This window comes from Streptomyces gossypii (genome assembly GCF_025165795.1).
Classification (GTDB): Bacteria; Actinomycetota; Actinomycetes; order Streptomycetales; family Streptomycetaceae; genus Streptomyces; species Streptomyces gossypii.
The window spans coordinates 167873-278332 of the sequence record NZ_JAJAGO010000011.1; the positions used below are offsets into that span (position 1 = coordinate 167873).

108 protein-coding genes, 1 tRNA gene and 2 pseudogenes (1 of these 111 running past the window's edge) are annotated in these 110460 nt (G+C 71.2%); 50 read left to right on the forward strand and 61 right to left on the reverse strand.

The genetic code is table 11. The annotated features are described in order from the left end of the window. Positions 1-122 precede the first annotated feature (122 nt). Both LHJ74_RS23260 and LHJ74_RS23265 read left to right on the forward strand, forming a co-directional pair. Positions 123-326, forward strand: a complete 204-nt coding sequence (locus LHJ74_RS23260; protein WP_260220107.1) for a plasmid partition protein ParG — start codon at positions 123-125, stop codon at positions 324-326. Further along, on the forward strand, positions 323-700 hold the full coding sequence (locus tag LHJ74_RS23265; protein ID WP_260220108.1) for a hypothetical protein: 378 nt from the start codon (positions 323-325) through the stop codon (positions 698-700). Before LHJ74_RS23260 ends, LHJ74_RS23265 begins: the two co-directional genes overlap by 4 nt. 85 nt (positions 701-785) lie before the next feature. On the opposite strand, the gene LHJ74_RS23270 is transcribed toward LHJ74_RS23265, so the two are convergent. Further along, positions 786-1361 (reverse strand): TerD family protein, encoded by a 576-nt coding sequence (locus LHJ74_RS23270; protein ID WP_260220109.1) that lies wholly within the window; start codon positions 1359-1361, stop codon positions 786-788. Between the two features lie 192 nt (positions 1362-1553). On the opposite strand from LHJ74_RS23270, the gene arfB reads away from it, so the two are divergent. After that, the gene (arfB, locus tag LHJ74_RS23275) at positions 1554-1991 is read left to right on the forward strand and encodes an alternative ribosome rescue aminoacyl-tRNA hydrolase ArfB (RefSeq protein ID WP_260220110.1); all 438 of its coding nucleotides are present in this window, start codon (positions 1554-1556) and stop codon (positions 1989-1991) included. A gap of 21 nt (positions 1992-2012) precedes the next feature. Here arfB and LHJ74_RS23280 read toward each other — a convergent pair whose 3' ends face one another. Both LHJ74_RS23280 and LHJ74_RS23285 read right to left on the reverse strand, forming a co-directional pair. Beyond that, positions 2013-2786, reverse strand: coding sequence for a DedA family protein (locus LHJ74_RS23280; protein WP_260220112.1), 774 nt, complete (start codon positions 2784-2786; stop codon positions 2013-2015). Between the two features lie 65 nt (positions 2787-2851). Then, positions 2852-2926 (reverse strand) — tRNA-Thr (locus LHJ74_RS23285). Between the two features lie 200 nt (positions 2927-3126). On the opposite strand from LHJ74_RS23285, the gene LHJ74_RS23290 reads away from it, so the two are divergent. The 3 genes from LHJ74_RS23290 to LHJ74_RS23300 all read left to right on the forward strand — a co-directional run bounded on the left by LHJ74_RS23290 (position 3127) and on the right by LHJ74_RS23300 (position 5652). Further along, positions 3127-4245 (forward strand): ABC transporter ATP-binding protein, encoded by a 1119-nt coding sequence (locus LHJ74_RS23290; protein ID WP_260220113.1) that lies wholly within the window; start codon positions 3127-3129, stop codon positions 4243-4245. Positions 4246-4412: 167 nt separating this feature from the next. Beyond that, entirely contained in the window at positions 4413-4841 is a 429-nt protein-coding gene (locus LHJ74_RS23295) for a hypothetical protein (RefSeq protein ID WP_260220114.1), read from the forward strand. Between the two features lie 37 nt (positions 4842-4878). Then, positions 4879-5652, forward strand: a complete 774-nt coding sequence (locus tag LHJ74_RS23300) for a nucleotidyltransferase family protein (protein ID WP_260220115.1) — start codon at positions 4879-4881, stop codon at positions 5650-5652. Positions 5653-5728: 76 nt separating this feature from the next. Here LHJ74_RS23300 and LHJ74_RS23305 read toward each other — a convergent pair whose 3' ends face one another. The 7 genes from LHJ74_RS23305 to LHJ74_RS23335 all read right to left on the reverse strand — a co-directional run bounded on the left by LHJ74_RS23305 (position 5729) and on the right by LHJ74_RS23335 (position 13175). Continuing rightward, positions 5729-7615 (reverse strand): DoxX family protein, encoded by a 1887-nt coding sequence (locus tag LHJ74_RS23305; protein ID WP_260220117.1) that lies wholly within the window; start codon positions 7613-7615, stop codon positions 5729-5731. A gap of 109 nt (positions 7616-7724) precedes the next feature. Next, positions 7725-8684 (reverse strand): 23S rRNA (guanosine(2251)-2'-O)-methyltransferase RlmB, encoded by a 960-nt coding sequence (gene rlmB / locus LHJ74_RS23310; RefSeq protein WP_260220118.1) that lies wholly within the window; start codon positions 8682-8684, stop codon positions 7725-7727. A gap of 188 nt (positions 8685-8872) precedes the next feature. Further along, positions 8873-10339 (reverse strand): cysteine--tRNA ligase, encoded by a 1467-nt coding sequence (gene cysS, locus LHJ74_RS23315; protein WP_260220119.1) that lies wholly within the window; start codon positions 10337-10339, stop codon positions 8873-8875. A 55-nt stretch (positions 10340-10394) separates the two neighbouring features. Next, entirely contained in the window at positions 10395-10799 is a 405-nt protein-coding gene (locus LHJ74_RS23320; protein WP_260220120.1) for a PPOX class F420-dependent oxidoreductase, read from the reverse strand. Positions 10800-10941: 142 nt separating this feature from the next. Continuing rightward, positions 10942-11508, reverse strand: a complete 567-nt coding sequence (ispF, locus tag LHJ74_RS23325; RefSeq protein ID WP_260220121.1) for a 2-C-methyl-D-erythritol 2,4-cyclodiphosphate synthase — start codon at positions 11506-11508, stop codon at positions 10942-10944. Then, entirely contained in the window at positions 11498-12271 is a 774-nt protein-coding gene (gene ispD, locus LHJ74_RS23330) for a 2-C-methyl-D-erythritol 4-phosphate cytidylyltransferase (protein WP_260220275.1), read from the reverse strand. The genes ispF and ispD overlap by 11 nt, the downstream gene beginning before the upstream one ends. A 421-nt stretch (positions 12272-12692) precedes the next feature. Beyond that, entirely contained in the window at positions 12693-13175 is a 483-nt protein-coding gene (locus tag LHJ74_RS23335) for a CarD family transcriptional regulator (protein ID WP_027750678.1), read from the reverse strand. A 542-nt stretch (positions 13176-13717) separates the two neighbouring features. Between LHJ74_RS23335 and LHJ74_RS23340 the strand changes: the two genes are divergently transcribed. Continuing rightward, positions 13718-14464 (forward strand): DUF461 domain-containing protein, encoded by a 747-nt coding sequence (locus tag LHJ74_RS23340; RefSeq protein ID WP_260220122.1) that lies wholly within the window; start codon positions 13718-13720, stop codon positions 14462-14464. 141 nt (positions 14465-14605) lie between these two features. On the opposite strand, the gene phoP is transcribed toward LHJ74_RS23340, so the two are convergent. Continuing rightward, positions 14606-15277 (reverse strand): two-component system response regulator PhoP, encoded by a 672-nt coding sequence (gene phoP / locus LHJ74_RS23345; RefSeq protein WP_486587451.1) that lies wholly within the window; start codon positions 15275-15277, stop codon positions 14606-14608. Positions 15278-15282: 5 nt separating this feature from the next. Further along, a complete protein-coding gene (gene phoR / locus LHJ74_RS23350; protein ID WP_260220123.1) occupies positions 15283-16575 on the reverse strand; it encodes a two-component system sensor histidine kinase PhoR in 1293 nt (430 codons plus the stop codon). Positions 16576-16803: 228 nt separating this feature from the next. Here phoR and phoU point away from each other — a divergent pair, with 228 nt between their 5' ends. After that, entirely contained in the window at positions 16804-17502 is a 699-nt protein-coding gene (gene phoU / locus LHJ74_RS23355; RefSeq protein WP_260220124.1) for a phosphate signaling complex protein PhoU, read from the forward strand. Between the two features lie 124 nt (positions 17503-17626). Further along, positions 17627-17779, forward strand: coding sequence for a hypothetical protein (locus tag LHJ74_RS23360; RefSeq protein ID WP_260220125.1), 153 nt, complete (start codon positions 17627-17629; stop codon positions 17777-17779). Between the two features lie 67 nt (positions 17780-17846). Here LHJ74_RS23360 and LHJ74_RS23365 read toward each other — a convergent pair whose 3' ends face one another. Further along, the gene (locus tag LHJ74_RS23365) at positions 17847-18608 is read right to left on the reverse strand and encodes a phosphoglyceromutase (protein ID WP_260220126.1); all 762 of its coding nucleotides are present in this window, start codon (positions 18606-18608) and stop codon (positions 17847-17849) included. 203 nt (positions 18609-18811) lie between these two features. Between LHJ74_RS23365 and LHJ74_RS23370 the strand changes: the two genes are divergently transcribed. Beyond that, complete coding sequence (locus tag LHJ74_RS23370; protein WP_260220127.1) at positions 18812-20173, forward strand: MDR family MFS transporter; 1362 nt, start codon at positions 18812-18814, stop codon at positions 20171-20173. On the opposite strand, the gene LHJ74_RS23375 is transcribed toward LHJ74_RS23370, so the two are convergent. From LHJ74_RS23375 to LHJ74_RS23400, 6 genes are all read right to left on the reverse strand, one after another. Next, on the reverse strand, positions 20139-20687 hold the full coding sequence (locus LHJ74_RS23375; RefSeq protein WP_260220128.1) for a type III secretion system chaperone family protein: 549 nt from the start codon (positions 20685-20687) through the stop codon (positions 20139-20141). The genes LHJ74_RS23370 and LHJ74_RS23375 overlap by 35 nt on opposite strands. Beyond that, entirely contained in the window at positions 20680-22047 is a 1368-nt protein-coding gene (gene mshA, locus LHJ74_RS23380) for a D-inositol-3-phosphate glycosyltransferase (protein ID WP_260220129.1), read from the reverse strand. Before mshA ends, LHJ74_RS23375 begins: the two co-directional genes overlap by 8 nt. A gap of 109 nt (positions 22048-22156) precedes the next feature. Then, positions 22157-22747, reverse strand: coding sequence for a hypothetical protein (locus LHJ74_RS23385; protein ID WP_260220276.1), 591 nt, complete (start codon positions 22745-22747; stop codon positions 22157-22159). Between the two features lie 76 nt (positions 22748-22823). Beyond that, positions 22824-24488 (reverse strand): substrate-binding and vWA domain-containing protein, encoded by a 1665-nt coding sequence (locus LHJ74_RS23390; RefSeq protein WP_375546816.1) that lies wholly within the window; start codon positions 24486-24488, stop codon positions 22824-22826. After that, a complete protein-coding gene (locus tag LHJ74_RS23395; protein WP_260220130.1) occupies positions 24485-25726 on the reverse strand; it encodes a toxic anion resistance protein in 1242 nt (413 codons plus the stop codon). The genes LHJ74_RS23390 and LHJ74_RS23395 overlap by 4 nt, the downstream gene beginning before the upstream one ends. Before the next feature lie 20 nt (positions 25727-25746). Next, the gene (locus LHJ74_RS23400) at positions 25747-26871 is read right to left on the reverse strand and encodes a hypothetical protein (RefSeq protein ID WP_260220131.1); all 1125 of its coding nucleotides are present in this window, start codon (positions 26869-26871) and stop codon (positions 25747-25749) included. A gap of 96 nt (positions 26872-26967) precedes the next feature. Here LHJ74_RS23400 and LHJ74_RS23405 point away from each other — a divergent pair, with 96 nt between their 5' ends. Further along, positions 26968-27774, forward strand: a complete 807-nt coding sequence (locus LHJ74_RS23405; RefSeq protein WP_260220132.1) for a class I SAM-dependent methyltransferase — start codon at positions 26968-26970, stop codon at positions 27772-27774. A gap of 49 nt (positions 27775-27823) precedes the next feature. On the opposite strand, the gene LHJ74_RS23410 is transcribed toward LHJ74_RS23405, so the two are convergent. The 4 genes from LHJ74_RS23410 to mshD all read right to left on the reverse strand — a co-directional run bounded on the left by LHJ74_RS23410 (position 27824) and on the right by mshD (position 33234). Further along, on the reverse strand, positions 27824-28285 hold the full coding sequence (locus LHJ74_RS23410) for an NUDIX hydrolase (RefSeq protein ID WP_260220133.1): 462 nt from the start codon (positions 28283-28285) through the stop codon (positions 27824-27826). Then, positions 28269-29561, reverse strand: coding sequence for a CHAD domain-containing protein (locus LHJ74_RS23415; protein ID WP_260220134.1), 1293 nt, complete (start codon positions 29559-29561; stop codon positions 28269-28271). Before LHJ74_RS23415 ends, LHJ74_RS23410 begins: the two co-directional genes overlap by 17 nt. 114 nt (positions 29562-29675) lie before the next feature. After that, positions 29676-32051 carry an RNA degradosome polyphosphate kinase gene (locus tag LHJ74_RS23420; RefSeq protein WP_260220136.1) on the reverse strand — a complete coding sequence of 792 codons (2376 nt, stop codon included), beginning with the start codon at positions 32049-32051 and terminating at the stop codon, positions 29676-29678. A 286-nt stretch (positions 32052-32337) separates the two neighbouring features. Next, positions 32338-33234, reverse strand: coding sequence for a mycothiol synthase (mshD, locus tag LHJ74_RS23425; RefSeq protein ID WP_260220137.1), 897 nt, complete (start codon positions 33232-33234; stop codon positions 32338-32340). A gap of 877 nt (positions 33235-34111) precedes the next feature. Here mshD and LHJ74_RS23430 point away from each other — a divergent pair. Continuing rightward, a complete protein-coding gene (locus tag LHJ74_RS23430) occupies positions 34112-35959 on the forward strand; it encodes a bifunctional metallophosphatase/5'-nucleotidase (RefSeq protein WP_260220138.1) in 1848 nt (615 codons plus the stop codon). 128 nt (positions 35960-36087) lie between these two features. Here the strand turns inward: LHJ74_RS23430 and LHJ74_RS23435 are convergent, their stop codons facing one another. The 6 genes from LHJ74_RS23435 to LHJ74_RS23460 all read right to left on the reverse strand — a co-directional run bounded on the left by LHJ74_RS23435 (position 36088) and on the right by LHJ74_RS23460 (position 42150). Beyond that, positions 36088-36741 carry an NADPH-dependent FMN reductase gene (locus LHJ74_RS23435; protein WP_260220139.1) on the reverse strand — a complete coding sequence of 218 codons (654 nt, stop codon included), beginning with the start codon at positions 36739-36741 and terminating at the stop codon, positions 36088-36090. Positions 36742-36791: 50 nt separating this feature from the next. Then, positions 36792-38288, reverse strand: a complete 1497-nt coding sequence (locus LHJ74_RS23440; RefSeq protein WP_260220278.1) for an ATP-binding protein — start codon at positions 38286-38288, stop codon at positions 36792-36794. 287 nt (positions 38289-38575) lie between these two features. Next, entirely contained in the window at positions 38576-39286 is a 711-nt protein-coding gene (locus LHJ74_RS23445) for a response regulator transcription factor (protein WP_260220140.1), read from the reverse strand. A 58-nt stretch (positions 39287-39344) separates the two neighbouring features. Next, complete coding sequence (locus tag LHJ74_RS23450; RefSeq protein WP_260220141.1) at positions 39345-40382, reverse strand: S1C family serine protease; 1038 nt, start codon at positions 40380-40382, stop codon at positions 39345-39347. A gap of 79 nt (positions 40383-40461) precedes the next feature. After that, positions 40462-41163, reverse strand: a complete 702-nt coding sequence (locus LHJ74_RS23455) for an antibiotic biosynthesis monooxygenase (RefSeq protein ID WP_260220142.1) — start codon at positions 41161-41163, stop codon at positions 40462-40464. Positions 41164-41265: 102 nt separating this feature from the next. After that, the gene (locus LHJ74_RS23460) at positions 41266-42150 is read right to left on the reverse strand and encodes a sigma-70 family RNA polymerase sigma factor (protein WP_260220143.1); all 885 of its coding nucleotides are present in this window, start codon (positions 42148-42150) and stop codon (positions 41266-41268) included. A 122-nt stretch (positions 42151-42272) separates the two neighbouring features. On the opposite strand from LHJ74_RS23460, the gene LHJ74_RS23465 reads away from it, so the two are divergent. Beyond that, positions 42273-43040 (forward strand): SDR family oxidoreductase, encoded by a 768-nt coding sequence (locus LHJ74_RS23465; protein WP_260220144.1) that lies wholly within the window; start codon positions 42273-42275, stop codon positions 43038-43040. 135 nt (positions 43041-43175) lie between these two features. On the opposite strand, the gene LHJ74_RS23470 is transcribed toward LHJ74_RS23465, so the two are convergent. Both LHJ74_RS23470 and LHJ74_RS23475 read right to left on the reverse strand, forming a co-directional pair. Beyond that, the gene (locus tag LHJ74_RS23470) at positions 43176-44213 is read right to left on the reverse strand and encodes a LacI family DNA-binding transcriptional regulator (protein WP_260220145.1); all 1038 of its coding nucleotides are present in this window, start codon (positions 44211-44213) and stop codon (positions 43176-43178) included. A gap of 10 nt (positions 44214-44223) precedes the next feature. Next, complete coding sequence (locus LHJ74_RS23475) at positions 44224-45057, reverse strand: response regulator transcription factor (RefSeq protein ID WP_260220147.1); 834 nt, start codon at positions 45055-45057, stop codon at positions 44224-44226. A 267-nt stretch (positions 45058-45324) separates the two neighbouring features. On the opposite strand from LHJ74_RS23475, the gene LHJ74_RS23480 reads away from it, so the two are divergent. From LHJ74_RS23480 to LHJ74_RS23505, 6 genes are all read left to right on the forward strand, one after another. After that, entirely contained in the window at positions 45325-46185 is an 861-nt protein-coding gene (locus LHJ74_RS23480) for an alpha/beta fold hydrolase (RefSeq protein ID WP_260220149.1), read from the forward strand. A 103-nt stretch (positions 46186-46288) separates the two neighbouring features. Then, positions 46289-46555 (forward strand): MoaD/ThiS family protein, encoded by a 267-nt coding sequence (locus LHJ74_RS23485; protein ID WP_260220151.1) that lies wholly within the window; start codon positions 46289-46291, stop codon positions 46553-46555. Continuing rightward, positions 46552-47523, forward strand: coding sequence for a hypothetical protein (locus LHJ74_RS23490; protein WP_375546817.1), 972 nt, complete (start codon positions 46552-46554; stop codon positions 47521-47523). The genes LHJ74_RS23485 and LHJ74_RS23490 overlap by 4 nt, the downstream gene beginning before the upstream one ends. Before the next feature lie 221 nt (positions 47524-47744). Beyond that, positions 47745-48461 carry an LmeA family phospholipid-binding protein gene (locus tag LHJ74_RS23495; protein WP_260220152.1) on the forward strand — a complete coding sequence of 239 codons (717 nt, stop codon included), beginning with the start codon at positions 47745-47747 and terminating at the stop codon, positions 48459-48461. 475 nt (positions 48462-48936) lie between these two features. Next, positions 48937-49773: a sulfurtransferase gene (locus LHJ74_RS23500; RefSeq protein ID WP_260220153.1), complete on the forward strand. Its 837-nt coding sequence runs from the start codon at positions 48937-48939 to the stop codon at positions 49771-49773. A 35-nt stretch (positions 49774-49808) separates the two neighbouring features. Further along, the gene (locus LHJ74_RS23505; protein ID WP_260220155.1) at positions 49809-50096 is read left to right on the forward strand and encodes a DUF1416 domain-containing protein; all 288 of its coding nucleotides are present in this window, start codon (positions 49809-49811) and stop codon (positions 50094-50096) included. A gap of 119 nt (positions 50097-50215) precedes the next feature. Here the strand turns inward: LHJ74_RS23505 and LHJ74_RS23510 are convergent, their stop codons facing one another. Then, positions 50216-50578 (reverse strand): DsrE family protein, encoded by a 363-nt coding sequence (locus LHJ74_RS23510; protein ID WP_260220158.1) that lies wholly within the window; start codon positions 50576-50578, stop codon positions 50216-50218. A gap of 146 nt (positions 50579-50724) precedes the next feature. Here LHJ74_RS23510 and LHJ74_RS23515 point away from each other — a divergent pair, with 146 nt between their 5' ends. The 8 genes from LHJ74_RS23515 (at position 50725) to LHJ74_RS23550 (ending at position 58109) form a co-directional block, all read left to right on the forward strand. Beyond that, complete coding sequence (locus LHJ74_RS23515) at positions 50725-51561, forward strand: hypothetical protein (protein ID WP_260220159.1); 837 nt, start codon at positions 50725-50727, stop codon at positions 51559-51561. Positions 51562-51578: 17 nt separating this feature from the next. Next, positions 51579-52319, forward strand: coding sequence for a hypothetical protein (locus LHJ74_RS23520; protein ID WP_260220160.1), 741 nt, complete (start codon positions 51579-51581; stop codon positions 52317-52319). Further along, positions 52316-53164 (forward strand): hypothetical protein, encoded by an 849-nt coding sequence (locus LHJ74_RS23525; protein ID WP_260220161.1) that lies wholly within the window; start codon positions 52316-52318, stop codon positions 53162-53164. Before LHJ74_RS23520 ends, LHJ74_RS23525 begins: the two co-directional genes overlap by 4 nt. Before the next feature lie 329 nt (positions 53165-53493). Then, positions 53494-54072: a heme-binding beta-barrel domain-containing protein gene (locus LHJ74_RS23530; RefSeq protein WP_260220162.1), complete on the forward strand. Its 579-nt coding sequence runs from the start codon at positions 53494-53496 to the stop codon at positions 54070-54072. 244 nt (positions 54073-54316) lie between these two features. Continuing rightward, the gene (locus tag LHJ74_RS23535; protein WP_260220163.1) at positions 54317-55378 is read left to right on the forward strand and encodes a FecCD family ABC transporter permease; all 1062 of its coding nucleotides are present in this window, start codon (positions 54317-54319) and stop codon (positions 55376-55378) included. Beyond that, on the forward strand, positions 55378-56154 hold the full coding sequence (locus LHJ74_RS23540) for an ABC transporter ATP-binding protein (RefSeq protein WP_260220164.1): 777 nt from the start codon (positions 55378-55380) through the stop codon (positions 56152-56154). The genes LHJ74_RS23535 and LHJ74_RS23540 overlap by 1 nt, the downstream gene beginning before the upstream one ends. Positions 56155-56309: 155 nt before the next feature. Beyond that, positions 56310-57293: an ABC transporter substrate-binding protein gene (locus tag LHJ74_RS23545; protein ID WP_260220279.1), complete on the forward strand. Its 984-nt coding sequence runs from the start codon at positions 56310-56312 to the stop codon at positions 57291-57293. A 348-nt stretch (positions 57294-57641) separates the two neighbouring features. Then, complete coding sequence (locus tag LHJ74_RS23550) at positions 57642-58109, forward strand: GNAT family N-acetyltransferase (protein ID WP_260220165.1); 468 nt, start codon at positions 57642-57644, stop codon at positions 58107-58109. Between the two features lie 285 nt (positions 58110-58394). Here the strand turns inward: LHJ74_RS23550 and cutA are convergent, their stop codons facing one another. Further along, positions 58395-58724, reverse strand: coding sequence for a divalent-cation tolerance protein CutA (cutA, locus tag LHJ74_RS23555; RefSeq protein ID WP_260220166.1), 330 nt, complete (start codon positions 58722-58724; stop codon positions 58395-58397). 229 nt (positions 58725-58953) lie between these two features. Between cutA and LHJ74_RS23560 the strand changes: the two genes are divergently transcribed. Next, positions 58954-59460 (forward strand): Fur family transcriptional regulator, encoded by a 507-nt coding sequence (locus LHJ74_RS23560; protein WP_260220167.1) that lies wholly within the window; start codon positions 58954-58956, stop codon positions 59458-59460. Positions 59461-59525: 65 nt separating this feature from the next. Further along, positions 59526-60497 (forward strand): CAF17-like 4Fe-4S cluster assembly/insertion protein YgfZ, encoded by a 972-nt coding sequence (gene ygfZ / locus LHJ74_RS23565; RefSeq protein ID WP_260220168.1) that lies wholly within the window; start codon positions 59526-59528, stop codon positions 60495-60497. A gap of 69 nt (positions 60498-60566) precedes the next feature. Here ygfZ and dtd read toward each other — a convergent pair whose 3' ends face one another. Further along, positions 60567-61010 (reverse strand): D-aminoacyl-tRNA deacylase, encoded by a 444-nt coding sequence (gene dtd, locus LHJ74_RS23570; RefSeq protein WP_260220169.1) that lies wholly within the window; start codon positions 61008-61010, stop codon positions 60567-60569. A gap of 423 nt (positions 61011-61433) precedes the next feature. Between dtd and LHJ74_RS23575 the strand changes: the two genes are divergently transcribed. From LHJ74_RS23575 to LHJ74_RS23585, 3 genes are all read left to right on the forward strand, one after another. Then, positions 61434-61946 carry an RsiG family protein gene (locus LHJ74_RS23575; RefSeq protein ID WP_260220280.1) on the forward strand — a complete coding sequence of 171 codons (513 nt, stop codon included), beginning with the start codon at positions 61434-61436 and terminating at the stop codon, positions 61944-61946. A 167-nt stretch (positions 61947-62113) separates the two neighbouring features. Beyond that, positions 62114-63121 carry an asparaginase gene (locus LHJ74_RS23580; RefSeq protein WP_260220170.1) on the forward strand — a complete coding sequence of 336 codons (1008 nt, stop codon included), beginning with the start codon at positions 62114-62116 and terminating at the stop codon, positions 63119-63121. Positions 63122-63211: 90 nt separating this feature from the next. Continuing rightward, entirely contained in the window at positions 63212-64459 is a 1248-nt protein-coding gene (locus LHJ74_RS23585) for a GNAT family N-acetyltransferase (protein ID WP_260220171.1), read from the forward strand. 73 nt (positions 64460-64532) lie between these two features. On the opposite strand, the gene LHJ74_RS23590 is transcribed toward LHJ74_RS23585, so the two are convergent. Both LHJ74_RS23590 and LHJ74_RS23595 read right to left on the reverse strand, forming a co-directional pair. Beyond that, positions 64533-66893 carry an MMPL family transporter gene (locus LHJ74_RS23590; protein ID WP_260220172.1) on the reverse strand — a complete coding sequence of 787 codons (2361 nt, stop codon included), beginning with the start codon at positions 66891-66893 and terminating at the stop codon, positions 64533-64535. Positions 66894-67004: 111 nt separating this feature from the next. Continuing rightward, positions 67005-67790 carry a cytochrome d ubiquinol oxidase subunit II gene (locus LHJ74_RS23595; RefSeq protein ID WP_260220174.1) on the reverse strand — a complete coding sequence of 262 codons (786 nt, stop codon included), beginning with the start codon at positions 67788-67790 and terminating at the stop codon, positions 67005-67007. Between the two features lie 273 nt (positions 67791-68063). Here LHJ74_RS23595 and LHJ74_RS23600 point away from each other — a divergent pair, with 273 nt between their 5' ends. Together LHJ74_RS23600 and LHJ74_RS23605 are read left to right on the forward strand one after the other, a co-directional pair. After that, on the forward strand, positions 68064-68570 hold the full coding sequence (locus LHJ74_RS23600) for a cupin domain-containing protein (protein ID WP_260220175.1): 507 nt from the start codon (positions 68064-68066) through the stop codon (positions 68568-68570). A gap of 35 nt (positions 68571-68605) precedes the next feature. Next, entirely contained in the window at positions 68606-69034 is a 429-nt protein-coding gene (locus LHJ74_RS23605) for a thioesterase family protein (RefSeq protein ID WP_260220176.1), read from the forward strand. Positions 69035-69191: 157 nt separating this feature from the next. On the opposite strand, the gene LHJ74_RS23610 is transcribed toward LHJ74_RS23605, so the two are convergent. From LHJ74_RS23610 to LHJ74_RS23630, 5 genes are all read right to left on the reverse strand, one after another. Continuing rightward, positions 69192-70295, reverse strand: coding sequence for a LacI family DNA-binding transcriptional regulator (locus LHJ74_RS23610; protein WP_260220177.1), 1104 nt, complete (start codon positions 70293-70295; stop codon positions 69192-69194). Further along, positions 70292-70558, reverse strand: coding sequence for a hypothetical protein (locus tag LHJ74_RS23615; RefSeq protein ID WP_260220178.1), 267 nt, complete (start codon positions 70556-70558; stop codon positions 70292-70294). The genes LHJ74_RS23610 and LHJ74_RS23615 overlap by 4 nt, the downstream gene beginning before the upstream one ends. 76 nt (positions 70559-70634) lie before the next feature. Next, positions 70635-71729, reverse strand: a complete 1095-nt coding sequence (locus LHJ74_RS23620; protein ID WP_260220179.1) for a LacI family DNA-binding transcriptional regulator — start codon at positions 71727-71729, stop codon at positions 70635-70637. 244 nt (positions 71730-71973) lie between these two features. Beyond that, the gene (locus LHJ74_RS23625) at positions 71974-73215 is read right to left on the reverse strand and encodes an alginate lyase family protein (protein ID WP_260220180.1); all 1242 of its coding nucleotides are present in this window, start codon (positions 73213-73215) and stop codon (positions 71974-71976) included. A gap of 581 nt (positions 73216-73796) precedes the next feature. After that, positions 73797-73970, reverse strand: coding sequence for a hypothetical protein (locus LHJ74_RS23630; protein ID WP_260220181.1), 174 nt, complete (start codon positions 73968-73970; stop codon positions 73797-73799). Positions 73971-74084: 114 nt separating this feature from the next. Here LHJ74_RS23630 and LHJ74_RS23635 point away from each other — a divergent pair, with 114 nt between their 5' ends. The 6 genes from LHJ74_RS23635 to LHJ74_RS23660 are packed head-to-tail and all read left to right on the forward strand — an operon-like array spanning position 74085 to position 80789. Then, positions 74085-75413 (forward strand): ABC transporter substrate-binding protein, encoded by a 1329-nt coding sequence (locus tag LHJ74_RS23635; RefSeq protein ID WP_260220182.1) that lies wholly within the window; start codon positions 74085-74087, stop codon positions 75411-75413. A 5-nt stretch (positions 75414-75418) separates the two neighbouring features. Beyond that, positions 75419-76411 (forward strand): carbohydrate ABC transporter permease, encoded by a 993-nt coding sequence (locus LHJ74_RS23640; protein WP_260220183.1) that lies wholly within the window; start codon positions 75419-75421, stop codon positions 76409-76411. Then, on the forward strand, positions 76408-77322 hold the full coding sequence (locus LHJ74_RS23645) for a carbohydrate ABC transporter permease (RefSeq protein ID WP_375546818.1): 915 nt from the start codon (positions 76408-76410) through the stop codon (positions 77320-77322). Before LHJ74_RS23640 ends, LHJ74_RS23645 begins: the two co-directional genes overlap by 4 nt. A 17-nt stretch (positions 77323-77339) precedes the next feature. Beyond that, complete coding sequence (locus tag LHJ74_RS23650) at positions 77340-78932, forward strand: glycoside hydrolase family 43 protein (protein WP_260220184.1); 1593 nt, start codon at positions 77340-77342, stop codon at positions 78930-78932. A gap of 33 nt (positions 78933-78965) precedes the next feature. Then, positions 78966-79979 carry a hydroxyacid dehydrogenase gene (locus LHJ74_RS23655; RefSeq protein ID WP_260220185.1) on the forward strand — a complete coding sequence of 338 codons (1014 nt, stop codon included), beginning with the start codon at positions 78966-78968 and terminating at the stop codon, positions 79977-79979. 3 nt (positions 79980-79982) lie between these two features. Beyond that, positions 79983-80789 (forward strand): alpha/beta fold hydrolase, encoded by an 807-nt coding sequence (locus tag LHJ74_RS23660; RefSeq protein ID WP_260220186.1) that lies wholly within the window; start codon positions 79983-79985, stop codon positions 80787-80789. Positions 80790-81036: 247 nt separating this feature from the next. Here the strand turns inward: LHJ74_RS23660 and LHJ74_RS23665 are convergent, their stop codons facing one another. From LHJ74_RS23665 to LHJ74_RS23675, 3 genes are all read right to left on the reverse strand, one after another. Further along, positions 81037-83175, reverse strand: a complete 2139-nt coding sequence (locus LHJ74_RS23665) for an alpha-galactosidase (protein WP_260220187.1) — start codon at positions 83173-83175, stop codon at positions 81037-81039. Positions 83176-83303: 128 nt separating this feature from the next. Continuing rightward, complete coding sequence (locus tag LHJ74_RS23670) at positions 83304-83969, reverse strand: response regulator (RefSeq protein WP_260220188.1); 666 nt, start codon at positions 83967-83969, stop codon at positions 83304-83306. After that, positions 83966-85264 (reverse strand): sensor histidine kinase, encoded by a 1299-nt coding sequence (locus LHJ74_RS23675; protein WP_260220189.1) that lies wholly within the window; start codon positions 85262-85264, stop codon positions 83966-83968. The genes LHJ74_RS23670 and LHJ74_RS23675 overlap by 4 nt, the downstream gene beginning before the upstream one ends. 100 nt (positions 85265-85364) lie before the next feature. Between LHJ74_RS23675 and LHJ74_RS23680 the strand changes: the two genes are divergently transcribed. Beyond that, the gene (locus tag LHJ74_RS23680) at positions 85365-85793 is read left to right on the forward strand and encodes an ankyrin repeat domain-containing protein (RefSeq protein ID WP_260220191.1); all 429 of its coding nucleotides are present in this window, start codon (positions 85365-85367) and stop codon (positions 85791-85793) included. Between the two features lie 81 nt (positions 85794-85874). On the opposite strand, the gene hemC is transcribed toward LHJ74_RS23680, so the two are convergent. From hemC to LHJ74_RS23695, 3 genes are all read right to left on the reverse strand, one after another. Beyond that, positions 85875-86810, reverse strand: coding sequence for a hydroxymethylbilane synthase (hemC, locus tag LHJ74_RS23685; protein WP_260220192.1), 936 nt, complete (start codon positions 86808-86810; stop codon positions 85875-85877). Positions 86811-86998: 188 nt separating this feature from the next. Further along, positions 86999-87286 carry a DUF3817 domain-containing protein gene (locus LHJ74_RS23690; protein WP_260220193.1) on the reverse strand — a complete coding sequence of 96 codons (288 nt, stop codon included), beginning with the start codon at positions 87284-87286 and terminating at the stop codon, positions 86999-87001. A 2-nt stretch (positions 87287-87288) separates the two neighbouring features. Continuing rightward, entirely contained in the window at positions 87289-87807 is a 519-nt protein-coding gene (locus LHJ74_RS23695; RefSeq protein ID WP_260220194.1) for a hypothetical protein, read from the reverse strand. Between the two features lie 316 nt (positions 87808-88123). On the opposite strand from LHJ74_RS23695, the gene LHJ74_RS23700 reads away from it, so the two are divergent. Next, positions 88124-89077, forward strand: a complete 954-nt coding sequence (locus tag LHJ74_RS23700) for a GlxA family transcriptional regulator (protein WP_260220195.1) — start codon at positions 88124-88126, stop codon at positions 89075-89077. A 96-nt stretch (positions 89078-89173) separates the two neighbouring features. Here LHJ74_RS23700 and LHJ74_RS23705 read toward each other — a convergent pair whose 3' ends face one another. Beyond that, positions 89174-89752, reverse strand: coding sequence for a GNAT family N-acetyltransferase (locus tag LHJ74_RS23705; RefSeq protein WP_260220196.1), 579 nt, complete (start codon positions 89750-89752; stop codon positions 89174-89176). Between the two features lie 241 nt (positions 89753-89993). Further along, complete coding sequence (locus LHJ74_RS23710; protein WP_260220197.1) at positions 89994-90908, reverse strand: alpha/beta fold hydrolase; 915 nt, start codon at positions 90906-90908, stop codon at positions 89994-89996. Positions 90909-91018: 110 nt separating this feature from the next. Between LHJ74_RS23710 and LHJ74_RS23715 the strand changes: the two genes are divergently transcribed. Next, positions 91019-91945 (forward strand): LysR family transcriptional regulator, encoded by a 927-nt coding sequence (locus LHJ74_RS23715; protein WP_260220198.1) that lies wholly within the window; start codon positions 91019-91021, stop codon positions 91943-91945. A gap of 56 nt (positions 91946-92001) precedes the next feature. Here LHJ74_RS23715 and LHJ74_RS23720 read toward each other — a convergent pair. The 5 genes and pseudogenes from LHJ74_RS23720 to LHJ74_RS23740 form a co-directional block, all read right to left on the reverse strand. Then, a pseudogene (locus LHJ74_RS23720) lies at positions 92002-92640 on the reverse strand (M15 family metallopeptidase); the annotation flags it as partial. A gap of 26 nt (positions 92641-92666) precedes the next feature. Then, positions 92667-93167: a TIGR03618 family F420-dependent PPOX class oxidoreductase gene (locus LHJ74_RS23725; RefSeq protein ID WP_260220199.1), complete on the reverse strand. Its 501-nt coding sequence runs from the start codon at positions 93165-93167 to the stop codon at positions 92667-92669. Between the two features lie 56 nt (positions 93168-93223). After that, on the reverse strand, positions 93224-94789 hold the full coding sequence (locus LHJ74_RS23730) for a DHA2 family efflux MFS transporter permease subunit (protein ID WP_260220201.1): 1566 nt from the start codon (positions 94787-94789) through the stop codon (positions 93224-93226). A gap of 89 nt (positions 94790-94878) precedes the next feature. After that, positions 94879-95385 (reverse strand): MarR family winged helix-turn-helix transcriptional regulator, encoded by a 507-nt coding sequence (locus LHJ74_RS23735; protein ID WP_260220202.1) that lies wholly within the window; start codon positions 95383-95385, stop codon positions 94879-94881. A gap of 50 nt (positions 95386-95435) precedes the next feature. Then, positions 95436-97028, reverse strand: coding sequence for an MFS transporter (locus LHJ74_RS23740; protein WP_260220203.1), 1593 nt, complete (start codon positions 97026-97028; stop codon positions 95436-95438). Between the two features lie 178 nt (positions 97029-97206). Between LHJ74_RS23740 and LHJ74_RS23745 the strand changes: the two genes are divergently transcribed. Continuing rightward, entirely contained in the window at positions 97207-97713 is a 507-nt protein-coding gene (locus tag LHJ74_RS23745; protein WP_260220204.1) for a MarR family winged helix-turn-helix transcriptional regulator, read from the forward strand. A 43-nt stretch (positions 97714-97756) separates the two neighbouring features. Here LHJ74_RS23745 and LHJ74_RS23750 read toward each other — a convergent pair whose 3' ends face one another. Continuing rightward, positions 97757-98725 carry a helix-turn-helix transcriptional regulator gene (locus tag LHJ74_RS23750; RefSeq protein ID WP_260220205.1) on the reverse strand — a complete coding sequence of 323 codons (969 nt, stop codon included), beginning with the start codon at positions 98723-98725 and terminating at the stop codon, positions 97757-97759. Positions 98726-98832: 107 nt separating this feature from the next. Between LHJ74_RS23750 and LHJ74_RS23755 the strand changes: the two genes are divergently transcribed. Beyond that, a complete protein-coding gene (locus tag LHJ74_RS23755; RefSeq protein WP_260220206.1) occupies positions 98833-99432 on the forward strand; it encodes a TIGR03086 family metal-binding protein in 600 nt (199 codons plus the stop codon). Positions 99433-99468: 36 nt separating this feature from the next. Here LHJ74_RS23755 and LHJ74_RS34480 read toward each other — a convergent pair whose 3' ends face one another. Both LHJ74_RS34480 and abc-f read right to left on the reverse strand, forming a co-directional pair. Then, positions 99469-100422 carry a Vgb family protein gene (locus LHJ74_RS34480; protein ID WP_375546825.1) on the reverse strand — a complete coding sequence of 318 codons (954 nt, stop codon included), beginning with the start codon at positions 100420-100422 and terminating at the stop codon, positions 99469-99471. A 33-nt stretch (positions 100423-100455) separates the two neighbouring features. Further along, positions 100456-102090, reverse strand: a pseudogene (gene abc-f, locus LHJ74_RS34485) (ribosomal protection-like ABC-F family protein); the annotation flags it as partial. Between the two features lie 102 nt (positions 102091-102192). Between abc-f and LHJ74_RS23765 the strand changes: the two are divergent. The 3 genes from LHJ74_RS23765 (at position 102193) to LHJ74_RS23775 (ending at position 104551) form a co-directional block, all read left to right on the forward strand. Beyond that, on the forward strand, positions 102193-102843 hold the full coding sequence (locus LHJ74_RS23765; RefSeq protein ID WP_260220208.1) for a TetR/AcrR family transcriptional regulator: 651 nt from the start codon (positions 102193-102195) through the stop codon (positions 102841-102843). Positions 102844-102933: 90 nt separating this feature from the next. After that, positions 102934-103512, forward strand: coding sequence for a hypothetical protein (locus tag LHJ74_RS23770; RefSeq protein WP_260220209.1), 579 nt, complete (start codon positions 102934-102936; stop codon positions 103510-103512). Between the two features lie 208 nt (positions 103513-103720). Next, positions 103721-104551, forward strand: a complete 831-nt coding sequence (locus tag LHJ74_RS23775; RefSeq protein ID WP_260220210.1) for an NAD(P)H-binding protein — start codon at positions 103721-103723, stop codon at positions 104549-104551. 89 nt (positions 104552-104640) lie between these two features. On the opposite strand, the gene LHJ74_RS23780 is transcribed toward LHJ74_RS23775, so the two are convergent. Further along, a complete protein-coding gene (locus tag LHJ74_RS23780) occupies positions 104641-105144 on the reverse strand; it encodes a YfbM family protein (protein ID WP_260220211.1) in 504 nt (167 codons plus the stop codon). A 200-nt stretch (positions 105145-105344) separates the two neighbouring features. Between LHJ74_RS23780 and LHJ74_RS23785 the strand changes: the two genes are divergently transcribed. After that, positions 105345-105959 (forward strand): TIGR03086 family metal-binding protein, encoded by a 615-nt coding sequence (locus LHJ74_RS23785; RefSeq protein ID WP_260220212.1) that lies wholly within the window; start codon positions 105345-105347, stop codon positions 105957-105959. A gap of 416 nt (positions 105960-106375) precedes the next feature. Here LHJ74_RS23785 and LHJ74_RS23790 read toward each other — a convergent pair whose 3' ends face one another. Then, complete coding sequence (locus LHJ74_RS23790; protein ID WP_260220213.1) at positions 106376-107200, reverse strand: class I SAM-dependent methyltransferase; 825 nt, start codon at positions 107198-107200, stop codon at positions 106376-106378. Between the two features lie 69 nt (positions 107201-107269). Here LHJ74_RS23790 and LHJ74_RS23795 point away from each other — a divergent pair, with 69 nt between their 5' ends. Then, positions 107270-107869, forward strand: a complete 600-nt coding sequence (locus LHJ74_RS23795) for a TetR family transcriptional regulator (RefSeq protein WP_260220214.1) — start codon at positions 107270-107272, stop codon at positions 107867-107869. A gap of 16 nt (positions 107870-107885) precedes the next feature. Here the strand turns inward: LHJ74_RS23795 and LHJ74_RS23800 are convergent, their stop codons facing one another. Beyond that, complete coding sequence (locus tag LHJ74_RS23800; RefSeq protein WP_260220215.1) at positions 107886-110273, reverse strand: ATP-binding cassette domain-containing protein; 2388 nt, start codon at positions 110271-110273, stop codon at positions 107886-107888. Between the two features lie 52 nt (positions 110274-110325). Continuing rightward, a protein-coding gene (locus tag LHJ74_RS23805; RefSeq protein WP_260220216.1) for a hypothetical protein crosses the window boundary here: on the reverse strand, positions 110326-110460 show its 3' portion. 24 nt of this gene lie beyond the right edge of the window; the window shows 135 of its 159 coding nt (coding positions 25-159); its start codon lies beyond the right edge, outside the window; its stop codon occupies positions 110326-110328.

Below are 110460 nucleotides of genomic sequence, written 5' to 3' on the forward strand. Positions count from 1 at the left end.
GCCCAGCCCCAGGGCATGACATTGGGTAACGAGTTTGCGACCGGGCGTCGCCCGCAAGTAGCTTTTCGGGTACGGGTACGGGTGTGATGGCCCGTACAGCGAGCTCGCTGTACGGTGAGCCCATGTCAAAGCACGTCACGATCCGCCTGGACGAGGAGTTCCACGAGCGCCTCAAGGCTCGCGCGGCGGAGCAGGGCACGACCGTCACGGCGCTGATCACCGAAGCGACGAAGCGAGAACTGGACGAGAACCGGGCGAGGTTCCTCGCCGGTGTCGACGAGTTCGCCGAGCATTGGGACTACTTCCAGGAGCGATTCGGACTGTGAAGATCACCATGGAGTGGGCATGGAGCGCCCTCGCGCATCATCTTCCCTCCGACCCGACCGTATGGGACCCCTCGGGCGTGGTGGCCGCTGTCGCCCGGCATCAGAACGACCTCGTGCTCGTCGCCGACGCACCGGCACCGGATCTCGCCTGGCGGGCGGCGGCGTTCCTGCACACCCTGGTGGTCTGCCCGCCGCTGGAATCACCGATGAACGAGTTCTACGCCGCCGCCGCGACCCGCTCCTATCTGCGCGTCGCGGGCGCGAAGGCCCTGCCGGACGCGGAGACCTTCGCCGACCTGGTGGAGGCGACCAAGCGGGGCCAGGCGGATGTCAGCACGGTGGCCCGGGAGTTGCGCACCCATCTGGGGTCCTGACCGCCGGTGGCGGGGAGACAGCCGCGGCGCCCCTCGCCCCCTGACTCCGGGAGAAGAACGCCGCGACCGTGTGGTGGGGCAGACCTCAGATGTTGACGCCGAAGTCCTGCGCGATGCCCGTGAGACCGGCGGCGTAGCCCTGGCCGACGGCACGGAACTTCCACTCCGCGCCGTTGCGGTACAGCTCGCCGAAGACCATGGCGGTCTCGGTCGCCGCGTCCTCACTGAGGTCGTAGCGCGCGATCTCGGTGCCACCCGCCTGGTTCATCACGCGGATGTAGGCGTTCCGCACCTGGCCGAAGTTCTGGCTGCGGGTCTCCGCGTCGTAGATCGAGACGGGGAAGACGATCTTGTCGATGTCCGCCGGCAGCGCCGCCAGGTTGACGTTGATCGCCTCGTCGTCGCCCTCGCCCTGGCCGGTGAGGTTGTCGCCGGAGTGCACGATCGACTGGTCCGGCGTTGCCTTGTTGTTGAAGAAGATGAAGTGCTGGTCGGAGTAGACCTTGCCCTCCGCGTTGACCGCGATGGCGCTGGCGTCGAGGTCGAAGTCCGTACCCGTGGTGCTGCGGACGTCCCAGCCGAGGCCGACCGTGACGGCCGTGAGGCCAGGCGCCTCCTTGGTAAGCGAGACGTTGCCGCCCTTGGACAGGCTTACAGCCATGGGGAATGCCCTTCTCTATGGGAACGCTGAACTCTGGTGAGGCTGGCGGGTCTGAACCTCACCCTCTCACCCTCCCCAACGCAGCCGAGCGAGGGGCGGGTTCCAGTTTTCTTTACCTTCTTTGCCCGACTTTCCCTGCCGGACCGTCCACAGCCGGAAAACACGGTGACGCGGAGCCCTGAAGGCGGGAACATGGGACACATGTCCGGGCCTCATTTCATCCGCGGCTCGGTCTCCCTCCCGGAGGCCGAGCTCAGCTGGCGTTTCTCCAGATCCTCCGGCCCAGGCGGGCAGCATGTGAACACCACCGACAGCGCGGCCGAGCTGCGCTTCGACCTCGCGAAGACGGAGTCGCTTCCCGAGGTGTGGAAGGCGCGCGCCCTGGAGCGGCTGGCCGGGCGGCTGGTGGACGGCGTGCTGGCGGTGCGGGCCAGCGAGCACCGCTCCCAGTGGCGCAACCGCGAGACGGCGGCCGTCCGGATGGCGGCGCTGCTTGCCGAGGCGACGGCGCCCCCGCCCCGGCAGCGCCGGAAGAACAAAATCCCGCGCGGCATCAACGAGCGGCGGCTGCGTGAGAAGAAGCAACGCGCGGACGTCAAGCGCGGCCGCACCGGCCGTGACTGGTCCTGACCGCCTGGGCTCTGTCCGGCGTCAGCGCAGGGCGTGGCGGCCGCGGCGCTTGGGCTTCTTGCCTCCGGGGGCGGTGGCGGGGCCGTTGGTGCCGTCGGACGGGCCGGCCGGCGGGGCCTGGTCCGGAGAGTCGCCGGCCGCCCCTGCTGTGGCGACGGCAGCCGCCTCCTTCGCGGAGCCGCGGCGCGCCCTCAGGTACTCGATCACGATCGGGAGCACCGAGAGCAGCACGATCCCGAGCAGGATCGGCTCGATGTGCGCGTGCACGAAATCGATCTGGCCCAGACCCGCACCCAGCAGAGTGACACCGGCGCCCCACAGCGTGCCGCCGACGATGTTGTAGATGACGAACGTGCGGTAGTTCATCCGGCTGACGCCCGCGATGATCGGCGTGAACGTCCGGACGATCGGGACGAAGCGGGCCAGGACCAGCGACTTGGGGCCGTACTTCTCGAAGAACTCGTGCGCCTTCTCGACGTTCTCCTGTTTGAAGACGCGGGAGTCCGGGCGCCGGAACAGCGAGGGGCCCACCTTGCGCCCGAACAGGTAGCCGACCTGGTCGCCCGCCACCGCCGCGATGACGATGAGGACGCACACCAGCCACAGCGGATAGTTCAGATACTGGTCGGTCGCGACCAGCAGCCCCGTCGTGAACAGCAGCGAGTCACCCGGCAGGAAGAAGCCGATCAGCAGACCCGACTCGGCAAAGACGATCGTCAGAATGCCCAGCAGGCCGAACGTCTGGATCAGGTAGTCCGGATCGAGCCAGCTGGGCCCGAGTGCGAGTTCGGTCACCGGGCAGTCTCCTCGTCGTACGAAAGGATCAAGCCGCGGACAGAGAGCGGCCTGATCCTCAGTCGAGCCGCCTGTCGGATTCGAACCGACGACCTTCTGTTTACAAGACAGATGCTCTAACCAGGCTGAGCTAAGGCGGCGTGCCCCGTAGTGTACCTGGCCGCGATGGCGCGTTGACGGGGAGTTTCCACAGCGCCCCGGGCCGCGGGCCGACCGCTTCCCGGCTACTGACAAACCCGAGGCCCACGGGTTAACGTCACGGAACGTCCCCGCAACACAGAGGACTAGACCTTTACTACGGATCGTCCGGCACGTACCTGCCGGTGAAGGAGACAACAGCATGGCTACGGTCACCTTTGAGTCGGCCACCCGGATCTACCCGGGCCAGGAGAAGCCGGCCGTCGACAAACTCGAGATCGACATCGCGGACGGTGAGTTCCTCGTCCTCGTCGGCCCCTCCGGCTGCGGCAAGTCCACCTCGCTCCGGATGCTCGCGGGCCTGGAGGACGTGGACCAGGGCTCCATCCGCATCGGTGAGCGTGACGTCACCCACCTTCCGCCGAAGGACCGGGACATCGCCATGGTGTTCCAGAACTACGCGCTGTATCCGCACATGACCGTCGCGGACAACATGGGCTTCGCGCTGAAGATCGCCGGCGTACCCAAGGCCGACATCCGGAAGAAGGTCGAGGACGCCGCCAAGATCCTGGACCTCCAGGACTACCTGGGCCGTAAGCCGAAGGCGCTCTCCGGCGGTCAGCGGCAGCGTGTCGCGATGGGCCGGGCCATCGTCCGTGAGCCGCAGGTCTTCCTGATGGACGAGCCGCTGTCGAACCTCGACGCAAAGCTCCGGGTGCAGACCCGTACGCAGATCGCCGGCCTCCAGCGCCGCCTCGGCATCACCACCGTGTACGTCACGCACGACCAGGTCGAGGCCATGACCATGGGCGACCGGGTGGCCGTGCTCAAGGACGGCCTGCTCCAGCAGGTCGACTCGCCCCGCAACATGTACGACAAGCCGGCGAACCTCTTCGTCGCGGGCTTCATCGGCTCCCCCGCCATGAACCTCATAGAGGCGCCGATCATCGACGGCGGCGTGAAGTTCGGCAACAGCGTCGTGCCGGTCGAGCGGGCGGCTCTGGCAGCCGCATCGGAGAAGGGCGACACCACCGTCACCGTCGGCTGCCGGCCGGAGCACTTCGACATCGTCGACGGCGAGGGCAAGTCGCTGTCCAAGGACGAGCCCGCGGGCCTCGCGGTGGATGTGAACGTCGTGGAGGAGCTGGGCGCCGACGGCTACGTCTACGGCACCGCCAAGATCGGCGACAAGAGCGAGGACCTGGTCATCCGGGTCAGTGGCCGTGCGGTGCCCGACAAGGGCTCCGTGATCCACGTCGTGCCGCGCGGGGGCGAGACCCACGTGTTCTCGACCTCGACCGGCGAGCGCCTGACCTCCTGAGCGCCTGAGCGCCTGAGCACGGATGGGGCCGCACCTCCGGGGAATCCGGAGGTACGGCCCCTTTTCGATCACCCGCGTCAACACGGCAGACGGGCAACGAAGTTTGTTGTCCCTCGACAGGGTGACTAAATGTCGCCAAATCACCACTCCTCGCTACCATCGCCACCGTGAACCACGCAGCCCGCCGAATCGGCCGATCCCTCGCCCTCGTCCTCCCGGTCGTCCTCGTCCTCTCCGGGACGCTCGCGGTCACCCGCGTGCCGTGGGCGACGACCTCACCCACCGACACCCAGGTCCTCACCGCAGCCGCGGACCGCGCCTCCTCCCCGCAGGAGGCCGACGCCCCCCGCACCCCGCAGGCCCTGCTCCGCGAGCGCCTGATCACGGAGCTCCGGGAGCAGAACCCGGGTGTCGCCCTCACCAGCCTCCAGAAGGAGATGAACCGCAGGCCCTCGCTCGCCCGGCACTGCACGTCGATCGCCAGGGCGCTCGGCCGCGCGGCCGTCCAGAAGTACGGTGCCGCACACCGTGCCCAGGAGTTCGCCCGCCCCGTCTGCGACACCTCCTTCGCCACCGGCGTCGCCCAACTCCACTAGGGCCTGTCCGGCGGGTCCTGCCCATAGGGTGCGCAGCATGACCCGTGAGCAGCATGACCCGTACGACCCGTACGTCCACCGGGAGCAGCCCGATCGGCCTGATCCGGCGCATCCCACCCAGGCCGTGGTGCTGGCCGGAGGCCAGGGGTCACGGCTGCGTCCGTACACCGACGACCGCCCCAAGCCGATGGTCGAGATCCCCGGCACCGGAGTGCCGATCATCGGCCATCAGCTCGCCTGGCTGGCCTCCGAGGGCGTCACCGACGTCGTCGTCTCCTGCGGGCATCTCGCAGAGGTGCTGGAGCGGTGGCTCGCCGGCGCCGAACTGCCGCTGCGCGTCAGCACGGTGATCGAACGGGAGCCACTGGGCCGCGGCGGCGGACTGAAGTTCGCCGCGGCCTCACTGCCGCGCCCCGACGAGCCGTGGTACGCCACCAACGGCGACATCTGGACCCGCTTCTCGCTCCGCGAGCTGGCCGCCTTCCACGCCGAACGGGACGCGACGGCCACCCTTGCCCTGGCCCGGCCCCGCATCCCCTGGGGGGCCGTGGAGACCGACGAGTTCGGGCACGTACTGGACTTCATCGAGTCCCCGCCGTCCCCGTACCTGATCAACGCGGGGGTCTACGTCTTCTCCGCCGCCTTCGCCGGGCTGCTGCCGGAGCGTGGCGACCACGAGCGCACCACCTTCCCCCGGCTGGCACGCGAGCGCAGGCTCGCGGGGTTCCCCCTGCCGCAGGGGGCGTACTGGAGGGCGATCGACACCGCGAAGGATCTGACGGAGGCCGCCAGGGAACTCGCGGGCGGCTGACCGGAACGGCCCTCGGTACAGCTCGGTAGCTCAGTGCGACTCAGCGCAGCTCAGCGCAGTACAAGCACAGCGCGGCTCATCCCAGCAGGCCGCCCAGGGCCCCACGCCCGCCCTCGCCGTCGCTCCCGCCGCTCCGCTCACGCGCGGCTCCGTTTCCGCCCCCGGCCGCGCCGCCGGTGTCGCCACCGCTGCCGCCGCCGACCGAAGTGCCCGCCGTACTGCCGCCGCTGGGCGTACCTTCGCCGGTCGTCCCCGCGGTCGGCGCCGGGGCGGGGGCGGTATCGGCGGACCGTACGGGTGCTGGCTGCTGCGGCGCCCGTACGGTCTGCCGCTGCGTGGGCGTGCCCGGTGCGCTGCTCGCCGCGCCGGAAGGGCCGGAGGTGGAGGCCGAAGGGCTCGGCGAACTGCTCGCGCCGGACGGCTCCGCGCTCGGACTGCGGCCGCCACGGCCGTCGCTCTCGCGCGGCTCCTCGGGCAGTGCCGAGCCCGGCAGCCGGTTCGTCGGCGGCTCTCCCGTGCCCGGCACGGTGACCGTCTGGGAGGAGCGCACGGCACCACCGAGGAGCGCGCCGAGGAGCAGTGCGGAACCGGCGACGACGGTGGCCAGCGCCGCGCCCCGGCGCAGTACCCGGCGTCGCAGGTCCGCGACCTCGACGCGCGGTCCGAGCCGCCGCCATGCCTCACCAGCCAGCCTGGCGTCCACCGAGTAGACGGGGGCGCCCGCGATGATCAGCGGGCTCCAGGCGGCGAGATAGATGATGTCGGGGGCGTCGTAGGCGGGCACCGTCCGCCAGCTGACCGTCATGATCAAAGCGGCGGAGAGCAGCACGCCGATGCTCCCGGCGAGCCGCTGCCAGAGTCCGAAGATCGTCAGCACTCCGACGATCACCTGGAGGAAGGAGACCGTGAGCCCGGCGCCGACCGGGTGGGCGAGCGCGAACTCGTGCAGCGGCGAGGCGATCGCCCAGGGCTCCAGCGAGCGGAGCCAGGTGACCATGGAGCCGCGCTCGCCGCCGTCGAAGTAGACGGGGTCGCAGAGCTTGCCCATCCCGGCATAGATCGAGATGAACCCGAGGAAGATCCGCAGCGGCAGCAGCACCACGCCGAGGTTCATCCGGCGCCCGGGGTAGTAGGCGTGCCGTACGGAGCCGCTCCGGCGGGTGGTGTACGGCGAGCGCGGGTCGGCGGCCGGCTCCGCGTCCGCCTCCCTGCCCGTTTCGTAGTCCGGCTCCGTGCCGCTGCCCGGCGCGTGGGTGCGCGGCGCCGCCGGGTCGTCGTACGCGCTGCCGACCGGGCGGATCCCGGTGAGCAGCGGCCAGGCAGGCTCGGGCGGATCGGGCGGCTGGGGGGCGCGCGGACCGACGATGTACGGCGCGTCCGGGCCGCCGATCCGTGGCAGGGCCTGGGTGGAGGCGTTCGTCGCCTCCTCGTCCGGGTAGCCGACTGCGTACCCGCCGGAGCGCGCGCCGTAGTCCGGACCGATCACCGTGTCGAGACCACCGCCGCCAGACCCGGCCCCGGGACCGCCCGGGGCCCCGAACCCGGCGGCCGGGACCCGGACGGCCTGGAGGAGCCGCATCGCACCGGTGTCTTCGGGCCCGGTGCGTCCGCTCCACACCATGGGCGCCTGCCGCCGCGCTGCACGGGGCGCCGTGCGGGCCGCCGCCTCGTGCAGCGTTCCCTCGTGCCGCGGTCCCTCACGGACCGCCCGCTCGCGGGCGCTCCGCTCCCACGCGGCCCGCTCCCGAGCGAGGTCGTACGCGGTGTTCCGGGGAACGGGCCCGGGCAGCCGCACACGGAAGCTCGCGTGGTTCACGACGACCTGCGCCGGGTCGCACGGAACCTTCACCGTGCTCAGCACGTCCTCGTCAGCGGCGAATCCGCGCGCTGGGCCCCTTGCCGCCTCCCCGTTCCGGTTGCCCGGAGGGACGGTTGTGCGGGGTGTTCTGGTGTCCACACTCATCTAACCGAGTGACGGACGCTTAGGACACTGCCTTGACCCGGCCTAGTGTCCGAGACCCGTCAAGCACCGCCACGCGGCGGCGCGGGCCCGGTTCAGGCGCGGCGGCGGCTCAGGCGCGGCGGCGAGACGCCTCGTAGAGCACGACCCCGGCCGCGACGCCCGCGTTCAGCGACTCCGCGCCTCCGGGCATCGGAATCCGGACGCGCAGGTCACAGGTCTCGCCGACCAGCCGGGAAAGCCCCTTGCCCTCGGAGCCGATCACGATCACCACCGGCCCGTCCAGCACATTCAGTTCGTGCAGCTCCGTGTCGCCGTCCGCGCTCAGGCCGACGACCGTCACCCCCGCCTTCTGGTACGCCTCCAGCGCGCGGGTCAGATTGGTGGCGCGCGCGACCGGGATGCGCGCGGCGGCGCCCGCCGAGGTCTTCCACGCCCCCGCCGTCATACCGGCGGCACGCCGCTCGGGAATGACCACGCCGTGCCCGCCGAACGCGGCGGCGGAGCGCACCACGGCGCCGAGGTTGCGCGGGTCGGTCACGCCGTCCAGCGCGACGATCAGCGGGTCCTCGCCGTCGTCGTAGGCGGCGCGGGCCAGGTCGTCCGGGTGCGCGTACTCGTACGGCGGGACCTGCAGCACCATTCCCTGGTGGTTCAGGCCGTTGGTCATCCGGTCGAGCTCCGGTCGCGGCGCCTCCATCAGATGGATGCCGCCGCGCTCACCGGCGAACCGCAGCGCCTCGCGCACCCGCTCGTCGTTGTCGATGAACTGCTGGACGTAGAGGATGTTCGCGGGCACGCCCTCGCGCAGCGCCTCCAGTACCGAGTTGCGGCCGACGACCATCTCGGAGGTGCCCTTCGGCCCCCCGCGCCGGGGCCCGCCGGTGGGCTTGCCCTGCGCCCGGCGCGCCTTCACCTGCGCCACGCGCTGCTTTGCATGGCCCTTGCGCATCTCCGCCGGCGGCGTCGGGCCCTTGCCCTCCAGCCCGCGGCGGCGCTGACCACCGCTGCCGACCTGCGGGCCCTTCTTCTTGGACGTACGCCGGTTGGGATGCTGGCTGTTCCCGGCCATGGGGCCACCTACTTCTCTGCTTGCCGCCGTCGATTTCCGCTTACTGCCGTCGATCGAACGGCCGTGCCGGTGAGCCCGCCCTCAGATGCCGACGGGTGCCCGGAAGACTCCAGGATACGGGCCGCCGGGCGCATACCATCCCGCGCCCGGTGCGGACCCCGCGGGCTGCCCGGCCGCCGCCCCGCCGCCTAGTGCGTGTTGCGAAAGTCCCTGCTCGGGCCTGGGCCGCTGCCGGGAACCCTTGCCTGCCCCGGCGCCAGTTCCCAGCGCGGGCCCGCCGGGGTGTCCTCGATCACCAGCCCGGAGCGCTGCAGCTGGTCACGGATGGCGTCGGCCGCCGCGTAGTCCTTGCGCTGCCGCGCCGCCTGCCGCTGTTCGAGCACCAGGGAGACGAGCGAGTCGACGACCCCGTGCAGGTCCGCCTGGGCGCCGTGGGCGCCACCGGCCGACGCACCCCAGCTCGGGTCCATCGGGTCGAGCCCCAGCACACCCAGCATCGCGCGCGTCTCGGCGCACCGGGCGGCGGCGCTCTCCTTGTCGTCGGCGGTCAGTGCGGAGTTCCCCTGCCGGACGGTGTTGTGCACAACGGCCAGCGCCTGCGGCACGCCCAGGTCGTCGTCCATCGCCTCGGCGAACGCGGGCGGCACCTCGGAGGCGGGCTCGATGTCACCCGTCAGCTCCGTCACCCGGTGCAGGAAGCCCTCGATGCGGGCGAACGCCGTCTCGGCCTCGCGCAGCGACTCCTCGCTGTACTCGATGGTGGAGCGGTAGTGCGGGGTGCCGAGGTAGTAGCGCAGCACGATCGGGCGCCAGCGCTTGACCATCTCGGACGCCAGCACCGAGTTGCCGAGCGACTTGCTCATCTTCTCGCCGCTCATGGTCACCCAGGCGTTGTGCGTCCAGTACGCGGCGAAGTCGTCGCCGTACGCCCGGGACTGGACGATCTCGTTCTCATGGTGCGGGAAGACGAGGTCGACGCCGCCGGCATGGATGTCGAAGGCGCTCCCCAGGTACTTGTGCGCCATGGCCGAGCACTCCAGGTGCCAGCCCGGCCGCCCGGCGCCCCACGGGGTCGCCCAGCTAGGCTCGCCCGGCTTGGCGGCCTTCCACATGGCGAAGTCCCGCGGGTCCCGCTTGCCGGTCTCCCCCTCGCCCTCGGGCTGGCGGAGGTTGTCCAGCTCCTGGTTGGACAGCGCGAGATACCCGTCGTAGGAGTGGACGTCGAAGTAGACGTTGCCGTCGGCTGCGTACGCGTGGCCCCGGTCGATGAGCGTGCGCATCATCTCGACCATCTCGGGGATGTGGCCGGTGGCGCGCGGCTCGTTGGTGGGCGGCAGGCAGCCCAGCGCGTCGTACGCGTCGTTGAACGCGCGCTCGTTCTCGTACCCGATCGCCCACCACGGGCGGCCCTGGTCGGCGGACTTCGCGATGATCTTGTCGTCGATGTCGGTGACGTTGCGGACGAAGGTCACCGCGAAGCCGCGGTACGCGAACCAGCGGCGCATGATGTCGAAGTTCAGACCGGACCGGATGTGGCCGATGTGCGGGGCAGCCTGCACCGTGGCGCCGCAGAGGTAGATCGAGACACAGCCCGGTTCGAGCGGGACGAAGTCACGTGTCTGCCGGGCGCTGGTGTCGTACAGGCGAAGAGTCACGCATCAAGAGTAGACGGAGCGTGCGCCGGACCGCGCCCGCTTTACGCCGCGGGTCTCAGAGTCGGCCGACGACCTTGCTGGGCGTGATCCGCACGACGATCCGCGGGGCGTCCTCGCCCGACCTCGGGTTGAACTCGGCGTAGCTCTTGCCCTCGTACTTCCGCGCCAGCTCGTCGATCAGTTCCGGTCCGCCCTCGGTCGTCATCGTGGCGGTGCCACGGATCTCCGCGTACGTGTAGGGCTCGTCCGCGGGCTGGACGACGACGGTGACGCGCGGGTCGCGCCGCAGGTTCAGCACCTTGCGGCGGTCGGTCGTCGTGGACACCAGCAGTTCGTCCCCGTCCCGCTTCACCCACACCGGCGAGACCTGCGGGCTGCCGTCCGGCTGGAGGGTGGCGAGGGTGATGAAGACCCTGCCGTCGAGGGTCTTCTTCAGGTCGTTCGAGAGTGCGGCGGTCACGGAGTCCTCCGATGGCGGTCCGGAATGCTGGCGCGTGCGGCGCGCGCCGCACAGCCCCACAGGTACCGCGCCGGCGCGGACCTCATGCCGCGGCGCCGGATTCCCACCCGGATCCCGTACGGCGCCGTGCTCCCTCAGGAACTCAGGACGGCGCCTGCCGTACGACCAGGGCCGTCGCGACGGCCGCGACGCCCTCCGCCCGGCCGGTGAGACCAAGACCGTCCGTGGTGGTGCCGGAGACCGAGACCGGAGCGCCCACCGCCGCCGCCAGCGCCTCCTGGGCCTCCTGCCGCCGCTTGCCGATCTTCGGCCGGACACCGATCACCTGGATCGCGACGTTGCCGATCCCGAAGCCCGCCGCCCGTACGATCCGGGCCGCCTCGGCGAGCAGCGTGACACCGGAGGCACCGGACCACTCGGGGCGGTCCGTGCCGAAGTGGGCGCCGAGGTCGCCGAGCGCGGCGGCGGAGAAGAGCGCGTCGCAGGCCGCGTGCGCGGCGACATCGCCGTCGGAGTGCCCGGCCAGCCCGTATCCGCCGGAATCCTCGGCCGACCACAGCAGGCCGCCGCACCACAGCTGACGGCCGGACTCGAATGCGTGCACGTCGGTGCCGACGCCCACCAGCGGCAGCGGCACGGGCGGCGAGTGCTCAGCAGTGTGACCAGCGGTCCGGTCAGCGGTCTGCTCGACAGCGTGTTCAGAAGCCATCGGTTGCCCTCCTGCGGGCGAGTACTGCCTCGGCCAGCACCAGATCCAGCGGGCGGGTCACCTTGAACGCCTCCTCGTGCCCCGGCACCACGACGACCTGGACGCCCATCCGCTCGACCATCCCGGCATCGTCCGTGGCACCGTCACCCTCTCGGGCGACACGCTCGTGCGCCTCGGCGAGCGTGCCGTAGTCGAAGCCCTGCGGTGTCTGCACGGCCCGCAGCAGCGCGCGGTCGGGGGTGCCGACCACGGGCTCGGGGCCGCCCGGCTGCACGCCGGGCGACACCTCCTTGATGGTGTCCGAGACCGGCAGGGCCGGTACGACCGCGGGCGCGCCGTCGCGTACGGCCGCGGCCACGGCGTCCACCGTGTCGACCGGGACGAGGGGACGCGCGGCGTCATGCACCAGCACGGTGCCGATGTCGGCGGGGAGCGCGGCGAGACCGAGCCGCACGGAGTCCTGGCGGGTGTCGCCGCCGGGCACCACGATGACGTCGACGCCGTCCGAGGTCTGGTGGGTCAGATGCTCGTCCAGCAGGTGCCGCACCTCCCCGGCGCCGTCCGGCGGGGCGACGACGACGACCAGCGAGACGGCTCGGGCACGGGCCATCGCGCGCACGGCGTGGACCAGCATCGGCGTGCCGTTCAGCGCACGGAGAGCCTTGGGCGTCCCCGGGCCCAGCCGTACACCCCGGCCGGCGGCGGGGATGACGGCGGCGGTGCGGAGTTCGGCGGGCTCTGTTGACTTCGGTTGGGCGTTCAGGTTTGTTTCCTCAGCCGGGATGGGTATGGCCAGAGCGTGCCGGGCGCGACGGCTCGATCGGCCCCTTCCGTGACGACCGGTCGAGCCCACTGCCCGGGCCCGGCACACCAGAATACGACTGGCAGGCACGGCAGGCGGACAGCAGGTAGGCGCACAACAAGCGCACAGAAGCACCGGACGGCTGCAGCTGCCCCGCAACAGCTGCGCCACAACAGACATGCCGCAGCGCCGGGATCGGGTGGATTCCCGGGCACCGCGGCATGTGTGACGCGCAGCATGCGCGAAGCGAGGTCGGCATCGATCGGCGCCGCGGCTGGGTCGCTTCTTCAGCTTCGCCGGGCCGCTTCTCAGCTTCGCAGAGCAGGACGTCCCAGGTCAGGACGCCACAGATTCAAGACGCCACAATGAAGGCGCCACGGATTCAGGACGCGAGGACTTCGTCGAGCAGAGCCTCGGCCTTGTCTTCGTTGGTCTTCTCCGCCAGTGCGAGCTCGCTCACCAGGATCTGGCGGGCCTTGGCAAGCATTCTCTTCTCACCAGCGGAAAGACCGCGCTCGCGCTCGCGGCGCCACAGGTCGCGGACGACCTCGGCCACCTTGATGACATCTCCGGAGGCGAGCTTCTCCAGATTCGCCTTGTAACGACGGGACCAGTTCGTCGGCTCCTCGGCGTACGGAGCGCGCAGCACCTCGAAGACCTTGTCCAGGCCCTCGGAGCCGACAACATCCCGCACACCCACGAACTCCGCATTGTCCGCCGGGACACGCACCGTCAAGTCGCCTTGCGCGACCTTCAGAACCAAGTAGGTCATGTCCACGCCTTTGATCTGGCGAGTTTCGATAGCCTCGATCAGCGCGGCCCCGTGATGGGGATAGACCACGGTGTCGCCAACCTTGAACGTCATGTGTCAGGTACCCCTTCCGTGACTATCCATGCTAACACGGGAACGGACCGTTCTGAATGACGTTTTCGCAGGTCAGGGCATATTTCGGGGCTTGACAAGGGCACCCGTGACGTGCTGCGACCGCCTTGCGGAGGCGGGTATTCGCAGGTCGGGGCACGTCTGCAAGGGGCGGGAAACACGCACGACCGGGCTTCGAAAATCTCACCACCATGGGCGATTTGCCCGTTTTGACCGTGTCAATGAGTTGGTCCGTTCGGCCGTTCCGAGGAATTGACCTTGCCTTGAGTTGATCCATGTTGATCAATTCCACGGAGCTCTCACATATCTTCCGGTGAATCCCCCGCAGATGAATCACGCGTCGGATCAGCGGTCGATATTCCGGGGCCCCCACCGGCTGGATCCACCATGCGGGCGTACCGCGGAGGGGCGGGTGCGGCAGCCCCGGAGGGGGTCGGTAACCTGAGCCCCCAGCAGATCAACACCGTTCCGCGACCGTGCATGCAGTTCGGCCGCCAGAGCTCGCCCTAGGAGATGCCGCCGCCGTGAGCAGCAGCCTTCGACGCGGCACCCTCGCCGCCACCGTCCTCGCGCTCTCCGCAGCCACGCTCACCGCCTGTGCGGCAGGGACCAACGCCGAGACGCTTCAGGTCAAGCCGGACAACGCGGCTGTCGACGTCGGCCACATCCAGGTACAGGCCGCCAACGTCATCACCACCGAGGGCTCCGAGGGGCCCGGTCCGGCCGCCATCACCGCCAAGATCTTCAACACCGGGGACAAGGCCGAGACCCTCCAGGGGATCACCCTCGGCGAGTCCGGCCTCGCGGTGCAGGTGACCCCCGCCAAGGGCGAGAGCCTGAAGGTGCCCGCCGGCGGCTCCCTGGCCCTCGGCGGCAAGGGCAACGCCTCGGCCGTCATCATGGACGGCGCGGCCCTCGAGAACGGCTCCGCCCCGGAGATCTCGTTCGACCTCAGCACCACCGGCTCGGTGAAGCTGCGCGCGACCGTGGTGCCCGAGGAGCACGACAGCTACGGGGACTACGGTCCGACCGTCACGCCCACCGAGCCGTCGCCGACCGCCTCACCGGAGGACGAGAGCACGACGCCGGGCGAAGAGACCCCAGGGGGCGAGACGCCGGGCGACGACGCCGAGGGGCAGACCGACCCGAACGCCTCCGGCAGCCCCGCGCCGGGCGCCTCGGAGGAGGGCACACCCGCCCCGGGCACGAGTGAGGCCGCCGACGCCGGCGCCGCGGACGACGCTGCCGAGGGCACCGAAGCCGGTCACTGACCGGTCCAGCACGTGTGAGGGCCCTGGCCGCTTCGGCGGTCCAGGGCCCTCACACGTGGACCGTACGACCACGTGGACGTACGACCAGGGACCGTATGACCGCCCGTGCTCCCTGGCACGGGCAGTGCTGACCTTCGCGGTTTACGGCTCGAACTTGTAGCCGAGCCCCCGCACCGTGACCAGATAGCGCGGCGCTCCCGGATCGGGCTCGATCTTGGCGCGGAGCCGCTTCACGTGCACGTCCAGCGTCTTGGTGTCGCCGACGTAGTCGGCCCCCCATACGCGGTCGATCAGCTGCATCCGGGTCAGCACCCGGCCCGCGTTCCGCAGGAGCATCTCCAGCAGGTCGAACTCCTTGAGCGGCAGATCGACCTTGCCACCGGAGACGGTGACGACATGCCGGTCGACGTCCATCCGGACCGGGCCCGCCTCCAGAGCCGCCGGGGTGACCTCCTCCGGTTCACCCCGACGCCGCAGCACGGCACGGACCCGGGCCACCAGCTCACGCGAGGAGAAGGGCTTGGTCACATAGTCGTCGGCTCCTATTTCCAGCCCGACGACCTTGTCGATCTCACTGTCCTTGGCGGTCACCATGATGACCGGGACATTGGAGCGGCCACGCAGCTGCCTGCACACCTCGGTGCCGGGAAGCCCCGGCAGCATGAGGTCGAGCAGCACCAGGTCGGCGCCGTTGCGTTCGAACTCGTCGAGCCCTTCCGGCCCCGTGGACGCCACGGCGACCTCGAAGCCTTCCTTGCGCAGCATGTAGGACAGTGCGTCGCTGAACGATTCCTCGTCCTCGACGACGAGCACTCTGGTCACGGGAGGACCTCCGGGGCAGAAAGGTGTTGATCTGAAGTGAAGGTCTCTTCGCCGTCTTCGTCTTCGAAGTCGGCGGGATCCTGCAGTGCGCCGCTCAGGCTGTTCCGGCTGCGCCGGGCTGCCTCGGCCCGCTCCCGCGCGCTGCCTGCTTCAGGCAGCCTCAGGGTAAAGGTGGACCCCTGTCCCTCAGCGCTCCACACGGTGACCTCCCCGCCGTGCGAAGCGGCCACATGCTTGACGATGGCGAGACCGAGTCCGGTACCGCCCGTCGCGCGGGAGCGGGCCGGATCAACGCGGTAGAACCGCTCGAAGATCCGCTCCTTGTCCATCGACGAGATCCCGATGCCCTGGTCGGTCACGGCGATCTCGATCATCTCTCCACCGGGCGCCGCGATCCGGCGCCCGGCTATGCCGACCCTGGTGCGGGCCGGAGAGTAGTTGACGGCGTTCTCGACGAGATTGCCCAGCGCCGCTGCCAGCTGGCCCCGGTTACCCCAGACGTGCAGTCCGGCGGTGCCGCCCGACGCCAGCGTGATCTGCTTGTTCCCCGCCGTCTGGCTGCAGCGGTCGATCGCCTCATCCACCAGCCCTTCCACTCCGATCGGCTCGGAGTCCTCCAGCGGGTCGTCGTTCTGCACCCGGGAGAGGTCGATCAGCTCCTGCACCAGGCTGGTCAGTCTGGTCGCCTCATTCTGCATGCGCCCGGCGAAGCGCAGTACCGCCTCCGGGTCCTCAGCCGCATCCGACACGGCCTCCGAGAGCAGGGAGAGCGCCCCGACCGGGGTCTTCAGCTCATGGCTGACGTTCGCCACGAAGTCGCGCCGCACCGCTTCGATGCGGCGTGCCTCCGTGAGGTCCTCCACCAGGAGGAGCACGAGCCGGGAGCCGAGCGGTGCGACCCGGGCGGAGACCGCGAGTGCGTCTCCCCGCCCCGTGCCACGACGCGGCAGGTCCAGCTCGACCTGGCGTATCTCTCCGTCCCGGCGGGTGTCGCGGGCCATCTGGAGCATGGGCTCGACGGTGAGCCTGCCACCGCGCACCAACCCGAGGGCGTACGCGGCCGAGCTGGCCTTGACCACGCTGTCCGCCTCGTCGAGGACGACGGCGGAGGAGCGCAGCACGGACAGCACCGTGTCGACGCCCGGCGGCAGCACCGCCTCGGAGTGCAGCGAGCTCCGCGTGGGGCGGTTCTGATCGCGCTCGCTCCAACGGAACGCCAGCATGGCGATGACGCCGGTACACACCCCGGCGATCGCTGCCGCAGCGGCGACTGCCGCGTTCACGTCCATGTCTCCAGGTTATGCGGCATCTGTGACAGCACCCCAGCCCTTCTCGGGTGGACTCGAACACTCGTCCCCCAGAGTTCACCTCGGTGTCGGAGCTGATTCACTTGGGAGGTCGGAGGCAGACGCATTTCGGGCGGAGCGTTGCTTGTGTGAGACCGTCCGCTCCCCTGGGCAGCACGGTCCAAGGGGGTTCAGGCTCCTGTGAACATGCCATGCGAGGGAAGGACCATCATGCGGGACGCGTACCACGAGGAGCTCGATTCCATCAGCGACAGCCTGGTCGAAATGGCCCGGCAGGTCGGTTCGGCGATCGGGCGGGCCACGGCGGCGATGCTGGACGCGGATCTGAAGCTCGCCGAGAGTGTGATCGCGGCGGACGAGAAGGTCGACGATCTGCAGCGCGATCTGGAGACCCGGGCGATCCAGCTGCTCGCCCGGCAGCAGCCGGTCGCCACCGACCTGCGGATCGTCGTCACCTCGCTGCGGATGAGCGCGGACCTCGAACGCTCGGGCGACCTGGCCCAGCATGTCGCCAAGGTGGCGCGGCTGCGCTTCCCCAACTCCGCGGTGCCGCGTGACCTTCAGGCCACGCTGCTGGAGATGGGGCAGCTGGCGCAGCGCCTGATGGCCAAGGCGGGCGAGGTCATCATCACCAAGGACGTCGATCTGGCACTCCAGCTCGAGCAGGACGACGACAAGATGGACGACCTGCACCGGACCCTCTTCCAGCACCTGATGGACGACCGCTGGAAGCACGGCATCGAGACGGCGGTGGACGTCACCCTCCTCGGCCGCTACTACGAGCGCTTCGCCGACCACGCGGTCTCGGTCGCACGCCGGGTCGTCTATCTGGTGACGGGCGACTACGCGGACGAGCTCGACGGCAACAACGTGCCCACCGATGGGACGGCTCCGGTCGAGAGCGTGTGACGAGGGGGCGTGCGGGCGCGCGGCGGGGCTTCTTCCTCCGGTACGGATGCGCGGTGCGCGCGCTCTTGATGCGCCGGGACGGGCAGGCGTGCAATGGCGGGAACGCCTTGTCGAGGAGGAACTCATGACCGAGTCCCCGCACCAGCCCGCGCCCGCCGTCCCCGCCGTCCACCACCCCGTGCCGCTGCCCCAGCTCCGTGCCTGCGCCTGCGGCCCGGGCTGCGGCTGCGGCTGCCAGTCGGGCGGGTCCTGCCAGTGCGGGGGCGCCTGCGGCTGAGTGGGACAAGCCCCCTACGAGCGGAGAACCGCTGGTAGGGGGCTTGCATCAGGGCTGCATGAGGGGCCTACTTCTTCTTGCCCTGGCTCTTGACCGCCTCGATCGCGGCCTTCGCCGCTTCCGGGTCCAGGTAGGTGCCGCCGGGGTTGACCGGGCGGAAATCGGCGTCCAGCTCGTAGGAGAGCGGGATCCCGGTCGGGATGTTGAGCCCGGCGATCTCCGCGTCCGAAACCCCGTCCAGGTGCTTGACCAGGGCGCGCAGTGAGTTGCCGTGCGCCGCGACCAGCACCGTGCGGCCGACCAGCAGGTCCGGCAGGATGCCGTCGTACCAGTACGGCAGCATCCGGACCACGACGTCCTTGAGGCACTCGGTGCGCGGGCGCAGCTCGCCCGGGATGTCGGCGTAGCGCGGGTCGTCGCTCTGCGACCATTCCGCACCGTCCGCGAGCTCCGGCGGCGGCGTGTCGTACGAACGGCGCCACAGCATGAACTGCTCCTCGCCGAATTCCGCGAGGGTCTGGGCCTTGTCCTTGCCCTGCAGCGCGCCGTAGTGCCGTTCGTTCAGCCGCCAGCTGCGCTGGACCGGGATCCACAGGCGGTCGGCGGACTCCAGCGCGAGGTTCGCGGTGCGGATGGCGCGCTTCTGGAGTGAGGTGTGCACGACGTCGGGGAGCAGTCCGGCGTCCTTGAGCAGCTCGCCGCCCCGGACCGCCTCCTTCTCACCCTTCTCGGTCAGGTTGACGTCCACCCAACCGGTGAACAGGTTCTTCGCGTTCCATTCGCTCTCGCCATGGCGGAGGAGGATCAGCTTGTACGGTGCGTCGGCCATGTTCCGAGACTAACCGGCGCGGCTGATCCGGCGCGCACGGCCTTCGCTTGACGGTGTCCGTCAATCCAGTGGCTTCGCCGGACCGTCCGTGCGTAACGTGCGCTCATCGCCTGGACCGCTTACACCAAGGCCAATGACCGGCAAGCGCCCGGCTGCGCGCGGGCCCGGCGCCCGCATCTGTCATCCGAGCAGAGGGTTGGCCCATGTCTTTGTCCGGCGTCCGACGAGCGGCCCGGGAGAGTGTGTCGGGGCTGCCCCGGCAGTTCTGGTGGCTGTGGACCAGCACCCTGATCAACCGCCTCGGGGCCTTCGTCGCCACTTTCCTGGCGCTCTATCTGACGGTCGAGCGCGGCTATTCGGCCTCCTACGCGGGGATGATCGGTGCGCTGTACGGACTGGGTGGTGTGATCTCCTCGATCGGCGGCGGGGTGCTCGCCGACCGGCTGGGGCGGCGGCCGACACTGCTGATCTCGCAGACCTTGACGGCCGTCTCGGTGGCGGCGCTGGGCTTCGTGGAACGCCCGGTCGCCATCGCGGTGCTGGCGTTTGTGGTGGGCATGGCCACCAACGGCTCACGGCCCGCCGTGCAGGCGATGATGGCGGACATCGTGGCGCCCGAGGACCGGGTGCGGGCCTTCGCGCTGAACTACTGGGCGATCAACCTGGGATTCGCGGTCTCGTCGACCGCCGCCGGGCTGATAGCGCAGTACAGCTACCGGTTCCTGTTCGTCGGCGAGGCGGTGATGGTGCTGGCGTGCGCGATCGTGGTCTTCGTGAAACTGCCGGAGTCCAGGCCGGAGTACGGGCCAGTTTCGGAAGCCGAGCCGGCAACAGGGCAGGGAACGGAAGCGGGGGCTGCGTCCGGGACCGGGCCCGTCGTCGTCTCGATGGGCACGGTGCTGCGCGACGCCCGTTTCATGGCGGTCGTCAGCCTCAATCTGGCGCTCGCGGTCCTCATCCAGCAGGCGTTCGTGGCGCTGCCGGTGTCGATGGGCCTACAGGGCTTCTCCAGCACCGACTTCGGGCTCGTCATCGCGGTGAACGGGCTGCTGATCGTGCTGTTGCAGCTACCGGTCATCCGGTTCATAGAGCATCGCGACCCGGCCCGGCTGCTTGTCGTCTCCGCGCTGCTGGCCGGGTACGGCTTCGGGCTCCACGCCTTCGCGAGCTCGGTGGCGTTCTACATGGTCGCGGTCTGCGTCTGGACACTGGGCGAGATCATCAACTCGCCCACCCAGATGGGGATCGTCGTACGCCTCTCGCCAGTGCACGGACGCGGCCGGTATCAGGGGATGTACGTGCTGTCCTGGTCGGTGGCCGCGTTGACCGGGCCGCTGCTGGGCGGCTTCGTCATCGACCGGTTCGGCCCGGACACGCTGTGGGCGATCAGCGCGGTGATCGGCACGGCGGTGGCGGTGGGGTACGGAGTGCTGCTGCGGGGCATGGAGGACGGCGGCACGCGGGGCGGAGACGGTACGGCGGCGGAGGCACCGGTCCAGGGAAAGGCCGCAACCGATGAGGGTGCGAAAGTCAGCTCGGCTCTGAAGGGCCGGTCAGCCGGGTGAACGCGTCCAGGTTGCGGGTCGATTCGCCCCGCGAGACCCGCCACTCGTACTCCTTGCGGATCGCGCTCGCGAAGCCCATCTCCAGCAGGGTGTTGAAGGATCCGTCGGCGTTCTCCAGGACGGTGCCCAGCAGTTGGTCCAGCCCCTCCGGGGTCACCACCGTCAGCGGCAGCCGTCCGGCCAGATAGATGTCGCCGAGCCGGTCGATCGCGTAACTCACCCCGTACATGCGGGTGTTCCGCTCCAGCAGCCAGCGGTGCACCTCGGCCTGGTTCTCGTCGGGGTGCCGGACGACGAAAGCGTTGACCGAGAGCGAGTGCCGCCCCACGACCAGCGAGCAGGTGGTGGACAGCTTCCGGGTGCCGGGAAGGGTGACGACATACGTGCCGTCGGCCGGGCTCTCCCACTCCAGCCCGGCGTCTTCCAGCACCTGCTCGATCACCGCCGCCGGCGCCGCGTCCGCCTCCGGTGCCCCGTGTGCCTGTGTTGTCTGTACGGACTTCCGCTCAGCCATGCAGGGATCGTAGGTGACCGCGCCGCTCCTGGAGCGCATCGGCGTAGACCTCCACCGTCGTGGCGGCCGTCGCCTCCCAGCCGAAGCCCTGCGCGTGCCGGGCCGCCGCAGCGCCCATCCGCTCCGCCCGCGTCTCGTCGTCCACGAAGCGGCGCAGAGCCCGCGCGTAGTCGGCGGGATCGTGCCCGGGCACGAGATAGCCGCTCACGCCGTCCTGGACCGCCACCGGCAGGCCGCCCACCGCTGCTGCGACGACCGGTGTGCCGCATGCCTGCGCCTCCACCGCGACCAGGCCGAACGACTCGCTGTAGGAGGGCATGACCAGCACGCTCGCCGCCCGGTACCAGTCCGCCAGCTGCTCCTGACCGACCGGCGGCCGGAAGCGGACGAGATCGGCGATGCCCAGCCGGGCTGCCAGTTTCTGCAGGCCCTCCGGCTTCGCCAGACCGCTGCCGCTGGGACCGCCCACCACCGGGACCAGCAGTCTGCGGCGCAGCGCCGGGTCGTCCCGGACGAGTGCCGCGACGGCCCGCAGCAGGATGTCCGGGGCCTTGAGCGGCTGGATGCGCCCCGCGAAGAGGGGGATCAGCGCGTGCTGCGGCAGGTCGAGCCGGGCACGGGCTGCGGCGCGGCCGTCGGCGGGGCGGAAGCGGCTCAGATTCACGCCGGGGTAGACGACGGCGGTGCTCGCCGGGGCCGCGAGGTAGTAGCGGACCAGCTCCTCGGCCTCCTCGGCGGTGTTCGCGATCAGCCGGTCGGCTGCCCGCACGATCTGGGTCTCGCCGATCACCCGGGCGGGAGGCTCGGGAGTGTCACCCCCCGCCAGCGCGGCGTTCTTCACCTTCGCCATCGTGTGCATCGTGTGCACCAGGGGGACGCCCCAGCGTTCGGACGCCAGCCAGCCGACATGGCCGGACAGCCAGTAGTGGGAGTGCACCAGGTCGTAGTGGTCGGCGCGGTGACCCGCCCACGCCTGCATCACGCCGTGGGTGAAGGCGCACAGCTGGGCGGGCAGCTCCTCCTTCGCGAGCCCCTCGTACGGCCCCGCGTCGATGTGGCGCACCAGCACGCCCGGCGCCAGCTCCACGGAGGGCGGCAGGTCGCCGGTCGTCGCCCGGGTGAAGATCTCCACCTCGACATCGCGGGCGGCCAGCTGCCTGGCCAGCTCCACGATGTAGACGTTCATGCCGCCCGCGTCACCGGTGCCGGGCTGGTGGAGGGGCGAGGTGTGCACGCTGAGCATCGCGACCCGGCGCGGCCTGCGCGCGCGCCGTGGCACCCGGCGGGGCAGGGAGGATGCGGCGAGAACGCCATGGGCGCGGCCGCTGAGGCCACCGAGCCGGGGTACCTGCTGGCTCACGGTCCGGTGCCTCCTCCACGTCAGGAACAACCCGCACAACACCGGTGGGGTTGCTCCGCATTTCTAGTTTGCCAAATCTTGACCAATCTCCTGGGGAATCCGGTACGGGCTACTCGGAGCGCCTGCGCTCTTCGAGGTAGTGCTCAAGGGTCTGCTGGTGCCGTTCCGCCACCGCCCGCAGCATCGAGGCGAGCGCGGCGGCCTCGTAGTGGAGGAGGCCCAGCTGCCGCTCCAGGTGCAGCTCGGGCGGCTCGCCGCCCGGCGCGAGACGGGTCCACCAGCGGATGCGGACGAAGGTGTCGACCACCTCCGGCACATCCTGCGAAATGATCCGGCGCAGGGCGTGCAGCGCCTCCGGATCGTCCGTCAGAGCACCACCCGGCCCGTCCGGGTCCAGCAGGGCAGCGAGCACCTCGTCCAGTTCGAGGAGCCTGCCGTCGGCCGGAGGCGGCAGCTCGACCTTGGCCAGATAGTCCCGGAGCGTCGCGAAGTCGGCGCGCAGGGCGTCGAGTTGCTCGGTGGGATCGGGGAAGTCCGGGGCGGCGGGCCGCTCCGGCGGGGCGATCAGCGCCCCCGCGCCGTACAGACCCGCGACCACGACGGGCCAGTAGGCACCCGCGACACCCGCGAAGGTGAGGCCCAGGCCGACGACTCCGGCCGTGCCTCCGGTGAGGTTCTTGCGCGACTCCAGGTAGGCCAGTGCCCTGCCGCCCCTGCCGCCCCTGCCGCCCCTTCCCGTCTTCCCGGAGCCCCCGGAGCCCCCGGAGCCCCCGCGCCTACTGGTAGCCACGGATCTCCTCGAACGCGCCTGCCAGCGAACCCTCGTTGGCGTCGAAGAGGCGCCCGCCGGTGAGTTCGGCGATGCTCGTCAGCTCCGCGTGGTCGGAGTCGCCGAAGAGGATGGGAAACACCGGTGCCTCCTGCCTGCGTTCGGGCAGGCCCCGGTAGAAGGACTCGAAGCCGGCGGCGTCCGTACCGGTCGTGTTCTGACCGTCGGTCATCAGCACGATCGAGGTGAAACGGTCGTCTCCGAGCGCCGACTCCCGCTTGTCGAGATGGCGGTAGGCCTCCTCCAGGCTGCTGAAGATCGAGGTGTTGCCCGCCGCGGTCAGCGAGTCGGCGTCCCCGCGGATCCTCCCGAGTGCCCCGGCGGGCCGCTCTTCGGGGACGGTGTGCGTACGGACGCGTTTGACCTCGGTGCCGAACGGCATCAGCGTCACCTCCTCCCGGTCGCGGAAGCGCTCCCCGGCGGGGGAGGTGTCCGCACCGGCGAGCCGGGTGAGCGCCTTCTTCAGCTTTTCGAGGCGCCCGCCCGCCATCGAGCCGGAGGTGTCCAGGACGTACACGGTGCGTGAGGGCCGCCGCAGCTCGTTCTCGTAGGCGGCGAGGAGCCCGTCGGCGACGGACTGGCTCCCGGGGAAGGGAAGTTCGTGCCGCTTCTCCTGGGAGAGCCCGGCCGCGGGCTCCACCGAGGCGACGACGGGGCGGCGGAACGTCTGCTCCGTGATCGCCCGCTGGGCCTCGGGGCTGCGCAGATGGCGGGCGAGGGTGCCGGCCGAGTCCCGCGCGTCCTCGGACGCCGAGGCGAGGTGGGTGAGCGGATAGTCGGCGGTGACCACGCCGTCCTTCGGCCGGATCACGGTCAGACCGGTGTCGCGGTCGCGGTTCATGGAGAGCAGCACGGACTCGTAGTTGATGAGGGCGTCGACCGAGCCGCGCCGTTCGTACGCGCTGGCCAGCCACCCGGAGGACCCCGAGGTCAGCTTCTGCCCGGCGAAGAACTCCTCGAGCTCGGGCGCGGCCTCGCGCACGTCCTCCTCGCGAAGCGCGGACTGGGCGTCGGAGAGCGCCGAGGCGGTCGAGATCAGCGCGGCGAAGCCGGAGTTGGAGCGCAGGGGATCGGTCATGCCGTAGGACAGCTTCCCGTCCGCCGCCGCCCGGTGGATCTGCGACCAGGTGACCTCGTCCGGCTGCCAGCCGAGCCGCTCGACCGCCTCCTTCTTGACCCCGAGCGCGACCGGTGAGGACATCAGCGGAGTCTCGGACCCGATCTTTCCGGCGGCGGCGGGCCGCAGCCGCAGGTAGTCGTTGGAGGCGAGCCAGACCGCGTCGTACCTGCCGTCCGCCTTCCCGGAGGCCACCTGCTCGACGGCGTCCAGCGTGCCCGTCCAGGTCGCCTTCACGGTGACGCCGGTCGCCTCGCGTGCCTGCTCCAGCACCGGTTTCAGGTCGGCGAGTTCACTGCTGGCCAGAACCCGCAGCGTGCGCGGGGCGCGGTCGCCACGGGAACCGCCGCCCTCGGAGCCGTCCGAGCCACCGGAGGTGCAGGCGGCGGTGCCCGCCAGCAGCGCGGCGGCGGTCAGCCAGACAGCCGCCCGGCGCCTCGCCCTGGTCCCGCCCGCCCGGCGCACGGGTGACGGGCTGCCCGGGGTCCGGGTCACAGGTGGCCGCCCTGTGCCGTGTCCGCGGGGCGCGTCCGCTCCAGGTACGTGTTCGCCTGCTGAAGCTCACCCGTCAGCGCCTCGATCGTCGTGGCCATCGACTCCGTCGCCTGCACCTTGTACACGTCGATCGCGTCCAGCGTGCGGTAGATCTGCTGGAAGGCCGTCCGCAGCGTCTCCACGCCCACCGCCGGGTCGGCGGCGATCCGCTGGATCTCGCCGCTCTGCGTTTCGAGCATCTGCGCGTTGCCGCGGATCAGGTCCTCCGTCGTCCCGCGCAGCGCGTTGACCTGCTCCGTCACCTTGCGCTGGTTCTCCAGCGCGGATGCCAGCATCACCGAGATGCGCAGCGCCGAAACGGTGGTGGTCGCCGCCCGGTCGACGCCCTTGACCAGCTCCTCGTTGTTGCGGCGTACGACGTCCATCGCCAGATAGCCCTGCGCGCACACCGCGAGCTGCGTCATCAGATCCTGGTGCTTCTGCCGTACCGGGAAGAGCACGTCGGCACGGAGCGCGTCCGCCTGGACGGGGTCGGTGGCCTCGACGTCGGTGATGCGCTGCCCGGTCGCCGTGTCCAGGGCTTCGGCCAGGATCACGTGCTCCTGGAGCTTGCCCATCGTCTCCCACAGACGGATGCGCTCGGTGTGCAGCGCGGCGTTGTCGCGCCGCAGCTCGTCCTGGCCGCCGCGCAGCGAGCCGACGATCTTGTTGAGGGTGCCCTGCGCCGAGGCGTACCGGGCGACGTGGTCGCGCAGCCTGTTGCCGCCCGGCAGCTTGGAGAGCAGCCGCCGGGCACCCCGGCGCGACCCCTCTCGCGGGTCCAAGTCCTCGACGGTGCGGCGCAGTTCGACCAGCGAGGAGGAGACCCGGGTCTGGCTGTCGCCGCCCTCGCCCTCGCCGAGAGACCGCACCGTGCGGTCGAGCATGCGGTTGGACTGCTGGGCGGCGCTGCGCATCTCGCCGGAGCCGAGCGCCGCGATCTCCCCTATGCGGGTGGCGAACTCGGGCGAGCGGGCGTCGAGCGCGGCCAGCCCGTCCACGTACTCGGCGGCGCGGCGCTCCATCTCCTCCCGTACGGATTCCGGCACCGGCACCAGGCCCGCGGCCTTCTCCTTCGGGACGGGGGCGACGGGCTCGGGCGGGGTGAGGACCCAGTCGTCGCCGCCGGTGGACCCGGTGGGCCCGGCCGCCTCGGAGGACTTCGTGGGTCGGGTGGGTTCGGTGGATCCGATGGACACGTCGGTCTCCCAGCTACTGGCTACTGGCTCTTGGCCCGTTGCGCGATCTTCCGCAGCACCTCGGCCGTGGGCACGGGTGCCTGCCGTACTCCGTTCAGGTCCTGATTGAGGTGGCCGGCGTGGGGCTCGGTGGCGGCGGCGAACTCGGCAGTGGCACCCTGCGGCCGGAATCCGTGCCGGACCGCCAGCTCGCGCAGCTTCTCGTCACCGCTCAGCAGGCGGCCGAGCTTGCGTCCCTCCGTGGTGAGCGGCACCAGGGTGTGGTCGCTGTTGACCGTGGTGTCCGGGTAGAGGACGACGAGGTCACCGACGTCCTGCCGCTGGATCAGCAGGGAGGCGACCTGCGCCTCGTAGACCAGGACCAGCGGGTTGCCCGCACCGCTGACGAAATCGCGGAAGGGAGCGTCGGAGCTGGTCTGCTGGGCGCCCTGGACTCCGATGAGCTTCCGCATCAGCCCGGCCGTCCTGTCGATGTCCGCGTCGTCGGCGGCCACCCGGCCACCGTCGGCGGCATAGGAGGCGGCGGCCAGATAGAGCGCACCGGAGTTGGAGGCGACCGGGTCGGTGCTGGTGACGAAGACCGTCCCGGTCAGCTGGCTGTGCGCGTCCCCGCCCTTCAGCTCCTGCCAGGTGCGGTCGCTCTCGGCCGCCTTGAGATAGGCGCCCATCTTCAGCGTGCCGCTGTTCTTGCCGTCGAGCACGGCGAGCCCGTTGTCGGCGAGGACCCGGGCGGCGTCGCGGTGAGCCGCCACCACGAGCGGCGAGTAGAAGGGGCGCGGCAGCTCCCCCTTGACCCCGGCCTTCCGCGCCAGCTCCCTGGCCGGAGCCGTGCTGCCCGGGAAGGCGAAGTCGTAACCCCTGAGGGGCCGTTCGTTCATCGCCCAGGAGCCCGACTTCTCCGCCTTGACGATGAGCCCGTGGGCGGCCAGGGTCTTCGCCACCTCCGGGTCGGCGAAGAACTCGGCCTTCTCGGACCCGATCACCCCGCGCACGGTCGTCGTCGCCGTGCCTTCGCCGTCCTTGCCTTCCTTCTCCGTCTCGCCGCCCGCGACGACGGCCGCCGCTACGCCGCCGAGCAGCACCACGGCGAGGATGATTCCCAGGATGCGTCTCACGGAGAACAGCGTGCTTGCGGAAACCCACATTCCGGTCCTCGTTCGGTGTACGGAGGGTGAAGTACCGGTCGCAGATCAGACGCACGCCTGGGAGGCCCTGTCACGGGGAGGCCGTAAGCTCGCCGTATGTCCGGCCGCGCCCCCTCCCGCCCCGTCGGGACGGCGACTCGCGGGACCACCCACCCGAACCGGCTGCGCCGCATGGACCGCTGGATCGCCCAGGCACACGCGCCCGTGCTGCGGCGCGCGGACGAGGCGCCCCTCGCCATCGACCTCGGCTACGGCGCCGCTCCCTGGACGGCCGTCGAACTCATGCTGCGGCTGCGCCGCACACGACCGGACGCCGAGGTCGTCGGGCTGGAGATAGACCCGGCACGCGTCGCGGCCGCCCGGCCGTACGAACGGCACGGGCTCAGTTTCCGGCGCGGCGGCTTCGAGCTCCCCGTGGAGCGCGCGCCGCTGCTCATCCGGGCCGCGAACGTCCTGCGCCAGTACCCGGAAGAGCAGGTCGCAGGCGTGTGGGCTCAGCTGCGCGAGCGGCTGGCGCCGGGCGGGCTGCTGGTGGAGGGGACCTGCGACGAGATCGGACGACGGCACGTCTGGGTAACGCTCGGGGCGGAGGGCCCGCGCACGGTGACCTTCGCGGCGCGGCTGGCCTCGCTGACGCGCCCGTCCGATCTGGCCGAGCGGCTGCCCAAGGCGCTGATCCACCGGAATGTGCCGGGTGAGCCGGTGCACGCGTTCCTGCGCGACTTCGACCGGGCCTGGGCGGGCGCCGCGCCGTACGCGGCGCTCGGTGCGCGGCAGCGGTGGATCCGTGCCGCGCACTCCCTGGGCGGCGACTGGCCCCTCACGGACGACCCGCGCCGCCGACGCCAAGGCGAGCTGACCGTCCCCTGGACGGCCCTCGCTCCGCGCGGCTGGCCGGGGTGAGCGTGGCGGTATACAGCCACTGGATGGCCGTAATGCGCCACGCTCCGACTCAGGTGGCGTGGAGGGCGGACATCAGAGCGTCGATCAGGGGGCGGTCGCGCTCATGGCTGAGGCGGTCGCGGGCGGCGGCCGGAGGGAGCCAGGCGAGGCGGTCGACCTCCTTGTTGGGCAGGAAGGCGCCGCCGGTCGCCTCGGCCGCCCAGTAGCGGACCTCCTTGGGCCGTCCGTCGTCGATCGTGTAGCGGGAGGTCGGCAGCGGGCTGCCGGGCGCGCACTCCATGCCCGTCTCCTCGCGCACCTCCCGCACGGCTCCCCGCAGCGCGTCCTCGCCCCGCTTGAGCTTGCCCTTCGGGAGCGACCAGTCTCCGTAGCGGGGCCGGTGCACGAGGCCGATCTCGATTCCGCCGTCGTGCGGGGAGCGCCGCCACAGCACGCACCCGGCCGCCCGCACCGTACGCGGCGGCCCGGTCGTGGCGCCGGCGCCGGCGCCGGGGTCACCCTCGGCCGTCATTGACCTGCCCCGCCCTCTCGGACCCCCTCGCGGTCCACAGGCGCCCGAACGCGAACCGGGCGGCCTCCACCTCGTGCCGCTGGTCGGCGTGCAGCACGCCCAGGGCATACGCGGTGGCCGGGGCGATGCGCGGCGTACGCGCGGCCGCCGCCGCGGCGGCGGCCGCCTCCGCCGCGTCGCGGTGCCGGTCCAGCGCGCGGCTGGCCGGACCCAGGCGGTACTCGATCTCCCTCGACCCCATGCCGTCGGCGCCGGGGGCCTGGATGTCGAGCCAGGCGCCCGTGCGCAGCACCTCCCGCGCGTACCGGTGCAGCCGCAGCAGCAGCCGTACCTGGTGCCAGGCCGCGTCCCCCTGCACCTCGACGGCCAGCGAGCGGGCGAGCGCCTCCGCGTTGTACGGGTGCTCCGCGCGCGCCAGCGGCAGCACGTCGACCGCCTCGGCCAGCCGCCGCCGCGCCTGCTCGGCGAGCGGCACCAGCGCCTCGGCCACCGGCCTCGCGTCCGCTTCCGGCGCGAGCGGCGTCTCGGAGGCGAGGACGGCGACCGCGTCCGCGACCGCGTGGAAGCGCGAGGAGCCCAGCGCCTGGAGCGCCGCCGAGTGCGCCCGCGTACGGGACAGCGTCAGCTGCCGCTCCAGCAGGGCGCCCGCACGGGCCGCGCCCACCGGGAGCGCGCTGCCGCCGCCCGCCGGTCCTCCGGCGCCGCCGGTGGTCACCGTGCCGCCGTCGCTCGCCAGCCGGTGCAGCGCGCCCAGCAGCCGGTCCAGCCGGGCGGCGTAACCGTACTCGCGCGCCAGCGTGCCCGAGAGCCAGCTCAGCTCGGCCCGGAGCTGATCGGCCCACCCGGTGTCGACAAGCGGGCGGTAGGTGTGCAGTGCGCCGCCGAGGCGCCGCGCGGAGCGCCGCAGCTGCCGTACGGCGGCGGTCGCCTCCGCCACGGCCTCGGCGCTGCCCGCGCTCTCGCCGTGCACCCGCAGGCTGCGCAGGAACTCGGTTGCCTGCCTGCGCAGATACGTGCCCAGCACGTCGCCCGCGCTGGCGTCGGAGGCGTCACCTCCGGTGGCGTCACCCGTGCTGGTGACACCCGCGGTGGCCGCTTCGGGCGCCGGGGTTCCTGCCGCACCCGTCGCGCCCGCGCCCGAGCCCGCGCCTGGCTCACCTGGCGCACCGGCCGACCCGCCCGCCTGGTGCGGCGGTCTCCCCTGGCCCGCGCCGACCAGTGCGCCCGCGCCCGGTGGCCCCGCGTCCTCCGCGACCGAATTCCGCTGCCGCCCCATTACAGCCCCTCCCCAGCGCCCGCGCTCGTCGTCCGCACAGCACGCTCGGCGCACGCCCCCCGGGCATCCGTGTCCGCCCCGGCCCGCTCGAAAAGCACTGGCCTGACCGGCGGTTCATGCAGCTGGGCCACGTCGGCGCCTCCGGGCGTCGATCAGCATTTCCTGGATGTTCCGCAGCGGCTGGCCGTCGGCGTCGTGTGCGACGCGCGTCCAGTCGCCGTCCGGGCCGAGGTGCCAGGACGCGGTGGTGTCCGACGTCCCGGTCTCCAGCAGCCCGTTCAGCGAGGCGCGGTGCCCGGGATCGGTGACCCGGACCAGCGCCTCGATCCTGCGGTCGAGATTCCGGTGCATCATGTCGGCGCTGCCGAACCACACCTCCGGTTCGCCGCCGTTCCCGAAGACGAAGACACGGGAGTGCTCGAGAAAGCGCCCGAGCACGCTCCGCACCCGTATGTTCTCGCTGAGCCCGGCCACGCCCGGCCGCAGCGCGCAGATGCCGCGCACCCACACGTCCACCGGCACCCCCGCCTGCGAGGCGCGGTAGAGCCCGTCGACGATCGTCTCGTCGACCATCGAGTTGACCTTGATCCGGATGTACGCCGGACGCCCGGCCTCATGGTGGGCGACCTCCCGCTGTACGCGCGAGACCAGCCCGTCCCGCAGCGACCGGGGCGCCACGAGCAGCCGCCGGTAGGTGGCACGCCGCGAGTAGCCGCTGAGCCGGTTGAAGAGGTCCGACAGATCGGCCCCCACCTGCTGTTCCGCGGTGAGCAGGCCCAGGTCCTCGTACAGCCGTGCTGTCTTGGGGTGATAGTTGCCGGTGCCGACGTGCGCGTAACGGCGCAGCGTCTCCCCCTCCTGGCGCACCACCAGCGACAGCTTGCAGTGTGTCTTCAGCCCCACCAGCCCGTACACCACATGGCAGCCGGACTCCTCCAGCTTGCGGGCCCACTTGATGTTGGCCTGCTCGTCGAAGCGGGCCTTCAGCTCGACCAGCACCAGCACCTGCTTGCCGGACTCGGCGGCATCTATCAGCGCGTCGACGATCGGGGAGTCGCCGGAGGTCCGGTAGAGGGTCTGCTTGATCGCCAGGACGTCCGGGTCCGCCGCCGCCTGTTCCAGGAACGCCTGGACGGAGGTGGAGAAGCTGTCGTACGGGTGGTGCAGCAGCACGTCGCGTTCGCGAAGCGCCGCGAAGATGTCAGGTGCGGAGGCCGACTCCACCTCCGCCAGATCACGGTGGGTGCCCGCGACGAACTTCCGGTACTTCAGATCCGGCCGGTCCATCGCCGAGGCGATCCCGGCCAGGCCGGTCAGATCCAGCGGACCAGGCAGCGGATAGACCTCGGCCTCGCCGACCTTCAGCTCCCGCACCAGCAGATCCAGCACGTACGGGTCGATCGACTCCTCGACCTCCAGCCGCACCGGCGGACCGAAGCGGCGCCGCATCAGCTCCTTCTCCAGCGCCTGGAGGAGGTTCTCGGTGTCGTCCTCCTCGACCTCGAGATCCTCGTTCCGCGTGACCCGGAACATGTGGTGACCCAGCACCTCCATGCCGGGGAACAGCTCCTCCAGATGCGCCGCGATCACATCCTCCAGCGGCACATAGCGCTGCGGGGAAGCCTCCAGGAAGCGGGCCAGCAGCGGCGGCACCTTCACCCGCGCGAAGTGGTTGTGGCCGCTCATCGGATTGCGCACGACCACGGCCAGATTCAGCGACAGCCCCGAGATGTACGGGAACGGGTGCGCCGGGTCGACGGCCAGCGGCGTCAGCACCGGGTAGATCTGCTGCCGGAAGAGCGTGAAGAGCCGCGCCTGCTCCTTCTCGGTGAGCTCGGGCCAGCGCAGCACCTGCAGGCCCTCCTCGGCGAGGGCGGGCGCGACATCCTGCTGGAAGCAGGCGGCGTGCCGCGCCATCAGCTCCCGCGAGCGGTTCCAGATCAGCTCCAGCACCTCGCGCGGCTGGAGGCCGGAGGCCGAACGGGTCGCGACACCGGTCGCGATGCGGCGCTTCAGCCCGGCGACCCGGACCATGAAGAACTCGTCCAGATTGCTGGAGAAGATCGCCAGGAAGTTGGCCCGCTCGATCAGCGGCGTCTCCGGATCCTCCGCCAGCTCCAGCACGCGCTCGTTGAAGGCGAGCCAGCTGCGCTCACGGTCCAGGAACCGCCCCTGCGGGAGATCCCCGGCATCGGCGTGCGGCCCCTGGCCCTCCTCGTAGGTGTCCGGGTCGGAGTCGAGATCCGGCTCCAGCGCAGGGCCGGGGCGCCGGCTGGAGCCCGGGCCCGTGACGGCATGCGGGCGGTGCGCGGCGATGGAGCCGACGGAGGGCTGAGCGGTCTGGGCCGGGGCCTGCGCCCCCTGCGCCGGGGACGCAGATACGGGGGCGCCCGGTGCGGCCTGCTCAGCGTGCCCGGCCTGCGCAGGGGTGCTGCCCTGCCCGGCCTGCGTAGCGGTCGGCTGGACGTGCGGTGCGGCTGGCTGGCTCATACCCCCATTGTTCCGCGCACCGGTGACACCGGGCGCGGTGAGACGGTGGGGGCGAGCGGCTGACTGCATTCCGCGATGCTCGCAAGCGAGTTTGAATCCGTGGTTAAGCGAACATGGCGGCCAGGGGATCACCGCGTTGCCGCGAGGCGCGACGGCCGCACTGCGCGCCCCCACCTCTACCAGTGCGGCGCCACAGCCGCCGAGGGGGGTGTCCTCAGTCGCCGGACGGGCTGTCCCCGAGCCCGCCCGCCCCACCATTCGGCCCGTCCGGCGTTGGAGGACTCCCTCAGGTTTCGGTGCGGTACATCAGATCCGTTTCGTGGGTGCGGAAGCCCAGGCGTTCGTAGACCGCCAGGGCCGGGGTGTTGTCGGCGTCGACATAGAGCATCGCCGTCGGGAGGCCGCGATCGCGCTCCAGGTGGCGCAGGCCGACCGCCGTGAGGGCCTTGCCCAGACCGCTGCCCTGCTCGTCCGGTGACACACCCAGTACGTACACCTCTCCCAGTTGCTCCGCGCTGTGCACCTTCGTCCAGTGGAAGCCCACCAGCCGCTCGCCGCGCACGGCCAGGAAGAAACCCGCCGGGTCGAACCAGGACTCGGCCTTGCGGTCGTCGAGGTCCCGCTGGGTGAGCGTGCCCTGTTCCGGGTGGTGGGCGAAGGCGCGGGCGTTCAGCGCGAGCCAGGCCGCGTCGTCCTGGCCGGGAACGAAGGTCCGTACGGACACGCCTGCGGGCAGGGACGGCTCGGGCAGTTCGAGCCCGGCGAGCGGGCGGCGCAGCTGCCGCAGTTCGCGGAAGAGGGTCAGCCCGAGCAGCTGCGCCAGATGCTTGGCTGCCGGGTGCCCGCCGTGCGCCCATACGCGCAGCCTCTTGCCGGAGGTGCTCAGCAGCGCCTGCCCGAGCTGACGGCCGTATCCGCGCCCCCGGAGCCCGGGGTGCACGACCAGTTCGCCCGCCGGGGCCTCGACCGGGTCGGTGTCCTCCAGTTGCGCGTAGCCCACCAGTCTTTCCTGCTCCCGCAGCAGCAGGTGCCGTACTCCCGCCCGCCTCCCGCCGCGCAGTTGGAGCCGCCCCTGTTCGGATACGGCGCTCTGCCCGTCGGTGTGGGCCGCCGCGTCGATCAGGTCCTGTGCCTCCCGTACCGCTTCGGGAGCCACCTCGTCCACCACCACCACGTCACTCATGGAGCGAGCCTAGACGTTGCCGCCAGGCCCCGGCTCCTGCCCTGCGGTGGCGGTCCGGCCTCGCCCCTCGGGCTTGACGAGTTCTCGGAGGCAGTCGGCGCAGCGTGGCGACTTGCCTTGTCCGCCACATCTCAGACTGGTTCCGTTGTTCGTCAGGGCGGATCAAGCCCATGCCCCGGGAATTGGGCGTCACCGAGGGGACGCGGGCTGTGAAGTGCGGTGCCTGCTCGGCTCGTTCGGGGATTGGACAGGTGATCCGAGCCCACCGTGACGGGGCGTGTGAACTGTGCACCGCAGAAGAGCGGTGCCGCCCTAGAATCGGCTGCCGGACGGCGTGGCAGTGAGTGGTTCGCTGGCAGGCGTCGGCTCCTGTCACCGACCGCGCTGACATGCCAAGTGACCGAGGGGGCTGACCCAGTGGTGGTGTGGAGCGGCGGCGGGTGCTGGTTCATCTTGCTCGGGCCCATGACGGTGGGCCTCGGAATGGGTGTCGGTTTCCTAGGCGGGGGTGAGACAGGCGCGCACCTGGGAGCCGTCGCCGCCGGCATCCTGCTGTGGTTACTCGGCAGGTACGTGAACCGGGACGTGCTCTATCTGGACCCCCGGGGAAACGAATATCTCCCCCCTAACCGCCACACCCTCTACTGGATCCCGGTCCAGTACTGGGGCATAGCCGTGGTTCTGTGGGCAATCGGTGGTTGGATCTTCGGGTGAGAAGGGTAGGCCGGAGCACTCGGCCTGGACAGCGCAGCGTCGGACGCGCGGCATCGGCCGGAAACCCGCTCTTCACCGTCGGCACACTGACGCGCTACGCGCGTTGACCGTAGGCTGCCGTCCGCCTCCCCAGTACCGCCGTCCAGAGAGGGAACCAGGAATCATGGCCGCAACACCTCAACGCAGACGCCGTACCGGCCGGTTGACGGCGACGGCTGCCGCGCTGGTCACCGCCGCCGCGCTGCTCAGCGCGGCGGTACCGGCGAGCGCGGACAGCAGTGCGGAAGCCGCCGCCGCTTCCTCCCACGGCAAGGACCACGGCAAGGGACACGGCAAGGGACACGGCCGTACGGTCGATGTGCAGATGCTGTCGTTCAACGACTTCCACGGAAACCTGGAGCCCCCGCAGGGCTCCTCCGGCCGGGTGAGCGAACTCCAGCCGGACGGCACCACGAAGGAGGTCGCGGCGGGCGGCGCCGAGTACCTCGCCTCCAGCCTGCGCGACGCCCGCAAGGGCGAGCGCTACTCCGTCACCGCCGCGGCGGGCGACATGGTCGGCGCCAGCCCGCTGCTCTCCGGGCTCTTCCACGACGAGCCGACCGTCGAGGCGATGAACAAGCTGGGGCTGGACGTCACCTCCGTGGGCAACCACGAGTTCGACGAGGGGCGTGCGGAGCTGGAGCGGCTCCAGCGCGGCGGCTGCCATCCCGAGGACGGCTGCTACACCGAGGGCCGGGAGTTCGAGGGCGCCGACTACCCCTATCTCGCCGCGAACGTCACCGCCGAGAAGACCGGCAGGCCCGTCCTGGAGCCGTACCACATCTGGAAGCACCGGGGCGTGAAGATCGGCTTCGTCGGCGTCACCCTGGAGGGCACGCCGGACATCGTCTCGGCCGACGGCGTCAAGGGCCTGGAGTTCCACGACGAGGTCGAGACCATCGACAAGTACGCCGAGGTGCTCCGGCGCAAGGGCGTGAACGCGGTGGTCGCGCTCATCCACGAGGGCGGTTCGCCCGCGGGCGCCGCGTACAACTACGACTGCGACAGCCCCGGTCCCGGCGACGGCCTCTCCGGGCCGGTCGCCGAAATCGCCAAGGCCACCACCTCGAAGGTGGACGCGCTGGTCACCGGTCACACCCACCAGGCGTACGCGTGCAGCATCCCGGACCCGTCCGGCACTCCGCGCACCGTCACCTCGGCCGCCTCCTACGGCAAGCTCTTCACCGAGACGACGCTCACCTACGACCGCGCCACCAAGGACATCGTGCGCACCGAGGTGGGCGCGGTGAACCATGTGGTGAGCCGTGAGCAGCCCAAGGCGAAGGACATCACCGCGCTCATCACCGAGTGGAACAAGCTGGCCGCGCCGGTCGCCGAGAAGCCGGTCGGCTGGATCAGCGAGGACATCCCCGGACGTGGCGCGCAGACGCCCGAGTCGCCGCTGGGCGACCTGATCGCGGACGCGCAGCTGGCGCACGCCAAGGAGCAGGACCCGGGCACAGACCTGGCGCTGATGAACCCCGGCGGCATCCGCGCCGACCTCACGCACGCGGCTTCCGGGAACGAGGGCGACGGGGTGGTGACCTACGCGGAGGGCTTCACCGTCCAGCCGTTCTCCAACACGGTCAACCTCGCCGACCTCACCGGCGCGCAGCTGCTCCAGGCGCTGCGGGAGCAGGTCAGCGGCGCGAACGAGGCGTCGCCGAAGATCCTCCAGGTATCGGAGGGCTTCAGCTACACCCTGGACCTCACCAAGTCGGGCGCGGACCGGATCGACGCCGGCTCGGTGCGGCTGAACGGTGAGCCGCTCGACCCGGACGCCACCTACCGGGTCGCGATGAACAGCTTCCTGGCCGGCGGCGGCGACGGTCTGCCCACCCTGGGCGAGGGGACGAACCCGCTGGTCGGCGGGGACGATCTGGCGGCGATGGAGTCGTACCTCAGCGCCAACTCCTCGGCTGACGCGCCGCTGGCCGCTCCGGCGGCGGACCGCATCACGGTCATCAGCTGACGCCGGCTGACGGCTGACGGCTCATCGCGGGAACAGTGCGTCGCCCGGCCTCACGGGGCCGGGCGACGCGCTGTTCCCGCTCACGCGGGACCGGCAGACCGGCAGACCGGTCAGGCCGGGCAGTCCGGTCAGGCCGCCGCTCCGTACGGGCTCTTCGCACGGGCCTCGCGCAGTGCGTCGGCCCACCAGTCCAGCTGGTTGAGCAGGCCCTTGGCTGCCAGCCTGCTGCCTTCCAGATTCTTCGGGAGGCCGTCGGCCCCGAAGAGATCCCCGGCATTGGCAAAGCTGAGCGCGTCCCGGATGGTGACCGAGTGCAGCTCGGCGAAGACCGGCCGCAGGTGTTCGACGGCCCGCAGCCCGCCGCTGACCCCGCCGTATGCGACGAAGCCCACCGGCTTGGCCTGCCACTCGCCGTGGAACCAGTCGATCGCGTTCTTCAGCGACGCCGGGAAGCTGTGGTTGTACTCGGGGGTGACGACGACGAAGGCGTCGGCGGCGTCGAGGCGCCCGGAGAGTTCCTCCAGCACGCGAGCCGTCTTCGGGGGCGGCTCGGAGCCGTAGGCGGGGAAGCTGAGCGGGAGTTCGTGGTCGGCCAGGTCGATGACGTCGACCTCGGCGAAGGAGCCGTGCTGCTTGGCCACTCCGGTGAACCAGTCGCCGACCACCGGGCCGAAGCGCCCTTCCCGGACGCTGCCGTAGATGACGGCGAGACGTGCGCCGGACTTGCCCGCCGTGGGGGCGGCGGTCGCGGTGGCAGCGGGCTGGCTGGTGGAGCTGGACATGTGTTCCTCCTGGTGAGTGCGTACCGAGAGGATGCAACTTGAAGCGAAGTTCAAGTCAAGGGCGTCGTCGGCCAGCCGGTATCCGGCGGCGGCGCGGCGGCTCCCGGGAGGCGCAGCACCGCCTCCGTACCACCGCCGCCTGCCCCCTCGTCCCCGCTGTCACCCCGGCTGTCACCGGCACCGGCACCGGCACCGGCACCGGCCGGACGCAACTCGACATGGCCGCCCGCCTGCCGCACCGTACGGGCGACGATGGACAGCCCCAGCCCGGAGCCGGGCATGCTCCGTGCGGACGGCGAGCGCCAGAAGCGGTCGAAGACATACGGAAGCTCCTCGGCGGGCACGCCCGGCCCGTGGTCCCGGATCCGCAGCGTCCCGCCGTCCAGCGAGACAGTGACGGTGCCGCCCGCCGGGCTGAACTTGACCGCGTTGTCGAGCAGGTTGAGCACCGCGCGCTCCAGCGACGCCGGGTCCGCCCGCACGTACCAGGGGGCGAGCCGGGCAGTGAGGGCGACGCCCGAGCGGCGCAGCCGCGCCCGCTCCACGGCCCGCTCGGTGACGGTGTGCAGTGCGACGACTGGCACGGGCGCGTTCGGACCGCCCGCCACAGCACCCGCAGCGCCGGCGCCCTCGGGCCGGGACAGTTCCTGGAGATCGCCGATCAGCGCGGCCAGCTCCGCCATCTGCGCCCGCACGGAGGCGAGCAGCTCCGCACGGTCCTCCGGCGGCAGCGCCCGGCCGGTCTCCTCGCTGCGCACCAGCAGGTCGATGTTCGTCCGCATCGAGGTGAGCGGCGTGCGCAGCTCGTGCCCGGCGTCCGCGATCAGCTGCTGCTGGAGGGCCCGGGAGGAGGCGAGTGAGGCGGTCATCGAGTTGAACGAGCGGGACAGCCGGGCGATCTCGTCATCTCCCTCCACCGGGATCTGCACGGCGAGATCCTCCGTACGGGCGACGTGCTCCACCGCCCCGGTCAGCCGGACCACCGGGCGCAGCCCGGCGCGCGCGAGCGCGACGCCCGCCCCGGCCGCGCCCAGCACGCCCGCCGCCGCGACCAGGCCCAGCACCAGGGCCAGGGTGTCCAGCGAGTGGTCCACCTCGTCCAGCGGGCGGGCCACGCTCACCGCCGCGTCGGCACCCGGCACCCGCAGAGGGCGGGTCAGCACCCGGTATTCCACGCCGTCCGAGGCCCGTACGGTGTGGAGCGTCTCGGTCCGCTCCCCGCGCGCCACCGCCGCGTCCTGGCCCCCGACGGGCAGCGGCTGCTCACCGAAGGCCATGCAGCTGTTGCCGCTGCGGTCCACGAGCTGCACGGTCGAGTCGAAGGGGTTCGGCACGGCACGGCGCGTCGCCTCGGGCACCGACCGGCACTGGCCGGCCTCCCACTGCCGGATCACCATCGCGTCGGACACCTGGCTTTCGCGCAGCGCGTCGTCCAGCGAGGAGACGAGCTGCGCCCGTACGAGAAACCAGGCGACCGTCGCGCAGGCCGCCACCGCCACCGCCACGGTCACCGCGACCAGCAGCGCAAGCCGCGAGCGCAGCGTCATGGCGTTCAGCCGGCGGAACACGGCCAAGCGCACTCGCACCTTCTCGGCTCGGTTCGCCTCCGGAGGCTCGTAACCGATGTCGACACTCCTCGGCGCTGCACTCGCTCGTTCCTCACTCACTTGACCTCGTCACTTTCGACACCGGCGCCCCCTTTGGCTCACTCGCCCCTTCTCGGCTCGGTTCGCCTCCGGAGGCTCGTAACCGATGTCGACACTCCTCGGCGCTGCACTCGCTCGTTCCTCACTCACTTGACCTCGTCACTTTCGACACCGGCGCCCCCTTTGGCTCACTCGCCCTCCCGCAGGACGAAGCCGACGCCGCGGACGGTCTGGAGGAGGCGGGGCTCCCCGCCTGCCTCCGTCTTGCGGCGGAGATACATCACGTAGACGTCCAGCGAGTTGGAGGACGGTTCGAAGTCGAAGCCCCAGACGGCCTTGAGGATCTGCTCGCGGGTCAGCACCTGGCGGGGGTGTGAGAGGAACATCTCCAACAGGGTGAACTCGGTGCGCGTCAGTTCGAGCGCGCGGTCGCCGCGCGTCACCTCCCGGGTCACCGGATCCATCCGCAGGTCGACGAAGGCGAGGGTCTCGCCCGCCTCGCCACCGCTCGTCGCGGCACCGATCGCCTCGGCGGCGTACGAGCTGCGGCGCAGCAGGGCACGGATGCGGGCCAGCAGTTCGTCCAGCTCGAAGGGTTTGACCAGGTAGTCGTCGGCGCCCGCGTCCAGGCCGGTCACCCGGTCGCCGACGGTGTCGCGTGCGGTCAGCATCAGGATCGGCACCCGTACGCCCGCCGCGCGCAGCCGCCGGGCGGCGGTGAGGCCGTCCATCCGGGGCATCAGCACATCGAGGATGATCAGCTCTGGCTGGTGCGCCGCGGCCTGCTCCAGGGCGTCGGCACCGTCCACGGCGAGGACGGTCTCGTAACCCTCGAAGCTGAGGCTGCGGCGCAGCGCGTCCCGCACCGCGGGCTCGTCGTCGACGATCAGCACGTTCATGCCCTCCAGCATGCCCGGCTCAGGTGGGCCCCAGGACACGCCACGGACGGGACCGGTGTCACCGGCCGTCACCCGCGCGCAGGTCGTCCAGGATCTGCTTCACGTCGTTGATCGGGACGGCGAAGCCGAGACCCACACTGCCCCCGCCGCCCGCGCTGCTGCCGTCGCTGCCGCCGGCGCCCCCGTTTGCCGAGTTGATCCCGATGACCTGGCCCTTCATGTTCACCAGCGGGCCGCCGGAGTTGCCGGGATTCAGCGAGGCGTCGGTCTGGAGCGCCTTGTAGGTGGTGGTGTCCGAACCGACGTCGCCGTTGTACTCGCCGCCGTCGTACTGGAAGGGCCAGTTCTCCGGCCCGCCCTGCGAGGAGCCGCCCTCCGGGGAGCCGCCCTCACGCTGTACCGTCACGTCGCGGTTCTTGGAGGAGATGATGCCGCTGGTCACGGTGCCGGTCAGGCCCTCGGGGGAACCGAAGGCGACGACCTGGTCGCCGATGCCCGTCTGGTCGGAGTCGCCGAGCGCCGCCGGGGTCAGTCCGCTGACGCCTTCGGCCTTGATCAGCGCCATGTCGAGCTCGGGCTCGGTGCCGACGACCTCCGCGGTCGTGGTCTTGCCGTTCTTGAGGGTGATCTCGATCTTCTGGGCCCCGGAGACGACATGGTTGTTGGTGAGGATCTCGCCGTCCTCCGAGATCACCACGCCGGAGCCGGTGGTCTGCCCCTGGCCGGAGGCGGCGTTGATCTCCACCACGCTGGGGCTGACCTTCTCGGCCACGCCGGTGATGCCGTTGGTGGTGCCGGTACCCGTCTGGGTGCCCGATACGGCGCTGCTGCCCGTGGTGGCGGCGCTCGGCTCGGCGTCGAACGCCTCACTGACCAGGGCTGCGGCCCCACCGCCGATCACGGCCGCCGCGACGGCGACGGCGGCGATCAGCGCCCGGGGCCCCCGCACCCGGCGTGCCCTTGCCAGCGCCACGTCGGAGCCGGGCGGAGGCGGGGGCCATGCCGGTGCGGGCGGCGGGGACTGCTGGGGCTGCTGAGGCTGTGGTGACTGCGGAGCCTGCGAGGACTGCGGACCGTTCGCGTCATATTCACTCATGCGTCCAGGCTGCGCCCCGTCCATGAGAATTCTCTGAGCGGCGCCTGAGAGCGCCCGATGAATCCCGCTCGGGGTAGCGTCACGGCCGGTACAGGCCCCGGTACGGCAGGAAACGGCGGAAGCCCTGCGGGTGCAGACCTTCGATCGAGCCGACGAGCTTCATGATCTCGCTGCCCTCCTGCAGCTGGGTCCGCACCATCTCCTCGTGTGCCTCGGGCGAGGTCCACTCGCTGTAGTTGACGACCCGGCTGCCGTCCAGATGGATGTGGAAATGCGAGGCTATGCCGCCGTCTTCGTTGCCGGGCTGCTCCTCGCCGAAGTGCTCGACCAGGGTGTCGACGAACTTACGGGCCGTCTCCGGTCCGTCGGTGTCGAAGGTGACCGCCACGATGCAGCCCGGCACGGCCGGGGTCTCCTTCGCCCGCAGGCTGCGGTACAGCTCGTATTTGCCGGGCGTCCCGACGGGGCCCGCGATGGCGACGATGCGCGGGGTCAGGCCCTCCTGGTTCGCCGGGTTCTGGGCGAACTCGCGGTGTGCCTCGACCGACGTCCACTGGGCGTAATTGAAGATCGTCTTCTGGTCGGTTCCCTCGAAGGCCACCCGGGAGAGGAAGCCCTCGGGCAGCGGGTGCTGCTCCCATGCCTCGATCGTTCCGTCCATCACCGTCCGCCGCCGCTCGGGCCCGTCCGGTACATCCCACTGGGACATCAGCACGAGCCCGGCGTCGGGCCGCAGCACATCCGGGACGCTCTGCTGCACAAGTCCGTCAGTAACGATCATGGAGATCCTCTCCCTCTTCGCATGCTCGTCGCGCCGTCCGCGACATCACACAGCCAACAACCTGAACTCTGGTTGAAGTCAAGACCGGGATGAGCCAGCCGGTCAGTCGTCGAGGACGGCCAGATCGAGCTGGCGGAGGCGCTCCGGGTCCGCGATCACGTCGAACTCGCTGATCTTGCCGTCGGTGATGGCGAACCCGAGCACCAGGAACAGCCGCCCGCGGGGGGCCATGACCAGCCCGACCGCACCGTTCACCAGCGCGGGCTGGGTGAAGCGCGCGCGCTCCGTCGCGGAGAGCGCGCCCTTGGCAACCGTCCGGGCGCCGCGCAGGAGGAGAGGCGCGGGGGTGGGACCAGCCGTCTTGTCGGCCCGGAGCGCCACGTCCGGATGAAGCAGTGCGACCAGCGCGTCGAAGTCCCCGCCCCGACAGGCGGTCAGGAAGGCGTCGACGACCTGCCGTTGGCGGGCCAGATCGGCATCGGGCACCGGGGCACCGCCCTTGACCCGGCGGCGGGCACGGCTTGCGAGCTGTCTGGCCGCAGCCGGGGACCGCTCGATCATCGAACCGATCTCCTCGAAGGGGACGGCGAACATGTCGTGCAGCACGAAGGCGAGCCGCTCGGCGGGCGTCAGCGCGTCGAGTACCACGAGCAGCGCCAGCCCCACCGAGTCGGCAAGCAGCGCCTCCTGCTCCGGGTCACTGCCGTCGTCCTGCCGGACCACCGGGTCGGGCACCAGTACGTCGAGGGGCTCCTCGCGCCGTGACTGGCGGGTACGCAGCATGTTCAGACACACGCGTCCCACGACGGTGGTCAGCCACCCGGCGAGGTTCTCCACTCCGCTGGTGTCGGCACGGTTGAGGCGCAGCCACGCCTCCTGCACCGCGTCGTCAGCCTCGCTGAGTGAGCCGAGCATCCGGTAGGCCACCGCCCGCAGGCGGTTCCGGTCTGCCTCGAATCGCTCTATCAGCCACTCCTGCTCATCCATCAGTCACATTCCTCACTCGCGGGGTGTCATAGAAGTAGACCCCCGCGAACCTGCTGATGTGACGGAAACCCGCTGATGTGGCTGGGGGCTGAACGCCCGGTCCAAACGAGTTTGGAGAAACCATGACGTCACCCATCCTGGTCACCGGCGGGACGGGCCTGCTGGGTCGTCTCGTGACGCCGCTGCTGCGGGATGCCGGCCACGACCTGCGCGTCCTCAGCCGCCATCACCACGAAGCAGAGAGCGGCATCGAGTACGTGAACTGCGATCTGCTCAAGGGTGAGGGAATCGACCCGGCGGTGGACGGAGTGGAGACCCTGCTGCACCTCGCCGGCGGTACCAAGGGTGACGCCGAGGCCACCCAGAACCTCACCAGGGCCGCCTCCCGCGCAGGCGTCAAGCACATCATCTACATTTCCGTCATCGGCGCCGACAAAATGCCCCTCGGCTATTTCAAGATGAAGTACGGCGCCGAGAAGGCCGTCTCCGAATCCGGTCTTCCCTGGACCACCATCCGCGCGGCCCAGGTCCACGACCTCGTCCTGAAGATCGTCGGAGGCATGGCCAAGATGCCGGTCGTGCCCATCCCCGGTGGGCTGCGCTTCCAGCCCGTCGACGCAGCCGAGGTCTCCACCCGCCTCGCCGAGCTCACCCTCGGCAAGCCCGCGGGCCTGGTGCCGGACATCGCCGGTCCCAAGGTCTACGGCATGAACGAGCTGGTGCCCGCATACCTGCAGGCACGCGGCAAGAAGCGGATGAAGATGCCCGTCCGGGTGCCCGGCAAAGCAGGCAAGGCGTACCGCGCGGGTGAGAACCTCAACCTCGACACCGCCGAGGTCGGCAAGCGCACCTGGGAGGACTTTCTCACGGAGCGCGTCAGCACGTCCTGAGCACGTCCTAGCGCCTTCTGGCGCCTCAGGCCAGGGCTCCTCCCGGTCCCCCTCCGGGAGGAGCCCGATTCCTTCGTGCGGGTGCGGGTGCGGGCTCGGCCCGGTGCCCAGTGCCCAGTGCCCAGTGCCCAGTGCTCAGTGCGCCGGAGGCGCTTCGCAGCCGCAGGAGCGGCGGACGATCAAGCCGGTGGGGAACTGCCGGATGCGTTCGCGGCGGGAGCCCGCCACCCGCAGGCCGTCGTCCAGCACCAGATCGACCGCCGCGCGGGCCATCGCCTCCCGGTCGGAGCCCACGGTCGTCAGCGGCGGATCGGTGAGCGCCGCCTCTTTGACGTTGTCGAAGCCGGTGACCGCCAGCTCGCCGGGCACGTCGATGCCCAGCTCGCGGGCCGCCCGCAGCACGCCGATCGCCTGGTCGTCCGTCGAGCAGAAGAGGGCGGTAGGCCGGTCCGGGCGGCGCAGCAGGTCCAGCGCGAGCCGGTAGGTGTCGTAGCGGTTGTACGGGGCCTTGAAGAGGCGGCCCTCGACCGAGCGCCCGGCCTCCCGCATCGCACGCGTCCAGCCGTCCACATGGTCGGTGACCGGGTCGCCGTTTTCCGGAGTGGACTCCATGCCGCCGAGGCAGGCGACGTCCTCGTGCCCGTGCTCCAGCAGATGGCGGGTGGCCAGCTGCGCGCCGCCCACGTCGTCCAGCACCACGGCCACGTCGTCGATCGCCTCGGGCCGACGGTGCAGCAGCACGACCCGGGCGTCCCAGGCGTCGATCTCCGTGGCCGCGTGCTCGCTGGGGCCCTGGCTGATGAGGATCAGGCCGGAGACCCGCATGCCCAGGAAGGCGCGCAGATAGTGGACCTCGCGCTCGTCCAGATAGTCGGAATTCCCGACGAGCACCATTTTGCCGCGATCAGCTGCCGCCTGTTCGACCGCGTGCGCCATTTCGGCGAAGAAGGGCTGGCGGGCGTCCGGTACGACGAGGCCTATCAAGTCCGTACGCCGCGAGGCCATCGCCTGTGCCACTCTGTCCGGGCGGTAGCCGAGCTCCTTGATGGCAGCCTGCACCCGCTCCTTGGTGGCAGGGGCGACGGGCCGGGGCCCGTTGTTGATCACATAGCTGACCACCGCGGTGGAGGTACCCGCCAGCCTTGCCACATCGTCCCGCGTCACCTTGGCCACACCGGTCAGTCTACGCGTGGCGATTCACCCCATCGCCGGGGCGCGGAGCCGTGCGGTGCACTCCCCCCACGGCACGCTTGGTGACCTCCTCGGCAGCATCCGCGACGGCCCTGGCTTCCGCTCGCGCCTTCTGCTCGGCCGCGTTCCGCTCGGCGCGCTCGCCCTTCGCGCCCTTCTCCGAGGCGACGAAGCGGTAGCCGACGTTCCGCACGGTGCCGATCAGCGCCTCGTGCTCCGGCCCGAGCTTCGCCCGCAGCCGCCGTACGTGCACGTCGACCGTGCGGGTGCCGCCGAAGTAGTCGTAGCCCCACACCTCCTGGAGCAGCTGCGCACGGGTGAAGACCCGGCCCGGGTGCTGGGCGAGATACTTGAGCAGCTCGAACTCCTTGAAGGTGAGGTCGAGCACGCGCCCCTTGAGCTTGGCGCTGTAGGTGGCCTCGTCGACCGACAGATCTCCGTTGCGGATCTCCGTCGGGACGTCGTCCACGCTGATCTGCTGGCGGCCCATCGCCAGCCGCAGCCGGGCCTCGACCTCGGCCGGACCGGCGGTGTCGAGCAGTACGTCGTCCACGCCCCACTCGGCCGTGACGGCGGCGAGCCCGCCCTCGGTGGTGATCAGCACCAGCGGGCAGCCGGGGCCGGTGGAGTGCAGCAGTTGGCAGAGCGCCCGCACCTGCGGCAGGTCGCGGCGTCCGTCGACGAGTACCACGTCGGCGCCGGGCGTGTTCACGAGCGCGGGCCCCTCGGCCGGCGAGACGCGGACGTTGTGGAGCAGGAGCCCGAGGGCCGGGAGGACCTCGGAGGAGGGCTGGAGGGCGTTGGTGAGCAGCAGCAGCGAGCTCATAGGTACGCACCTCCGGTCGGCGGCGGTTGGTGTCCGGTTCGCTTGCCCATGACTTTGAGTCCTTCCTCGGGCCCTGCGAGGACGCGGGCGGTACAGCGCCGTACCGCCCGGAAAGCGCAAAAGGACCCGGGGGCGACGCTGCCCGGATCCCTCTTGCGCAGCAGAATAGCCCACATGCGCAGCAGATTGCAGTGTGAAGTAGGCCGCTTTCGTGTCGGCACAGGCACACACGGTCGCCTTCGCGGACTACTGCGGACGGACGACGGAGTGCGGATCGAGGCGGCCTACGAGGCGTACGAAGGGCCCGGCAGCGGGACCGCGCTGGTGCTCGCGCACGGCTTCTCCGGCTCGCTCGAGCGGCCCGCGCTGCGCGCCGCGGCGAGGTCGCTCACCGCGCACGGGGCGGTGGTCACCTTCTCCTTCCGTGGCCACGGCGGCTCCGGCGGGAGGTCCACGGTGGGCAATCTGGAGGTGCTGGACCTGGCGGCCGTGGTGCGCTGGGCCCGCGCACTGGGGCATCGGCGGGTGGCCACGATCGGCTTCTCGATGGGCGGCTCAGTGGCACTGCGGCATGCGGCGCTGCACCGGATGTCGCCGGTCACGGCGGACGGGGCGGACGGGGCAGGCGGGGCAGGCAAGGCGGGCAGCGTCGCAGGAGCGGGGCCCCGGGGCGCACACCCGGACGCCGTGGTCTCCGTCAGCGCCGCCGCGCGCTGGTACTACCGGGGTACGGCGCCGATGCGGCGGCTGCACTGGGCGATCCAGCGGCCCGCCGGCCGGATGGTCTCGCGCTGGGGCCTGGGCACCAGAGTTCACCCGGAAGACTGGGACCCGGTGCCGCTCTCCCCGGTGGACGCCGCGCCTCTCATCGCACCGGTACCGCTGCTGGTGGTGCACGGCGACCAGGACCCGTACTTCCCGCTCGACCACCCCCGCTCCCTCGCCGAAGCGGCCGATCCCGCGTGCACTCAGCTGTGGACCGAGCCGGGATTCGGGCACGCGGGGATCGCGGGGGGCGCGGAGACGGCCGCCCCTCCCGGGCTGCTCCACCGCATCGGCGCCTGGGCGGCCCGTACGGCGGCGGACACGGCGGCGGACACGGCGCCCCCTGACGACGGCGACATGTGACCACAACCGGCGCGAAACCGTACCGTGGCGCACCTTCCCCACCCGCGAGGCGCCATCATGGGTGCCGCACGCAGCACACAAGCGAACGGCGAGAGGGACCACCATGGCCAGCGGCACGATCCGCTACTGGGCGGCGGCCAAGTCCGCGGCAGGGCGGGCGGAGGAGGCGTACGAGGCCACCACGCTCGCCGAGGCGCTCGACTCGGCCCGTGAGCGGCACGCCGGGTCACCGGAGTTCGCCCGGGTCCTTGCACGCTGCTCGTTCCTGGTGGACGGGAGCCCGGCCGGGAAGCGGGCACGGGACACGGTCCAGCTGAGCGAAGGCGGCACCGTCGAGGTGCTCCCGCCGTTCGCGGGCGGTGCCCGATGAGCAACCAGCAGCAGCCGCCGCCACCCTCGCCGTACGGCACCGGCACCGGCACCGGCTACGGGGCGCCGCCGCCGTACGCAGAGACTCCGTACGCGCAGACTCCGTACCCGCAGCAGGGCGCCGCCCCCGCCGAACCCGCCCCCGCCGCTCCGGCCCCCACCGTCCCTCCGGGAACCGGCCCCGCGCCCCCGCCGTCCCGCGCCGCGCGCCCCGGCCGCGCCTCACGCGCACGCCCCAGCCCGCTGATCGCCCCCGGCCTCCAGCCCGCCGTGCTGACCACCGTGCTCGCCGCACTGCTGGCGGCCACCGCGCCGCTGCCCCGTCCGGCGCTCGCGGCGGCCGTCGTCCTGCTCCAGGCGTTCACGGCGGCGGGCTGGTTCCGGCTGAACGGCATGTGGCCGGCCCGGCAGGGAATCGCACTGGCGTTCCTGGCGGGTGTCACCACCGATGTCGCCCTGCTGGCGACCAGCCGCGAGCACACGCCCACAGCGGTGATCGGCACCCTCGGCATCTGGTGCGTCCTGGGGATCGTGCTCCAGTTGCGCAACCACTCCAGCCCGGACGAGCGTCTCTACGCCCTCACCGCCGGGCTCACCTCCACCGCGCTGACCGTGCTCGCCGCCGGATACCTGGCGGTCGCCCGTGAGTCCTCGGAGGCCGTGACCGTCGGCGCCGCCGCGGTCGCCGCCGCGGCGCTGCTACGGGCGCTGCCGCTGCCGCCGTTCCTCTCACCCGCCGTCGCGGTGCTCGCTGCCGGGGGCGCGGGCGCGCTGGCAGGCCGGCTCACCGACCTCGGGAACACGGACGGGACGCTGATCGGGCTGGCCGCCGGTGTCTGCGCCCTGATCGGGCTCCGGGTCGCGAGTTACGACTATCCGTCCCGCTTCGTCCACATGACGGCGGGGGTCGCGCTGCCGCTCACCCTGGCGGCGCCCGCCGTCTACTTCCTGGGCCGCGCCCTGGGATGACGCCGTTCCGCCCCCTGCCGGGTCCGCCGCCGGTCCGCCGCCGGTCCGCAGCCGGTCCGCAGCCGGTCCGCCGACCGGGCGAAACGGACCAGCGCGGACGATCCGGTGCCCGCACCACGTACCAGCTCTGCCACGACTGGACACGGCGGACCCGGCAGCCTCCGTCCAGCAGGAACGTCACGTTAGGCTCCGAGCAGTCAACGCCTGGGGGAGCCTCCGCAATGCGCGCACTTCGCATCAGCCTCATCATCTTTGTGGTGCTGGCAGTCCTGTTCATCGCCGCTGACCGCATCGCCGTGAACATGGCGGAGAGCGAGGCGGCCGAGAAGGTGCGCACCACCCAGGGGCTGGACGGCGCCGAGTCGGCCTCCGTCTCGATCAACGGCTTCCCCTTCCTCACCCAGGTCATGGGCAAGGAGCTGGGTGACGTCGACGTGGAGATGACCGGACTGACCGCCTCCGCGGGCAACCGCCGGATCAGCGTCACGCGGGTCGAGGCCCACCTGACGGACGTGAAGCTCGAAGGGAACTTCGACTCGGCCGTCGCGAAGGAGGCGTCCGGCAGCGCGGACATCTCCTACAAGGACCTCAACGCCCTCGCCCCGGACGGCGTGCGGGTCGCCTACGCGGGCAAGGAGCGGGCGGACAAGAACCAGGTGAAGATCACCGCCAGCGTGCAGGTACTCGGCCAGCAGGTGGAGATTCCGAGCCCGATCTACAGCACGGTCAAGATCACCGGGAAGAACGAGCTCGAGCTGCACGCCGAGTCGATACCGGCCTCCGGAGTGCCGGGCGCCGAGGGCGAGATCCGCGAGCGGGTGGACTTCGGCAGCCCCATCGCGGGCCTTCCGGACGGTCTGGAGCTGAAGGAGACGGACGCGACCGAGGAGGGCGTCACCTTCGCCCTCGAGGGCACGGACGTGGAGCTGGCGGGCTGAGAAGCGGGGAACGACGCTCATGAGCCCCGCACCGGCACGGCCTGCGGGCCGGTCGTCCCAGTCTTCGAGACAGTGAGGTCCGCAGACCAGATACCCGCCGCCGCACCGGCGGACGCCGCCCCGCTCAGGGCGGGTGCGCAGCGGCCGAGAGCGGCCCTCGATCTGGGCCGATCTCACATCACGGACAATCTTGTCTCAGAGTGCGGATCCCCGGTGACATCACCTCCCGGCTTCCTTACGATCGAGCACATGAAGCGACAGGCGGACCTCACGAAGCGACGGACAGTCGACCTGTGCCGCATCGCCGCCATGCTCTGTCGCAGCGCCGTCTGACGGCCGTCTCCCGCGTGCCACGCACCCGCCGTGACGCCCGCCGGTCTCCCGCACCGCCCCGCCGCCCATCCCGCTTGCGCGTCGCACAGCGCTGTGCGTGCCCATCGGCGCGCACGCACACCCGCCCTCCGGAGGAGAACTCATGAGCCGTAGTGACGTCCTGGTCGACGCCGACTGGGTCGAGGCCCGTATCGACGACCCGAAGACGGTGATCGTCGAGGTGGACGAGGACACCTCGGCGTACGAGAAGAACCACATCAAGAACGCCGTCCGGATCGACTGGAAGCAGGACCTCCAGGACCCGGTGCGGCGCGACTTCGTCGACCAGGCCGGTTTCGAGAAGCTGCTCTCCGAGAAGGGCATCGCCAACGACGACACCGTCGTCCTCTACGGCGGCAACAACAACTGGTTCGCCGCGTACGCCTACTGGTACTTCAAGCTCTACGGCCACGGCGACGTCAAGCTCCTGGACGGCGGCCGCAAGAAGTGGGAGCTGGACTCCCGCGACCTGGTCACCGCGGTGCCCAAGCGCGCGAAGACCGACTACAAGGCGAAGCCGCAGGACACCTCGATCCGCGCCTTCCGTGACGAGGCCGTCGAGGCCATCGGCACCAAGAACCTCGTCGACGTCCGCTCGCCCGACGAGTTCAGCGGCAAGCTGCTCGCCCCGGCCCACCTCCCGCAGGAGCAGTCGCAGCGTCCGGGCCACATCCCGTCCGCGCGCAACATCCCGTGGTCGAAGTCGGCGAACGACGACGGCACCTTCAAGGCCGACGACGACCTCAAGGAGCTGTACGAGAACGAAGGCGTCGACCTCGGCAAGGACACCATCGCCTACTGCCGCATCGGCGAGCGCTCCGCCCACACCTGGTTCGTGCTGCACGAGCTGCTGGGCCAGCCGAACGTCAAGAACTACGACGGTTCCTGGACCGAATACGGCTCGCTGGTCGGCGTGCCCGTCGAGCTCGGCTCCAACTGACACGAACCGACAGCGGACAAGGAAGCGGTAACCCCATGTGCGGAGCACAGGCAGGCGGCCCCGACGCCGCCACCATCAAGCCCGGCGAGACCACGATCCAGGGCAGCGTGACCCGTGACGGCGAGCCCGTCACCGGCTACGTGCGGCTGCTCGACTCGACCGGCGAGTTCACCGCGGAGGTCCCCACCTCCGCCACCGGCCAGTTCCGCTTCTACGCGGCCGAGGGCACGTGGACGCTGCGCGCCCTGGTCCCCGGCGCCACGGCGGACCGCAAGGTCGTCGCCCAGAACGGCGGCCTGGCCGAGGTCTCGATCGCGCTCTAGCTTTCCAGCGCCGAGAGCGGCACGCACGAGGGCCGCGCCCCGGAGTCGGACTCCGGGGCGCGGCCCTCGTGCGTGGTGCTCTCGCGCGTACGGTGCGTGTGCCGCCGAGCCCCGCCGGGTCAGTACACCAGCGCCTGCACGCCGTCCTCCATCACCTCGCTGACGAAGACCTGCGCACCCGCGATCCGTACACCCTCCAGCAGATCCTTCTCCTCGATGTCCCGGCGGGCCGCGCACTGCGTGCAGACCGTGATCTGCCCGGCCGCACGGATGCCGTCGATCAGGTCCGGCAGCGGAGCCGCGTGCGGCAGTTCGAACTCCGCCGCCCGCCCCGGCAGCCCGAACCACGCCGACTCACCGGTCAGCCAGAGCGAGACCTCCACCCCGCTGGCGACGGCGACCGCCGCCACCGTGAACGCCTGCGAACACCGCTCCGGGGCATCGGCCCCCGCTGTCACCTTGATCACGAGCTTCTTCGCCATACCCCCACGGTAGTCCGCCGCGCACCGGCGCATCCGAACGGCCAGGCGCGGATCGTGACCTGATCGACATCACCCTGAGTGCAACCGTCATCACTTCTTGCTGGTCAGCCCATTGATGTAACTCATGGAGAATTCAAGGAGAATTCGTGGAGCCAGCACCTTCTCCGACTCCCACCGAGTCGGACACCTCGGCAACGGCAGAGGACCCGGCCCCGCCGGACTCGCCGGAGGCCCCGGAGGCGGACCCGCCGCGCAGGCGTTCCGCGCGGCGAAGACGTACCGCCTTACTGCTCGCCCCCGCCGCGCTGCTCGGCATCGTCGCGGGCCTGGCAAGCGGCTACACCGTCCAGGCCGACCGCGCCCCCACCGCGCTCCCGCCCCTGTCACAGGAAAAGCTCTCCTACCCGGCCAAGCCCGCCGCGAAGGACGCGGTCAAGCCGCTGTCCGCGAAGGAGGACCACCGGGTGAAGACCGACGGTGACCTGCGGAAGCTGCTGCTCAAGAAGCCCAGCGGGGCGCATTCCAAGACGGTGGCGGCCAGCGTGGACGGCTGGGTGAACATCGGCGATCACGGGATCTTCGGCCCCGTCACGGCTGAAGGCTTCAGCCGTGATGTCCGCTCCGGCATGCGCCGCATCGCCACCGACGGTTGGACCACGGGCGGGCGCACCGTGCGCATTGACCTCACCCAGTACCGGAACGTCAAGGGGCTGTCCACCGTCACCCATGTGCTGACCGCTCAGGAGAACTCCTATTCGAACTGGCCAGGGCACGAATCCTTCGGCTCGCCCATGAAACGCTCCGGTGGGGGCCGGTACTACGTCTACGAACCGCAGAACGGTACCGCCTCATCGCCGGACGTCGTGGCCACCGCCATCGCCTGGCGCGGCGACATCGTCATGGAAATCACCGTCTTCGACACGGCCCCGATGAGCGAAAAGGAAATCGGCCGTCTCGCCGAGCGTCAGTGGGCTCTGCTGTGAAGGCCGCACGGAGGATCGTGACCTCCGTCCTCACCACCGTGCTGGTGCTCGGCGCCGTGGGGGGCGGGATCACCTACACCGCCCTCACCGCGAGCGGCGCGGACCGCACCGCCGCCACCGACGTGTGGCGCAAGCCGGACAAGACCCCCTCAGCGGACGATCCGGCCCGGAACCGGGCCAAGGGGCGCACCGACACCGAGCTGAGCGCACAGCTCCTCCCCGTACCCGACGGCTACCAGCTCGGCCCCGACGCCGACTTCTTCGGCAACGACGTCGTACGGGACGCCGACGAGGCGAACAAGTATCTGCTGGAGCAGCAGTACCCGGGGATCTCTGAGGCGGAACGGAAGAAGCATCTTGAGCAGTTCAAGATTTTCGGCGTCCAGGGCTCCGCCAAGCGCTCCTACGCCCGCGACAACGGGGAACTGGTCTTCAACATCGAGATCATTCCGATGAAGGCTGAGGCGGTGGGCCCGCTCACCGCCAGGCTCAAGGTGCTCGCAGAACGTGAGGGCTTCCGCAAGGGACCCAAGATCGAGGGTTACGACGACGCGTTCTGTTTCCTGACGAGCGAGGTGAAGCCGGAAAGCGGCGACTCCTCCGAACCTGGGATCGATGCGATGGCCTGCTCGGGCTACCGGGGCAACACGAGGGTCTATCTGACGGCCATCGGAGGCGCTCCCCTCCCGGAAGGTGAGGTGGCGCAGTTGCTCCAAAAGCAGCTGGACCGCGTGGATCTGGAGGGGGAAGACGTATGAGCGAGCCCGTCGAGCCCACGCCCACCGAACCGCCCGAGCCCGGCGCCGCACCGGACGCCTCCGCATCGGACACCGCCCCGCCGCCACGGCCCGCGCTGCGCGCGGCATCGCGCTGGGGCACCATCGTGCTGGTCTTCGCGCTGCTCGCCGGTGGTGTCGCCTACGGGGTGACCCAGAGCGAGCGCGATGACGTGCCGGGCCTCGCCACCGAGAGCGACGGACGCTGGGACTACCCCCGGCTCAAGCTCCCCGCGCTGCCCTCCGGCTCCCCGCGCCCCTTCACCAAGGGCAACCCGGCCCGCATCCACCACGCCGACATCCGTGACCTCCTGCTCCCCGCCCCGCGGGGCGCGAAGGCGGACAAGGCACTCCCGGACATCGACGGCGGCTGGGTCTCCGAGGAGGACTACCTCTCGGTCTACGTGGAGAGTGAGCGCCCTACGATCCAGCAGCGGATGGCGGACTCCGCGCCACGGCACATCGCGGCCCGCGGCTGGACGATGCCGGACGGCACCCGGACACGGATCTATCTGCTCCGCTTCAACACCGGTGCCTACCCGAAGGACCTCTACGTCGACGGGGTGACGACGGGAATGGGTGCGTTGATGCCCCTGCGGGGAGCGGAGAACGCCGTGCCGGACAAGGGCTGGCCCAAGGACGCCAAGGTGCCGAACGTCAGACGCCACGCCTACGACGAAGAGGCGCCGCGCGGCAAGGAGCACCACCGGCAGGCGTACCTCGTCGCGGGGGACACGCTCGCGCTGATCGTGCAGTCGCGCCCCGGCACCGCGCGGAAGGTGCCGTTCCAGCAGACGGTGATCCTTCAGTCTCAGCTGCTCGGGTAGCCGGACCGTACGCACCGGCTGCCCCGGGGCGGCCCCGCCGAGGGGCGGCGTACCTCACAGCGCCGCCCCTCGTACGGCTGGCGGGAGCGACTAGACTCGGTCGCGCCCGCATATCCGTAACGTCCGCTCAAGGAGTGCCACCGTGCTCGAGGCAGTCTTCATGACCCTGATGATCCTTGTCGTGATCGGCACAGGAGCATTCGCCCTGCTGACCGTCAAGAAGCTCTACCAGGGTCAGCGCTGAACGCCTGCCGCACCCCGCTCCGCCTTCACGCCAAGATCCACCTTCACGCCAAGATCCGCCTACGAGAGATCGCCTGAGCCGCCCCATGATCGAGATTCCGTCCGACCTCCACCCGGACCTCGTCCCCCTCGTCTTCCTGCTCGGCAACTGGACCGGGGCGGGAGTGGCCGACCTGACGGACACCCAGGGTGCCGGGTCGGAGAAGTGCAACTTCGGGCAGGAGGTCTCCTTCCGGCACGACGGGCGGGACTTCCTGGAGTACACCTCGCACACCTGGGCGCTGGACGCGGAGGGCCGCAAGACCAAGCCGCTGGAGACCGAGTCCGGCTACTGGCGGATCGACAAGAACCGGCAGGTCGAGGTCGTGATGAGCCGTGACGGCGGCATCGTGGAGATCTGGTACGGCGAGCTGGCCGACAAGAAGCCGCAGATCGACCTTGCCACGGACGCGGTCGCGCGTACCGCCGCCGCCGCGCCGTACTCGGGCGGCAAGCGGCTCTACGGCTATGTGAACGGCGACCTGATGTGGGTCGGCGAGCGGTCCTCTCCCGAGGTACCGCTGCACCCGTACATGTCGGCGCAGCTGAAGAAGGTCGTCGACCCGAAGGAATGGGCGAAGGACATCAAGGACCTGCCGGACGACGGGATCGCCTTCTTCCGCTAGGCCGCGCAGGCGCGCAGACTGGCACCGCACCCCGGCCCGGCAACCAGCCCGGCCAGCCAGCTCCGCCACCCCGCTCAACAACTCCACAGCCCACGCGCCCCACGGGGGAAGTCCGGTCCAAATCCGGCGCTGACCCGCAACGGTAGACGGAGCCGCCCCCGGCGGCCCCGTGAGCCCGATCACCCGTGCGGCGCCCGCTCCTGTCAACTCGCCGTGGTCTGCGAGAAGGGTGCCGTGTCCCTCCGTGTCCTCTACTGCTGCCCTCCCCCGCCGCCGACCGGTGGCGCCCCTGGTGGGCGCGCTCGTCGTCGCGCTGCTGCTCTCGCTGATGTGCGCCGTGGCGCTCGGATCATCGCAGGTGGGGTGGGCTGAGACGGCCCGTCTTCTGCGGGCGGGCCTGACCGGCGGCGTCATCGCGGCCGACGAACGGGCCGCTTACACGATCGTCTGGGAGCTGCGCTTCCCGCGCGCCCTGCTCGCCGCCGTCGTCGGTGCCGGGCTCGCCGCCGTCGGCGTCGCCGTCCAGGCGATGGTGCGCAACGCCCTCGCCGACCCCTTCGTGCTGGGCATATCCTCCGGCGCCGCCGTCGGAGCCAACGCTGTGATCCTCTTCGGCGCGTTCGGCTCGCTCGGGGTGTGGGCGCTCTCCGCCGGTGCGTTCACCTCCGCGCTGGCCGCCATGGCCCTGGTATACGCCGTCGCCCGAACCGCGCACGGCCTGACCCCGCTGCGACTGGTCCTCACCGGCACCGCGCTCTACTACGGCTTCACCGCGATCACCACCTTGATGGTCTTCGCCGCCGAGCACGGCGAGGCCGCCCGTTCGGCGATGATGTGGCTGCTCGGCAGCCTGGGCGGCGCCTCCTGGGCGTCGCTGCCGATCGCTGCCGTGGCGGTGGCCGCCGGAATGGCCCACCTCGCGCTCTCCGCGGGCCGCCTCAACGCCCTCGCCATGGGGGACGAGACGGCCGCGACGCTGGGCGTGGACGCGGCCCGGCTGCGCCGCGAACTGTTCCTCCTGGCCGCCGCCGTGACCGGGGCGGTGGTCGCTGTCAGTGGGGCGATCGGCTTCGTCGGACTGATGGTGCCGCACGCCACCCGCATCCTGATCGGCGCCGACCACCGCCGCGTACTGGCTGTCGCGCCGCTGCTCGGGGCGGTGCTGCTGGTGTGGGTGGACGTGCTGTCCCGGATCGTGCTGGCACCGACCGAACTGCCCATCGGAGTGCTCACCGCCGTCATCGGCGTCCCCTGCTTTCTGCTGCTGATGCGCCGCGGCGGCGGCTACGCCTTCGGAGGTGCCTGATGCGGCTCGACATCGACGATCTGACACTGACCGCCGCCGGCTCCACGCTCGTACGGGAGGTGTCACTGCGCGCGGACAGCGGCGAACTCGTCGGTCTCGTCGGGCCCAACGGCAGCGGCAAGTCCAGCCTGCTGCGCTGCGTCTACCGTGCCGTACGGCCGGACGCCGGGACGGTCCGGCTGGACGGTACCGACCTGCGCGGACTGACCCCGAGACAGAGCGCCCGCCGCCTGGCCGCACTGCCCCAGGAGGGGGGCGGTGACTTCGAGTTCACCGTCGCGGAGGTCGTCGCGATGGGCCGTCTGCCGCACCAGCGGGGCACGGCGCGGGCCGGGGCCGAAGACGAGGAGCTGTGCGCGGCGGCACTGAAGCGGGTCGGCGCCGGGCATCTCGCCGAACGCGGCTTCCCCAGCCTCTCCGGCGGCGAGAAGCAACGGGTGCTGATCGCCCGTGCGCTGGCGCAGCAGCCGCGCGTGCTGGTACTCGACGAGCCGACCAACCACCTGGACATCGCCCAGCAGTTGGAGGTCCTCTCGCTGGTACGGGGCGACGGGCTGACGGTGCTGGCCGCACTGCACGACCTCAACCTGGCCGCCGCGCACTGCGACCGGCTCTATGTGATCGCGAACGGGGCGATCGTGGCCTCCGGGGCTCCGCATGACGTCCTGGTGCCGGAACTGCTGGCCGAGGTCTTCGGCGTACGGGCGCACCGGGTGCGGCATCCGGAGTCGGGGGCGGTGCAGCTGCTGTTCGACCGGCTGGGGGCTTCGCCGTAGCGCCGTCCGTTCCCTCCCGCTCGCATCCTCCCGTTCGCCTCCTCCCGCCCGCCCCTGAAGGAGCCCCCGTGTCCGTCCTCACCCGCTCCGCCCGCTCCACCCGCTCCACCCGCTGGGCGCGTCCGGCGCGTCGCCTCCGTACCGCCGTCCTGGGGATGACGCTCGGCGCGCTCACCCTCAGCACCGCCGCCTGCGGGGCCGAGGTGGCGGAGAACCCCGAAGCCACCGACGGCAAGGCCGTCACCGTGACCAACTGCGGCCGGAAGGTGACGTACGACAAGATTCCGGAGCGGGTGGTGACCAACGACGTCGGAATCACCGAGATCATGTTCGCGCTCGGACTCACCGACCGTATGGCGGGCTTCGCCATGCCCGACGACAAGGGCGATCTGGACTCCGTGCCCTGGAAGGACGGCTACAGCAAGACGAAGTGGCTCTCCAAGAAGAAGCTCAACAAGGAGATGGTGCTGGACGCCCGCGCCGACCTGGTCTTCGCGGGCTGGAACTACGGCTTCAACGAGTCGGAGGGCTTCACCCCGGCGGGGCTGAAGAAGATGGGCATCGACAGCTACCTCCTCAGCGAATCCTGCCGCAACGGCAAGGAGGGCTCGCGCGGCAAGGCCCGTGGGGTGATGCCGCCGCTCACGGCCCTCTACACGGACCTGCGCAACCTCGGCAAAGTGTTCGGGGTGGAGGACCGGGCCGAGAAGCTGATCGCGCAGTTCCGGAAACAGATCGCCGACGCCCAGGCCCTCGTCCCCAAGGACCGGGACAAGCCCACGGTGTTCCTCTACGACGACGGCCGCGACAAGCCCCTCACCTCCGGTCGCTTCGCCGGGCCGCACTCGATCATCACCAAGGCGGGCGGCGACCATGTGATGAAGGACCTCGACGACACCTGGACCACCGTCGGCTGGGAGACGGTGGTGGAGCGTGATCCGGAGGTCATCGTGATCAACGACTACGGCGACGTGGGCGCAGAGCAGAAGGAGAAGTTCCTGAAGTCGTACGCCCCGCTCAAGAACGTCTCCGCCATCAAACACGACCGCATCTACACGCTGGACTACGCGGATCTGGTGGAGAGCCCGCGCAACCCGGCGGCGATCGTCTCCCTGGCGAAGTACCTCCGCAATCTCTGACCCACGCACCTGCCCCGGATCCGGGGCGGAGAGAGAGGGGCATGACCGCGCGGGGACCGCCGGGGCGCCCCCGGCCTGGGCACCTATGCCACGTCTCCCATCCGGCACGACAGTGGAGGTCGCCATTGCCGTTGCAGGTGCCGCAGGTTTTCCCGGTCTTGGAGTCGGCCCCGGTCCCTCCGCAGTCGGGGCAACCACCTTCAGAACACGGCGTGCGGGAGGTGCCACGGTCTACCCTGATTCCTGTCGAACCAGTCGAAGGGACGCCACGATGTTCGTGATCCGCGAGGCGGCAGCGGCCGACACCGGGAGCCCGTCGAGAAGCTGACGCGGGCCCGGGCCCGCTGGATGGCTGAGCGCGGCGTGCGGGGCGCCCGAGGCTGGGAACGCTTCGCGGAGGAGTCCGGCCGCCAGGCGGCCGACCCGAACGCCCCGGTATGGGTCGTCGCGACGGAGGCGGGACGGGTAATCGGCCGGACCACACTGGGCGAGCAGACCCCTGTGTGGGGCTGGACCGAAGATGAGCAGGCGCAGCCTGCGTACTTCCTCAACACCACCGTGACGCACCCGGAGTTCGCTGGTCAGCGCGTCGGATCCCTGCTCGCCTGGTGGGCGGTGGACCGGGCCGCCGAGACTGGCCGGGAGTGGGTCCGCCGAGCGGTCGGCCCGGACCCGGGACTGCTGCGGTACTACTGCGATGTTCAGGGCTGGCAGATCATCCACCAGACCGAGCGTTACGGGGAGGACGCGTACATGCTGGGGCGCGCGGCTGAACCACTTCCGGATCTCGCTCATCATCTACTCAGCCCCGCCTGAGAGCCCGCGCAATCCGATCTCGGTGGATGCGATCTGAAAGAGCGTCCGGTCCATCTCTCCGTGCGGTCCTTTCAGAAATTCTGCATCCACTGTCTTCGCGAGTCCGTCGCCGTCTACGAATCCCGCGTCTACCAACACGCTGCCGTCTTGCAGCATGGACTCCAGGAATGGGACGACGTAGCGTCGCATTGCGGTGTTCGTGGCGTGGACGAAATTCTCCGGAATGGGTGCGTGCACGGCTTCCGGCGACAGCCGAAGCGCTGAGAAGGGTGCGGGCGTGACGGATCAGTCCTTGGCGTCCGGCTGGGTGGTCCGATCGATCCAGCGCAGGTATCCCGCTGACCCGGTGAGCGGCACCGCCGAGACCTCCGGGCTCTTCCATGGATGGTGCTCCATGAGGTGCGCTTCCAGCTCGGCGTAGCGGTCGGCGCGGGTCTTGAGCACGAGCTGCCACTCTTCACCGGTGCCGAACTCACCGTCATGCCAGAAGACCGAGGCCACCGGACCGACGATCTGTGCCCCGGCCGCAAGCCGCGCAGCCACGACCGACTGCGCCAGCTTCACCGCCTCGTCGCGGTACTCCGTAGCCGTAGCCACCTGTACGTACTCAGCCATGGGCCCGAGCCTATCCCCCGTAGCGTTCCAGCGGGCTTCCCCGGCCCCGGCCCCGCACCCTCCCACTCCCCGCCACCGGAGCTTCGCTCCGGTCCCCGGGGCCCGTGGACCGCAAGGCGGAGGATGCCCGGGTACTGGATGTATCCGGGCATCCCGGCAACGCGGCGAGGAGCCGTAGCTGTCGTCGCGCGCCCGCCAGGGAAAGCGGGACAGCCCGTAGACTGGCCCCGTGGCTACCACAGACTGGCAGAGCGATCTCAGGGCGCGCGGTTACCGGCTCACCCCGCAGCGCCAGCTCGTGCTGGAGGCCGTGGACAGGCTGGAGCACTCCACGCCGGACGACATCCTCGCCGAGGTGCGGCGTACGGCGGGCGGGGTGAACATCTCCACCGTCTACCGCACTCTTGAGCTCCTCGAGGAGCTCGGCCTGGTCTCGCACGCCCATCTCGGCCACGGCGCCCCGACGTACCATCTGGCGGACCGGCACCATCACATGCATCTGGTGTGCCGTGACTGCACTGAGGTGATCGAGGCCGATCTGTCGGTGGCGGAGCCCTTCACCGCTGCGTTGCGCGAGCGCTTCGGCTTCGAGACGGACATGCGGCATTTCGCGATCTTCGGCCAGTGCGCCGGCTGCGGCAGCCGTACGTCCGAGCATGGCGCGGCCGGAGGTGCGGTCAGCGGCCCGGCTCACGGCCCGTCGCGCGCCGTGAAGCCGGGCGCGAAGCAGAGCTGAGCCGCGCCGGAACAAGCTGAGCCGCACCGCGCCGCCGGTGGTGCCGGGGCCGTACGCTGGTGGGTATGAAGAGCCCGCTCCTCTCACTCCCTGGCGCCGTTGCCGCCGAAGGCCCGGATGAAGGGGTCGCCGCGCATTACGGCGATCTCTTCCGCGAGCAGCGCGCGCTGGCGGACGGCGCCGGTTTCGTGGATCTCTCACATCGTGAGGTGGTCTCCGTCAGCGGCGAGGACCGCCTCGCCTGGCTGCATCTGCTGCTGACGCAGCACGTCCAAGATCTCGCCCCCGGTCATGCCACCGAGGCCCTCGTGCTGTCCGCCAACGGCCATGTCGAGCATGCCGTCTCGCTCGTCGACGACGGTGTGGCGACCTGGATGCACATGGAGCCGGGGAAGTCCCGGGATTTCGCCGCTTATCTGGAGAGCATGAAGTTCTTCTACCGCGTCGAGGTGAGCGAGCGCACCGAGGAGTACGCGATCGTCCATCTCCCTGCGGGCTCGATCGCCGAGGCCCCGCCGGGCGCGGTCGTGCGGGAGGCGGCGTACGGACGCGAACTTTTCCTTCCGCGCGGCTCGTTGGAGGAGTTCGCGGCGGAGCACGGCCCCGCCATCGGCGTGCTCGCGCATGAGGCGCTGCGCGTCGAGGACCACAGGCCGCGCCTGGGCCTGGAGACGGATCACCGGACGATTCCGCACGAGGTGGGCTGGATCGGCTCGGCCGTGCATCTGGAGAAGGGCTGCTATCGGGGCCAGGAGACCGTGGCCCGGGTGCAGAATCTGGGCAAGCCGCCGCGTCGCCTTGTCTTTCTGCATCTTGACGGCAGCGAGGTGCGGATTCCGGTGCACGGCGATCCGGTGCGGCTCGCGGCGGACGGCGTGGAGGGCCGCCAGATCGGTTTCATCACCACCTCCGCCCGGCACCACGAGCTGGGACCGGTCGCCCTGGCCCTGGTGAAGCGGAACGTGCCGCCGGACGCGGCCCTGATCGCGGGCGAGGAGGCTACGGCCGCCTCACAGGAGGTCGTGGTGACCCCCTGAGCCGTGTCGCCCGGCCCGCGCATCGCGGGCGCACCGGGGCAGGGGAGGCGCACCGGATGCACGCGGGGGTCAGACCTCCAGCAGCACGGTGAAGGGGCCGTCGTTCGTCAGCGAGAGCCGCATCCGGGCGCCGAACCGGCCTGTCGCCACGTCGGCGCCCAACGTCCGTAGCTGCGCGACGACTTCGTCCACGAGCGGCTCGGCCACAGGGCCGGGGGCGGCGGCGTTCCAGGTGGGCCGTCGGCCTTTGCGGGCGTCGCCGTAGAGGGTGAACTGGCTGATGACCAGCAGCGGAGCGCCCAGATCGGAGCAGGACCGCTCCGGTCCGGCGCCGTCCCGCGGCTCGAAGAGGCGTACGGACCACAGCTTGCGGGCCAGTCGCGCGGCCTCCTCCTCGGTGTCCTCATGGGTCACTCCGACGAGTACGCAGAGCCCCTCCCCTTCGATCTCGCCGACGGTCTCCCCGTCCACCACGACGCGCGCGCCGTCCACTCGCTGCACAACTGCTCGCATGGCTCACATCATGCCGCCTGCGCGCACGGGTGGCTTCGGTGCCGCCGTATGGGTGCAGTGCCGATGCGGCCGGTGGCTACCCAGTGGCACGATGCCTGTACGCGATGCGTACACGAGGTGCGTACCATTGCGACGCGGGCAAAGGGGACGAGGGGACGAAATAGCATGACAACATCCGGAGCCGGACGGACGCCTCGCGGTGCACCGGACGTCCCTACGACCACGGCAGAAACACCTGCCCCACGAGTCCTGGAGGACCACACGCGTCCACACAACCGGCCACCACGCCAGCGCGGCGGCTCTTCGGAGACGCCCAGGGCATCCGAGGCGCCGGAGGCACCCGAGAGTTCCGAGGAGCACGTGGTCGCCGCACCCGAGGCCTCCGGCTGCTCCCACGCCCCCGGCTCGTCCGCCGCCTCCGGCATACGGGACGCGCTGGCCGCCCTGTGGCAGGAGCAGGAGCCGGATCTGCCCGCGCTGCACCTGCCCGAACTGCGCTCGCTGCGCCGCTCCGCCCAGCGCGAGGAGGCGGATCTCAGCTATGTGCGGCGCCTCCTCCAGGGCCGGATCGACATCCTGCGGGCCGAGCTCACCCGCCGTACGGCTCCGACCTCGGCACTGATCGACCTGCTGCCCCAGATCCTGGCCGACGGCCCCTCCCGGCACCGCTCCTCCGCCCGCCATGTCACGCTCGGCACCCCGCACGGCAAGGCGTACCGGCAGCTTGCCGAGGACATGCTGGGTGAGGTGGGGCTCTCCGATCTCACCGCCCGTACCGACGGGGAGCTGCGCGCGGCGATGGCCCGGCTGGTGGGGTACGAGCAGCAGGTGTCGCGGGGCCGCCAGTCGCTCCAGCGGACGGCGGACGGATGCAGCGCGGAGATCGCGCGCCGCTACCGGGTGGGCGAGGCGCAGGTGGACGACCTGCTGCCCTGAGCGACGCCCCCGCCGGGGCGGACAGCGCAGCCGGAGGGCGAGCGCCGCAACCGGAAGGCGGACGGCTACCGTGAAAGGCACACACCACACCCGTCCCAGCGCACCGCCGCCCGCCCCGGGCCATCCCCGGGACCGGTCGGGGCGCCGGATCCGGAAGGCGCCCATCGATGTCCTCCCTCCCCCCTGCGGGCGTCCCCGCGCACGCCGACGTTCCACCGAGCGCCGGGACGGCCGCACCGCCGGTGCTGGCCGAGGTGGTGCGCTCCGGTTTCGTGGAGGGCCGCCACCGCGGTTCGCTGGTCGTACTGGCCGCCGACGGAAGCGTGCAGCAGGCCCTGGGCGACGTCACCTCCCCGGTCTACCCGCGCTCCGCCAACAAGCCCGTCCAGGCCGCGGCCGTACTGCATGCGGGGCTGGATCTGGCCGGGGAGCGCCTGGCGCTGGCGGCGGCCAGCCACTCCGGTGAGGCGTTCCATCTGGAGCTGGTGGAGCGGATGCTCGGCGAGTACGGGCTGTCGGAGGCGGACCTCCAGTGTCCGCCCGACCATCCGCTCGACCCGGAGGAGCAGGCGGCCCATGCCGCCGCCGGACGGCCCCGTGCCCGCATCGTCATGAACTGCTCGGGCAAGCACACGGCGATGCTCGCGGCCTGCGAGCGGAACGGCTGGCCGCGGGACAGCTACCTCACCCCCGGACACCCGCTGCAGCAGCTGGTCGCGGAAAGGCTCGCGGCGCTGTCCGGCGAGCCGATCGCGCACACGGGCACGGACGGCTGCGGGGCGCCGCTGCTGGCGATATCGCTCACCGGCCTCGCCCGTACGTTCCGGGCCGTCGCGCTGGCCGGGGCTCGGACCCCGGAGGGGCGGGTGGCGGCGGCGATGCGGGCGCACCCCGAGTACATCGCCGGGACCCGCCGCCACGACACCTGGCTGATGCGCGAACTGCCGGGGACGCTCTCCAAGATGGGCGCGGAGGCGGTCCAGGCCGTCGCGCTGCCGGACGGGCGGGCGCTCGCGTTCAAGATCGAGGACGGTTCGGTCCGTGCGCTGGCCCCGGTGCTCGCGCGCGTCCTGAGGTCGGTCGACGTGCACATCCCGCTGCTCGACCGGCTCGCCGAGGCGCCGCTACTGGGCGGGGACGCGCGGGTCGGTGAGATACGGGCCGCGGCCTTCTGAGCTGGCCCCGCCGTGCGCCCGCCCCCCGGGGCCGGCGCACGAGCGGAAAAGCACATGCGTCCCCGCTCAGCACCGAACTAGCGTTGACGCATGACACTCGAGATCCGCACGCTGACCCCCGACGACGTCCCCGGCTGGCAGTCCGCCATCTCCACCGGATTCCTCTTCGGGCCGCAGGCCGGCGACGAGTGGATCGAGGCCCGGCGCCCGTCGATGGACCTGGACCGTACCCAGGGCGCCTTCGACGGGGGCCGCTGCGTCGGCACCTTCCGCACCACCGAGCAGCGGATGACCGTCCCCGGCGGCGCCGCGCTGCCGTCCTGCGCGGTGACCAATGTGACGGTCTCGCCGACGCACCGGCGCCGGGGCCTCCTGACCCGCATGATGGCCAACGCCCTCACCGCCGCCAAGGAGCGCGGTGACGCCTTCGCCTCCCTGATAGCCGCCGAGTACCCCATCTACGGCCGCTACGGCTTCGGCCCGGCCGCCTGGACCACGGAGTACGAGGTCGACGTGTCCCGCAGCGGGCTGGATCCGCACTACGCGGGCCCGGCCGACGGCGAGGGCAGCGTCGAACTGATCGACGGCGCCGAGGCCCGCCGTATCGGCCCCGCCTTCCACGACCGCTACCGCGCCCAGCCGGACCGCGCGGGCGTCATCGACCGCACCTCGCACTGGTGGGACCGCCACACGCACGCCGTCGACTACCAGGACGGCCTCACCGTCCCCTACCTGGCCGTCTACCGGGACGCTGCGGGCGAAGTGCAGGGCCTCGTCTCGTACCGGGCCACCGTCGGCTGGCCCGGCAACTCCCCGGACGGCACCCTGACCGTGCACTCCCTCACCGCCGGCACCCCGGCCGCCGAGCGCGCGCTGTGGTACTTCGTCCTTTCCGTCGACTGGATCACCACCGTCCGCTCCGGCGAACGCGCACCCGACGACCTGCTGCCCCTGCTGCTGCCGAACCCGCGCGCCGCCAGGATCACCGCGCAGTCGGACGTCCTGTGGCTGCGCCCTCTGGACGTGCCACGGATGCTGGAGGCGCGTACGTACCCGGTCTCCGGCACGCTGGTGCTGGAGTTGCACGACCGGGCCGGGCTGGCAGGCGGGCGCTTCCGGCTGGAGGCGGGACCGGGCGGCGCGAAGGCCGCGCCCAGCACCGACGATCCCGATCTCTCCCTGGACATCGCGGAGCTGGGCACGCTCTATCTGGGCGACGAGTCGGCGGCCCGCCTGCTGGCGCTGGGCCGGGTCGCCGAGCACACCCCGGGCGCCACCGCGACGGCGGACACCCTCCTCCGCACCCCTCGCCGCCCCTGGTGCCCCGACGGCTTCTGACAGCGGGGGCGGCATCGCTGCCACCCCCGCGTTCGCACGTCGGTGCGTCCGTACGCCGTCCTGGCGCCCGGCCTCAGCCGCGGCCGTCCGCGTACTGGTCCGAGCCCCGCTCCTGCTCCGGGTCGGGCACGGCCGGGTGCTCCGGGCGCTCGTGGTGTTCGATCTCCACCCGCGGCAGCAGACGGGCCAGCGGCGCCGGGAGCCACCAGGCGCGGCGGCCGAGGAGCTGCATCACGGCGGGCACGATCAGGCACCGGATCAGCACCGCGTCCAGCAGGATCGCGACCGCCAGTCCCAGGCCGAACTGCTGGAGCATCCGCTCCGGGCTCAGGATGAAGGCGGCGAAGACGACGATCATGATGGCCGCCGCGGCCGTGATGACCTTGCCGGTGTGCGCCAGGCCCTCCCGTACCGCGTGCGCCGGGTCCTTCGTGCGTTCCCACTCCTCGTGGATGCGGGAGAGCAGGAACACCTCGTAGTCCATCGAGAGGCCGAAGACGATCGCGAAGATCATCACCGGGATGAAGGACTCGACCGGTCCCGGCTGAGCGCCGAACCAGCCCTCCTGGAAGACGAGGGTGATCGCGCCCAGCGAGGCCCCGATGCTCAGCAGGTTGAGCAGCGCCGCCTTCAGCGGGATCAGCACCGAGCGGAACACCGCCATCAGCAGCAGCGCCGAGAGCCCGACGACGATCGCGACGAAGACCGGGATGCGGTCCTGGACCGTCGAGGAGAAGTCCTCCGCCGCCGCCGTCGACCCGCCGACCAGGAATTCGGTGCCGGTCTCCCGCTCCACCGGCGGCAGTACGTCCTCGCGCAGCGCCTTGACCAGGTCGGAGGTCGCCTCGTCCTGCGGCGCGGACTCCGGGTAGGCGATGACCAGCGCCGCCGAGGGGTCCTTCGTCGGGATGGCGGGAGAGACGGCCGCGATGCCGGAGGTGTCCTGGAGCGCCGTACGGAGCGTGCCGGCCGCGTCCTCGACCGGTTCGCCGTCGGCACCGTCGGCGACGACGATCAGCGGGCCGTTGAAGCCGGGCCCGAAACCGTCGGCGAGCAGGTCGTACGCCTGGCGGCTGGTGGTGGTCTCCGCGTCGTTCCCGGCGTCCGCGAAGCCGAGCCGCATGTTCAGCGCGGGCGAGGCGAGCGCGCCCAGGGCCACCACGGCGATCAGCAGCGCCGCCCACGGGTGGCGCTGCACGCCGCTGCCCCAGCGGCGCCAGGCCGCGCCGTCCTCCTTGCCGCCACGGGCCGCCTGCTTGCGGGCACGCTTGAGCACGCTGCGCTGGATACGCGCGCCGAAGGCGCTCAGCAGCGCGGGCAGCAGGGTCAGCGAGGCGATCATGGTGATCAGTACGGTCAGGGCCATCGCGAGGGCCACGCCCTGGAGCGAGCCGAGGCCGAGGGCGTACATGCCGAGCAGGGCGATGATGACCGTGCAGCCCGCGAAGAAGACGGTACGGCCCGCCGCGTCCAGCGCGACCCGCGCCGCACGCTCCAGCCCGGCGCGATTGCCGTCGGCAGCCTTGCCTGCGGCCTTGCCGGACGCACTGTCGGCGCCGGTGCCCGACGCGCCACCGGTGCCCGTGAGGGTGCCGTCCTTGGCGGCTTCGACCAGGAGTTCGCTGCGGTAGCGGGAGAAGATCAGCAGCGCGTAGTCGATGCCGACACCCAGCCCGACCAGCATCATCAGCGGCGGCGTGAAGTCCGCGAGGGTCACGAAGTGCGAGGCCATCACGATCAGGCCCATGGTGCTGCCCACCGCGAACAGCGCGGTGATCACCGGCAGGCTGGCCGCGACCAGCGAGCCGAACAGGAAGACCAGGATCACCAGCGCGCCCAGGATGCCCGCGCCCTCGGCGCCGCCGCCGCCGCTTTCCTCGGCGTTCCGGATGGCGTCGCCGCCCAGCTCGACCCGCAGCTCGTCACCGTCGAACTCCTGCGCGGTGTCGATGAGCTGGACGCGGTCCTCCTTCGGCACCTCCTCCGCCTGACCGTCCAGGGTGACCGTCGCATAGCCGATCGTCCCGTCACGGGAGATGGCGGCCTTGTCCTCGTAGGGGCTCACCACTCCGGAGACGCCGTCCAGCCGGGCGACCTTGCCCAGCATGTCCCCGACGCGCTTCTCGTTCGCGGAGGTACGGAGGCCGTCCTCGTCCTGCACGACGATCTGCACGCTGTCGCCCGCCTGCGCGGCGCCGTGCCGCTCCATGGTCTCCAGCGCCTGGTGCGATTCGGTGCCGGGGAGGGAGAAGTCGTTGTGGTAGTCGCTGCCCATCACCCCCGACAGCGCCTGCACGCCGATGAGCACCCCTGCCCACAGGGCCAGCGCCCGCCACTTGTGGCGGAAGGAGAACGCGGCGATCCGCTCGAAAATCCCCGGCCCCCCTTCGTTCCCGCCCGTCCGGGCCCGTGACCCGGTCTGCGCGTTTCTCATGACGTTCCTCTGCTTCCGTGAAGATCCGTAAGTGGTCAGGGAGTTCTGAAGTACTGAGTTCTTGAGGACCTGAAGCCCTGCTGCGCGCTCCGTGCGCGCCCGCGCCGACGGCTACCGGGAACCACCGCCCGCCCCGTCCCCGAAGGTGTGCCGCCACGCCCGCAGCTGGACGGCGACGAGTGCGAGCGCGACCGCCAGCAGCACCGGCACGGCAAGCCACGGCACCGGCCCTCCCGCCGCCGCGTCCCGCAGCGGCAACTGCGTGCCGGCCGCCAGCGGCAGGGCGGCAATCGCCACGGAGGTCAGCGCGAAGGACTGGCGCCCGCTCCGGCGGCCCGCCAGCAGGCGGGCACGCTCGAAGGGCTTGCCGGTGAGCCGCAGCGCCCCGAACGCCAGCCCGTGCAGGGCGAACAGGGCGGTCACGGCGAGCGCCGTACAGGCGGCCGGGCCGAGGGCGAGCGGCTGCGTCGCCCCGCTGGTCAGCAGCACTGCCAGCAGCCAGCCCCAGGAGAGCGCCACCAGCCAGCTTCCGCAGACGGCCAGCCCGTCCGCCCGCAGCCGTGCCCCAAGCTGCCCGCTTCCCCGCCGCTCCCGGCGCCACAGACCCGCGCCACGCGCGGCGGTGCCGAGGAAGAGGGGGACGAGCACCGCGTACGGGCCGGGGAGCAGTGTGTCGGGCAGCCCCGGAAGGCAGCAGAGGAGCACGCCGACCGCAGCGAGCAGCCACATCTCACCGCCGCGCGCGAGGGGCGGCCCGGTGGCGGCCAGCGTGAGCCGCCGCTCCCACGGGCCGCGCGCCAGAGCGGGCAGCAGCATGCCGATGCCCAGATCCGCCCCGGCCAGCACGAAGTAGCCGACGGTGAAGAAGCCCAGCAGCGCGATGGCGAGCGATTCCATCACCGTCCCCCTCTCCCGTGATCCCGTGGCCCGGTGCCCCGTGTTCCGGGGCCCGTCGCGTCCTGGGAGAACAGTGCGGTGACGGCTGGGTCCGCCGCGTCAGCCTGCGGTGACGACCTGACGTACCCCGGGAGTTGCGTCGGCCCGGCAGCCCGTACCCCCAGGGTTGCGGCGGCCCCCGGCCCGCCCCTGAGCACTGTGGGTGCCCGACCCTGAGACGGACCGGCCGACGGGCCGCTGCACCCCGTGGTGGAGGAGGGAAAGTTCGTTGCCGTGCTCGATGGCGTGAACGGCGGTGCGGATGCGGCACTCCTGGTGGGGGCGGGTGAGGAGTCCGAGCAGGTGCGGCAGCACCCACCGGCATCCCGGCTCTCCCCCGGCCGCGGCGGCAGCCTCCTGGGCGGTGAGGGTTCCGCCGTCCAGGACGACACGCACCCCGCCCGCCGGTACCTGATCCAGCGCGATGAGAGGGGTCAGCGGACGCAGGACGACACGACCGACCCCTGGTACAACCAGACCCTGTGCCAGGTGGGCGATCTGGTGGTGCGACTCGGTGTCATGCAGGGGGAGTTCCACTGGCACAAGCACGATGAGCAAGACGAGTTCTTCTTCGTCCTCGACGGTCTCTTCCGCATCGAACTGGAGGGAATGGACACAGTCGAGTTGGGGCCACGGCAGGCATATCTCGTCCCGCGAGGGCTTCTGCACCGGCCCGTCGTGCCCGTACGCTCCTCCGTGCTCATGCTCGAGCAGTCAGGCGTCACCGCGACCGGCGACTGACTGATCACTCAACCGACAAGCGAGGGGTTCGACGGATGAAGCAGACCGGCCCGCAGCCCGGCCTCAAACACACCTCCCGATTGCTGGTCGACGACAGCCTGACCGTTCCGGCGGTGTCGGACGCGCTGCCGGGCTTCGCCGACATGCCGCACGTCTTCGCCTCGGCCTATCTCCTCGCGTTCGTGGAGAACACCTGCATCGAGGCAGTCGCTCCGCTGCTCCCAGAGGGGAGCAAGACGGTCGGGACCCATGCGGACCTCAGCCACAGCGCGGCAACCCCGGTCGGCATGACGGTCACCGCGTCCGTCGAACTGATCGAGGTCGAGGGGCGGCGGTTGCGCTTCGCCGTCGAATGCCGCGACGACCAGGACCTGATCAGCACCGGCCACCACGAGCGGCACGTCATCGACACATCGAAGTTCGATCAGCACGTGGCTGCCAAAGCAGCCACGACGGCCCCCTGAACAAGCGGCGGAGCGTCCCGGCATGCGGGCCGACAAGGACGGCCGCTGCACGCGCCCCGCAAGCGTGCAGCAGCCACCCCGGCGCCGACCGCGCTCCGGCAGTCCTGACCGGGCGAGCCTCCCCTGCTCCACGGCGAGTTGACCCCTGCCCGCGCCGCTACGGCGGCGGGGCCGTGGAGCCCCGGACCACCACGTGGGTGCCCAGCCGGACCCGTGGCATGGTGCCCTGCGCGGGGTCCCGCCGTTCCATGACGAGCCGGACCGCCGTACGTCCCAGCTCCTCGTAGGGGACGTGGACCGTGGTCAGGCCGGGGTCCAGTTCGCGGGAGACGGGGATGTCGTCGAATCCGGCCACCGAGACCTGGCCGGGCACGCGCAGACCGGCCTCTCGCAGCGCTTCCAGCGCACCCAGCGCGACCATGTCGGTCGCGGCGAAGACGGCGGTGAAGTCCACTCCCCGCGCGAGCACTTCGCGCATGCCGCGCAGCCCGCCCTCGCGGCTGAAGTCGGTGTCGGCGATGAGCGCGGGGTCGGCCTCCAGACTGTAGGAGGCCAGCGCTCTGCGGTATCCGGCGCGGCGCTCCTGGGCAGTGGTGTTGGCGCTCAACCCGCCCAGAAACAGCACGCGCTGGTGTCCGCGGGAGAGCAGATGTGCCGTGGCTCCGAAGGCCCCGCCCTCGTTGTCGTACTCGACGAGGGTCACGGGCAGCTCTTCTCCCGGCGGCAGGTCGGGCGCCGGGCGTCCGCAGAGGACGAGCCGCGAGCCCGCCGCGTCCAGCTGGTGCGCGAACCTGGTGATGCGCTCGCGGTATTCGGGTGTGCGCTCGGCACCGCCCGCCAGGATCACCGCGGCGGCCCGCTGTTCCCGCATCAGGGCCACGACGTCCTCCTCGCGGCGCTTGTCCCCGTGGGTGGTGCACACCAGGCACAGCCTGCCGCGCCGGGCGGTCTCGTCCTCGACCCCGGCGGCGATATGCGCGAAGGACGGCCCGGTGATGTCGTCCAGGACGAAGGCGACCGACTCGAGGCCGGCGCCGGCCAGCGCCCGGGCGTGCGCGTTGGCGACGTAGTCGAGCGTGCGGACCGCGTGCAGCACGCGAGCCCTTGTGCTGTAGGTGACGGGGTAGTTGTCGGCCAGCACGCGGGAAACGGTGGCGACGGAGACCCCGGCACGGGCTGCGACGTCGCGGATCGTCGCGCGGCGGCGCCCGCGTGTGGCCGTGCCACCGGTGCCGCCCGTGCCGCCTTCGTCCTCGGTCAAAGCTCCTCCACCAGTGCGATCGACCGGGGGCGGACCGGGAGGCTCGCGCGGAAGACGCGAGGTGAGCCCGACTGCCGCCATGTGGCGGGTACGTTGCCGTCGTCCCTGCCGCGTGTTCCGACGCGCGTACGCGCACCGGCGGAAGGCCCGGTCAGCGCTGCCGCCACCGTAGTGTCCCCGCCCGTCTCCAGGGCGTGTTCGGCGGTCGCCGGCCCGCCGGGCCGCAACCGGGGGTAGGCGGAGGGTGGGAGAGGTCGGGGCATGGGAGTCCTCCTGAGGTGGTCGTCGGGTAACCGGTTACCGCTCGCCCGTGATCGGTTACGTTCCACGAGTAACCGGTTACGTTCCATGCGTCGTTCGGCACAGCGATCGTTGTCCGAGTCTTTGGTCATGGGCGAGGGGCCGCGGTGGCGCGGTGCTGTGCCGTTCCACCAACCGGGTGGGAAGCTCGGTCCTGGCGCCCGGCGGCGCTCCGCCGTCGCGCATCCGCAGCAGTTGCCGCAGGGCGGTGGCCGCCATCTCGCGCAGCGGCTGCCGTACGGTCGTGAGCGCGGGTGTCACCCACTCCGCCTCCGGCAGGTCGTCGAAGCCGACGACGCTCACGTCCTGGGGAATGCGCAGCCCCAACTCGGCCAGCGCCTGGTAGATGCCGAGCGCCATCGGGTCGGAGCAGGCGAAGACCGCCGTCGGCGGCTGGGGCAGGGCGAACAGTTCGTGAGTGCGTGCGCGGGCCGTGGCGGTGTCGAAGTCGGCGTAGCGCACGTATTCGGCGCGCGGGCGCAGCCCCGCCGCCGCCATGGCGGCGCGGTAGCCCGCCACCCGCGCGCTGCTGCACTGCTTGCGGCGGTAGCCGCCGACGACGGCGATCCTGGTGTGCCCGAGCGAGAGCAGATGCTCGACCGCGCTGCGCGCGCCCCGTTCGTTGGCCGCGCCGACGGCCGGGACGCCGGGGGGCGGGTCGAGGACGGGGTCGATCATCGCGTAGGGAATCCGGTGCTGCTCCAGCCAGGCGTAGTGGGTGGGGCTCAGCTCGGCGAGGTTGAACAGCACGCCCGAAGTGCCGCGCAGGGCCAGCCTGTCCAGCCAGTCGCGCTCTGGCCTGCCGCCCCGCGTGCGGGTCAGCCCACCCGAGATCATCACCTCCAGGCCCGCCTCGTGCGCCGCCTCCTCCACCCCGCGCAGCACGGCTCCGGACCAGGTGCTGTCCAGACAGTGCACCACCAGGTCGATGAGGGGCGGCGGGTGCCTCGGGGTGAGGCGCGGGCGGCGTACGTAGCCCAGCGCGTCCAGCGCCTCGGTCACCCGGCGGCGGGTGTCGGGGGCGACGTCCTTGCGGCCGTTCACCACCTTGGAGGCCGTCGGTATCGACACGGCCGCCGCGCGTGCCACCACGGCCAGCGTCGGGCCCGCCGGCCTGGGCTCGGTGCGCGTCATTTCCGCTCTCCTCTCTCCCCTCTCCGTGCCCGGAGTCAGCGTGCGCGGAAAGCGAATCGTTTGACGAACGTCCGTCACGCTACGGCCGCCGCGGAGTTCGTTGAAGCCCTTGAAACGTGCGAGAAAATCCTCCTGACCGGCATGTCGAACCGCTCGAAATCCCGGACGGCCATCGGCGGGCAAAGCAGGGCGGGACGGTTGATTCCTCCCGCCCCCTCGCTCAGCCTGATCCAAACGGCAGCCCCTAAGCCTCCACTACGTAGGTGAGGGTGCCGAAGCCCAGCTCGTCGAAGCCGCCGCTGTTGGGGCCGTAGTCACCGCCGCCGCCCTCGGGGCTCTGCTTGCGCGCCATCAGCGACATGTACGGCGTCTCGTGACCCATGCGGTAGTGGTAGTGGTGGTACACCCGCTCCCAGACGGGGCGCACTTGGCCGCGGCCCGAGCCCGAGACGGCGGTGTGCTCCCGGTAGTCGCAGTTGACGCCCGTACCCCAGGCGTACTTGGTGAAGGGCACACTCTCGCCGTGGTTGTACTTGGCGACGTACTCGCACGCCTTCATGAAGCGGTTGTCGTCGGTGCCGTACAGGTCCAGGCCCTGGTTGCGGCCCATCTCGCAGATGGTGCCCATCAGGCCGATTCCCATCAGGGTGTGGCCCTGGTCCCTGCCCATCTCCTGCCACTGGGCGAGGCCGCCGTCGTGGAGGAAGGGGATTGCGTGCGGGAGGGAGCCGTTGCCCTCGCCGTTGTGGAAGTAGTCCACCGCCCGGTCGAACTTGGCCTGGTCGTCGTTGAGGATTCCGATGGCCATGATGCCCGCGATGTTGCACAGGTCCCAGTTCGCCCAGTAGTTGGTGATGCAGGCGCCGTTGTGGCGGTTGAGGAAGTCGTCGCTGAGCGGATAGAAGACATCCGCCATCATCTTCTGGAAGCGGCCCAGGTCGAAGCCGTCGTAACCGCGCATGATCTCGGCGGCGTTGGCGAACTGGTAGCCGTAGATCCCGGCGGCAAGGAAACGGTCCGCGTTCCCGGTGACCTCGCGCAGTGTGCCCGACCAGGCGTTGAGGATGTCGCGTGCCTTGTTTCCGTGGGCGGTGTCGCCGGTGACCTTCCAGCGCAGCGCGTTCTGGTACGCGGCGTGGATGTCGTTGTAGAGCTGGGGGTAGTTCTGGCCTTCGCCGCCGCGGACGATCTTCTCCGTCGGGCGGGGCGACCAGTCGGGGTGGGAGTGGGAGTTGGCGATCAGGCGCTCCCATCCCTGGATCCAGGGGGAGGTTCCGGCCTTGACCTTCTCCGCCATCCGGGAGAAGTCCTCGGCGTTGTGCAGCATGCCCGGGTGGGCGAGGGCGGCGGCCCTCGCCTTGTGCTCCGTGCCACCCGTGGAGGCCGCGCGGGCGATCACGGGGACGGCCAGCGCACCGGCACCGAGCGCCCCGGCCGTGAGGAGGCGACGGCGGCTGAGGTGTCTGCGATGTCTGCTGGGGCTCATGGGGGTGCCCTCTTTCCGCTGGGTGGGGGGATGAGAGGAGCCCGACAGTAGCGGCGGCCCACGCGCCCGCACGAACCTCACCGGCACATACGAAAGTTTCGGCGTTACGGCGAGCGCTCACGGCGGGCCGTGCACGGGCGGCCGGACAGGCCGAAATTTTCGGTTCTCGGTTTTGAGGTTCCGAACGGGGCGCGCCGCTGTGAACCTGACGTCGCCTTCCCTTGGTAACCGTTTTCTTCTGCCTCTCCCCTGAAGGGACCGTCGTATGGCTGACCACACACCGAACCGCCGCAGGGTGCTGCAGGTCGCCGCGGCAGGTGCTGTGGCCGGCTGGGCCGCGGGCTCCGCCGGTGGTGCCTCCGCGTTCGCCGCCCCGCCTCCGCCCCCGCCCGGTCCTCGGCCGCCGGGGGGCCGAGGACCGGGCGGGCGTCCCTGGACAGCGTCGTCTTCGGCGTCCCCGACTTGGAGGAGGCGTACGGGTTCACCGGCGTCCTCAAGCCGGTCGACAACTTCACCCGGCAGTACTACGGAGACGTCAAGAGTCTTGGCAACGGCGGCCACCAGTCCGACTGGGGCGGCTACTACGGCGCGCTCGGCGAGCGCTCTACATCGTCGAGGACCTCGTCGCCGACGACGCGGTCGACGGCCGCGCGAGTGACGACGCCGAGTGGCGCGAACTGGGCGGCACCGCCTACCGGCTCTCCGCCCGCCACGGCGCGGAGTTCGGCTCCACGCGCTACCGGGTCGTCTCCCACCACGCCGACGGCACCGAGACCACTTCCCTCTCCTCCCCCGACCCGTCCTCCCCCGACCCGTCCTCCCCCTCTCCCAACTCCCCCTCCTCTCTGGCTGAGTGAACGGAACCCGACATGAGCAACAGAAGAAGCCGGATACCCGCGACGCGGTTCATGGCCGCCGGTACGGCCTGCGTCCTCTCCTTCACCCTCGCCGCCTGCGGCGGCTCGGACTCCGGGGACGGCGAGTCCTCGGGCCCGGTCACCCTGGAGATGTGGAGCGGCGCCGAGGGCGCCGACCAGGCGGTGAAGGCGTTCAACGCCGCACACGACGACATCACGCTCAAGTACGTCAAGGTGCCCCAGGAAAAGATGTCCAACCAGCTCAACAACGCGCACAAGGCGGGCGACGAGTCCAAGGCCCCCTGCCTGGTCCAGACGGACAACCGCGAGGGCAGCATGCTGATGGCCAACGGGGTGCTCCAGGACATCGCCGACCATGTGAAGGCGAGCGAGGACAAGTTCTCCGAGGGTGCGATCGACGCACTGACCATCGGTGACAAGACCTACGGCGTCCCTGACGCGCGTCAGCCGTACTTCACGATCTTCAACAAGCCCGTCTTCGACAAGGCGGGCCTGGAGTACCCCAAGACGTGGGAAGAGCTGATCGACGCCGGAAAGAAGCTCAAGAAGGACGGCGTCAAGATCTTCAACCTCGCGGGCGAAGACCCCTCCACCTGGATGAACATGGCCTGGCAGGCGGGAGCCCGCTGGTATGAGGTCGAGGGCGACGCCTGGAAGATCAACTTCACTGACAAGCACTCCCGCTGGGCCGCGAACGTCATGCAGCAGCTTCTCGACGAGAAGGTCGTCTCGAAGATCAGCTACGCCGACTACGCGGCGATGATCCAGGAGTACGACGCGGGCAAGATCGCCTCCCGGCAGGTCTCCACCTGGCAGCTCTCGTCCTTCGAGCAGCAGATCAAGAAGACCCTCGGCGACTGGGAGCCGGCCCCCAACTTCGCCGCACCGGGCGAGTCCTCGCCCGCCTCGGCGGGCGACACGTACGGGCTGATGGTCCCCGAGCTGTGCCGGCACTCCAAGGAGGCCACGGAGGCGGCCGTCTGGCTGGCCACCAACGACAAGCCCGTGGACACCATGGGCAGCCCGAAGACCTCCGGCTGGTACCCCGCGGTCAAGGACCCTGCGCCGCACCTGGGCCAGGTCGTGCCCGAGAAGCTGATGGGCAAGCACGCCGACAAGGCGGTGCCGGTGATCACGAAGGCGGCGAAGTTCGCCGACGGCTGGCAGTACGGCCCCAACTCCAAGGCCATGTACGAGGAGCTGGCCGACCAGTGGGGCAAGGCGATGGCCGGTGACATCAAGGTCGCCGCCATCCTCCCGCACATGCAGAAGTGGGTCGTCAACGACCTCAAGCAGCGCAAGATCAACGTCGTCGAGTGAGTTCCATGTCCACCACCACGGCAGACAAGACCGCCGCGGGAGCCGAAGGGCCCGGGAGCCGCACACCCGGGCCCCGCCGCTCCGGCCTCAGCTCCCCCTCGCGCGGGGCCCGGCGCCGACGACGGCACGCCTTCCGGGGCGCGGGCTTCGCCGTCCCGTTCTTCCTGGGCTTTCTGTTCACCTTCGTCGCTCCGCTTGCCTACGCGCTCTACCAGAGCTTCTTCAACATCGAGAGCTCGGGGCTCGGAATCGGCACCCAGAAGGAGGTGTTCGTCGGCTTCGACAACTTCACTCGCGGTCTGCAGGACAGCGACTTCTGGTCCGGAACCATCCGGGTGCTGCTCTTCGCCTGTGTCCAGATCCCCATCATGCTGGGCCTCGCACTGACCATGGCCCTGCTGCTGGACGGCGCCGCCCGCCGCACCGCGAACCGCTACCGCCTTGCCTTCCTGGTGCCGTACATGATCCCCGGCATCGTCGCGGCCCTGATGTGGCTCTATATCTACAGCCCACGGCTGGGGCCGCTCACCGACGGGCTCGGCGCGGTCGGCATCGAGGCGGACTTCTACTCGTCCGCGCTGATCTGGATCTCCATGGGCAACCTGCTCACCTGGATCCACATGGGCTTCAACATGCTCATCATCTACGGCGCGCTCCAGGCAGTCCCGCGTGAACTCTTCGACGCCGCACGCGTGGACGGGGCCTCCGAGCTGCGGATCGCACTCTCCGTCAAAGTGCCCTACGTACGCGGTGCGTTGGTGCTGACCGGAATGCTCTCCATCATCGCCACGCTCCAACTCTTCAACGAGCCGCTGCTGTTCCGCACCACGGCGCCGGAGACCGTCAACAAGAGCTGGACGCCGACCCTGGCCATCTACAACCAGGCGTTCGACAGCAACAACTACCACTATGCCGCCGCGCTCTCGGTCATTCTCGCGCTGGTCGCGGGCGGAGCCTCGTTCCTCTTCTACAAGCTCACGAACAGGGCGCAGCCATGACCCTCACCAAAAGCGGCCGCACCGGCCGCCGCCGTCCGGGACCGGAGGGCGAGGCCATGCCCGTCGGCATCACCCAGTCGCGGCGCTCCCGGATCCTGGTCCTCATCGGCCTCGTCCTGTTCGCCCTCTACTCCGTGGCACCCGTGTGGTGGCTGATCGTCTCGGCCACCAAGGACCAGCAGGGCCTGCTCTACTCCAACGGGCTCTGGTTCGAGGACTTCCACTTCTTCGACAACGTCCAGACCGTCATCGAGTACAACGACGGGATCTTCCTGCGCTGGACGTTCAACTCCGTGCTGTACGCGGGAGCCGGCGCGTTCCTGTGCACACTGGTGTCCGTCGCCGCGGGCTACGCGCTCTCCCGGTACTCCTTCCCCGGCAGAAACCTGGGCCTGGGCGTCGTCATCGGCTCCTTCCTGCTCCCGCAGGCCCTGCTGACCATGCCGCTCTATCTGCTGTTTTCCAAGATCGGTCTGACGGACACCGCGTGGGGCGTGCTGATCCCCTTCGTCATCAACCCGTTCATGGTCTACCTCGCCAAGGTCTACGCCGACGGAGCGATCCCCGCCGAACTGCTGGAAGCGGCCCGGATGGACGGAGCCAGCGAGATACGCATCTTCTTCCAGGTCGTGCTGCGGCTCATGACGACCGGTTCGGCGACGATCTTCCTGCTCTCCTTCGTCGGCAACTGGAACAACTTCTTCCTCCCGCTGACCATGCTGCGGGGTGAGGACAAGTGGCCGCTGAGCATCGGCCTGTACTTCTGGAACGCGCAGCGCACCGACTCCGAGATCGACCTGACCACGCTGGTGCTGACCGGGGCGCTGCTCTCCGTCATCCCGCTCGCCCTGATCATGCTGGCAATGCAGCGGTACTGGAAGTCGGGCGTCACTCTCGGCAGTCTCAAGTAACCTCGCAGGAGAACGACTTGCTATCCCGCTCGATACACAATCCCGTCCTGCCCGGCTTCCACCCCGATCCGAGCATCGTCTACGCGGACGGCTGGTACTACCTCGTCACCTCCACCTTCGAGTGGTACCCGGGCGTCCCAGTGCACCGCTCCGCGGACCTGGTGCACTGGGAGTTGACCGGCCACATCCTGGACCGCCCGGACCTGCTCGACCTGCGCGGCGTACCCGACTCGGGTGGCGTGTGGGCACCCTCGCTGTCCTGGCACGACGGACTGTTCTGGCTGGCGTACAGCGTGGTGCGCACCACCGGAGGCCCCTACAAGGACATCGACAACTACCTCACCACCGCCCCCGAGGTGCTCGGCCCCTGGTCGGAACCCGTCTATCTCAACTCCTCCGGCATCGACCCCTCCCTCTTCCACGACGCCGACGGACGCAGCTGGCTGCTGAACGTGCGCTGGGACCACCGGGCGGACCGGCCCAGCTTCGACGGCATCCTGCTCCAGGAGTACGACGCCGGGAAGGGGGCGCTGACCGGCGAACCCGTCAACATCCTCCGCCATGACGACGGGGAACTGATCGAGGGCCCCAACCTCTACCAACGCGACGGCTGGTACTACCTGCTGCTGGCCGAAGGCGGCACCGGCTGGAACCACGGCATCCGCACGGCCCGCTCCCGCTCGCTCACCGGCCCGTACACACTCGACCCGGCAGGGTCGCTGCTCACCACCCGCGACGCTCCCGGCGAACCGCTCCAGAAGGCGGGCCACGGGGAGCTGGTCCGCACCCCCGACGGCCAGTGGTACCTCGCCCACCTGGCCTCCCGGCCGGTGCACACGCCCGAGGGCCCCCGCTGCGTACTGGGCCGGGAGACCTGCCTCCAGCAGCTGACCTGGGATGCGGACGGCTGGCCGCGCCTCGCACACGGCACCACAAGGCCCCTGACCGAACTCCCCGCACCCGCCCCGGAGGCCACCGGCCCCCCGCGCGTACCGCAGGCCGTCGACCACTTCGACGCCCCGCAACTGGACACCGCGTGGAGCACCCTGCGCAGCCCCGCCACCCCGGACTGGCTCAGCCTCACCGAACGCCCCGGCTGGCTGCGGCTACGCGGACGGCAGAGCCCGCGCTCACTCTTCGACCAGAGCCTCATCGCCCGCCCGCTGCGCTCCACACACTGCGAAGCGGACACGGCACTGGACTTCCGTCCCTCCCGGTTCTCCCAGATGGCCGGGCTGATCTGCTGGTACGACACCGGCACGTACTACTACCTGCGCGCCACCCACAGCGAGGACCGCGGCCGGACACTGGGCATCGTCTACGCCGACGACGGCACCCACGGTGAGCTGCCCCAGAGCGAACTGCCCGTCGACGACTGGCCGCTGCTGCGCCTGCGCGCCCGTTTCGAGGGAACGGAGCTGCGCTTCGCCGCCTCACCCGACGGGAACAGCTGGGTGAACGTGGGCCCCGTACTGGACGCAACCCGGCTGTCCGACGACTACGGCACCGCACTGCGCTTCACCGGCGCACACGTAGGCGTCTGCACGCAGGACCTCGACGGCGGCCTCGCCCCGGCGGACTTCGACTGGTTCGCCCTGCGCGACCTGTGACCACACCCCCAGGCCCAGCAAGAGAGGCAATCCGTGCCCGAACGACGCCGTCCCACGGCCCTGTTCGCGATGAGCCCCGAGCATCTGCCCCGGCTCTTCCCTCCCGACGTGCGTGCCCGGCTGGACGCCTCCGCCGACGCCGACCCGACGGCCGTCGCCGACAACTTCGACACACCCCGCTCGCGCGAGGCGCTGTCCGCCGCCAGCGTGCTCATCACCGGCTGGGGCTGCCCGCCGCTGGACGCCTCGGTGCTGGAGACGGCACCCCGGCTCAGAGCCGTGCTGCACACCGGAGGCTCGGTCAAGGGCCTGGTCAGCCCGGCCTGCTGGGAACGCGGCCTCGCCATTTCCTCGGCGGCCGACGCCAACGCGGTACCCGTCGCCGAGTACACGCTCGCCATGATCCTGCTCGCGGGCAAGGACACCTTCGCGCTGCGCGAACGCTACGGCGCCGAACGGCACTTCACCCTCGGCCTCATCCACGGCGGCATCGGCAACCGAGGCCGCCGGGTCGGCGTCATCGGCGCCTCCCGCATCGGCCGCCGGGTACTGGAACTGCTGCGCCCGTTCGACGTGGAGGCCGTGCTGTGCGACCCCTACACCGACGACGCGACGGCCGCCCGGCTCGGCGCCCGCCGCACCGGACTCGAGGAACTGCTGGGCACCTGCGACACGGTCAGCGTGCACGCACCGGAAACGCCCGAGACCCTGCGGATGCTGAACGCGGAACGCCTCGCCCTCATGCGGGACGGCACCGTCCTGATCAACACCGCGCGCGGCGCCCTGGTGGACACCCCGGCACTCACCCGCGAGCTGCTCACCGGCCGCCTCACCGCCGTCCTGGACGTGACGGAGCCGGAGCCGCTGCCCGCGGACTCCCCCCTCTTCGAGCTGCCCAACGTCGTCCTCACCCCGCACATCGCCGGTTCCCACGGCAACGAACTGCACCGGCTGGGCCTGAGCGTCGTCCAGGAGCTGGAGCGGCTGAGCGCCGGACAGCCGCTGGCACATCGCGTACACGCACCCGACCTGCACCGGGTCGCGTAAGGGATGCCGCTCCCTGATCCGCCCCCTGCCGCGGGGGAGATCGCTGCGGTCTACGGCCCCGACGAGGGCCCGGCGCTGCTGCTCGTACACGGCTGGGGCGGCGACGCCGCCGAGTGGGGGCCGCACGCCCGGGCCTGGGCGGAGCACGGCCGCCGCGTGCTCGTACCAGAGCTGCGCGGCCACGGCCGTACGCCGCCCGGCCCGGGAGGCTGGTCCCCGCGCGACTTCGCCGCCGACCTGGCCGCGCTCATACGCCGCTCGCACGCCGGTCCGGTCACGGCGGTCGGCCACTCCATGGGTGGCCAGATCGTCACAGCACTCGCGGTCGAACACCCGGCTCTCGTAGCGGCGCTGGTCGTGCTGGACCCCGCATACGGCGCCGACGCCGAGGAGATGCGCCGCCTGCCGGACGAACAACGCGCCCTGCGCTCCCGGGGTACGCCCTGGGCCGTGGACTTTCTGCACGGCGCCTTCTCCGCCCACACCCCGCCCGGCGTGCGGACACGCCATCTCCGCCTGATGGCCGCCATGGACCCGGAGATCCTGGCAGCCTGCCGGGACGGCATGTACCTCACCCAGGACGCCTTCGGCTCCCGCAAAGCCGCACGGCGCTACCTCGCCCACCGCCGCTGCCCCGTACTGACGGTCTGCTCCCAGCCCTCAGCAGCCCACTGGCTCCGTTCCCTCCCCCACCACCCCCAGTCACACACCGCCCTCTGGCCCACCTGCGGCCACTACCTCCACGAGGAACACCCAGACGCGCTGACCACCCTCGTCACCACCTGGGCAGCGCAACTCACACCCCCATGACCCTCCACGCGCGGGACTGAACATGGTGCGGAACTCCAGCCCGCGCGGTTTCGGTTGGGCGGGAGGGGACGGTGACCCTCCGCGCGCGCGACTCCCAGGCCCCAGCCCGCGCCGGTCCCCGGATGCACGGGAGGGGACGGGGAGGGGGTGGTGCTTCCGGAACACTCAAGCGTGATTTGCGGCCGCCTGCGGCCCGTAAATCATGCCGTTCCGGAAGCACCACCCCCGGACCGGCACCGGCACCCGCTCACCCCGTACGTATCCGCAACAGCCGCGCCGCAGCCGCCGCCCCACCCAGCCTGACGCGCAACGCACCACCACCCCGCTCCCAGCCCAACTCCCCCTCCCCGAACAGCGGATACAGCGGAGTGACCTCCACCGCCCCCCGCGGCAGCGACAACTCGCACTCGGCCGCCGCCCCCTCCCGCCGCCACAGCGCAAGCAACATCGTGCCCGGCACCTCCAGCGCAAGCGCCAGCCAGCCGTCCCGCCACCCGGGCAGCCCGAGCGGCCAGCTCGGCACGGCCCGCGGCAGCAGGCCACGGAACTCCCGGTAGACAGCGAGCGCTTCGGCGACCAGGCCGCGCTGCCGCGCGTCCAGCAGGTCGAGGCGCCCGCTGAGGTGGACGCGTCCGAGCATGGCCGTCACCATGCAGAACGCGGTCTCCTCGGCGCTCTGACCAGCCTGCGGGTATGCCCACATCGCCCCCTGCTCCGGCGGCACGGCGGCGGGTGCGGCTGCGGCGATGGGAGGCAGCAGCAGGGGATCCTGCTGGTCCGTGAGGGACTGGAGGGAGACATGCGCGAGGGTCGCGTGGTCGGTGCGCATGCCACCGGCGGCACAGCCCTCGATGGTGAGGCCGGGGTGCCGGTCCAGCACGCCGTCGAGCCAGTTGAGATACGCGCGGTTGTGCCCGAGCAGCCCGTGCCCTGGTCCGTGCGGCGCGCTGTCGGTGTCGGTCCCCGCACCGATGTCGATGTTGTAGTCCAGTTTGAGGTAGCCGAGCCCGAACTCGCCCACCAGCCGGTCCACGACGGAGTCGAGGTGTGCGACGGCAGCCGGATGCCGCAGGTCGAGCTGGTAGCGCCCCCATTCGACGACGCGCTGCCCGTCCCGCCGGAAGAACGCCTCCGCCGGGAGCTCTCCTGCGACCGGGCTGCGGACGCCGACGACCTCCGGCTCCAGCCACAGCCCGGGGACCATTCCGGCGGCCTTCACGGCATCGGTCACTTCGGCGAGACCGCCGGGGAACCTTGAAGCGGCGGGCTCCCAGGCGCCGACGGCGTCCCACCAGCCGGGGACACCACCGGGCCCGGCGTCGCCGCCGCGCTCCGTGTCGTACCAGCCCGCGTCGACGCAGAACACCTCGGCGCCCACTTCGGCGGCGGCGCTGACGAGCGGCAGCAGCCGTTCGGTCGTCGGGTCGCCCATCAGACAGTTCATGAAGTCGTTGAAGACGACGGGCAGCTTGTCGTGGTCGGGGTGCGAGCGCCGCCGGGCGGCCCTGCGGTGCCGTGTGAGGGCGGCGAGTGCCGCGTCCCGGTCGGCGGCGAGAGCGACGGAGGCGGTGACGGTTCGGAACGATTCGCCGGGCTCCAGCCGTACGGACCACTGGTGTTCGCGGGAGGCGGGGCCGGACAGCAGCAGGTACACGTCGTCGTAGCGGTCGCCCAGTTCCGCGTGCCAGGAGCCGTTGTGCTCGATCTGCCAGGCGAGGAACGACTCGGGCCCCTCCACCCACCCCATGGGCAGCCACTCGGAGGACGGCCAGGATCCGGTGCTGGTGAGCGCGGCCCGGCTCTTGGTCCCGGTCTGCCCGTAGCGGGCCATTCCCACGTCGGGGACGCCGAGTTCACCGAGCGGCGTGCCGGAGAAGCGGTACTCGCCGCTCCACGGATTGCGGGCCGACCACACGTACAGCTCCCGCTCCCACGCCGACGGGGCTCCCAACAGCCCGGCGAGACCGCCGAAGACGAAGGACGAGACTCTTTCGACGGTCACCGCATGTTCGCCCGCGGTCAGTTCGGCCCAGGAACGCAGGACGGGCAGCCCCGGGCTACGGGTGTAGTGCGCGGCGACGCGCAGCCCCGTCTCGGGGTCGGCGAGCTCCACTACCAGTTCTTCCGGCCCGGCAGCGTGCCGCACGTACCGCAGCCGCCGTCCCAGCGCCCCGTCGACGTGCCGTTTTCCCGAAGTCCCGGAGCTCCCCTCCCCCGCGAGCGCGATCTCCACCAGTGGCAGCGCGGCACGGGCATCGCCGGTCGGCTCCCCGCCGGCCGTCCGGGCAAGCCCGCTCAGCAGCACCTGACCGTCCGCAGTGGAGAGGAAGTGCAGGGCCAGATCGCCCGCACCCCAACGATCGGGCATAGCTGCGGCTGCGGACACGGCGTCTCCTTCGGCGCCCCGGGAGGGGCGGTCCCGTCACGCTCGCACCGTCGGCCGGCGGAGAGAAGAGCCGCCCGCCGACGCGAAAGTTTTCGCAGCAGTACCGACTGCGCCCGGGCCCAGGGCCGCTACCCCAGCCAGCCCGGGGTGATCATGCCCGACTCGTACGCCAGGATGACCAGTTGGGCCCGGTCGCGGACTTGGAGCTTCGTCATCACGCGGCTCACGTGGGTCTTGGCCGTCGCAGGGCTGAGGACCAGCCGCTGGGCGATCTCGTCGTTGGAGAGACCCGCGCCCACCAGGCCCATCACCTCGCGCTCCCGCTCGGTGAGGGCGTTCAGCCGGGTGCCCGGCTCGGGCCGCTTCACCCGGCCCGCGAACTCGGCGATCAGCCGCCGTGTCACCGCCGGGGCGATCAGCGCGTCACCGCGCGCGGCGACCCGTACGCCGTGCAGCAGTTCCATCGGCTCGGTGTCCTTGACGAGGAACCCCGAGGCACCGGCGCGCAGCGCCCCGTACACGTAGTCGTCGATGTCGAAGGTGGTCAGGATGACCACCCGTACGCCCTCCAGCCGCTGGTCCCCGACGATCTCTCCGGTCGCCTCCAGCCCGTCCTTCTCGGGCATCCGGATGTCCATCAGCACGACGTCCGGGCGGAGTTCGCGCGCGAGCCGTACCGCCTCGTCGCCGTTGGCCGCCTCGCCGACCACCTCGATGTCGTCCTCGTCTCCGAGGATCGAGCGGAATCCGGCCCGCACCAGTGTCTGGTCATCGGCCAGTACGACCCTGATCATCTTCTCTCCCCCACGGGAATCCGTGCCTCCACCCGGAAGCCGGAAATGCCTCCGGAGCGGTCCGTGATGTTCTGCGCCGTCAGTTCGCCGCCGAGCGCGCGTGCCCGCTCCGCCATACCGCCCAGGCCGCTGCCGCCGAGACCGGCGGGGCTGTGCCTTCCGGTGGCGTCCAGCACTCCGGGCATGCCCTTGCCGTCGTCCTCGATCCGCAACCGTACGCTCGCGCCGCTCACGTCTCCGCCCTCGCCCTCGCCCTCGCCCTCAGCCGAACCCTCGCCCGCATCCGCATCCGCACCCGGGCCCTCACCCTCGAGTCGCACCGTGACGACCGCTCTCGTCGCCTCCGCGTGCCGTACGACGTTCGTCAGCGACTCCTGCACGATCCGGTACGCCGCCAGCCCCACCTGTGGCGGCAGCGGCGGCCCCTCCTCCGGTACGTCCATGACCGTACGCACCGCGACTCCCGCCGCGCACGCCCGGTCCACCAGCCCGCCGATCTCGGCCAGCCCGATGTCGGCCGGAGCGGTCGGCGCCGTCTCGTCCACCTGCCGCAGCACGCCCAGCGTGGCACGCAGCTCGCGCAGCGCCTCGCGGCTGGTGTCCCGGATCGCCTCCATCGCGGGGACCATCTCCGCCGCCGAGGTCCGGCCCTTCTCGTGCCGGTGCATCGCCGCGGCGGACTGCACGTTGATCAGCGAGATGTTGTGGCCCAGCACGTCGTGCAGCTCGCGGGCGATCCGCAGCCGTTCCTCCGTGGCGGACTGCCGTGCCCGTACGTCACGCTCACGCTCCGCCGCAAGCGCCCGCTGCTCGACTTCGCGCAGATACGCCTGCCGGGTGTTGTACGCGTGACCGGCCGCGATCACCCCCACGAACCAGCCGAGCAGCAGGAAGATCGAGGTGTCGTCCACGTGGCGCCCGTTCGCGCTCGCCAGCTGCTCGGTGAGGGTGACGGCCAGCATGGTGGACACACCGAGGGCGACGGTGGCGAGCAGGTGCCCGTCGGCCGCCGCCTTGAACAGCGTGAAGGCGAAGGCGACCAGCAGCACGGGCACGTCGCGTTCCGAGAGCGGGAAGTAGACAGCGTTGCACAGCATCAGGAACACGGCGACACCCACCGGCCAGCGCCGCCGCCAGTGGAGCGCCGCGCAGCCGACCAGCGTCAGGCCCCAGGACACCAGCGCACGCGGCAACCCCTCGCCGGAGATGTCCCCCCGCACCAGGTCGACGACGATGAGGACAGCCAGCACAGCCGTGACCACACCGAGGAGAATGCGCTGCTGAGACACGGGCATGCGAGAAAGCGTACGTAAGCTGAGCGACGCCAGCCCCATACCGCCGAGGTACCGCCGAGACGGCCGCCTCCGGACGGCGCACGAGGAGAGGACGGACTGCATGTCCAACGCCCCGCAGCCGCAGAGCGACGAACCCGCGCACGACCCCGAGGTGATGCAGCTCGCGGGCAAGATCTTCGATCTCGCCCGGCACGGCGACACGGACACCGTCGCCGCCTACGTGGACGCGGGGGTGCCCGCCAACCTGTCGAACGACAAGGGCGACTCACTCGTCATGCTCGCCTCCTACCACGGCCACACCGCGACCGTACGGGCGCTGCTGGAGCGCGGCGCCGACCCGCACCGTCCCAATGACAAGGGGCAGACCCCGCTGGCGGGTGCGGTCTTCAAGGGCGAGGACGAGGTGATCGAGGCGCTTGTCGAGGCGGGCGCGGACCCGAGGGCGGGGCAGCCCTCGGCCCTGGAGACGGCGCGGATGTTCGGGAAGACGGAGCTGGCGGAGCGCTTGGCGGGCGGAGAGACCGACTAGGCCCTGTCCGAGCAGGCCGAACAGGCCGGACCGACCGGACCGACCGGACCGGCCGAGCAGGCGAGATCCCGCCCGGACACGTCAGTGCGGGATGTCGTCGATCAGCTCGCGCGCGCCCTGCCGCAGCAGGGCGACGGCCACCGAGGTGCCCAGCGTGGGGGGGTCGAGCGGCCCGGCCCACTCGTGCGCGTCGAGCACGGTCTTGCCGTCGGGGCTGAAGACGCGCGCGCGCAGCGACAGGCGGCCGTCGCGCTCGGCCTTCGCGTAACCGGCGATCGGCGAGTTGCAGTGCCCCTGCAGTACGTGCAGCAGCATCCGTTCGGCGCCGACCTCGCGCCAGGCCTGGGGGTGGCCGAGCCCGGAGACGGTCTCGATTGTCGCCGTGTCGTCCTCGCGGCACTGGAGCCCGAGCACCCCGGCGCCGATCGGCGGGCACATCGTCTCGACGGACAGCACCTCGGAGATCCGGTCCGTACGCCCGATGCGCTCCAGACCGGAGACGGCGAGCAGCAGCGCGTCGGCCTGGCCCTCCTCCATCTTCTCCATCCGCCGGTTGGCGTTGCCGCGCATCGGCACGCACTCCAGCTCCGGGTGGGACATGGCGAGCTGCGCGATGCGGCGTACCGAGGAGGTGCCGATGCGGGTGCCCGCGGGCAGCTCGTCGAGGGTGAGCCCGTCGGGGTGGATGAGCGCGTCCCGGATGTCGTCCCGCTCCAGGTAGGCGGCGAACAGCGTGCCTGCGGGGAGCGGACGGTCGGCGGGGACGTCCTTCAGGCAGTGCACGGCCAGATCGGCCTCGCCCGCGAGCAGTGCGGCGTCCACCTCCTTGGTGAACGCGCCCTTCCCGCCGAGTGCGGACAGCGACCCCATCCACCGGTCGCCGGAGGTGGTGACGGGCACCACCTCGGTGCGGATACCGGGATGCAGTACGGCCAGCTCGGCGCGTACCCGCTCTACCTGGGCCAAGGCCATCGGCGAGGCCCGGGAGACGATGCGGATCAGTTCAGCGGTGGACATACACACACGATAGGGCGTACAGGCGGACCGCCGGGCGGCAACCCCGTGCTTCCGCTCTGCTACCAGGTCAGCGGGCCGTCGTCATCGCCTCGACGGCGCGGGCGACGAGGTCGCCCCGATCGACGCGGCGGCGGCGGGACGGATGCGGCCGGGTCGCGGGGCGGGTCTTCCCGCTGGGTGAGTACGGCTCACACGGGCAGCGAGACGGGGTTCTGGCGGCCGAGCAGCCGCACCGACAGCAGTCCGCCGACACCCGGGACGAGCGAGCGGAGCACGGCCGGGTGCCGGACGGCGCCCGCCTCACGTACCGCGATGATCACGACGAACAGGTACGCGCAACCGTGCACGGGTCCGGTGAGGGAGGAGACACCCTCCGCGTGCACGGTGAGGAGATTCCCCAGCAGCATGAGCAGCGAAATGACCTCGACGTGCGCGGCGATGCGCAGCAGGGCCAGTTGGGACGGGCGGGGATGCATGGTCACGCTCCTGTGGTGGATCCGGGACGGACGATCATCAGCACGGTGACGGTCGCCCAGAGCAGGTTGAAGACACCCGTGTGCATGGCCAGCCGGGCAGCGCGTGCGCTCGCGGGGGCGGCGGGGGCCGTGACCTCACCGTCGAGCTCGGCGACTGCCGCCTCCTGACCGGGCAGCACGAACACCACCAGCACGGCGGCGGCCAGCGTGGTCAGCACGATCGAGGCGATGAGCCAGGCGTCGCCCAGCACGCCCAGGCTGCTCGCCGTCGCCAGCCCGAAGACGGGGACGACAACGCCGACGACGGCGTACACCCGGCAGATCCGGTGCAGCGTGCGGACGGCTGCGGCGGCTTCGGCTGGGGCACCGTCGACTGCGGCGCCGGCTGGAGCGTTGTCGGGAGCGCCAGCAGCCGGGTGGGACCGGCGCACGGCGGCCGGGAACATGCTCGCGGCGACGGCCACCGGGCCGATGGCGAGGATCGCCGCGAGGACATGTACCGACAGCAGAAACTTGGTCACGGACGGGTTCCCTCACGGTGCGATGCGGCGCGATGCGGCGCGGTTCGGTTCGGCAGAGGTCGGGGCGGCGGGCCCCTGTGTGGTCCCGCGCGGGAGTGAGCCCGACGCTAGCCATTCGCCGCTCCCACGAAGAGTGGCAGTGGTGCCACGCTTCAACGGATTCTCGCCAGCAGGCACCGAGGCGGTCTGCCACAGCTCGCACAGGGCCGCTGAGCTGCCCAGTCGCCCGCCGGGTGAAGCGATGACAACCACGTGCGACCGGCTTCTCGGTCTGTCCAGCCTTGGCGGATATCCGTTGGCTGCCTACGATGCAGCCATGCACAACGTGGCCGTACTCGCCCTGGACGGGGCAGTTCCGTTCGATCTGTCCACACCGGTCGACGTGTTCGGCTGGGCCAGGCTGCCGGACGGCCGGGGCGCCTACCGGGTGCGGGTGTGCGCACCCGCCGAAGAGGTCGACTGCGGCGTGTTCACCCTGCGTGCCCACTGGGGGCTGGAGGCGCTGGCCGAGGCGGACACCATCATCGTGCCGGGCTCGACCGATCCGCCGGAGAACATCCCGGTGGCGGTGCTCGACGCGCTGCGCCGCGCCGCGGCGGACGGCACCCGGATCGCGTCCATCTGCGTCGGCGCGTTCGTACTGGCCGAGAGCGGGCTGCTGGACGGCCTGCGGGCCACCACCCACTGGGCCGCCGCCGCCGCGCTGTCCGCCGCGTATCCGGCGGTGGAGGTCGACCCGGACGTGCTCTATGTGGACAACGGAAAGGTACTGACCTCGGCCGGGGCCGCCGCGGGGCTCGATCTCTGCCTGCACATGATCCGCCGCGACCACGGCTCCGCCGTCGCCGCCGACACCGCCCGCACCTCCGTGATGCCGCTGGAACGGGACGGCGGACAGGCCCAGTTCATCGTCCACGAGCCGCCCTCGCCCGACGGCGCGACGCTGGAGCCGCTGCTGCGCTGGCTGGAGGAGAACGCGCGGCGCGAGCTGACGGTCGAGGACATCGCCTCGCACGCGGGGCTGAGCCCCCGCACCCTCAACCGGCGGTTCCGCGAGCAGACCGGCACCACGCCGGTGCAGTGGCTCTACCGCTCGCGCGTCCGGAAGGCGCAGTACCTGCTGGAGACAACCGACCACACCGTCGAACGGATCGCCGCACAGGCAGGCTTCGGCTCCCCGACCGCCTTCCGCGAACGCTTCAGGGCCGTGCTCGGCACCAGCCCGCAGGCGTACCGCCGCGCTTTCCGGAGCGACGCGCGGACGGGTTGAGGCCGCTGACAGCCGGAGCGACCGGGCATGCCCTCGCCTTGACCGACGTGGCCGACGTGGCCGACGGCGGCAGGGCCGCCGCCGGTCACGTGACGCTCAGGACGTCGGCGGCTGTTCCTCCCGCGCAACCGGCGCAACCGGCTCAGCCTGCTCGGCCGCCTCCGCCCGTATCCGCGCCTGCGAGCGCGTGCCGAAGCGGGCCGTCGTACCGTCGCTGCTCCAGCGCTCCAACCCCGCCTTCTCCAGTACGCGCATGGAGGCCGGGTTGGCCAACTCCGCGCCCGCGCACACCGTGTGGACGCCCGGTGCGGTCAGGGCGAAGGCCACCATGGCGCGGGCGGCCTCGGTGGCGTAGCCACGGCCACGGCGGGACTCCGCCATGCCGTAGCCGAATTCGAGGGCGCCGTCCTGGGGCGGCCAGAACAGGCCGATGGCGCCGACCACCAGGCCGGTCTCCCGTTCGACGACCTGCCGATGGCCGTACTCGCCGAGCGCTTCCGGGTGTTCGGCGATGAAGCCCGCGATGGCGCGGTCGCCCTCGGCGGGGAAGTCCGCCGCCCAGTGCGCGCGACGGTGGCCGTCGACGACTGCCACTACCTCTTCGGTGGTCCACCGGCGCAGCGCGAGACGGTCGGTGAGCAGCTCGGTACCGCTGATCCTGTACGGAGAGAACACGTGAACTCCAGGTCGATCATTTCGATCAGTCGACCGGGTCACCGCCGCGACGTTCCGACGCAGCACACGGCGTCGTGACCCGGACAAGGGCATGCTGAAGGCGCTCGGGGCGAACCATGGCCTCATCCTCCTTGTCCGTCGGCAACCACGCGCTGCGCGCGCGACGCGCGGCTGCGCGCAGAGCGACCTTACCAAGCGGCACCCCGCACCGAGCGGAACCCCGCAGCGCCCGGCCCGCGCGTCAGCCTGCGGCCGTCCCGGTGAACTCGCGGACCGCGGCGAGGAATCCGGCCGGGTTCTCCTCCGCGATCCAGTGGGCGGTGCCCGGGACGATCAGGCCGGTGACGTCCTCGGCGACCTCCCGCATCATCTCCTCGATGAGTGCTCCGGACGTACTGACGGCGCCCCCGAGAGCCAGCACCGGCACGGTCAGCTTCCCGTTCCGCCGCAGGGCGGCGCGGTTGTCCTCGGCGTCCTGGTCGAAGGCGCGGTAGACCTCGAACCCGGCACGCATGGCACCGGGGGCGGAGTAGGCGGACACGTAGACGTCGAGGTCTGCCGCGCTGATCGCCGAGGGGTCGGAGTTGCGGGCGTTGAAGAACGACTGAAGGTACGGCCGTTCGCGTCCGGCGACCAGCATCTCCGCCACGTCGCGCGCACCGTGGAAGGCGAAGTGCCAGACCCGCGGGTCCGTACGCAAACGGTCGAAGACCTCGGTTCCGGGCAACGGCGCGTCCATCACGATGAGTTGGGACACCTCGTCCCGGTACTCCTGCGCGTAGGCGTAGGCGACCATCAGCCCGATGTCGTGCCCGGCGATCACCACCGGTTCCTCGATACCGAGGTGGGAGCGCAGCAGTCGGCGGATGTCCCCGGCCATGGTGCGCTTGTCGTAGCCGCCCGGCGGCCGCCAGGACTGCCCGGCGCCGCGGTAGTCGACGGCGATCACCCGGAATCCGCTGTCCGCCAGCGGTGTGATCACGCGGTGCCACTCCCACCAGGTCTGCGGGAATCCGTGCAGCAGCACGAGGGTGCGTCCGCCCTCCCCCGCCGTGACGTAGTGGAGGCGCAGGCCGGGCTCGATGTCCGCCATGCCGTGCGTCAGCCCGGCGGGGGTCTCGCTCGCCGTGCTAGGCGTCGCCGTCGTCATGCTCATCACTGCTCCGTGTCGCCCTTCGCGTGTCTTTCCGTACCGCCGTCCACGGTGCCGCAGGCGAAGCGACAGCACCAGCGAAAGATCCTGCACGCACCGTTAAGCTCTCCTGCATGCTTGATGTGCGACGGATGCAGGTGCTGCGGGCGGTGGTCACCAGCGGCTCGGTCACGGCGGCGGCGGCCGACCTCGGATACACGCCCTCGGCCGTCAGCCAGCAGGTGGCAGCCCTGGAGAAGGAGGCCGGAGCGGCGCTGCTGGAGCGGGTCGGCCGAGGCGTGCGGCCGACGGCGGCCGGGCGGCTGCTCACCGAGCACGCGGCGGGCATAGGCGAGCGTGTCGCCGAGGCGGAGGCGGCGCTGGCCGACCTGCTGGCCGGGCGCACCGGGCGGCTGTCGGTCCACTACTTCGCCACGGCGGGCGCCACCTTGGTCGCCCCCGCTCTGGCCCGGCTGCGGCGCACGCATCCGGGCGTACGGATCGAACTGCGGCTGAGCGACCCGGCGGACCCGCTGTCGGCCGTGAAGCAGGGCCGGGCGGATCTGGCCACCGTGGTACGGCCGCACGGGCGGCCCGCGCCGGGCGTCCGCCTCATCCACCTGCTCGATGATCCCTACCGCGCTGTGCTGCCCCGAGGGCACCGGCTCGCCGCGCGGGAGGTGATCGACCTGGCCGAACTGGCCGACGAGCCGTGGGTGGCCACCGAATGGCCTGCGGGGCCGTGCCTGGAGACCATCCTCGACGCCTGCGCGACCGCCGGGTTCACGCCGCACTTCGCGGTGCAGAGCGAGGACTGCACGACGGCCCTGGGGTTCGTCGCAGCCGGACTCGGCATCAGCCTGGTGCCGCGCGTCGCCCTGGGTCCGGCCGGAGACGCGGGCACCGGCAACCGGAATGGCACCGGCACCGGCGTCGTCGTACTGCCGGTCCGCGGCCCGGAGCCGCACCGGACGATCCACGCGGCCGTACGGGAAACCGCGCCGCCCCAGCCCGCGCTCCACACCCTGCTGAACGCCCTCCGCGAGACGGCGGCGCCCTGAGGGCTGTCCCGTGATCCCTGGCGGACGCGCTGCGCGTCACGCCTCGGCGCGCTCGCGGCCCCGTACAGCGCGTGGCCGGCGCCGGTGCTGAGCGCCCAGTAGCGGTCGCCGTAGGACCAGGGGCACCACTCGGTCGGGTAGTTGACCAGGCCCACGGCGGTGAGGGCCTTGGCGAGGAGCTGCCGGTTGGCCCGCGCCGCCGGGCCGATGCCTGGGGCGTCGGTGTAGCAGCCGCCCTCGCTCTCCTCGGGGCTGGCGTTCAGCCGCGTACCCATGTCGAGTTCCGCTCCCGCCTCGTCGGCGAGCGTCAGGTCGACGGCGGCGCCCGCGCTGTGCGGGGCGATCTCCGGCGGCGACACATAGCGGCTGGCGGCCTCCCGTACTTGCTCCGGCGGCCAGTCGGGGCGGGCGGAGCGCAGCGTGCCCTCGTACTGCTCGAAGTAGCGGCGCTGCAGGGCGGGCGGGCGGTGGCCTTCGACGAACAGCAGCCGCAGCCCGTCCGGCAGCAGTTCCTGCGCCTCCAGGAGCCGGGTCAGCACTCCTTCTCTCAGGTGCGCGAAGGCCCCCGCGTCGTCGCGCTTGCGCGGGTCGACGCGGAGGGACGCCTGGGAGCGGACATCGAGGAGGGGTTCGCCGCAGTCCACCACGGGTATGGCGGCGACCTTCGGGTCCGACATGAGGACGATCTCGTTCATGCCCCGAGCATGGCGCACAAACGGCCTCAAAGGCTGCCGGTGATGTCCAGAGCCGTTCCGTACAGGCGGGTCACCCGGATCCTGATCACCACGCGCCGCTCCGCCACGAGCTCTTCGAGGAAGGCCGTCTCCGCTTCCGGGCTGTCGAAGCCGGGTGTCTGGGCCAGCAGTTCCCGGCCGACCGCGTCGCCGGGGCGTGCCGTCTCCTCCGACACCTCGGCCTCGCCCTCGGCGACGGCGAACGACCAGACGTCCGGGCCCTGGACATGCAGGGCGGCATGCGGATCGTTGCGGAGCTGCCGCATCTTGAGGCGGTCCGCCGTGGAGGAGACGCGCACGAGGCGCTCCTCGGGGTCCCAGTGGTAGAGCACGGTGGACATGTGCGGGTGGCCGGTGCGGCGCACGCTCGCGAGGGTGCCGAACTGTTGTTCGCTCAGGAGGCTGGACAGCTCCTCCTCGCTGAGCACCCGGGGTGCTGGTCCGGCACCGGGCTTCTTCTCGTCGTCCGTGTGAGCGTTCGCGTTCATGAGGTGGAACCCTTCGGTGGTGGCGTGCTGACGGGCGGGGGGTGCGGGCGTGCTGCTCAGACGGCGTTGGCGGGTGCGGCCGGCTTCTCGGCAGCACCCGCTTCACCAAAACCGTCGGCACCGTCGGCCGCAGCCGTGGCCGGGTGGCCCGAGCCCGCGGTGGGCTGGCGCAGTACGAGGAGGGCGGCGGCGAACGCGGCGACCACCAAGCCCGCGCCGACCGCGAAGGCCAGTTGGTAGCCGCCGGTGAGCGCCTCGGCGCGGCTGTCACCTTCGGCGAGCAGGCTTTCCGTACGGGAGGCCGCCAGCGTGGACAGTACCGCGACGCCCAGCGCCCCGCCGATCTGCTGGGTGGTGTTGAAGAGTCCGGAGGCGAGCCCGGCGTCCTCCTCCCCCGCACCGGACATTCCGAGAGTGGTCAGGGCCGGAAGAGCCAGCCCGAAACCGCTGGCCAGCAGCATCACCGGCAGTACGTCGGTCACGTAGTCGGCGTCCGCGGGCAGCCTGCTGAGCAGCAGGAGTGCGCCGATCAGCAGCACCAGGCCCGCGAGCAGGACGTTGCGTTCACCGAAGCGGGCGTTGAGCCGGGCGGCGACGCCCAGTGACACCGCGCCGATGACGGCCGCCGCCGGGAGCATCGCCAGTCCGGTCCTGGCCGCGCTGTATTCGAGCACGTTCTGGAGGTAGAGGGCGATGAGGATGTTGAAGGCGAAGAGCGCGGAGACCAGCAGGATCTGCACCAGGTTGGCCCCCGAGACGCTGCGCGAACGGAAGATCCGCAGCGGCATGAGAGGCGTTCTCGCGGTGGCCTGGCGGGCGACGAAGCCGATGAGCAGCACGGCGGCGAGGGCTCCGTAGCCCAGGGTGTACGAGGAGATCCAGCCGTTCTCCTCGACCCTGACGACCGAGTAGATGCCCAGCATCAGCCCGGAGGTGACGAGCAGCGCGCCGAGGATGTCGGCTCCGGCGGTCAGTCCCACGCCCCGGTCGCCGGGCAGGACGGCGGTTGCGAGCGCGAGGGTCGCGAGCCCGATGGGCAGGTTGATGAAGAAGATCCAGTGCCAGTTGAGCGCATCGGTGAGCACCCCGCCGAGGACCTGTCCGATGGAGGCTCCGGCGGCTCCGGTGAAGCTGAAGACGGCGATGGCGCGAGCGCGTTCCTTGGGTTCGGTGAACAGCGTGACGAGGATGCCCAGGCTGACGGCGGCGGCCATCGCGCTGCCGATTCCCTGCAGGAAGCGGGCGGCGATCAGTACGGCCGGGGTGGTGGCGGCGCCTGCCAGCATCGAGGCGCCGGTGAACACCCCGGTGCCCGCGAGGAACATGCGTTTGCGGCCGATCAGGTCGCCGAGGCGTCCGGCCAGCAGGAGCAGGCTGCCGAAGGCGATCAGGTAGGCGTTGACGACCCAGCTCAGACCGGCGGGGGTGAACTCCAGGTCGTCCTGGATGGCGGGCATCGCCACGGCCACGATGCTGCCGTCGAGAATGATCATGAGCATCCCCGCGGCGAGCACCCCGAGCGCGAGACCGCGCCGCCGCGACGAGGCGGGCGAGTCCGCGGAAGCCGGCCCGTCCGGGTAGACGGGTGAGTCGGGTGAAGGCCGGGCGGAACGGGCGGACATGGGCTCTCCCCTGTCGAGATGCGGGATCAACAAGGGAGACCGTAGCAGATAGTTTTGTTGTAGACGATCCTCTTCGGATCTTCTTGTTGCTACTTCCCCGACTGCCGCGCCCTTCGGGCCGACTGCGGCTTCTCGGACGCGCAGGCCGGCACCGCCGGCGTCGACAGATCTCCGGAGGCCAGGTGCTCCAGCGCCCGCAGCAGGACGTCCGCCTCCTCCCCCGGCAGCCCGCCCAGTACCTCCCGATGCACCCCGTCCACGATCTGCTGGCTGCGTGCCGCGGTCCGCTCCCCCTCCTCGGTGACCGCGATGATCCGGGCGCGCCGGTCCTTGCTGGAGGGGCGGCGCTCCGCCAGACCCGCCTTCTCCAGGGCGTCGACGGTCACGACCATCGTTGTCTTGTCCATGTCGCCGAGCCCGGCGAGCTGGATCTGGGTGCGCTCCTCCTCCAAGGCGTGCACCAGCACACAGTGCATCCGTGCGGTGAGCCCGATCTCACCGAGCGCCGCCGCCATCCGGGTGCGCAGCACATGGCTGGTGTGGTCCAGCAGGAAGGACAGATCCGGTTGGGTGCGGGTACGAGCCATAGCGGTCATGCCTCCCAGCATACGGAAACCGGTCCGTCGCGGATTATCCTGCGGCGAACTCATTCTCGGGGACCGTCCTCCGCCCGGCCCTCCGTCCCGGCCCCCTGCCCGGTCTCGACACCGTTCGCGGGAGCGACGAAGAGTGTGGCCACGAGCGCCAGCACCAGCAGCCCCGCACAGACATAGCTGCACACCTCCAGCCCGTTGGTCATGGCCGCGCGCGCCGCGTCCGCCGCCGCGGCCGTACGCGGATCGGCCGCGAGTGCGGGGATCGCCGATCCGGCGCTGTCCGTCACGACCGCGCCGAACTGCTCGGCCTCGCGGGCGGTGAGCCCGCCACCGGCGAACCCGTCGCCCGTGAGACGCTCCCGCAGGCCGGAGGCGAGAGTGCTGAAGAACAGCGTGGTGAGCAGAGCGATGCCCAGTGCGGAACCCAGCTCGCGCGCCGCGCTCTGGACTCCCGATCCCTGCCCGGCACTCTCCGCCGGCACATCCACGAGGACGACATTGGTGACCTGTGCGGTGGCGAAGCCGACGCCGACGCCGTAGAGGAACAGCGCGAGCGCGATCGGCAACCAGGCGCTGTCGGTGGCAGCGACGAGTCCCAGCAGCACCAGACCCGCGGCCTCCAGCAGCAGACCGATCCGCACCTGCCCCAGCGCCGGGACGGAAGCGGTGATCGCGAAGCTCGCGCCGCTCGCGCAGAAACTGCCGACGGCGAGGGCGGCGAGCGCGAGCCCCGCCTCGAACGCGCTGTAACCGAGGGCGAACTGCAGCCAGAGCGGCAGCACCGCGATGATGCCGAACTCGCCGAGGCCGACGAGCAGCGTCACGACGTTGCCGTTGCGGAACGAGGGGATGGTGAACAGCCGTACGTCCATCAGCGGCCCGCCGCCGTTCCGGCCGAGCACCGCCTGCCGGCGCCAGAACACGCCCAGGGCGAGAACCGACGCGGCAAACGCGACGAGGGCGGGCGAGGGGCCGTCGCGCCACACGAACCCGCCGAGGTGCAGCGGCTCGGTCGTCCTCAGCCAGCCGTGGCTGCGCCCCTCGATCAGCGCGAACGCCAGAGCGCCGAGCCCCACGGCCGACAGGGCGCTGCCCAGGACGTCCACCCTCCCCGGCCTCCGGGGCGACGCGGGCAGCAGGACCAGCACGCCCGCCGCGATCACGGCGACCAGCGGAAGGTTGACGCCGAAGGCCCAGCGCCAGGAGAAGTCCGCGAGCCAGCCGCCCAGCAGCGGACCGAGGGCCGCGGCGGCGCCGATGGTCGACCCCCAGACGGCGAACGCCTGGCCCCGGGCGCGGCCCGTGAACGTCGCGTTCACCAGGGCCAGTGACGTGGGCAGGATCATCGCCCCGCCGATGCCCTGGAGGAACCGGGCGAGGATCAGCAGGCCCCCGTTCGGGGCCGCGGCGGCCAGCATGCTCGTCACGCCGAACACCAGCAGCCCGGCCAGGAACAGCCTGCGGGCTCCGTACAGGTCACTGAGGCGGCCGGCGAGCAGGAGCAGCGCGGCGAATACGAGCGCGTACGACTCCTGGATCCACTGGGCCTCGACCGAACCGATCGAGAGGTCCTCGATGACGGGGGCGAGGATCACGTTGACGATCGTGAGGTCCACGACGATCAGGGCCACGCCCAGGGACACGGCGACGAGGCCGAGCCACTGGCGCGGGGAAGGGGACGCCGCAGGGGCTGCGAGCCGCCCGGGCGCTGCGGATCGTGCGGCTCGTGCCGGTCGTGCGGGGTCCGTTGAGGCACTCAATGTAACTCCACTGTAGAGTATCTTTATCGTGAAGCTAGATTGCCCGGGATAGGTTGTCAAAATGAAGACCCCGGAGGCCCGCGACCCCGACGGCCTGGAGGCACAGCGCGACCGCCTCATGGACGGGCTGCGCGCGTTCGGCGCCAACTACACCGAGTTCACCCAGCGCTTCGCCGCCTGGCTGGGGCTCCACTCCACCGACGCCGCCGCCCTCACCGAGATCCTTTACGCCGAGGACCAGGGGTCACCCCTCTCCCCCGCTCGGCTGAGCGCACGCGTCTCCCTGTCGTCCGGTGCCACGACCGCCCTGCTGAACCGCCTCGAAGAGGCCGGGCACGTGGTCCGCACCCGCGAGCACAGCGACCGCAGGGTCGTGACACTGCGCAGCAGCCCCGAAATCCGGCCGCGCGCCATAGAGTTCTTCGGTCCGTACGCCGAGCGGATGGCGGCCGAGATGGCGCGGTACAGCCCGGAACAGCTCCGGAAGTTCGAGGACTTCCTCGGCCATCTCCGGGTCACCATGGACGAGTTGCTCTCGGACGAGTACCGGACACCCGGCGGCGGCTGACGCGCACCGGTCGGCCAGAAGTCCCGCACCGCGGGACCAAGGGCTACGGATGGTCCGGCGCCTCCGGCGGAGGCCCGTACGTCGCGGCGAGCTCCGCCGCCAGGACGGCCAGCCGCCGCCGGGCCTCGGGCGGCGCGAGGATCTCGACGCGCGCCCCCAGCCCGGCCAGCTGCGCCGCCAGGACCTCCGGCGACGGCCCGTCGACCGCGATCTCCATCCAGCCGTCGGCGAGTTCGCACACGATCCGCAGCCGCCCGCCGAAGAGCGTCTGCAGCACCATCTCCGCGCTCCGCTCCGCACGGGCCCGCACCGTCGCCGTGACCATGCGCTGCTGCATCGGCGCGGTGAGGGCACGCCATGCCTCGGCCAGGTCGAAACCCTCCGGCCGTACGACGGGTTCGCCGGTCGGCACCACGGAGAGGACCCGGCTGAGCCGGAAGGTCCGCAGCCCTCGCTCCGTACCCGCGACGAGATAGCGGACTCCCGCCTTGTCGGCCAGGCCGAAGGGGTGCACCGTACGCTCGCCGGCGGCCCGGCCGGGGTGTGCGTAGCCGAGCCGGATCTGCGTCCCGGCCAGCACCGCCCGCTGGAGCCCGTCGAGGTGCGGGCCGTCGGTCGCATGGTCGGAGCCCGACCAGTCCGTGCTGTCGGAGACCCCGGCGCGCGCGGCGGCCTCGGCGTCGGACCGGAACGTCGCGGGCAGCGCCCGCACCAGCTTGCGCAGCGCGGCCCGCAGCTCGGGCGTCGCCGGAGACCGCCCCGTGACGAGGAACAGCGCCCGGATCTCGCCCGCCGTGAGCCCGGTGAGATCCGTACGGGCCCCGCCGACCAGCGCCCAGCCGCCGCCCCGGCCGCGCTGCGAGTAGACCGGGACACCGGCGGTGGCCAGCGCCGCCAGGTCGCGGCGCGCGGTGCGTTCGGAGACCTCCAGCTCAGCGGCCACCTCCGCCGCGGTCACACGGCCCCTGGTCTGCAGGAACAGCAGCGTCGCCACCAGGCGGTCAGCTTTCATACCGCTCATTTCCCATGCCGGTGATTCTCTGCCGGTAATTCTCTGCCGGTGATTCTTTCCTGGGAAACTGGCCAGAAGGTGGCCGGTTACATCCCGAGGATGAGGCCATGACCGACACCGCGCACAGCGCAGAGACCGCACCCCTCGACCTCCGCACCGGCTTCGCCCGGGCCGTCGCCCTGTGCGGGCGCACGCTCGCCGCCGTCCGCCCCGAGCAGCTCGACGGCCCGACACCGTGTCCCGACTACACCGTCCGGCAGCTGTCCGGCCATCTCGTCGCCGTCATGCGCAGGGTGTCCGTGATCGGGCGCGACGGTGACCTCTTCACCGTGCCGGACGTCGCGGACGAGCTCGCCGACGACGAGTACCCCCTCGCGTGGGAAGCCGCCGCCCACGAGGCCGAGGAGGTGTGGTCGGCACCCGCCGTCCTGGACCGTCCGCACCGCGGGCCGGCCGGCGAGATGCCCGGTACGGTCCTGCTCGGCGTCTACACCACCGAATTCACCCTGCACACCTGGGACCTCGCGAAGGCGACCGGCCAGATCCCGTCCTGGGACCAGGAGGTGCTCGGCTCCCTGGTGCGGAAAATGAAGCTGATTCCGGCCGAACCACGGGGCGGCCGGGTGCCGTTCGGCCCGGTGGTGGCCGTCCCGGCGGACGCCTCGGACATCGACAAGGTGGTGGCCTGGCACGGACGGCAACCGTGACCGCCCCCACGTGAAGTCCCGCCCCGTGCACGCCCGTCACCGTGCCAGCCGGGCGACGTGGCCGGTCTCCAGGGCGGCGTAGAGAGCACCGTCCGGACCGACCGCGATGCCGTGCGGTTCGGAGGCCGGGGCGGGCAGTTCGTACCCCTCGATGTGCCCGGCGGGGGTGACCGACGCGATGCGGTTGGCACCCCACTCGGTGAACCAGCAGGCACCCTCCGGGCCTGCGACGATGGCGTGCGGCCTGGACGTACGGTCGGGCAGCGGGAATTCGTCGACACGGCCGTCGGCGGCGCTGATGCGTGCCACCTGCCCGGCGCCGATCTCGACGCACCACAGCGCGCCGTCCCCGCCGCAGGCGATGCCCACGGGTGCGGCCCCCTCCGTGGGCAGAGAATGCAGCGTGACCTCACCGTCGAGAGTGATCCGGCCGACCGCGTCCGCCTGGTTCAGGGTGAACCACAGGGCGCCGTCCGGGCCATTGGTGATCATCGACGGGAAGGCGCCGCTGACGGGCAGCGGGAACTCCCTCACCTCACCGTCCGTCGTGATGCGGCCGATGCGGTCGGCGTACAGCTGCGTGAACCACAGCGCACCGTCGGGGGCGGTCACGATGCCGAACGGGCCGCAGTCCGGGGTGGGGAGCGGGTACGAGCTTGCCTTTCCGTCCGTCGTGATGCGGCCGATCCGGTGATCCTGGCTGCGGGTGAACCACAGGGCGCCGTCCGGGCCCGGCGTGATGATCGTCGGGCCGCAGGCGGGGACGTCGAGCGCGAACCGGTCGACCCGTCCGCCCGGTTGGGAATCCGCCTGGCCGTCGACGGTGAGGCGGGCGACCTCGCCGCTGTGCACGAGCGTGATCCACAGCGCGCCGTCGGGGCCCGCGGTGAGCGCGTACGGACCAGCCGCCGCGTCGGCGACGGGAATGTGGGTGACCGGACCGGCCGCGCTGCCGGGGTCTGCGGGCCGGCGGGGGGTGCCTGCGGTCATCGGGGATGCCTCCTTGCGGGATTGCGGGGCGGGTAGCGCCAGGTGGGTGCCCTGCCATCGTTGGCGCAGTCTGCGGTCATGGCTGGCGACGACGAGCGTGCCGTCGAACTCCGCGAGCGCCGCCTCCAGGTCCTCGACGAGAGCGATCGAGACATGGTTCGTCGGCTCGTCCAGCAGCAGGATGTCGACCGGTTGGCTGAGCAGCCGCGCCAGTGCGAGCCGCTGCCGCTGCCCGGTGGAGAGCTTCCCGACCGGCATGGCGAGCCGCTCGGGCGCGAACAGGCCCAGGGACAGCAGCCGTTCGGCGTGCTCGTCCGCGGAGGCAGGCCCCTTCCGGCCGCGGGCGAAAGCCTCCAGCAGGGTGTCGTGCGGCCGTTCGACCGGGGTCTCCTGGGGCAGGTAGCCGATTCGGCCGCGCCGGGAGATCTGACCGCCGTCGGGGGCCAGATCACCGGCAAGCACACGCAACAGGGTGCTCTTGCCCGCCCCGTTGGGCCCCGTGATCAGCAGCCGGTCGCCCGCCGCCAGGGTCAGACTCACCGGTGCCAGACGGTCGTCGACCTCGATGCCGACCGCATCGAGGGTGCTGCGGCTGCTGCCCGTGCCGCCCTCCTGCGGAGGGGGCCCGGCCCGCAACGACGGGGTGAAGCGCAGTGGTTCGGGCGGGGCCGGTACCGGATCGGCCAGCAGGCGGCGCAGCCGTTCCTCCGCGTTGCGCACCCGGCTGGCCAGGGACTGCTGCACCCGGCCCCCGGCCCGGTCGAACGCCATCTTGTTGCCGTCCTTGATCGGCCGCCCCGGCGCAACCCGCCGGGCGGTGGTCGCGACGGCCTCGCGGAGCCGTACAGTATCGGCCGTCCACTGGTCGTGCGCCTGGATCCAGCGCCGGCGGGCGGCCGACTTCTCGGCGAGAAAGCCCGCGTAGCCGTTGCCGTACCGCGCCAGACTGCGGCGGTCGGCGTCCACCTCCAGCAGGCTGGTCGCGGTGCGCTCCAGGAAGACCCGGTCGTGGGAGACGGCGACGGTGGTCCCGCGCCGGGTGCGCAGATGGTCCTCCAGCCAGGTCAGCGCATTGTCGTCCAGGTGGTTCGTCGGCTCGTCCAGCAGCAGCACCTCAGGCCCGGACGAGAGCAGGGAGGCAAGGCGCAGCCGGACCTGTTCGCCGCCGGAGAGGGCGCCCACCGTACGGTCACGGCGCAGCCGGGACAGGCCGAGGCCGTGCAGTGCGCGCTCGACGCGGGCTTCGGCGTCGTAGCCGCCGCGGAGTTCGAAGACCGTCATCAGGTCGCCGTACGCGCTGAGGCTCGCGCTGTCGCCCGAGGCCATGGCTGCCTCCAGGCGGCGCATGCGGCTCTCGATGGCGCGCAGTCCGCTCAGCGCGCGGTCGATGATGTCTTGCACGGTCAGGTGCGGCGGCAGCGGCTCGTCCTGCGCGAGGTAGCCGATGCCGCCCTCGGCGCTGCGGACGATCTCGCCGTCGTCGGGCTGTTCCCGCCCGGCGAGGAGGCGCAGCAGTGTGGTCTTGCCGGAGCCGTTCTCCCCGATGATCCCGGTGCGTTCGCCCGGACCGATCGAGCAGGTGACTCCGTCGAGGACGATTCGGCCGTTATACGCCTTGGTGACGGCGCGTGCGGTGAGTTGAGCAGGCAAGTGGACGCTCCGGAGCATTCGGGGAGGAGGCGACCGCCGAGGGCCGCGGGACCGGGTGAATGCTGCGGAAGAGCATCATGGACTCCACTAGTGCGACAATAATTGCGTTAATATGTTGCCATGGCAACGCCCCCGAGGTCAACGGCATTCCCGGCGGAGCAGCCCCAGCCCGCCCGCAGGCCGGGAGGCCGCAGCGCCCGCATCCGCGCCCAGGTGCTCGACGCCGTGCGCGCACAGCTCGTGGAGCACGGGTACGACGAACTGACCGTCGACGCCGTCGCCGCCCGCGCGGGCGTGCACCGTACGACCGTCTACCGGCGGTGGCGCGAGGTCGGCGGGCTGCTCGCGGACGTCCTCGACGCGGCGGCCGACGACGACTGGCAGCCCCCCGACACCGGCTCCCTGGCAGGTGACCTCACCGCGATGAACCGCGAGGTCCACACGGCCCTCACCACCGGCCCACCGCTCACCACGGCCCTGATCGCCGCCTCCTTCCGCTCCGCCGAGGCCGCAGACGCGCTCGGCAGGTTCTGGGAGGACCGGTACGGACGCTGCGAGGCCGTCGTCAGCCGTGCGACACGACGCGGCGAGATCCCGGAGCACACGGACGCGCGACGGCTGCTCATCGCCGCCACCGCACCGCTCTTCCACCAACTGCTGCTGCTCCGCACCGCACCGGACCTGCCACTCGCCGAACAGACCGCCCGCGACGCGGCGTCGGCCGCAGCGGTGGGTACTTACGCGGGACCGCCGACTAGCTCTCCAGGCTGATCATGGCCCGCCCCCGCGTCATTCCGGCGGCGTATGCGCTCAAGCCCGGAGGCTGACGACCAGCGACTTCCGGGCGAGAAGGCTGAGGGCATGGCCACACCCACACCCCCGCCTCCCACTCCCACCACCGCCCCCGTGGGCACCGAGCACCCCGTACCGAGACGGGCGGAGATCACCGCCCACCTGATCCCTCTGATCCTGCTGCCCCAGTGCCTGTGGCGGCTGCCGTTCGCCGTCGGCTTCGACATGGGAATGGAGGACATGGACGGGGGCATGCCGGCGGTGTGGCTGGCCATCCCCTACGTCCTCGGGCTGAGTCTGGTCACGGAGGCCCTGGCGCTGCTCTGTTTCGGCCTGGTCCGGCGATGGGGTGAGGTCGTCCCCTCGTGGGTGCCGGTCATCGGCGACCGGCACATCCCGCCGTACGCGGCGATCGTCCCCGCGACGCTCGGCGGTCTGGGTGCCACCGCCTTCTGGGCGCCGACATGGGTCTCCTGGTTCGGCGTCGGATCCAGCGCCGGCTACGACAACGGCTGGTGGGATGCGCTGGCCACGGCGTGCATCACCCCGGGGACGCTGTTCGGGCCGCTGGTGCTGGCGCTCACCTACGCCTACTGGGTACGCCGCTGCCGCCCCGCCGGGCGCTCCCTGAACACCCTGACACCCTGACACCCGATCATCATCTTGCGCCCGCGCCCACCTCACCGGGCATGTGCGCCCCATCGCGGACGGCACCGTGCAGCCGGCGATCAAGCGGCTGGCGGCGACACCGCATTCGCACACGGATGTTTGACTTGAACCGCACTTGAAGAAATAGCTTCGCAGTGCCGCCGCAGAGGACGGCAACAGCACGCAGCACGGGCGAAGGGGAACCACCATGACGATTCTTGTGGCCGGAGCGACCGGTAACGTCGGCCGCCAACTGGTCGGTCAGCTCGCTCGGGCCGGTCAGCCGGTACGGGCCCTGACCCGCGACCCGGAGAGGGCGGACCTGCCAGACGGGGTGCAGCCGGTTTCCGGCGACCTGACCAGGCCCGACTCCCTGCGGCAGGCACTCGACGGTGCCACCGCCCTGCACCTGCTGACCTATTCGGACAGCACTCCGCTGGAGACCGGCCCCGAGATAGTGAAGCTCGCCGTCGAAGCCGGGGTCCGGCGGGCAACGGTGCTGTGGGGCGGCATGAAGGGCCCGGTAGAGCACGCCGTGATGGCGGCGGACTGGGAGTGGACGATTTTGGAACCGGTCGAGTTCATGTCGAACGCACTGGAGTGGGTGAACTCCGTCCGCGAGGAGGGCGTCATCCGGGAGGCTTTCCCGGAGGTACTGAGCGCCGCCGTCCACGAGGCGGACATCGCCGCCGTGGCCGCGACCGCACTGGTGGAGGGCGGCCACGGCGGGAAGTCGTACAACCTCACCGGTCCCGAGGCGCTGACGATGTACGACAAGGCCCGCATCATCAGCGCGGCGACCGGCCACGACATCGAGCTCGTCCAGCTCACCAGGGAGCAGGCGAACCAGCGGCTGCGGGACAGGGACGTGCCCGAGGACGTCATCGACTACGTCGTCGGCTGGCACGCGAATCCGCCGGCGTCGGCATACACGGTGGACCCGACCGTCGAGCAGATCACCGGACGGCCCGCGCGCACCTATGCCGAATGGGTAGCGGAACACGCGGACGCCTTCCGACTGCCGGGCGTGGGCGAGTAACACCTACGGCGCGCGGGCGGCCGGGAGTGCGGGACACCCGTGGTGTCCCCCGCCTCCCGGCGCCTGCTCCGCTCCGCTCCGGGCTCCGGCTAGTCCAGCCAGATCAGCATCGCCTCTCCGTCCCGGGCCGCCGCCGCGAAGAACGGCGTCAGCGACTCGTAGTACTCCCGTACGTAATCCAGGGACTCGCCCCGCTCCCAGATGATGCTCGGATACACGTCCGCCCTGGCCAGCTCCTCCGGGGCCACACCTTCGACGAGGCTGGCGCCGGACACCTCCGCGAACGCCTCGGCGGCCACCTTGACCCGCTCCGGCGTGAGGTAGCGGGGCGGCCCGTAACCCCAGTCCTCGGCACCGGGAATCACCTCCTCCCCATGCACCACGTCGACGGGGAACGCCACCCGGCGCAGCAGGAACCCCAGGGCGTCCCACGCCTTGTCGGTGTCCAGGAAGCGCGCCTCGGACGGATCCGACTGCTCGTCCGCCTCCCCGTCGATCAGCTCCTCGACAAAGCCCAGCGCCCACTCCGGATCGTTGATGGCCCGGTCCAACTCGGCCGAGGTCACTCGCGCGTACTCTCCGATCATGCTCATGGGCCGGATGCTATGGGCGACCACTGACAACGGCGCACTTCCCCGCTCTCCGTCGGCGGACGGGGCGGGCGATGATTTCCGGCACGCCCGACCGTCTGCATGTCGAGACTCCGTGCGCCGCCCGGGTTCCAAGCACCGCCCGGCAGCGCACGAAGCGCCCATGAGACGCACGAACCTCTGAGAAGAACGGCAGGCACGCCATGACTGAGCTGCCCGATCTGGAGCCGACCGCCCGGCGGGTGACCCGGCTGCTGGACAACATCACCGACGACCAGTTGTCGGCACCCACCCCCTGCGCGGATTACGCGGTGCGGGATCTGCTGAGCCACCTGATCGGCCTGACCATCGCCTTCCGCGACGCGGCCTCGAAGACGCTGGGCCCGACGACCGCGACCTCACCGGACGGCCCGCCGCCGGAGCTGCCGGCAGACTGGCGAACCCAGCTTCCCCGGCACCTTGAGGAGGTCGCCGCCGCCTGGCGCAGCCCCGCGGCCTGGGAGGGAATGACCCAGGCAGGCGGAGTCACGCTGCCCGGCGAGGCGGCTGGCCGCGTCGCGCTCAACGAGATCATGCTGCACGGCTGGGACCTCGCGCGGGCAACCCGGCAGGAGTACGAGGGAGACGAGCCGAGCGTGCGCGAGCTGATCGCCTTCCTGACCCCGGCGGCTTCCGCCGAGTCAGCCGGCGAAGCCGAGGAACCGGACGCCCCCGCTGACCTGTTCGGCCCCCCGGTCGACGTCCCGGCAGACGCCCCGCCCCTCGACCGCCTCCTCGGCCTGGCAGGCCGAAACCCCCACTGGCAGGCCCCGCGGTAACGCGGGCGGGCGGTCTCCCAGCCCTCTTCGTCGAAACCGCTCCCAGGGCTCGTACCGCGGCACCCCCAGGATTCCGAAGACGGGGGTGAGCAGCTCCGGGCAGTCCTGGAAGATCCGGTGCGCAGCTTCGTGGCGGGATGTGACCACAGGGTCACACTAAGGGCTGTCCGTAATCCCTGGCGGGCGCACGACGACAGCTACGGCACCTCGCTGCGTTGCCGGAACGCCCGGACACGCCCGGTATGAGGACGCCCCTCCGCCTTGCGAAGCACCGCATCTGACGCCGCGCCTGATCCTCCAGGGATCACGGGACAGCCCTCAGGAGTGTCGACGGCGGCCGAACGCCCCTCCGGCGGAAGCCATCCATTCGAGTGAAGACACATGGCCGCAGGCTCCCGGTGAGGCCGTAGGCCGGGTCAGGTGGCGCCGTTCACCGCCGCGGTGACCACCACGGCCGTGTAACGCATCGTGAAGCTGCCACCCACCGCGTCGACGGCGGCACCAATGCCCGCCAGCAGCTCTTCCAGCTTCGCAGGCGGGAAGCCGCTGTGGCCGCCGAAGGTAGGCAGCTGATCCAGCCACTCGTCTCGAGTGTAGGACCGCTCCCAGTCGAACCGCCACCGTTCAGGGGCTCCGAACGCGCCCACCTGCCGTATCCCGTCGGCCACTTTGGCGAACAACGGGGAGTACCCGTCCGGACCGGGCGCCACCCGGTGGTAGACCGGCTGGTCGGGCAGCACCCGCCGGTAGACCGCGGAGAGGGACTCGTCCAGACCGGGCGGGAGCTGGAACACGTTCCAGAAGAGCGCCAGTCGGCCGTCGGGCCGCAGCACCCGCGCCGCCTTGGCCGCTCCTGCGACCGGGTCCACCCAGTGCCAGGTCTGTCCGGCGATCACCGCGTCGAATGACCGGCCGACGGGAGCCCACGATTCGAACGCGGCCACCTCGGTCTTCACCCCGGTCCGCCGCGCCAGCTCAGCCATCCGCGCGTCGACATCGACCCCGAGCAGCTTGCAGCCCGCCGCCTGGAACTGCCTGGCGGCTATGCCCGTCCCGCAGCCGACGTCGAGGACGTCGCACCCGGGGCTTGCGGCGACGATCCGCTCCACCATGGCGTCCGGGTAGCGCGGCCGGGTCCGGTCGTAGCGTTCGGCGTCCGAGCCGAACGACTCAGCCATCTCGCGGTGTTCGTGAGGTTCGCGCTCGGCGGACCGCGCTCGTCCCGGCGGTATAGTGGGCATGCGCCCACCATAGTGGGCAGTTGCCCACTCATCAACGGGTAGACCTGCGGGAGAACGAGGAGACACCCGATGCCGACGGGAGTGGCCCTCCGCGACGCGCGCGAGCAACTGTTCGACGCCGCCGAGCGCATCCTGCTCCGGGACGGGCCGAACGCGCTGACCAGCCGAGCCGTCACCACCGAGGCAGGCTGCGCCAAGGGCGTGCTGCACCGGCACTTCACCGACTTCGACGCCTTCCTCACCGAGCTGGTGCGGGACCGCACCGGCCGGATCGACAGCGAGGCCGCCGCCCTGTGCGCCTCCGCCGGGAGCGGCAGCGTCGCAGGCAACCTCACCGGCGCACTGACGGCCTTGTTCGAATCCGTCGCTGTGGCGATCATCGGCCTCATCACCGCCCGGGACGAGCTGCGCGCCCGACTGCGCCGGGACAGGCCGTCCGGAGTCCCCGTCCTGACGGAAGCCACGGCCATGATCGCCTCGTACCTGACCGCCGAGCGCGAACTGGGCCGCATCGCGGCGGATGCGGACATCGACACACTCGCGCTCACGCTGATCGGGAGCGGGCACCTGCTCTTCGCCGGCCGGGAGACCGCCCCGCCGAAGGCAGCGGACGTCCGCAAGGTCGTGACCACGGTTCTCGCCGGCGTCGCGCGAGAACCGCAGTCATGACGGGCCTGGGCCTCGGTCAGGGGCCGACGTAGGCCGCGAGGTGTTCGCCGGTGAGGGTGGAGCGGGCGGCGACGAGATCGGCGGGCGTGCCCTCGAAGACGATCCGGCCGCCGTCGTGGCCGGCGCCGGGGCCGAGGTCGATGATCCAGTCTGCGTGCGCCATGACCGCCTGGTGGTGCTCGATGACGATGACGGACTTGCCGGAGTCGACGAGCCGGTCCAGCAGACCGAGCAACTGCTCGACGTCGGCGAGGTGGAGGCCGGTGGTCGGCTCGTCGAGGATGTAGACGCCGCCCTTCTCGGCCAGGCGGGTGGCCAGCTTGAGCCGCTGACGCTCGCCGCCGGACAGGGTGGTGAGCGGCTGGCCCAGACGGAGGTAGCCGAGCCCGACGTCGTCGAGCCGGCGGAGGATCGCGTGCGCGGCCGGAAGGCGCGCCTCACCGTCGCCGAAGAACTCCTCGGCCTCGGCCACGGACATCGCGAGCACCTCGCTGATGTCACGGCCGCCGAGGTGGTATTCCAGCACCGAAGCCTGGAACCGCTTCCCCTCACACTCCTCGCAGGTGGTCGCGACGCCCGCCATCATTGCCAGATCGGTATAGATGACGCCGGCGCCCTTGCAGTTCGGGCAGGCGCCCTCGGAGTTGGCGCTGAAGAGCGCCGGCTTGACGCCGTTCTCCTTCGCGAAGGCCTTGCGGATCGGTTCGAGCAGTCCGGTGTACGTCGCCGGGTTGCTCCGCCGCGAGCCGCGGATCGCACCCTGATCGATGGACACCACTCCGTCCTGCCCGGCCACCGAGCCGTGGAGCAGTGAGCTCTTGCCGGAGCCGGCGACACCGGTGACGACGACGAGCACCCCGAGCGGGATGTCGACGTCGACGTCGCGCAGGTTGTGCGACTTCGCGCCGCGGACCTCCAGCATGCCGGTGGGCTTCCGCAGCGCCTCCTTGAGAGCGGCCCGGTCGTCGAAATGGCGGCCGGTGAGAGTACCGCCGGCTCGCAGCCCCTCGACGGTGCCCTCGAAGCAGACGGTGCCGCCCGCCGTACCGGCGCCAGGGCCGAGGTCGACGACATGGTCGGCGATCGCGATCGTCTCCGGCTCATGCTCCACGACGAGCACCGTGTTGCCCTTGTCCCGCAGCCGCAGCAGCAGGTCGTTCATCCGCTGGATGTCATGGGGGTGCAGGCCGGAGGTGGGCTCGTCGAAGACGTAGGTGACATCGGTGAGCGAGGAGCCGAGGTGGCGGACCATCTTGACGCGCTGCGCCTCGCCGCCCGACAGCGTGCCCGACGGCCGGTCGAGCGAGAGATAGCCCAGCCCGATCTCCACGAACGAGTCGAGGGTGTGCAGCAGCGCGCCGAGCAGCGGCGCGACCGACGGCTCCTCGACTCCGCGGACCCATTCGGCCAGGTCGCTGATCTGCATGGCGCAGGCGTCGGCGATGCTGATCCCGTTGATCTTCGATGACCGGGCCGCCTCACTGAGCCGGGTGCCGCCGCACTCGGGGCAGTCGCTGAAGGCGACCGCGCGGTCGACGAAGGCGCGGATGTGCGGCTGCAGCGCCTCCCGGTCCTTGGAGAGGAACGACTTCTGGATCTTCGGGATCAGCCCCTCGTAGGTGAGGTTGACGCCCTCGATCTTCACCTTCGTCGGTTCCCGGTAGAGGAAGTCCTGCATCTCCTGCTTGGTGTACTTGCGGATCGGCTTGTGCGGGTCAACGAAGCCCGACTCGGCGTAGACCCGCACCGTCCAGAAGCTGTCCGACTTCCAGCCGGGGATGGTGAACGCGCCCTCGGCGAGCGACTTGGAGTCGTCGTAGAGCTGGGTGAGGTCGATATCGGAGACCTTGCCACGGCCTTCGCAGTGCGGACACATGCCGCCGGTGATGTTGAAGCTGCGCCGCTCCTTCACCGTCTTCCCGCCCCGCTCGAGCGTGACCGCGCCCGCGCCGCTGATGGAGGCGACGTTGAAGGAGAACGCCTGGGGCGAGCCGATGTGCGGCTGCCCGAGCCGGCTGAAGACGATCCGCAGCATCGCGTTGGCGTCCGTCGCGGTGCCGACCGTGGACCGGGGGTCGCCACCCATCCGCTCCTGGTCGACGATGATCGCGGTCGTCAGCCCTTCGAGCACGTCGACCTCGGGCCGGGCCAGCGTCGGCATGAAGCCCTGCACGAAGGCGCTGTAGGTCTCGTTGATCATCCGCTGTGACTCCGCGGCGATCGTGCTGAACACCAGCGAGCTCTTGCCCGAGCCCGAGACGCCGGTGAACACCGTCAGCCGCCGCTTCGGGATCTCGACATGGATGTCCTTCAGGTTGTTCACACGCGCGCCGTGCACACGCACCACACCGTGGCGGTCGGCAGCGTGCGGCGAAGGCGGCTGCGTCTCCGTGCTCCTGGTCATGCTCATGAGTGTCTCCATCCGTTGCGCGGGCCGCCTTCGCGGGCGGCAGACCCTAGGCGAGCTCTTCGGTCTCCGGCCAGCTGGCGCTGAAGGAGTGGTACCGCTCACCATCCGGGTGCAGCAGTACTGCCTCGACCATGGCGGTCGACCAGCAGACGTCCCGCACGATCGGGCTGTCAGGCAGCAT

What these genes read in the sequence shown, in the direction of transcription:
- LHJ74_RS23670 (WP_260220188.1), bottom strand. Translation starts at nt 83,969, where the DNA reads ATGATCAGGGTCGTACTGGCCGATGACCAGACACTGGTGCGGGCCGGA.
- LHJ74_RS23435 (WP_260220139.1), bottom strand. Translation starts at nt 36,741, where the DNA reads ATGTCCAGCTCCACCAGCCAGCCCGCTGCCACCGCGACCGCCGCCCCC.
- LHJ74_RS23770 (WP_260220209.1), top strand. Translation starts at nt 102,934, where the DNA reads ATGGCCACACCCACACCCCCGCCTCCCACTCCCACCACCGCCCCCGTG.
- LHJ74_RS23475 (WP_260220147.1), bottom strand. Translation starts at nt 45,057, where the DNA reads ATGAGCTCGCTGCTGCTGCTCACCAACGCCCTCCAGCCCTCCTCCGAG.
- LHJ74_RS23290 (WP_260220113.1), top strand. Translation starts at nt 3,127, where the DNA reads ATGGCTACGGTCACCTTTGAGTCGGCCACCCGGATCTACCCGGGCCAG.
- hemC (WP_260220192.1), bottom strand. Translation starts at nt 86,810, where the DNA reads ATGTCCACCGCTGAACTGATCCGCATCGTCTCCCGGGCCTCGCCGATG.
- LHJ74_RS23800 (WP_260220215.1), bottom strand. Translation starts at nt 110,273, where the DNA reads ATGACCAGGAGCACGGAGACGCAGCCGCCTTCGCCGCACGCTGCCGAC.
- LHJ74_RS23735 (WP_260220202.1), bottom strand. Translation starts at nt 95,385, where the DNA reads ATGACCGCTATGGCTCGTACCCGCACCCAACCGGATCTGTCCTTCCTG.
- LHJ74_RS23795 (WP_260220214.1), top strand. Translation starts at nt 107,270, where the DNA reads ATGCCGACGGGAGTGGCCCTCCGCGACGCGCGCGAGCAACTGTTCGAC.
- LHJ74_RS23715 (WP_260220198.1), top strand. Translation starts at nt 91,019, where the DNA reads ATGCTTGATGTGCGACGGATGCAGGTGCTGCGGGCGGTGGTCACCAGC.
- ispF (WP_260220121.1), bottom strand. Translation starts at nt 11,508, where the DNA reads ATGGCTTCTGAACACGCTGTCGAGCAGACCGCTGACCGGACCGCTGGT.
- LHJ74_RS23460 (WP_260220143.1), bottom strand. Translation starts at nt 42,150, where the DNA reads ATGGATGAGCAGGAGTGGCTGATAGAGCGATTCGAGGCAGACCGGAAC.
- LHJ74_RS23620 (WP_260220179.1), bottom strand. Translation starts at nt 71,729, where the DNA reads ATGACGCGCACCGAGCCCAGGCCGGCGGGCCCGACGCTGGCCGTGGTG.
- LHJ74_RS23755 (WP_260220206.1), top strand. Translation starts at nt 98,833, where the DNA reads ATGACCGACACCGCGCACAGCGCAGAGACCGCACCCCTCGACCTCCGC.
- LHJ74_RS23725 (WP_260220199.1), bottom strand. Translation starts at nt 93,167, where the DNA reads ATGAACGCGAACGCTCACACGGACGACGAGAAGAAGCCCGGTGCCGGA.
- LHJ74_RS23420 (WP_260220136.1), bottom strand. Translation starts at nt 32,051, where the DNA reads ATGAGCCAGCCAGCCGCACCGCACGTCCAGCCGACCGCTACGCAGGCC.
- LHJ74_RS23370 (WP_260220127.1), top strand. Translation starts at nt 18,812, where the DNA reads ATGTCTTTGTCCGGCGTCCGACGAGCGGCCCGGGAGAGTGTGTCGGGG.
- LHJ74_RS23775 (WP_260220210.1), top strand. Translation starts at nt 103,721, where the DNA reads ATGACGATTCTTGTGGCCGGAGCGACCGGTAACGTCGGCCGCCAACTG.
- LHJ74_RS23700 (WP_260220195.1), top strand. Translation starts at nt 88,124, where the DNA reads ATGCACAACGTGGCCGTACTCGCCCTGGACGGGGCAGTTCCGTTCGAT.
- LHJ74_RS23545 (WP_260220279.1), top strand. Translation starts at nt 56,310, where the DNA reads ATGACGCTCGGCGCGCTCACCCTCAGCACCGCCGCCTGCGGGGCCGAG.
- LHJ74_RS23495 (WP_260220152.1), top strand. Translation starts at nt 47,745, where the DNA reads ATGCGCGCACTTCGCATCAGCCTCATCATCTTTGTGGTGCTGGCAGTC.
- LHJ74_RS23360 (WP_260220125.1), top strand. Translation starts at nt 17,627, where the DNA reads ATGACCGAGTCCCCGCACCAGCCCGCGCCCGCCGTCCCCGCCGTCCAC.
- LHJ74_RS23730 (WP_260220201.1), bottom strand. Translation starts at nt 94,789, where the DNA reads ATGTCCGCCCGTTCCGCCCGGCCTTCACCCGACTCACCCGTCTACCCG.
- LHJ74_RS23645 (WP_375546818.1), top strand. Translation starts at nt 76,408, where the DNA reads ATGACCCTCACCAAAAGCGGCCGCACCGGCCGCCGCCGTCCGGGACCG.
- LHJ74_RS23440 (WP_260220278.1), bottom strand. Translation starts at nt 38,288, where the DNA reads ATGACGCTGCGCTCGCGGCTTGCGCTGCTGGTCGCGGTGACCGTGGCG.
- dtd (WP_260220169.1), bottom strand. Translation starts at nt 61,010, where the DNA reads ATGCGAGCAGTTGTGCAGCGAGTGGACGGCGCGCGCGTCGTGGTGGAC.
- LHJ74_RS23590 (WP_260220172.1), bottom strand. Translation starts at nt 66,893, where the DNA reads ATGAGAAACGCGCAGACCGGGTCACGGGCCCGGACGGGCGGGAACGAA.
- mshD (WP_260220137.1), bottom strand. Translation starts at nt 33,234, where the DNA reads ATGAGTGACGTGGTGGTGGTGGACGAGGTGGCTCCCGAAGCGGTACGG.
- LHJ74_RS23525 (WP_260220161.1), top strand. Translation starts at nt 52,316, where the DNA reads ATGAGCGAGCCCGTCGAGCCCACGCCCACCGAACCGCCCGAGCCCGGC.
- LHJ74_RS23500 (WP_260220153.1), top strand. Translation starts at nt 48,937, where the DNA reads ATGAGCCGTAGTGACGTCCTGGTCGACGCCGACTGGGTCGAGGCCCGT.
- LHJ74_RS23400 (WP_260220131.1), bottom strand. Translation starts at nt 26,871, where the DNA reads ATGTGGGTTTCCGCAAGCACGCTGTTCTCCGTGAGACGCATCCTGGGA.
- LHJ74_RS23505 (WP_260220155.1), top strand. Translation starts at nt 49,809, where the DNA reads ATGTGCGGAGCACAGGCAGGCGGCCCCGACGCCGCCACCATCAAGCCC.
- LHJ74_RS23335 (WP_027750678.1), bottom strand. Translation starts at nt 13,175, where the DNA reads ATGACGTTCAAGGTTGGCGACACCGTGGTCTATCCCCATCACGGGGCC.
- phoU (WP_260220124.1), top strand. Translation starts at nt 16,804, where the DNA reads ATGCGGGACGCGTACCACGAGGAGCTCGATTCCATCAGCGACAGCCTG.
- LHJ74_RS23640 (WP_260220183.1), top strand. Translation starts at nt 75,419, where the DNA reads ATGTCCACCACCACGGCAGACAAGACCGCCGCGGGAGCCGAAGGGCCC.
- LHJ74_RS23785 (WP_260220212.1), top strand. Translation starts at nt 105,345, where the DNA reads ATGACTGAGCTGCCCGATCTGGAGCCGACCGCCCGGCGGGTGACCCGG.
- LHJ74_RS23625 (WP_260220180.1), bottom strand. Translation starts at nt 73,215, where the DNA reads ATGAGCCCCAGCAGACATCGCAGACACCTCAGCCGCCGTCGCCTCCTC.
- LHJ74_RS34480 (WP_375546825.1), bottom strand. Translation starts at nt 100,422, where the DNA reads ATGACCGCAGGCACCCCCCGCCGGCCCGCAGACCCCGGCAGCGCGGCC.
- LHJ74_RS23455 (WP_260220142.1), bottom strand. Translation starts at nt 41,163, where the DNA reads ATGATCGTTACTGACGGACTTGTGCAGCAGAGCGTCCCGGATGTGCTG.
- LHJ74_RS23585 (WP_260220171.1), top strand. Translation starts at nt 63,212, where the DNA reads ATGACACTCGAGATCCGCACGCTGACCCCCGACGACGTCCCCGGCTGG.
- LHJ74_RS23790 (WP_260220213.1), bottom strand. Translation starts at nt 107,200, where the DNA reads ATGCCCACTATACCGCCGGGACGAGCGCGGTCCGCCGAGCGCGAACCT.
- LHJ74_RS23605 (WP_260220176.1), top strand. Translation starts at nt 68,606, where the DNA reads ATGAAGCAGACCGGCCCGCAGCCCGGCCTCAAACACACCTCCCGATTG.
- LHJ74_RS23375 (WP_260220128.1), bottom strand. Translation starts at nt 20,687, where the DNA reads ATGGCTGAGCGGAAGTCCGTACAGACAACACAGGCACACGGGGCACCG.
- LHJ74_RS23595 (WP_260220174.1), bottom strand. Translation starts at nt 67,790, where the DNA reads ATGGAATCGCTCGCCATCGCGCTGCTGGGCTTCTTCACCGTCGGCTAC.
- LHJ74_RS23270 (WP_260220109.1), bottom strand. Translation starts at nt 1,361, where the DNA reads ATGGCTGTAAGCCTGTCCAAGGGCGGCAACGTCTCGCTTACCAAGGAG.
- LHJ74_RS23510 (WP_260220158.1), bottom strand. Translation starts at nt 50,578, where the DNA reads ATGGCGAAGAAGCTCGTGATCAAGGTGACAGCGGGGGCCGATGCCCCG.
- rlmB (WP_260220118.1), bottom strand. Translation starts at nt 8,684, where the DNA reads ATGGCCGGGAACAGCCAGCATCCCAACCGGCGTACGTCCAAGAAGAAG.
- LHJ74_RS23450 (WP_260220141.1), bottom strand. Translation starts at nt 40,382, where the DNA reads ATGAGTGAATATGACGCGAACGGTCCGCAGTCCTCGCAGGCTCCGCAG.
- LHJ74_RS23300 (WP_260220115.1), top strand. Translation starts at nt 4,879, where the DNA reads ATGACCCGTGAGCAGCATGACCCGTACGACCCGTACGTCCACCGGGAG.
- LHJ74_RS23540 (WP_260220164.1), top strand. Translation starts at nt 55,378, where the DNA reads ATGCGGCTCGACATCGACGATCTGACACTGACCGCCGCCGGCTCCACG.
- LHJ74_RS23750 (WP_260220205.1), bottom strand. Translation starts at nt 98,725, where the DNA reads ATGAAAGCTGACCGCCTGGTGGCGACGCTGCTGTTCCTGCAGACCAGG.
- LHJ74_RS23305 (WP_260220117.1), bottom strand. Translation starts at nt 7,615, where the DNA reads ATGAGTGTGGACACCAGAACACCCCGCACAACCGTCCCTCCGGGCAAC.
- ygfZ (WP_260220168.1), top strand. Translation starts at nt 59,526, where the DNA reads ATGAAGAGCCCGCTCCTCTCACTCCCTGGCGCCGTTGCCGCCGAAGGC.
- LHJ74_RS23550 (WP_260220165.1), top strand. Translation starts at nt 57,642, where the DNA reads ATGGCTGAGCGCGGCGTGCGGGGCGCCCGAGGCTGGGAACGCTTCGCG.
- LHJ74_RS23465 (WP_260220144.1), top strand. Translation starts at nt 42,273, where the DNA reads ATGACGTCACCCATCCTGGTCACCGGCGGGACGGGCCTGCTGGGTCGT.
- LHJ74_RS23780 (WP_260220211.1), bottom strand. Translation starts at nt 105,144, where the DNA reads ATGAGCATGATCGGAGAGTACGCGCGAGTGACCTCGGCCGAGTTGGAC.
- LHJ74_RS23635 (WP_260220182.1), top strand. Translation starts at nt 74,085, where the DNA reads ATGAGCAACAGAAGAAGCCGGATACCCGCGACGCGGTTCATGGCCGCC.
- LHJ74_RS23490 (WP_375546817.1), top strand. Translation starts at nt 46,552, where the DNA reads ATGAGCAACCAGCAGCAGCCGCCGCCACCCTCGCCGTACGGCACCGGC.
- phoR (WP_260220123.1), bottom strand. Translation starts at nt 16,575, where the DNA reads ATGGACGTGAACGCGGCAGTCGCCGCTGCGGCAGCGATCGCCGGGGTG.
- LHJ74_RS23745 (WP_260220204.1), top strand. Translation starts at nt 97,207, where the DNA reads ATGAAGACCCCGGAGGCCCGCGACCCCGACGGCCTGGAGGCACAGCGC.
- LHJ74_RS23530 (WP_260220162.1), top strand. Translation starts at nt 53,494, where the DNA reads ATGATCGAGATTCCGTCCGACCTCCACCCGGACCTCGTCCCCCTCGTC.
- LHJ74_RS23675 (WP_260220189.1), bottom strand. Translation starts at nt 85,264, where the DNA reads ATGCCCGTGTCTCAGCAGCGCATTCTCCTCGGTGTGGTCACGGCTGTG.
- cutA (WP_260220166.1), bottom strand. Translation starts at nt 58,724, where the DNA reads ATGGCTGAGTACGTACAGGTGGCTACGGCTACGGAGTACCGCGACGAG.
- LHJ74_RS23660 (WP_260220186.1), top strand. Translation starts at nt 79,983, where the DNA reads ATGCCGCTCCCTGATCCGCCCCCTGCCGCGGGGGAGATCGCTGCGGTC.
- LHJ74_RS23410 (WP_260220133.1), bottom strand. Translation starts at nt 28,285, where the DNA reads ATGACGGCCGAGGGTGACCCCGGCGCCGGCGCCGGCGCCACGACCGGG.
- LHJ74_RS23445 (WP_260220140.1), bottom strand. Translation starts at nt 39,286, where the DNA reads ATGAACGTGCTGATCGTCGACGACGAGCCCGCGGTGCGGGACGCGCTG.
- LHJ74_RS23710 (WP_260220197.1), bottom strand. Translation starts at nt 90,908, where the DNA reads ATGAGCATGACGACGGCGACGCCTAGCACGGCGAGCGAGACCCCCGCC.
- LHJ74_RS23260 (WP_260220107.1), top strand. Translation starts at nt 123, where the DNA reads ATGTCAAAGCACGTCACGATCCGCCTGGACGAGGAGTTCCACGAGCGC.
- arfB (WP_260220110.1), top strand. Translation starts at nt 1,554, where the DNA reads ATGGGACACATGTCCGGGCCTCATTTCATCCGCGGCTCGGTCTCCCTC.
- LHJ74_RS23765 (WP_260220208.1), top strand. Translation starts at nt 102,193, where the DNA reads ATGGCAACGCCCCCGAGGTCAACGGCATTCCCGGCGGAGCAGCCCCAG.
- LHJ74_RS23680 (WP_260220191.1), top strand. Translation starts at nt 85,365, where the DNA reads ATGTCCAACGCCCCGCAGCCGCAGAGCGACGAACCCGCGCACGACCCC.
- LHJ74_RS23365 (WP_260220126.1), bottom strand. Translation starts at nt 18,608, where the DNA reads ATGGCCGACGCACCGTACAAGCTGATCCTCCTCCGCCATGGCGAGAGC.
- LHJ74_RS23430 (WP_260220138.1), top strand. Translation starts at nt 34,112, where the DNA reads ATGGCCGCAACACCTCAACGCAGACGCCGTACCGGCCGGTTGACGGCG.
- LHJ74_RS23415 (WP_260220134.1), bottom strand. Translation starts at nt 29,561, where the DNA reads ATGGGGCGGCAGCGGAATTCGGTCGCGGAGGACGCGGGGCCACCGGGC.
- LHJ74_RS23615 (WP_260220178.1), bottom strand. Translation starts at nt 70,558, where the DNA reads ATGCCCCGACCTCTCCCACCCTCCGCCTACCCCCGGTTGCGGCCCGGC.
- LHJ74_RS23690 (WP_260220193.1), bottom strand. Translation starts at nt 87,286, where the DNA reads ATGCATCCCCGCCCGTCCCAACTGGCCCTGCTGCGCATCGCCGCGCAC.
- LHJ74_RS23405 (WP_260220132.1), top strand. Translation starts at nt 26,968, where the DNA reads ATGTCCGGCCGCGCCCCCTCCCGCCCCGTCGGGACGGCGACTCGCGGG.
- LHJ74_RS23580 (WP_260220170.1), top strand. Translation starts at nt 62,114, where the DNA reads ATGTCCTCCCTCCCCCCTGCGGGCGTCCCCGCGCACGCCGACGTTCCA.
- LHJ74_RS23485 (WP_260220151.1), top strand. Translation starts at nt 46,289, where the DNA reads ATGGCCAGCGGCACGATCCGCTACTGGGCGGCGGCCAAGTCCGCGGCA.